The 102,993-nt window shown below is 55.1% G+C and carries 81 protein-coding genes, 1 tRNA gene and 1 riboswitch; of the genes, 29 read left to right on the forward strand and 53 right to left on the reverse strand.

The window, feature by feature from the left end; all coding sequences use genetic code 11:
• The 28 genes from CBW22_RS26020 to wbaP form a co-directional block, all read right to left on the reverse strand.
• A partial coding sequence (locus CBW22_RS26020) for a hypothetical protein (protein WP_141097308.1) occupies window positions 1–1,952 on the reverse strand: 1,952 nt, incomplete at its 3' end.
• A 1-nt stretch (window position 1,953) separates the two neighbouring features.
• Window positions 1,954–2,874, reverse strand: coding sequence for a hypothetical protein (locus tag CBW22_RS10220; protein WP_088516585.1), 921 nt, complete (start codon window positions 2,872–2,874; stop codon window positions 1,954–1,956).
• Between the two features lie 28 nt (window positions 2,875–2,902).
• A complete protein-coding gene (locus CBW22_RS10225; protein WP_088516586.1) occupies window positions 2,903–3,850 on the reverse strand; it encodes a glycosyltransferase family 2 protein in 948 nt (315 codons plus the stop codon).
• A gap of 86 nt (window positions 3,851–3,936) precedes the next feature.
• Window positions 3,937–5,346, reverse strand: coding sequence for an NADP-dependent phosphogluconate dehydrogenase (gene gndA, locus CBW22_RS10230; protein ID WP_088516587.1), 1,410 nt, complete (start codon window positions 5,344–5,346; stop codon window positions 3,937–3,939).
• 133 nt (window positions 5,347–5,479) lie between these two features.
• Window positions 5,480–6,595 carry a glycosyltransferase family 4 protein gene (locus CBW22_RS10235; protein ID WP_088516588.1) on the reverse strand — a complete coding sequence of 372 codons (1,116 nt, stop codon included), beginning with the start codon at window positions 6,593–6,595 and terminating at the stop codon, window positions 5,480–5,482.
• On the reverse strand, window positions 6,592–7,758 hold the full coding sequence (locus CBW22_RS10240) for a glycosyltransferase family 4 protein (protein ID WP_088516589.1): 1,167 nt from the start codon (window positions 7,756–7,758) through the stop codon (window positions 6,592–6,594). Before CBW22_RS10240 ends, CBW22_RS10235 begins: the two co-directional genes overlap by 4 nt.
• Window positions 7,734–8,636 (reverse strand): GDP-mannose 4,6-dehydratase, encoded by a 903-nt coding sequence (locus CBW22_RS10245; RefSeq protein ID WP_088516590.1) that lies wholly within the window; start codon window positions 8,634–8,636, stop codon window positions 7,734–7,736. The genes CBW22_RS10240 and CBW22_RS10245 overlap by 25 nt, the downstream gene beginning before the upstream one ends.
• A gap of 1 nt (window position 8,637) precedes the next feature.
• Window positions 8,638–9,678 (reverse strand): GDP-mannose 4,6-dehydratase, encoded by a 1,041-nt coding sequence (gene gmd / locus CBW22_RS10250; protein WP_058757304.1) that lies wholly within the window; start codon window positions 9,676–9,678, stop codon window positions 8,638–8,640.
• A 39-nt stretch (window positions 9,679–9,717) separates the two neighbouring features.
• The gene (locus CBW22_RS10255) at window positions 9,718–11,103 is read right to left on the reverse strand and encodes a glycosyltransferase family 4 protein (RefSeq protein WP_088516591.1); all 1,386 of its coding nucleotides are present in this window, start codon (window positions 11,101–11,103) and stop codon (window positions 9,718–9,720) included.
• Window positions 11,096–12,313: a glycosyltransferase gene (locus CBW22_RS10260; RefSeq protein ID WP_088516592.1), complete on the reverse strand. Its 1,218-nt coding sequence runs from the start codon at window positions 12,311–12,313 to the stop codon at window positions 11,096–11,098. Before CBW22_RS10260 ends, CBW22_RS10255 begins: the two co-directional genes overlap by 8 nt.
• A gap of 5 nt (window positions 12,314–12,318) precedes the next feature.
• The gene (locus CBW22_RS10265) at window positions 12,319–13,236 is read right to left on the reverse strand and encodes an FkbM family methyltransferase (RefSeq protein ID WP_088516593.1); all 918 of its coding nucleotides are present in this window, start codon (window positions 13,234–13,236) and stop codon (window positions 12,319–12,321) included.
• Window position 13,237: 1 nt separating this feature from the next.
• Window positions 13,238–14,455, reverse strand: a complete 1,218-nt coding sequence (locus tag CBW22_RS10270; protein WP_088516594.1) for an ABC transporter ATP-binding protein — start codon at window positions 14,453–14,455, stop codon at window positions 13,238–13,240.
• Window positions 14,455–15,252, reverse strand: a complete 798-nt coding sequence (locus CBW22_RS10275) for an ABC transporter permease (protein WP_058757300.1) — start codon at window positions 15,250–15,252, stop codon at window positions 14,455–14,457. The genes CBW22_RS10270 and CBW22_RS10275 overlap by 1 nt, the downstream gene beginning before the upstream one ends.
• Entirely contained in the window at window positions 15,249–16,628 is a 1,380-nt protein-coding gene (cpsG, locus tag CBW22_RS10280) for a phosphomannomutase CpsG (protein WP_088516595.1), read from the reverse strand. The genes CBW22_RS10275 and cpsG overlap by 4 nt, the downstream gene beginning before the upstream one ends.
• 14 nt (window positions 16,629–16,642) lie before the next feature.
• The gene (locus tag CBW22_RS10285; protein ID WP_058757298.1) at window positions 16,643–18,058 is read right to left on the reverse strand and encodes a mannose-1-phosphate guanylyltransferase/mannose-6-phosphate isomerase; all 1,416 of its coding nucleotides are present in this window, start codon (window positions 18,056–18,058) and stop codon (window positions 16,643–16,645) included.
• Between the two features lie 519 nt (window positions 18,059–18,577).
• Window positions 18,578–19,591: a UDP-glucose 4-epimerase GalE gene (gene galE / locus CBW22_RS10290; protein ID WP_058757297.1), complete on the reverse strand. Its 1,014-nt coding sequence runs from the start codon at window positions 19,589–19,591 to the stop codon at window positions 18,578–18,580.
• 45 nt (window positions 19,592–19,636) lie between these two features.
• On the reverse strand, window positions 19,637–20,533 hold the full coding sequence (galF, locus tag CBW22_RS10295) for a UTP--glucose-1-phosphate uridylyltransferase GalF (protein ID WP_021509335.1): 897 nt from the start codon (window positions 20,531–20,533) through the stop codon (window positions 19,637–19,639).
• Between the two features lie 525 nt (window positions 20,534–21,058).
• Window positions 21,059–22,399, reverse strand: a complete 1,341-nt coding sequence (locus CBW22_RS10300) for an MOP flippase family protein (protein WP_021509334.1) — start codon at window positions 22,397–22,399, stop codon at window positions 21,059–21,061.
• A complete protein-coding gene (locus CBW22_RS10305) occupies window positions 22,396–23,619 on the reverse strand; it encodes a glycosyltransferase (protein ID WP_058769967.1) in 1,224 nt (407 codons plus the stop codon). Before CBW22_RS10305 ends, CBW22_RS10300 begins: the two co-directional genes overlap by 4 nt.
• Before the next feature lie 3 nt (window positions 23,620–23,622).
• The gene (wcaK, locus tag CBW22_RS10310; protein WP_058757295.1) at window positions 23,623–24,885 is read right to left on the reverse strand and encodes a colanic acid biosynthesis pyruvyl transferase WcaK; all 1,263 of its coding nucleotides are present in this window, start codon (window positions 24,883–24,885) and stop codon (window positions 23,623–23,625) included.
• Between the two features lie 309 nt (window positions 24,886–25,194).
• Window positions 25,195–27,405 (reverse strand): phage tailspike protein, encoded by a 2,211-nt coding sequence (locus tag CBW22_RS10315; RefSeq protein ID WP_088516596.1) that lies wholly within the window; start codon window positions 27,403–27,405, stop codon window positions 25,195–25,197.
• A 69-nt stretch (window positions 27,406–27,474) separates the two neighbouring features.
• Entirely contained in the window at window positions 27,475–28,509 is a 1,035-nt protein-coding gene (locus tag CBW22_RS10320; RefSeq protein WP_058775761.1) for a glycosyltransferase, read from the reverse strand.
• Between the two features lie 155 nt (window positions 28,510–28,664).
• Complete coding sequence (locus CBW22_RS10325) at window positions 28,665–29,417, reverse strand: glycosyltransferase family 2 protein (RefSeq protein WP_058757293.1); 753 nt, start codon at window positions 29,415–29,417, stop codon at window positions 28,665–28,667.
• Window positions 29,418–29,487: 70 nt separating this feature from the next.
• Window positions 29,488–30,405, reverse strand: coding sequence for a glycosyltransferase family 2 protein (locus CBW22_RS10330; protein ID WP_058757292.1), 918 nt, complete (start codon window positions 30,403–30,405; stop codon window positions 29,488–29,490).
• A 397-nt stretch (window positions 30,406–30,802) separates the two neighbouring features.
• A complete protein-coding gene (wzc, locus tag CBW22_RS10335) occupies window positions 30,803–32,980 on the reverse strand; it encodes a tyrosine-protein kinase Wzc (RefSeq protein WP_021509327.1) in 2,178 nt (725 codons plus the stop codon).
• Window positions 32,981–32,992: 12 nt separating this feature from the next.
• Complete coding sequence (locus tag CBW22_RS10340; RefSeq protein WP_021509326.1) at window positions 32,993–33,427, reverse strand: arsenate reductase/protein-tyrosine-phosphatase family protein; 435 nt, start codon at window positions 33,425–33,427, stop codon at window positions 32,993–32,995.
• 9 nt (window positions 33,428–33,436) lie between these two features.
• Entirely contained in the window at window positions 33,437–34,567 is a 1,131-nt protein-coding gene (locus tag CBW22_RS10345; RefSeq protein ID WP_031280061.1) for a polysaccharide export protein, read from the reverse strand.
• A gap of 299 nt (window positions 34,568–34,866) precedes the next feature.
• Window positions 34,867–36,300, reverse strand: a complete 1,434-nt coding sequence (gene wbaP / locus CBW22_RS10350) for an undecaprenyl-phosphate galactose phosphotransferase WbaP (protein WP_058757291.1) — start codon at window positions 36,298–36,300, stop codon at window positions 34,867–34,869.
• A gap of 789 nt (window positions 36,301–37,089) precedes the next feature.
• On the opposite strand from wbaP, the gene CBW22_RS10355 reads away from it, so the two are divergent.
• Window positions 37,090–38,658, forward strand: a complete 1,569-nt coding sequence (locus CBW22_RS10355; protein ID WP_058769963.1) for a TerC family protein — start codon at window positions 37,090–37,092, stop codon at window positions 38,656–38,658.
• 199 nt (window positions 38,659–38,857) lie between these two features.
• Here the strand turns inward: CBW22_RS10355 and asmA are convergent, their stop codons facing one another.
• The 3 genes from asmA to udk all read right to left on the reverse strand — a co-directional run bounded on the left by asmA (window position 38,858) and on the right by udk (window position 42,057).
• Window positions 38,858–40,657 (reverse strand): outer membrane assembly protein AsmA, encoded by a 1,800-nt coding sequence (gene asmA, locus CBW22_RS10360; protein WP_088516597.1) that lies wholly within the window; start codon window positions 40,655–40,657, stop codon window positions 38,858–38,860.
• Window positions 40,658–40,716: 59 nt separating this feature from the next.
• Window positions 40,717–41,298 carry a dCTP deaminase gene (gene dcd, locus CBW22_RS10365; protein ID WP_021509321.1) on the reverse strand — a complete coding sequence of 194 codons (582 nt, stop codon included), beginning with the start codon at window positions 41,296–41,298 and terminating at the stop codon, window positions 40,717–40,719.
• Between the two features lie 120 nt (window positions 41,299–41,418).
• The gene (gene udk / locus CBW22_RS10370) at window positions 41,419–42,057 is read right to left on the reverse strand and encodes a uridine kinase (protein ID WP_010615887.1); all 639 of its coding nucleotides are present in this window, start codon (window positions 42,055–42,057) and stop codon (window positions 41,419–41,421) included.
• 229 nt (window positions 42,058–42,286) lie between these two features.
• Between udk and CBW22_RS10375 the strand changes: the two genes are divergently transcribed.
• From CBW22_RS10375 to yegD, 3 genes are all read left to right on the forward strand, one after another.
• On the forward strand, window positions 42,287–42,898 hold the full coding sequence (locus CBW22_RS10375) for a phosphatase PAP2 family protein (protein ID WP_021509320.1): 612 nt from the start codon (window positions 42,287–42,289) through the stop codon (window positions 42,896–42,898).
• Window positions 42,899–43,240: 342 nt separating this feature from the next.
• Window positions 43,241–45,805, forward strand: coding sequence for a diguanylate cyclase (locus CBW22_RS10380; RefSeq protein WP_088516598.1), 2,565 nt, complete (start codon window positions 43,241–43,243; stop codon window positions 45,803–45,805).
• Window positions 45,806–45,880: 75 nt separating this feature from the next.
• Entirely contained in the window at window positions 45,881–47,233 is a 1,353-nt protein-coding gene (yegD, locus tag CBW22_RS10385; RefSeq protein ID WP_088516599.1) for a molecular chaperone, read from the forward strand.
• 112 nt (window positions 47,234–47,345) lie between these two features.
• Here yegD and CBW22_RS10390 read toward each other — a convergent pair whose 3' ends face one another.
• Window positions 47,346–48,680, reverse strand: a complete 1,335-nt coding sequence (locus CBW22_RS10390; RefSeq protein ID WP_021509317.1) for a carbohydrate porin — start codon at window positions 48,678–48,680, stop codon at window positions 47,346–47,348.
• Between the two features lie 221 nt (window positions 48,681–48,901).
• Window positions 48,902–49,864: an aldo/keto reductase gene (locus CBW22_RS10395; RefSeq protein WP_021509316.1), complete on the reverse strand. Its 963-nt coding sequence runs from the start codon at window positions 49,862–49,864 to the stop codon at window positions 48,902–48,904.
• A gap of 240 nt (window positions 49,865–50,104) precedes the next feature.
• Here CBW22_RS10395 and CBW22_RS10400 point away from each other — a divergent pair, with 240 nt between their 5' ends.
• The 8 genes from CBW22_RS10400 (at window position 50,105) to yegS (ending at window position 63,769) form a co-directional block, all read left to right on the forward strand.
• Window positions 50,105–51,334, forward strand: coding sequence for an MdtA/MuxA family multidrug efflux RND transporter periplasmic adaptor subunit (locus CBW22_RS10400; RefSeq protein WP_088516600.1), 1,230 nt, complete (start codon window positions 50,105–50,107; stop codon window positions 51,332–51,334).
• Entirely contained in the window at window positions 51,334–54,456 is a 3,123-nt protein-coding gene (locus CBW22_RS10405; RefSeq protein WP_088516601.1) for an MdtB/MuxB family multidrug efflux RND transporter permease subunit, read from the forward strand. Before CBW22_RS10400 ends, CBW22_RS10405 begins: the two co-directional genes overlap by 1 nt.
• On the forward strand, window positions 54,453–57,527 hold the full coding sequence (gene mdtC, locus CBW22_RS10410; protein ID WP_021509313.1) for a multidrug efflux RND transporter permease subunit MdtC: 3,075 nt from the start codon (window positions 54,453–54,455) through the stop codon (window positions 57,525–57,527). Before CBW22_RS10405 ends, mdtC begins: the two co-directional genes overlap by 4 nt.
• Before the next feature lie 98 nt (window positions 57,528–57,625).
• The gene (mdtD, locus tag CBW22_RS10415; protein WP_088516602.1) at window positions 57,626–59,032 is read left to right on the forward strand and encodes a multidrug transporter subunit MdtD; all 1,407 of its coding nucleotides are present in this window, start codon (window positions 57,626–57,628) and stop codon (window positions 59,030–59,032) included.
• Window positions 59,029–60,414, forward strand: coding sequence for a two-component system sensor histidine kinase BaeS (gene baeS / locus CBW22_RS10420; RefSeq protein ID WP_088516603.1), 1,386 nt, complete (start codon window positions 59,029–59,031; stop codon window positions 60,412–60,414). The genes mdtD and baeS overlap by 4 nt, the downstream gene beginning before the upstream one ends.
• A 9-nt stretch (window positions 60,415–60,423) precedes the next feature.
• Complete coding sequence (gene baeR, locus CBW22_RS10425; RefSeq protein WP_031280058.1) at window positions 60,424–61,131, forward strand: two-component system response regulator BaeR; 708 nt, start codon at window positions 60,424–60,426, stop codon at window positions 61,129–61,131.
• Window positions 61,132–61,269: 138 nt separating this feature from the next.
• Window positions 61,270–62,640, forward strand: coding sequence for a prephenate-dependent tRNA uridine(34) hydroxylase TrhP (trhP, locus tag CBW22_RS10430; protein WP_088516604.1), 1,371 nt, complete (start codon window positions 61,270–61,272; stop codon window positions 62,638–62,640).
• A gap of 229 nt (window positions 62,641–62,869) precedes the next feature.
• Window positions 62,870–63,769 (forward strand): lipid kinase YegS, encoded by a 900-nt coding sequence (gene yegS / locus CBW22_RS10435; protein WP_088516605.1) that lies wholly within the window; start codon window positions 62,870–62,872, stop codon window positions 63,767–63,769.
• Window positions 63,770–63,901: 132 nt separating this feature from the next.
• Here yegS and CBW22_RS10440 read toward each other — a convergent pair whose 3' ends face one another.
• Window positions 63,902–65,023 carry a Gfo/Idh/MocA family protein gene (locus CBW22_RS10440; protein ID WP_058757279.1) on the reverse strand — a complete coding sequence of 374 codons (1,122 nt, stop codon included), beginning with the start codon at window positions 65,021–65,023 and terminating at the stop codon, window positions 63,902–63,904.
• A gap of 308 nt (window positions 65,024–65,331) precedes the next feature.
• Between CBW22_RS10440 and CBW22_RS10445 the strand changes: the two genes are divergently transcribed.
• Window positions 65,332–65,407: transfer RNA gene (locus CBW22_RS10445), tRNA-Asn, on the forward strand.
• Window positions 65,408–65,462: 55 nt separating this feature from the next.
• Here the strand turns inward: CBW22_RS10445 and CBW22_RS10450 are convergent.
• Genes CBW22_RS10450 through CBW22_RS10460 form a run of 3 tightly spaced genes read right to left on the reverse strand, consistent with a single transcriptional unit; the run spans window position 65,463 to window position 67,740 of the window.
• On the reverse strand, window positions 65,463–66,236 hold the full coding sequence (locus CBW22_RS10450; RefSeq protein WP_088516606.1) for a molybdopterin-binding protein: 774 nt from the start codon (window positions 66,234–66,236) through the stop codon (window positions 65,463–65,465).
• A complete protein-coding gene (locus CBW22_RS10455; RefSeq protein WP_058769953.1) occupies window positions 66,233–67,063 on the reverse strand; it encodes a cytochrome b/b6 domain-containing protein in 831 nt (276 codons plus the stop codon). Before CBW22_RS10455 ends, CBW22_RS10450 begins: the two co-directional genes overlap by 4 nt.
• A gap of 41 nt (window positions 67,064–67,104) precedes the next feature.
• Window positions 67,105–67,740: a hypothetical protein gene (locus tag CBW22_RS10460; protein WP_021509304.1), complete on the reverse strand. Its 636-nt coding sequence runs from the start codon at window positions 67,738–67,740 to the stop codon at window positions 67,105–67,107.
• Between the two features lie 229 nt (window positions 67,741–67,969).
• Between CBW22_RS10460 and CBW22_RS10465 the strand changes: the two genes are divergently transcribed.
• From CBW22_RS10465 to CBW22_RS10485, 5 genes are all read left to right on the forward strand, one after another.
• A complete protein-coding gene (locus CBW22_RS10465; protein ID WP_058769951.1) occupies window positions 67,970–68,515 on the forward strand; it encodes a chorismate mutase in 546 nt (181 codons plus the stop codon).
• A 297-nt stretch (window positions 68,516–68,812) separates the two neighbouring features.
• Window positions 68,813–69,823, forward strand: coding sequence for a Zn-dependent oxidoreductase (locus tag CBW22_RS10470; protein WP_088516607.1), 1,011 nt, complete (start codon window positions 68,813–68,815; stop codon window positions 69,821–69,823).
• Window positions 69,824–69,974: 151 nt separating this feature from the next.
• Window positions 69,975–71,258, forward strand: a complete 1,284-nt coding sequence (locus CBW22_RS10475; protein ID WP_088516616.1) for an MFS transporter — start codon at window positions 69,975–69,977, stop codon at window positions 71,256–71,258.
• A gap of 52 nt (window positions 71,259–71,310) precedes the next feature.
• Window positions 71,311–72,771 carry a mannitol dehydrogenase family protein gene (locus tag CBW22_RS10480; RefSeq protein ID WP_088516608.1) on the forward strand — a complete coding sequence of 487 codons (1,461 nt, stop codon included), beginning with the start codon at window positions 71,311–71,313 and terminating at the stop codon, window positions 72,769–72,771.
• A gap of 99 nt (window positions 72,772–72,870) precedes the next feature.
• Window positions 72,871–73,557 (forward strand): GntR family transcriptional regulator, encoded by a 687-nt coding sequence (locus CBW22_RS10485; RefSeq protein WP_088516609.1) that lies wholly within the window; start codon window positions 72,871–72,873, stop codon window positions 73,555–73,557.
• Between the two features lie 203 nt (window positions 73,558–73,760).
• On the opposite strand, the gene fbaB is transcribed toward CBW22_RS10485, so the two are convergent.
• The 3 genes from fbaB to thiM form a co-directional block, all read right to left on the reverse strand.
• Entirely contained in the window at window positions 73,761–74,813 is a 1,053-nt protein-coding gene (gene fbaB, locus CBW22_RS10490; RefSeq protein WP_058757271.1) for a class I fructose-bisphosphate aldolase, read from the reverse strand.
• Window positions 74,814–74,959: 146 nt separating this feature from the next.
• Window positions 74,960–75,760 carry a bifunctional hydroxymethylpyrimidine kinase/phosphomethylpyrimidine kinase gene (gene thiD, locus CBW22_RS10495; RefSeq protein ID WP_059012819.1) on the reverse strand — a complete coding sequence of 267 codons (801 nt, stop codon included), beginning with the start codon at window positions 75,758–75,760 and terminating at the stop codon, window positions 74,960–74,962.
• The gene (gene thiM, locus CBW22_RS10500) at window positions 75,757–76,542 is read right to left on the reverse strand and encodes a hydroxyethylthiazole kinase (protein ID WP_059012818.1); all 786 of its coding nucleotides are present in this window, start codon (window positions 76,540–76,542) and stop codon (window positions 75,757–75,759) included. Before thiM ends, thiD begins: the two co-directional genes overlap by 4 nt.
• A gap of 33 nt (window positions 76,543–76,575) precedes the next feature.
• A riboswitch (TPP riboswitch) is annotated at window positions 76,576–76,672 on the reverse strand.
• A gap of 345 nt (window positions 76,673–77,017) precedes the next feature.
• Here thiM and CBW22_RS10505 point away from each other — a divergent pair.
• Complete coding sequence (locus CBW22_RS10505; RefSeq protein ID WP_021509295.1) at window positions 77,018–77,215, forward strand: hypothetical protein; 198 nt, start codon at window positions 77,018–77,020, stop codon at window positions 77,213–77,215.
• 52 nt (window positions 77,216–77,267) lie between these two features.
• Here the strand turns inward: CBW22_RS10505 and ahpF are convergent, their stop codons facing one another.
• Both ahpF and ahpC read right to left on the reverse strand, forming a co-directional pair.
• On the reverse strand, window positions 77,268–78,836 hold the full coding sequence (ahpF, locus tag CBW22_RS10510; protein WP_058769944.1) for an alkyl hydroperoxide reductase subunit F: 1,569 nt from the start codon (window positions 78,834–78,836) through the stop codon (window positions 77,268–77,270).
• Between the two features lie 70 nt (window positions 78,837–78,906).
• Window positions 78,907–79,470 (reverse strand): alkyl hydroperoxide reductase subunit C, encoded by a 564-nt coding sequence (ahpC, locus tag CBW22_RS10515; protein WP_010617942.1) that lies wholly within the window; start codon window positions 79,468–79,470, stop codon window positions 78,907–78,909.
• Window positions 79,471–79,760: 290 nt separating this feature from the next.
• Here ahpC and CBW22_RS10520 point away from each other — a divergent pair, with 290 nt between their 5' ends.
• The gene (locus CBW22_RS10520) at window positions 79,761–80,204 is read left to right on the forward strand and encodes a GNAT family N-acetyltransferase (RefSeq protein ID WP_058757267.1); all 444 of its coding nucleotides are present in this window, start codon (window positions 79,761–79,763) and stop codon (window positions 80,202–80,204) included.
• Between the two features lie 3 nt (window positions 80,205–80,207).
• Here CBW22_RS10520 and apbC read toward each other — a convergent pair whose 3' ends face one another.
• Window positions 80,208–81,320, reverse strand: a complete 1,113-nt coding sequence (apbC, locus tag CBW22_RS10525) for an iron-sulfur cluster carrier protein ApbC (protein ID WP_058757266.1) — start codon at window positions 81,318–81,320, stop codon at window positions 80,208–80,210.
• 162 nt (window positions 81,321–81,482) lie between these two features.
• On the opposite strand from apbC, the gene metG reads away from it, so the two are divergent.
• Entirely contained in the window at window positions 81,483–83,516 is a 2,034-nt protein-coding gene (gene metG / locus CBW22_RS10530) for a methionine--tRNA ligase (protein ID WP_088516610.1), read from the forward strand.
• A 341-nt stretch (window positions 83,517–83,857) separates the two neighbouring features.
• On the opposite strand, the gene CBW22_RS10535 is transcribed toward metG, so the two are convergent.
• Window positions 83,858–84,205 (reverse strand): endonuclease domain-containing protein, encoded by a 348-nt coding sequence (locus CBW22_RS10535; RefSeq protein ID WP_088516611.1) that lies wholly within the window; start codon window positions 84,203–84,205, stop codon window positions 83,858–83,860.
• A gap of 151 nt (window positions 84,206–84,356) precedes the next feature.
• Between CBW22_RS10535 and CBW22_RS10540 the strand changes: the two genes are divergently transcribed.
• From CBW22_RS10540 to sanA, 5 genes are all read left to right on the forward strand, one after another.
• A complete protein-coding gene (locus CBW22_RS10540; protein WP_021509289.1) occupies window positions 84,357–84,740 on the forward strand; it encodes a CidA/LrgA family protein in 384 nt (127 codons plus the stop codon).
• A complete protein-coding gene (locus CBW22_RS10545; protein ID WP_021509288.1) occupies window positions 84,733–85,425 on the forward strand; it encodes a CidB/LrgB family autolysis modulator in 693 nt (230 codons plus the stop codon). Before CBW22_RS10540 ends, CBW22_RS10545 begins: the two co-directional genes overlap by 8 nt.
• 124 nt (window positions 85,426–85,549) lie before the next feature.
• On the forward strand, window positions 85,550–86,446 hold the full coding sequence (gene cdd, locus CBW22_RS10550) for a cytidine deaminase (protein ID WP_088516612.1): 897 nt from the start codon (window positions 85,550–85,552) through the stop codon (window positions 86,444–86,446).
• Window positions 86,447–86,604: 158 nt separating this feature from the next.
• Window positions 86,605–88,302, forward strand: coding sequence for an NAD-dependent malic enzyme (locus tag CBW22_RS10555; protein WP_021509286.1), 1,698 nt, complete (start codon window positions 86,605–86,607; stop codon window positions 88,300–88,302).
• Between the two features lie 139 nt (window positions 88,303–88,441).
• Window positions 88,442–89,161: an outer membrane permeability protein SanA gene (sanA, locus tag CBW22_RS10560; protein ID WP_031280053.1), complete on the forward strand. Its 720-nt coding sequence runs from the start codon at window positions 88,442–88,444 to the stop codon at window positions 89,159–89,161.
• Window positions 89,162–89,225: 64 nt separating this feature from the next.
• On the opposite strand, the gene mglC is transcribed toward sanA, so the two are convergent.
• The 7 genes from mglC to CBW22_RS10595 form a co-directional block, all read right to left on the reverse strand.
• Window positions 89,226–90,236: a galactose/methyl galactoside ABC transporter permease MglC gene (gene mglC / locus CBW22_RS10565; protein WP_021509284.1), complete on the reverse strand. Its 1,011-nt coding sequence runs from the start codon at window positions 90,234–90,236 to the stop codon at window positions 89,226–89,228.
• Window positions 90,237–90,254: 18 nt separating this feature from the next.
• Window positions 90,255–91,775, reverse strand: coding sequence for a galactose/methyl galactoside ABC transporter ATP-binding protein MglA (mglA, locus tag CBW22_RS10570; protein ID WP_088516613.1), 1,521 nt, complete (start codon window positions 91,773–91,775; stop codon window positions 90,255–90,257).
• Between the two features lie 71 nt (window positions 91,776–91,846).
• Entirely contained in the window at window positions 91,847–92,842 is a 996-nt protein-coding gene (gene mglB / locus CBW22_RS10575; RefSeq protein ID WP_059009180.1) for a galactose/glucose ABC transporter substrate-binding protein MglB, read from the reverse strand.
• Between the two features lie 307 nt (window positions 92,843–93,149).
• On the reverse strand, window positions 93,150–94,190 hold the full coding sequence (gene galS, locus CBW22_RS10580) for an HTH-type transcriptional regulator GalS (protein ID WP_021509281.1): 1,041 nt from the start codon (window positions 94,188–94,190) through the stop codon (window positions 93,150–93,152).
• 141 nt (window positions 94,191–94,331) lie between these two features.
• Window positions 94,332–95,492: a DUF418 domain-containing protein YeiB gene (gene yeiB / locus CBW22_RS10585; protein ID WP_058757260.1), complete on the reverse strand. Its 1,161-nt coding sequence runs from the start codon at window positions 95,490–95,492 to the stop codon at window positions 94,332–94,334.
• 54 nt (window positions 95,493–95,546) lie between these two features.
• On the reverse strand, window positions 95,547–96,212 hold the full coding sequence (gene folE, locus CBW22_RS10590) for a GTP cyclohydrolase I FolE (RefSeq protein WP_021509279.1): 666 nt from the start codon (window positions 96,210–96,212) through the stop codon (window positions 95,547–95,549).
• 124 nt (window positions 96,213–96,336) lie between these two features.
• On the reverse strand, window positions 96,337–97,467 hold the full coding sequence (locus CBW22_RS10595) for a YbfB/YjiJ family MFS transporter (protein WP_088516614.1): 1,131 nt from the start codon (window positions 97,465–97,467) through the stop codon (window positions 96,337–96,339).
• A 103-nt stretch (window positions 97,468–97,570) separates the two neighbouring features.
• On the opposite strand from CBW22_RS10595, the gene ptrR reads away from it, so the two are divergent.
• From ptrR to fghA, 3 genes are read left to right on the forward strand one after another with little or no spacing between them, the layout of a single operon-like run.
• Complete coding sequence (ptrR, locus tag CBW22_RS10600) at window positions 97,571–98,482, forward strand: putrescine utilization regulator PtrR (protein ID WP_058757258.1); 912 nt, start codon at window positions 97,571–97,573, stop codon at window positions 98,480–98,482.
• A 45-nt stretch (window positions 98,483–98,527) separates the two neighbouring features.
• The gene (locus tag CBW22_RS10605) at window positions 98,528–99,652 is read left to right on the forward strand and encodes an S-(hydroxymethyl)glutathione dehydrogenase/class III alcohol dehydrogenase (protein ID WP_021509276.1); all 1,125 of its coding nucleotides are present in this window, start codon (window positions 98,528–98,530) and stop codon (window positions 99,650–99,652) included.
• Window positions 99,653–99,664: 12 nt separating this feature from the next.
• Window positions 99,665–100,507 (forward strand): S-formylglutathione hydrolase, encoded by an 843-nt coding sequence (fghA, locus tag CBW22_RS10610; RefSeq protein WP_021509275.1) that lies wholly within the window; start codon window positions 99,665–99,667, stop codon window positions 100,505–100,507.
• 47 nt (window positions 100,508–100,554) lie between these two features.
• On the opposite strand, the gene CBW22_RS10615 is transcribed toward fghA, so the two are convergent.
• Both CBW22_RS10615 and CBW22_RS10620 read right to left on the reverse strand, forming a co-directional pair.
• Window positions 100,555–101,343: an ABC transporter ATP-binding protein gene (locus CBW22_RS10615; protein ID WP_021509274.1), complete on the reverse strand. Its 789-nt coding sequence runs from the start codon at window positions 101,341–101,343 to the stop codon at window positions 100,555–100,557.
• On the reverse strand, window positions 101,343–102,422 hold the full coding sequence (locus tag CBW22_RS10620) for a FecCD family ABC transporter permease (RefSeq protein ID WP_058757255.1): 1,080 nt from the start codon (window positions 102,420–102,422) through the stop codon (window positions 101,343–101,345). Before CBW22_RS10620 ends, CBW22_RS10615 begins: the two co-directional genes overlap by 1 nt.
• Between the last annotated feature and the right edge of the window lie 571 nt (window positions 102,423–102,993).

Here is a 102,993-nt window from a genome sequence, read left to right on the forward strand (position 1 = left end):
CTATAATACCATCCATCATCAAGTACAAAGTCAAGATTGAAATCTGTATCATTTATAACAAAAGGATAATGGATGTTTTCGGAGTTAAGATATTCGGTATATTTCTTTTCATCTAAACTAATAACAGCATAGTAATCTCTTTCTTTAACATTGAAGAATGGAATCTCATCTAATTTATAAATTAAAGACGAATAATTCTTTTTTATAACAGCGGGACACTTGAAATCCAGATCATTTTTAAGTGAAATCCGCTTTTCTGATGATAAAGGCAGTAGTGTATCCTCAGGGCATTCCCAATAATGGGCAGACCATAACATGTTAACAAAAGGAATTATGATATAATCAACGTCTTTATTTAATAACAACTGAGTTATATAAGGAATTTGAGCGTCAGAAACTGCTCCTTGTAGATTGAGCATAACCGGCGGCCAATGCAATTTAGCCACATCTAAATTCTTATCACCACCAATATTAAAGGTTTTGAAATTAGAATAAGGCGCTAAATAATTAGCAAAGAAATCATTATTCCATGGAATGAATGCCACTCGAGACGAACGATCGATATCAATTTTAAGATTGTCGACCATTTTCTTGTTAATATCCGCTACGGATAAAAAATTAGCTCTTCCATAGTTCCATGCCTTAGATAAATGAGGGAGAAATAGAGCGACCAGTAAAATTGAAAATATATATTGCCTCATTTTACTTACTCTTACCAACATACTTAAAGTTAGAACCCAAAAGCAAAAGGATGCCAAAGCGATCCACCTATATGAGGCGCGCATAACATTGAAGCCAGGAGGGTATTGCGATATAAAAGAATTACCAGTTGGAGCTAATGCATACTTCTCAGGCATTAGCATAGTATTAGCCATATCAGATGGCGCGATGTAATCATCAGGTTTAAATGAGAAAAGCTTTATCGATGGTCCTAGTGCCATATAAACAGAAAAAACACCCAAAATAAAAACACAATAAAACCAGATACTTTTTCTCTTGTTTTGATACCATCCAATTACACCTAACAATAAAAATGGCAAAATAAAGCTCGTATTCCATACTGAGGCATCACCAAAAAATTGTGATGCTGTTCGATGTTTCGACAAAGCTAATAGATCATAAAACCAAAACACACCTTGAGTAGGAATAAACAAAAAGCTTAAATCTAACCCCCAACCTCTAAAAAAATCTAAAGACTCTGGCTGATATGAACTTTTCCCTATGAAACAGGAATAAAGAAGGTAAGCACAGCAAAAAGCCACTAAATAGCCAATTAATTTCTTGAGAAAGAATGATTTTTTATTGGCTGATTGAAGGAATGAGAATAAAGCTATTGCAGATGCTGCTACCGCAAACATGATAAAAGTATAGCCATCCATAAAAACGGATATAATTACAGAACTTAGAAAGGCTAAAAACTTTAATGAAAGCTGTCTGAAATCATATTCAGATGCCTGAAAGAAAACATAGGTTATCCAACAATAAAATGGAATGAGAGCTATTCCAAGCATCAACATCGAATAGCCCGAGTGGCGTCCGATAACTGGTGTGATAAGCCAAAGCAATGAAAAAATAGATGCAATATTTTGGCTTGCATGAAATAACCTACTGATTTTATAGCATCCTAAGAATGCCAAGCCAATATATAAAGCAAAAACTAAGCTATAAGCAGCCTCGGGCAAAATGCCGAACTTAATTAACCAACTTAATGGTAAAACAGCGGATAATCCAAATGCGATAGCGGCAGGGTGTGGGAACCCTATATCATAAGCATATAAATTGAAAAAACCTTCGTTAGATAGAGATTTCGCATAACCCATAGCCCACAGTGCCTGTCCCATTGTAGGCAGTGATAAAAAAGGTATAACATTGTTGATTATTAATGCCAATAATAAGCATATGGCACAGAAAACAAAATTCCCAGAAGAGAATTTAACCTCACCAACCATCATCTTAGTTGATTCTCCGAATATAAAAAGAAATAGCATAAAAAAACACATCACCTAACACAGTGACTATCCTGGAGATCAATACTGTTAAAATTATAATATCCTTATCGTATAATCCGCCCAATAAGTAAATAAGCACAACCTCTCTAATCCCCATACCTGCCGGAGCTCCAGGGGTGACCAATCCTATTAACCAGGCTGTAACAAAGGCTGCAGGCACGAAAAAGAGGGAATGCATTTTACTAAAATCAAGAAAACCCTGTTCACTTACAATGCAAATAAGGAAATAAAAGATAAATCCTGACAAGGTTAGAAATATAACTTGTTGTATAAAAGCTTTACCTAACAACTCATTAAAAAAAACAGATAAAAAGTAATAGAAAACGACTGTTGTTACTAAAAAAACAGGTAAAGATAATACTGTCGCTATTTCAGGAAGATTAAAATAAGCGGGGGCTGCAATTATCAGAAAAACTGCTCCACTTATTGCTAACAAACCAAGCTCCCAAACAGTGGACTTAGCAAGGGCTACTCCTGATACGCCATCTTTCAAACCTAATGCCTGACGGCCTGCCAAATGAAATATATTGCCAGGTATATATTTTCCAATTTGGGCTAGACCATAAGTTGAAACTGCCCACTTAAGCTTTTTCTCAGAACCAGACATTGCCAAAATGTTTTTCCAGGCGCATCCTAACAATAGACTACCAAGTCCATAAAGAACAACCAGTATCAACACAATGAGAACATGCTTCAAATTAAAAAACGACAAGCTCTCACTTGTAAGATAGCTATTCAAACGCAATGCTACAAAGATAATGCTCAGTATTGCAATAAGGCCACCAATAAAATTCAACGCTTTTGCGTAATTTTTTTTATTAGCACTTACACTTGTGCTATTGTTTACAGGTATTTTACCGTTCATCTCATCCACACCCTAATACAATACCGAATCACTCTTTTTCATCATGTAATATCTTATTTGTCTTAACACGAATATCTTCTAATAATTTTCGGTTGGCGGATAACAAATCAGCCAAAAATGAGACTAATATCGTTTGGAATCCCATCATGATTAAAATGGCGGAAAGAATCAGCGACTGAATATGCCCTTCACCATCACGGAAAAAGTAAAAATATAAATATCTTATACTAATCAAAACCCCGACTGACATCAATAAAGAACCGATTGTTAAAAAGAATCTGAATGGTCTATAGATGACAAATATTCTTATAATAGTAAATATACTTCTTTGAATATATGAGGGAATACTTTTTACTAGCCTTGATGGGCGAAGGTCATCATTAACGTCAACAGGTACAGAGCAGATTGAAATATCTTTTTGTCCCGCCTGAATTATGGTTTCTAATGTGTAAGTATATTCGCTAAAAACGATCAATTTCTGTGCGGCGCTTCGGCTTATTGCTCGAAACCCACTAGGTGCGTCAGGAATATTTGTTTTACTTGCTCCCCTTACAACCCAACTACCCAATTTTTGCAGAAACTTTTTTGCAGGTGAAAAATGTTCAATGGTTGCTATTGGTCTGGCACCGATAACCATTTCAGCTTTTTTTTCAAGAATTGGAGTTACTAAATCAGGAATATTATCAGCATTGTATTGATTATCTGCATCAGTGTTAATTATTACATCAGCACCTAATTTTAGACAGTTATCTATACCCGTCATAAAAGCTACTGCTAATCCTTTATTACCCATATGTTGAACAATATGATCAACACCGCATTCCTTAGCGACTTCAACAGTATTGTCCGTACTGCCATCATCAATTATAAGCCATTCGACTTTATCAAACCCCTTGACATGACGGGGTAACGCTGCCAAAGCAATTGCTAAAGTTCCAGCCTCATTGAAACATGGCATTTGAATAATAAGTTTCACTTTTTAAATCCCGAGATAATTTAATTGAATAATAAAAGAAAACAAAAAATCCCAGCAAGCTGGGATTTTTTACTAAAGATAAATGATCAAACTAGCCATTCAGTATGGAACACACCGTCTTTATCAATACGCTTATAAGTGTGCGCACCAAAGTAGTCGCGCTGCGCCTGAATCAGGTTGGCAGGCAGCACTTCTGAGCGATAGCTATCGTAGTATGCAATTGCCGCTGAGAAGGTTGGCGTTGGAATACCGTTCTGGATGGCATAAGAGACAACATCACGCAGCGCCTGCTGATATTCATCTGCGATGTTTTTGAAGTAGGGATCCAGCAACAGGTTAGCGATGCTAGCATTGGTCGCATAAGCATCAGTAATTTTCTGCAGGAACTGTGCACGGATGATGCAACCAGCACGGAAGATCTTCGCGATTTCACCGTAATGCAGATCCCAGTTGTTCTCTTCTGAAGCCGCACGCAGCTGAGAGAAGCCCTGAGCATAAGAAACGATCTTACCCAGATACAGTGCACGGCGCACTTTCTCAATGAACTCAGCTTTGTCACCGGTGAAGGCTTGCGCCTGAGGGCCAGTCAGCACTTTAGAAGCTGCAACACGCTGTGACTTGAGTGAAGAGAGGTAACGAGCGAATACTGACTCAGTGATCAGAGAAAGTGGCTCGCCAAGGTCCAGGGAGCTCTGGCTGGTCCATTTACCGGTACCTTTGTTGGCTGCCTCATCCAGAATCACATCAACCAGGTATTTACCGTCTTCATCTTTCTTGGTGAAGATATCTTTGGTGATGTCGATCAGGTAGCTACTCAGCTCACCGTTGTTCCAGTCAGTGAAGGTTTTAGCCAGCTCTTCGTTGTTCAGACCGAGTGCGCCTTTCAGTAAAGCGTATGCTTCTGCAATCAGCTGCATATCGCCATACTCGATACCGTTGTGCACCATCTTCACATAGTGACCAGCACCGTCCGGACCGATGTAAGTAACGCAGGCTTCACCGTCTTCTGCACGCGCAGCAATTTTATCCAGAATTGGCGCTACCAGTTCATACGCTTCTTTCTGACCGCCAGGCATGATCGACGGGCCTTTCAGTGCGCCCTCTTCACCGCCGGAGACACCGGTGCCGATGAAGTTGAAGCCCTGATCAGACAGTTCTTTATTACGACGGATAGTGTCTTTATAGAAGGTGTTACCACCATCAATCAGGATGTCGCCCTTATCAAGGTGTGGCGTCAGTGAAGCGATGGTTTTGTCTGTCGCTTCACCTGCCTGTACCATCAGAAGGATGCGGCGGGGTTTTTCTAACGACTCGACAAACTCTTCCACGGAGTAATAAGGAGCAAGTTTTTTGCCCTGATTTTCAGCGATAACTTCATCAGTCTTTTCACGTGAACGGTTAAAGATTGAGACTGTGTAACCGCGGCTTTCGATGTTAAGAGCAAGGTTACGCCCCATCACTGCCATACCTACAACGCCGATCTGTTGCTTGGACATTACATACTCCTGTCTGTGGTCTCGCTAGGTGTTACCAGTAACACCATTCAGTAAGTGACCAATATGTTAACTCATGAGAGGTGATAAGAGGTAATTATTGATGCTTTTTAAGAAATGCAGCGAGTGATGAAATTTACTTATTTAACAGGGACATATACAAGCCTGCATAACTTTCAATCATCTTGTCCGCTGTAAAAAGTTTTTCGAATCGTTGTTGAGCAGCCTGGCCAAAGGTATGAGCCTTCTCTGGGTTGAACCAGATCTCATCCATAGCTTTGCGTAAAGCCCTGGGGTCTGAAGGCGGGACAACCAGACCGGTAAGACCGTCAATATTGATGAAAGTAGTACCGGTTCCAATTTCGCTTGAAATCAGTGGTTTTGAGTACAAAGCCCCTTCAAGCAAAGAAATACCAAAAGCTTCAGAACGAAGATGTGAAGGAAAAACTAAGCAAGTGCAAAGCTGTAATAACGCAGATTTATCGTCATCCTGTAATGCACCAAGGAAATGAATATTGTCGATACCCAACGACTGGGCTTGCGCTTTCAGTTCAGATTCGATGGGTCCCGCACCAACAATGACAACAGGATAATCACTACCAGCGACAGCATCGATGAGTATGTGAAGCCCTTTATAGTAACGAAAAGTCCCAATGAAAAGAAAAAAGCCGTTAGGGAATCGCTGGGACCACTTTTCTAATACCTGGGGATCATTGTTTTGATAAAAACTTTCATTCAGACCATAGGGAATGACCTTAACTTTATCTTTAAATTTTTGCAGAATCGGGCTACTTTCGACATAATTTGGTGATGCAGCAACAATGCAATCTACACTGGAAAGGAACCTATTCATCAATGGTGTATAAAGTTTTAGCAAAGCCTTTTGTTTAACAATATCGGAATGATAGCTTACGATCGATGGCTTTTTTGTAAAATTTGAGAAATGCAGGACATCCATAAACGGATAGGGAAAATGATAATGAATAATGTCTGCCTGTGTTGCTAGCTTTTTAAACTCAGCAATAGCAGTAAATGAAATTGGCGTAGAAGCATACTCAAATAATGTTTTAACACGATGAATAGTATGATGATCCAACATTGAAATAGCATCATCAAAATCAGGACTATGCGTAAAAACCGTTGATTGGATATTTTCTTTCACACCGCCTTCAGCGAGCTGATAAATAACTTGCTCAATCCCACCAAAAGTATCCGGGTAATATGTTTTATAGCAGTGAAGGACTTTTATCATATTAATTTAGAAACCTGATCATACGCTTCTATCGTTTTATCGGCACAGAATGACCACGAATAATTTTGGGCTTGACTAAGACCAACCTGGATCATTTTCTGTTTCAACTCCTCATCATTAATCATCATTTTCAGATAATGCGTGAGCAATTCTATGTCTTCCGGTTCATGCATTAGCGCGGCATCTCCAACAACTTCAGGTAATGACGTTGCATTTGAACAAATAACGGGAGTGCCAGATGACATAGCCTCCAAAACTGGTAATCCAAACCCTTCATAAATCGAAGGAAAGAGGAAACTGTTAGCAGCGCTAAAGAGCATGGGTAAATCGTTACCTGGCACAAAGCCTAAATATTTCAACCAGCCTTCCCGCTCGCCTTTATCAAAAAGACGAAAGAGCTCTTCATTTTCCCAGCCTTTATATCCGCTAATAACGAGCGGGAAATTGTTCTTCTCTTGTAATGACAAGCGATCATATGCACGTAGAAGCGTTAAAATATTTTTTCTGGGTTCGATTGTACCAGTATAAAGAAAGAAGCGACGCCATTTTAAATGATACTTATCCAATACTGCGTGAACATCCTCTTGAGTTCGCGAATGAAATTGGTGATTACACGCCAATGGTGCAACTGAAATTTTCTTCTCATCCAACGAAAAAAATTCCATCAACTCATTTTTTGTATAATACGAATCCGTTATCAATACCGAAGCACGCTTTACAGTGTTACGCAACTCTTTCTGCATGAGATGTACTCTCCCAGCAGGATGGAACTGTGGCCAATGAAATACTGACAGATCGTGAAAAGTCGCAACGCAATTTTTAACACGCGGAGGGAGATAATAATTAGGACTATGGTAAATGTATTCTTTGAATTTTTTAAGTGCCCGGGACTTTAAATGAGGAAAAACAAGGCGATAAACTTCACTAACTATTTTGCTTTTTTGTAACTCTCGCTTAAGCGACTGAACGGATTGCGAAGATTCACTCGCAACCGCCAATGAATCTCTTATTCTTGTTCCATGCAAAAAAGTAAGTGAAAGTTTATCTTCCCGTTGCTGAAGTTGTTTCGCCAGTTCAAAAGCATAACGCCCGATACCCGTTAAAGGGTATTTTATGCAATCCGTCGAGAAAACAACCTCTAGCTTTTTGTTTCCAGCATCCATTTCAGAGTTTCCCTAAGTGGTACTTTTTGCATTTCATGGCCAATCAGACTATTCAGCAACGAAATATCACCGCACAACTCTTTGATTTCATTTGGTCTAACAAAACCAGGATTTACCTCAATGGTTATGGAGTGACCGGTAATATCTTCACAAAGGCTAATAACATCTCTAAGTGAATGCATCTCTCCAGTAGCAACATTGACCACTTCCCCAAAAGCTTTACACTTTAGTAATTCAGCATAGCATTTAACTAAATATCGTACATCTGAGAAGTCACGCCATACATCTATATTACCAAGTTCAATAACGTCTTTACGTTCGCGGAAATGTTTGACAATTTTAGGAATTAAAAAATTCTCAGCTTGCCCTACTCCTGTATAGTTAAAAGGACGGGTAATAATTAGTGGCAACTTATCTTTAAACAGGTTAGCCATGTATTCCATAGCGAGTTTGCTAACGGCATAATCATTGGCAGGATTCGGAAGCGTTGATTCATTAAGCTTACCAGCAATATTATTTCCATAAACGTTTGCGCTACTTGCCACTAATACGGCTTCGGGCTTTTTCTTTGTTTCTGTTAACGCAGATAGCAAGTTGCGCGTGCCGGAAAGGTTGACATCATAGAATGCGTTCGGATTTGAGTGACCAACAAAAGCAATTGCTGCCAAATGAATGACCACATCGGGACTTATACAATCTACTGCGTTTTTAACTTGAATATTATCTGTGAGATCTACTTGAAAATAGTTATCGATATTATCCGAGGAAGCTGAACCCAGGCCATAAACATCATATCCAGCAGCGGAAAGTTCCGCTGCCATATAATGGCCGGTAAAGCCCTTGATCCCGGTGATCAATGCTTTTTTGCCATTAGTCATATTAGAAAGAGAATCCTTGTTCGTTACGGCGAAGGTCTTCTTTAACCATCATAGCACATAACTCTTCAAGAGTAGTTTTAGGTTCCCATCCAAGAATATCCTTAGCACGCTGGGGATTACCGATCAGTAATTCAACTTCGGCTGGACGGTAGAATTTTGGATTCACTTTTACAACAACTTTATTTGTTGCCACGTCAATTGCCACTTCCTGTTCGTCTTTACCTTCGAAACGTAATTCAATACCAGCAGCTTTAAATGCCATCGATACGAAGTCACGTACAGTTTCTGTTCGGTTGGTAGCAAGTACAAAGGTATCCGGTTCATCTGCCTGAAGCATCAACCACATTCCTTCTACATACTCTTTAGCAAAGCCCCAGTCGCGTTTCGCATCAAGGTTGCCCAGTTCAAGTACATCAAGCTTACCAAGTTTGATTTTTGCAACTGAATCAGTGATTTTGCGAGTAACAAATTCTTGACCACGCAGCGGGGATTCATGGTTAAACAAAATTCCGCTTGAAGCAAAAATGTTATAGCTTTCACGGTAGTTAATCGTCATCCAGTGCGCATACAACTTAGCCACGCCATATGGGCTTCTTGGATAGAATGGTGTGTCTTCTTTTTGAGGGATAGCCTGAACTTTCCCAAACATTTCGGACGTAGAAGCCTGATAGAACCGAATTGATGGATTAACGATTCGGATGGCTTCAAGCAAATTTACAGGGCCTACACCTGTTATTTCGGCAGTCGTCAATGGTTGTTCGAATGAGACACCAACAAAGCTCTGAGCAGCTAAGTTGTAAACTTCAGTTGCACCGCTAGTTTGAAGAAGGCGAATACTTGCTGATAGATCAGTCAAATCATATTCGATCAGATGCAAGCTTGGGTTGTTTTTAATTCCCAACTCTTCAATACGCCAGAAATTCACGGAGCTAGTACGACGATATGTGCCATAAACTGTATAATTTTTCTGTAAGAGAAGCTCTGCAAGATAAGCACCATCTTGTCCAGTGATACCAGTTACGATTGCAACCTTGTTACTCATAAGAAATTCCACTTTTTTTGGTTAAACATAAATACAGTTTTACTTTACTAATATAGATTCAGCAGTATCAGACCATTTGGTTGAACTATATTCCTTACTGATTCTTAACTCTTTCTGCCTTATAACATCCGGATTTTCAATAAGATACTTAATATTATTTGACCATGCAGGCACATCCCAGGGATCCACATAATCGAGCAAATCCCCAGCGATTTCTGGGATAGATGCTGCTGAAGAAGCCAGGCAGTATTTTCCAAACGCTAAACTCTCAGCAACAGGCAATCCCCAACCTTCATATAATGACGGATAAACTGTAAACCAACAATTTTTATAGAGCAGTGTTAATTCTGGATCGGAAACATTATTCAATTGAATAATATTACCTTTCACCCTTGGATCCAGATTCAAATCGGTAATAAAATCATTCATACCCCAACCAGGCATGCCAACAAATACAAGTAATGGCAGATCATGGACCTTGCTATCCACTAGTCTTGTATAGGCTTTGTATAATACCTCATGATTCTTTCTTCTTTCAATCGTCGAAACAAATAATAAATATTTCTTGCCCAATAAAAATTGTACTTCATTAGAGATTTCTGGTTGCGTATCAACTTCACTAATTTCACAACCTAACTTAACGATAGTTAACCTTGGAATAGGCGTTCCAAGTTGCTCTAACAATTCTTTCAAATCATCCCTGGAGCATTTAGAAATACAAAATATTTCATCGGCACACCAGGCAACATCGGAAAAATAATGTGAAAATTTTCCAGCAACGTCCCCCACACAAAGATGAGGTAATTTTACAGGAATCACATCGTAACAGAAAAGCTTAACTTTAAGATTGAGCTCTTTTTTTAATCTATATAAATACTGAAAATCTTTTTGATCCCAATCCAGTCCCATTGATATGTATTCATCACCCTGGCTAAAAGGTGAATTCACATTATCAGAAGCCCTATGTCCTAGCTGCTGGACGTTTACGGGAGTTGCATTAGGTTTTAACAACTGCTGCAAAGCTAACTTTGCATATCTTAAAGAAGCTAACAAACTACTAGCCGCAATACGCCGTGGCAGAAGGTAGTTTAAAACTCTTCTCTGTAAGCTCGTTGGTAACTTACGAATTAAATTAAGAATGAAACTTTTGAATTTTGCTTTATAATTAATTGTTGACGGTCCGGGCTGAGCAATTAAAGTTTCTTTCTTTTTAATATGTCCATTTATCCGCTTGATTGTTTCTTCGACAACTCCTTTCTCTACCTCATAATAACCTTTTGATGGATTATATGCGCAGAATTTAATAGAGGCTGATGAATTCATCTTTAGGGCATACGTGGCGCATTCAACTTCTGTTCTGACAATACCAACAGCAGATCTATGCCATCCTAAAATTGTTGTGACATCAATCCAAGTATTATGCATTTAGACTAGCCTCATATTCTTTTTCCACCTCGAGAATCAAACTATCCAATGTTTTGTCCCATGTTAACTTTTCTAAGCTGGAAAGCTCTTTGGAATCTAAAATTGGTGAACTTCTCGTCAAAATTTGCCTGGTTCCTGAAAAGAATTCTTCAGGATTATTAATAATATTGATACGAGAGCTATCACAAAATTCTTCGAAACCTCTAAAAGCTGATAGAGTGCCTATTACTGGCTTGCCTGAGTAAAGAGCTTCAGCGGTTTTGAGATTTGAACCACCACCATGTTCAATAGGTAAAAAATATGCATGTGCTCTATTCTTAACTTCCGCTAAGTCATCATCATCTAACACATACAAAAACTCAAGACGGCTGATATTAATGCTAGCCCATTTCGATTTTAAAACTTCTTTATAAATATGTTCACAAACACTACCAGCAATAACAAGCTTACTATCTGGCGGAATACAAGCTAAACTATCCCCAATAATTTTATTAAAACTGGTAAAGTTAGGTGGATGAGCACTGGCAACATAGAGCATCCATGGGGATTTAGGTAATTTACTTTCCCATTTACTGGTCAAGGTATCCGTTTTCCATGGTTCAATACCATTTGCTGCTAACGTAATGGATTCCCGGCCCCAACCTTGCATAGACTTAACATCATTTTTTGTCACCGCAGCTACTACATCTGCTTCATGTACGGCTCTCATTTCCAGATGCTTGATGTCTTCGATTACATCGTCTCGGTCTGCAATATTATATTGTTCTAATATATCATTCTTTAATAAAAACTCTATGTTTTGAGAACCAAAAACCACGATCGCTTTTTTATATTTTGGAATGCTCTTTATTTTTTCGACCAGATTCCAGAGCCAACATTGTTCAACGTGAATTACGTCAATTTCTGTCGGGAGGTTAGCTAAAATTTTACTGAACCCTCCTTCATCTGAAGTAGCATATGCGCCAGTTAAAAGATCATTAATTAGTGGGACGTGTCTTCCCTTGTAAGATCTAAATAAGGAATCAACAGGAAACGGGATATCATAGGGACCAAGCTCGTCACCCAAAAAACTTTCTTCCTCATATACTGCGATGGACCTGGTCTTCCAACCATTTCGCTCGAACTTCTTGACTAACTGGCTAAGTCTGATCTGACCGCCATGTCTTGGTTTGGCAAATGGATAAGTGCTCAAAAAAAGGATGTTTTTCATTATATTTATTTCCTTCTTAAAAATGCTGAAACACGTCTAAAAGGAGATGTTAGCTTCCATGAGTGACTGCTGTAAACTTCACTCAATTTATTTTTCAAGATCATATTTTCATCCAAAAAAATACGTAACTCTTCATTCTTGTCTACTAAAAGCTCATTTAGAGAGCTAACCTCGTCATTCATTACTTGAAGATTATCTTGAAGCTCCGCGATAACTTCTTTATTCAAATGTTCAGCATAAGTAATAAATTCGTCAAAAACATTAGGTGGGTTTTTAAAATTAGGAAGTAATTCCTCATGCTCTTTGCTAATATAAAATCTATTCAAACCATCAAAGTATGAAAATATATAATCGTTAGCAAGCAATATCTCTTCCCAACTAGTATGACTTTCATTTTGTGAGTTTGGTGCTGTCGATTCAATAACAAGAATCCAGGGTCGATACTTTGACCAATCGTTACTCATTACGACTTGCTCTTCAACTCCTTCAACATCAATTTTTAGAAAATGTATATCAGTAATATTAGCTGGCAACGATTCTTCGATTGTTTGTTTAAGAGTTTTTACTGGCGTTTTTCTCCAAACGCCCTTAAATCCATTTAACTCATGTTGCTCGACAACACTTTTATCCAGTGTCGCCCACCCTCTAATATCAGATTCCCAAATATCTAATTCGCTTGTGCAATTTGATATAGCACAGTTCAGATTTATATCTCGTTCTCTATTTTCAACTAATGCATCGTAATGTTTTTTGAGTGGTTCTATATTTATCCCACTCCATCCATTTAGGTAAAAAAGATTGGTAACAGAATCGATTAGCGGGTCATTAGCACCAATATCAATATAGAATCCATTAGTTATATCTTTTAAAGAACGCCACAACATCACGTCTTCAAAGTTTTGAGCGAAACTTACTATCGGCATTTCAATTTATCTCTATATCTGGATCAATCCATGCGCATCCGGCAAAGTGTGGTTTATTAATGTTAATGATGTTAAAAACCATCGCCAAGTCTCGCCACTCGTAATTGTTAACTAAGTGAGTATCCGTACTGACTAATGCTGTTTGAATTGAGTAGCTACCAGGACCTAAGTTAGCGTTAAATCTAATGTTAAACACATACTCTGACCCTTTTTTGGCCTCAATTATGGCTTGTTTTTTTAAGTCAGTATTGGTTCCGTATATTACTTGTCCCAGTCTGTCTTTAATACCGTAACCCAACACAAGTCTCGGCAGATTTTCATTAACAACCACTGTTATTTTGAGTGTAACAGCTTCACCTACATCGATAAATTCAATGCTGTCTCCTTTCTGATTTAATATCCGAATATCTTTGACAGTTGCTTCTCCACTGCCCGATACAGTTTGGATACTACCATTAGCAAGCTCAACTTGTTCTATTTTCTGATTCTGTTTATCAGCCAGCAGAGCATTATAGTAATCCATTACAGACTCAGGATCTCCTTCCATCTCCAGCTTGCCCCTGTTTAATAAGATGGCTTTATCACAAATACTCTGGATGGATTGTTTATCATGCGAAACTATAAGGAGAGTCGTGCCTGCACGACTGAATTCTCTGATTCTATTGAAGCTTTTATGCTGAAAATAAGCATCACCAACAGAGAGTGCTTCATCAACAATAAGAATATCTGGTCTAACAGCTGTAGCGACTGAAAAAGCTAGTCTCATTTGCATCCCGCTCGAATACACTCGAACAGGCTGATCTATATATGCTCCGATCTCTGCAAACTCCTCTATCCCCGGCATCAGCTGATAAATTTCTTCAAGACTAAATCCTAAAAGCTGTCCAGACATAATTACATTTTGTCTACCTGTAAAATCTGGATGGAATCCCATCCCTAATTCCAGCATAGCTGCAACCCTACCTTCTAAACTAATTTTTCCAGTAGTTGGTTGCGTGGTACCAGTAATCATTTTTAGAAGTGTGCTTTTACCTGCGCCGTTAATCCCTATAATACCCAGCGCTTCTCCAGGATGGACCTCGAAGGAAATATTTTCTAATACCCATTTTAGCTTATGGCGTTTTCTTTTACCTGGTAGAAACCATTCCGCTAAACGACTCCACCTTGTAGGATACTGCTTATATGCTTTTCCAACATTATTAACTGTTATCTTACCCATTACAATTCATCCACCATTTCACCGGAATGCTTGCGAAACAACTTCAAGCCAATAACGCATAGAATAATCCCGATAAATAACGTAGGTATTAACTGGTGCAGTTGAGGCGATTCGCTTTTGACCAGAATATTCTGCGCTGCAGTAATTACTCCATACATGGGATTGTATGATAGGTATTGCTGAGCCTTAGCAGGCAATATGTCTGCAGGATATATGATCGGAGTTAGCCAGAACCAAAACTGGAGAGCTATTCCGAAAAATTGCCCAACATCTCGAAAAAAAACATTCAATACACCTAATGTGATACCCAAGCCAATTGCAAAGACCATTAATACTAAAAGCACTGGAATTAAGTAAAAATAACTCAACCCCGGAAAGTTGCCAGAAACCAACAAAAATAGTGTAAATAAGCTAAAAACTATTGAGAAGTTTAATAAAGCATTACATATAATTGTCACTGGCAAACATAAGCGCGGAAAGCTAATTTTTTTAAGTAGATTAGCATATTCAAGGAATACATTCTGGCCTCTACCGACGACTTCAGCGAAAAGTCCCCAAGTCAAAATACCGGAGCAAAGGTAAATGCTATAGCCAAAGCTATTAGTAACTCCAGGCATCCTCGAATGCATCACTTGAGAAAATATAACTGTGTAAACCACTATCATGGATAGTGGGTTAAGTATATTCCACAGCGCACCTAATAGTGAGTTTTGATATTTCGCTTGAAATTCTCGCTTAACATTACCTAAAACGAACCCACGATAACCCCATAAGGATTTAAAAAGAGATAGATTCATTCCTGCGCCTTAATTAAATAAGAGATAGCCTCAAGCTTTTCTTTCACTAAACCATCATTTGATCTTGATTCAACGTTCAATCTTAGTAATGGCTCAGTATTTGATGTTCTAACATTGAATCTCCAATCAGTAAATTCAAAGCTCAAGCCATCAATAGTATCTGATTTAAAAGCATCCAGTCCAAATTCACTTTTTAAATTTTCAAGAATTTTTTTTGCATCATTAACTTTATAGTTAATCTCGCCACTGCACGGAAACGCTTTCATACGTTCCGAAACCAGTTCAGACAGCGTCATTCCTTTCACCGCTAGCAACTCTGCTACCAGCAGCCACGGAATCATTCCGCTATCGCAATAGGCAAAATCACGGAAGTAATGGTGTGCGCTCATTTCGCCGCCGTACACCGCATCTTCTTCACGCATGCGCTCTTTAATAAACGCATGACCTGTTTTAGACATAACAGGTATGCCACCTGCTTTGGTGACGACGTCGATGGTGTTCCAGGTCAAACGGGGATCGTGAATGATCTTCGCGCCAGGCTCTTTTTTGAGGAAGGCTTCGGCCAGCAGGCCAACAATGTAATACCCTTCGATGAACTCTGCGTTCTCGTCAAACAGGAAGCAGCGATCAAAGTCGCCATCAAATGCGATGCCCATGTCGGCTTTGTTCGCGTTCACCGCGTCGGAGGTATCTTTCCGGCACTCTGGCAGTAAGGGATTAGGAATACCGTTCGGGAAATGACCATTCGCTTCATGGTGAACTTTAACGAAGGTGACCGGTGCATTCGCCAGCTGGAAGCGCTTTTCGATCTCATCGATAACGTGGCCGGCAGCGCCATTACCCGAGTTGATGACCAGCGTCATGGGTTTGGTGAAATTTGACAGATCAATGTAGCCCATCAGGTGATCGACATAGGCATCCAATACCGAGATCTGTTTATAGCTGCCACGCTTAGCTGCATCGACCGGCGCAAAATCGTTAGCTTCAGCCAGACGCTGAACATCACGTAAGCCTGTATCGCCACTGATCGGACGGGAACCTTCACGCACCAGCTTCATGCCGTTATAGTTCATCGGATTATGGCTTGCCGTCACTTCGATGCCACCATCAATGCCTAAATGGAAGGTGGCGAAATAAATCTCTTCCGTGCCGCTTAAGCCGATATCAAGTACATTGGTACCCGCATCCATTAAACCATTGGCCAGGGCCATTTTCAGGCTTTCGCTGGTCAGCCGAACATCGCCGCCCACAACAATCGTTTCCGGCTTTAAAAATTCGCCATAAGCGCGACCAATACGATATGCAATTTCTTCATTTAATTCCGCGCCAAGCTCACCGCGAATGTCATAAGCTTTAAAACAGGTCAATGCTGCCATGATCTCGTCTGTCCTTACTTACTTGCAAATTGTTCTTTAATCAGAATTAAATCGTCATCGCCCAGATAGGAGCCTGACTGAATTTCCAGCAGCTCTAACGGAATCTTGCCTGGATTTTCTAACGTGTGCTGATGGCCAATCGGAATAAAGGTCGATTGGTTTTCCGTCAGCAATAAGGTTTTATCCTGAATAGTCACTTTGGCAGTGCCGGATAAGATCACCCAGTGTTCAGTTCGGTGATAATGCATCTGTAATTCGAAACGTTCACCCGGTTTAACGGTGATACGATTTACATTAAAACGGCCGGTATTTACCACCAGATCGCAGCGTCCCCATGGCCAGTAAGTTTCACGGTGACGACGATATTCCGTACGGCATTCGCTCTTCAGGAACTCCACCACGCGTTTCACGTCCTGAACCTGATCTTTGCGCGCCACCAGCACGGCATCTTTGGTGTTAACAATCACCAGATTTTCCACGCCGATAGCTGCCACCAACTGATCTTCACTGTTGATGTAGCAATTTTTAGTGTTGTGCAGGAAGGTATCGCCCTTAAGCGAGTTACCGGCTGCATCTTTTTCATTCACTTCCCACAGCGCGGACCAGGATCCGACATCGCTCCAGCCCGCATCCAGCGGCACCACAACGGCTGCGTCCGTTTGCTCCATCACGGCATAATCAACTGACTCATCCGGGCAGGCAATGAAATCGTCTTTATCAATGCTAATGAAGTCGTTACCTTCTGCCACATTCGCCATGGCACGGCGGCAGGCATCCAGAATATCAGGACGGAATTTTTCCAGTTCCTGCAGATAACGTTTAGCGCGGAACATAAACATCCCGCTGTTCCAGTAATATTCACCGGAAGCCAGATAATCCTGAGCCGTTTTCAGATTCGGCTTTTCAACAAAACGCTGCACGCTAAACGGCGCATGTTCATCACCCGCCAGCTGCTCACCGCGATGAATATAGCCGTAACCGGTTTCAGGTCCGGTGGGCACGATGCCGAAGGTGACCAGATGTCCCTGCTTGGCATATTTCGTTGCGGTGGTGATGGCCTGGTGGAATGCCGCGCGGTTCTCAATGACATGGTCGGCGGCTAACACTAACAGCACCGGATCATCACCTTGCTCAATCGCGTTAATCGCTGCCAGAGCAATCGCCGGCGCCGTGTTGCGACCAACCGGCTCAAGGATGATGTTATGGGAAAGTTTGTTGATTTGACGAAGCTGTTCAGCGACGAGGAAACGGTGCTCTTCGTTGCAGATGACCAGCGGAGCTCGCGCTTCAACACCGGTCAGGCGGTTGACAGTCTCCTGCAGCATCGAGTGCTGTCCGTGCAAGCTGATGAACTGTTTTGGATACAATTCACGTGAAAGGGGCCACAAACGACTGCCGGTTCCTCCGGCCATGATTACGGGAAGTAACATTCCACAACCTCAAATGTGTCTTTTAGACTGCTCTATCATTTCCAGCGGGACAATTTTTCAGCAAAACAAAAAATAGCCACGCTACCGCCCTTGGCTTGCAGCAACCAATATGCTGTGTAACAAGTCAATCCTGTGCTTTCCGTCTCGGCTAATTATGGTCAATATTGCAGCATCAACCGCCTTGTCTGAGACCATCGCAAATAATACATTTTGTGCTGCCGAATTAACATGGTTATTGTCTGATGCCGACGCGGCGAATCTTAATTTCTTTTCATCGTTGCGGTTAACTGCAAGCTACTGAGTCGGAAAGAATATAGCTGGCCATTCGCAGAATGAAGGGCTGCAGCGGGGCTTCACTAAATCAATATGATGAGTTGTGAAGTTGATGCATTGGTCTGGCGCTGATTAGGATTTTTCTGCATCCCGCAAATGAATGCCTGAACAAAAAAACACCAAAGTAAATTATTTGCCCATAAAAAAACCCGGCATATGCCGGGTTTTTACTCATTACCTGCTTAATCACTTAAACCCATTCGGGTTCTTCGACTGCCAGTTCCAGGTATCACGCATCATCGCATCGATACCGCGCGTGACGCGCCAGTCGAGCTCTTTGTTCGCCAGGCTGGCATCCGCCCAGAACGCTGGCAGATCGCCGTCGCGGCGCGGTTTGAACTCGAATGGAATCTGTTTACCGGATGCCTGCTCAAACGCCTTGATCATCTCCAGCACTGAGAAGCCTTTGCCGCCGCCGAGGTTGTAAGCTTTGTAACCTTCAACTTTTGGCAGGTGATCCAGCGCTTTCAGGTGCCCTTCCGCCAGGTCGACGACATGAATGTAGTCGCGCTGGCAGGTACCATCTGGCGTCGCGTAGTCATCGCCAAACACGCCCAGCTTGTCGAGACGCCCAATCGCCACCTGCGCAATGTACGGCAGCAGGTTGTTCGGAATACCGGTTGGGTCTTCGCCAATCTCTCCAGATTCGTGCGCGCCGACCGGGTTGAAGTAGCGCAGCGCGATGGCTTTGAAGTTCGGCTCGGCTTTGGCGAAGTCGCGCATCACGAACTCAATCATCAGCTTGGAGGTGCCGTACGGACTGGTGGTGCCACCAATCGGCGTCGTTTCGACGTACGGAACCGGTGCGTCAGCGCCATACACGGTGGCGGATGAGCTGAAGATAAAGTTCCACACGCCGGCGGCGCGCATCTCTTCCAGCAGCACCACGGTCCCGGCGACATTGTTCTCGTAATATTCCAGCGGCATGCGCGTGGATTCGCCTACCGCTTTCAGCGCGGCGAAGTGGATGACGGCTGAGATGTCATTGCTGGCAAACAGATCGCGCAGGCAGGCGCGATCGCGGATGTCGCCTTCAACGAAGACCGCTTTCTTACCGGCCAGCTTCTCAACGCGATTGATTGCTTCGCGCGAGGCATTGCAAAGGTTATCCAGGACTACAACGTCGTCGCCGCGCTCTAACAGCGCCAGCACCGTATGGGAGCCGATGTACCCTGCTCCGCCCGTTACCAAAATAGCCATGTGTACTCCTTTAAAACCGCGCAACCTGCGCGGCGGGGAAAGAGATTATTTTGCCAGAATTTTTTGGATTGCTTCGCGGAAATCGCGGCCCTGGGTGTTGTTGCGCAGACCGTAAGAGACGAAGGCCTGCATGTAGCCGAGTTTACGACCGCAGTCGAAGCTGGTGCCGGTCAGCAGCTGAGCATCAACCGGTTTTTTCTGGCTCAGAGAGGCGATGGCATCCGTCAGCTGGATACGGCCCCAGGCGCCGGGCTCTGTGCGCTCCAGTTCACCCCAGATATCCGCAGAAAGCACGTAACGGCCCACGGCGGTCAGGTCTGAGTTCAGCTCGGACGGATGCTCAGGTTTTTCCACGAAGTTGGTGATGGTGCTGATATCGCCCGGGTTATCCAGCGGCTGCTCGGTGGTCAGCACGCCATATTCGGACAGGTCTTCGCCCGGCATGTGTTTCGCCAGAACCTGGCTGCGGCCGGTCTCTTCGAAGCGTGCCACCATCGCGGCAAGGTTGTAACGCAGGTGGTCAGCGGTAGAGTCATCCAGCAGCACGTCTGGCAGGACCACCACAAATGGGTTGTCGCCAATCATCGGACGGGCACACAGTACTGAGTGGCCAAGACCCAGCGGGTTCGCCTGACGCACGTTCATGATAGTCACGCCCGGCGGGCAGATTGACTGCACTTCGCTCAGCAATTGGCGTTTCACGCGCGCTTCAAGCAGCGCTTCCAGCTCGTAGGTGGTATCGAAGTGGTTTTCCACTGCATTTTTGGAAGCATGGGTGACCAGCACAATCTCCTTGATGCCCGCCGCCACGCACTCGTCGACAATGTACTGAATCATTGGTTTATCGACGATAGGCAGCATCTCTTTCGGAATGGCTTTAGTCGCAGGGAGCATATGCATACCGAGACCCGCAACCGGGATTACTGCTTTAAGCTTGGTCATATTTATTCCATTTCATGAAGTGAATACGTGGGGTCGATTATGCAGGATCGGCCGGTTGAGCAAGTATAATCTTTATCTGAAAAACCGGCACTAACTCTCTGTCAACACATAAAAAATCGTCAAAAAGTCCATCTGCCAGTCAGCGATGAGGCGGAAAAAAAAAGCGGCTAAATGGCTGAAAAACAGTGGAAGGCAGAGTGCTGAGCAATGACCGGTGAGGCCAGTGATTGCTGAGCGTTCAGACCGGCGTTGCGGAAACATCATTGGGGCGAAGGTGTGGTGTCGCAGCGGAAAAGGCTGGCGGCGATTAAGGATGTTGTTTTGACCGGTGGCGTCAGGGTTTGGTCGCAAAATGGCGTAATGCCGTTCAGTAACAGCAAATACAAATCGCATAAAATTCGTAGCGGCGCGATTTATCGCGCAATAAATTGCGCCGCTACCAAAAGTGCAACGGTTGCTGAACGGTTTCAGAGCTTAACTGACAAACATGTTGTCATTGCTAACGACCGCCCCCGTCATCACCGCTTACAGCCAGCCCTCAAACCACTCGGGCATCACGAACAGGTTGAAATGATTCACCAGCAGCATCAGGCCGACAAACACCACCGACACCGACACCCACTGGCGCGCATAGGGCATAAAGCGGATGCCAATCACCGGTTTGATGAAGAACGGATGCGCGAAGGCGGAGATCAGCACCTGGGAAATCGACAGCGTCAGCGCCACGTAAATCACGTTCGGCCAGATCCACGTAGTGGCCAGCACCACCACCACCACCAGGCTGGCGACGATATTCCAGTAGAACTCGACGTTGGTGCGTCCGTTCGCCTGGGAGATCGCGCCGGTCAGGCCGCCCATCGGGCGCAGCATACCGAACAGCAGCATCAGCGGGATCAGGTGATACACCTGCTCATGCGAAGCGCCATACAGCACACGCACAATCACCGGAGAGAGAATACCAATCGCCAGGTACATCGCACTGCTGAACAGCATGATGACGAAGGTGCCCTTGAGGAACAGTTTTTTCAGCTGCTCGGGATCGTGCTGCTTCTCAGCGAAGCGCGGCAGCGCCAGGCGGTTAATCACCGGCGACACCAGCTTCAGCGGCTGCAGAATCAGCTCTTTCGCCAGTGAGTAAATCCCCAGCATCTCGGCACCCATCACTTTACCGACGATCAGCGCATCGGCCTGAGTACGCAGCTGGTTAATGGTCTGCGAACCCAGCTGATAGATACCGTAACGCACCGCGCTGACAAAGGTTTTGCCGTCGAACTCCCAGGTTGGCCGCCACGACTTCTCGCCAAAGTAGATCATGCAGAGAATGCGCGTGAAAGCGTTAATGAACAGTCCGAGAATCGCCGCCGCCACCGTCAGCGAGGTGAAATAGAGCATCGCCACCGTACACAGGAAGGCAAACAGCTTGGTGCCCATTTCAATCTTCGCCAGCGTCACCATGCGTTTGGTTTTCACATAGTGTGCCTGATACTGCGACAGGTGGCCGAGCACGAGGAAGTTGAGGCTGGTGAGCATAATCAGCGCCGTCAGCTCCGGCAGATGGTAGAACCACGCCACCGGCCAGGCGATGGCCAGCATGATCAGACCGGTACAGAAGCTCAGCGAGACGTTAACCCAGTAAATGGTGCTCTGCTCACGACGTGTAATCTCCTGACGATGCACGATGTAGCTGCTCATGCCCATGTCCTGCAGCACGGTAGCCACCGCCAGAATGGCGTTGATGATCGCCAGCAAACCCAGCTCGTGCGCTTCCAGCTTACGCGCCAGCACCGCCAGCTGCAGCACCTGCAGCAGCGCGGCAAAGCAGGTGCTGCCAAACAGCCACACCGCCTGTTTTTTTAATCCACTCACACCATGCGCTCCAGAATTTTCGCCAGCTCACCGTAAGCGATGTGCTGATTGAACTCGGTTTCCACTTTATGGCGCGCTGCGGCCACCACCGGTGCAACGTCAACATCGCCGCGCGACAGGCGCAGCAGCGTGTCCGCCAGCTCGTCGGCATCATTTTCCGATACCAGCCAGCCGCTGACGTTATTCTGAATCAGCTCCGGGATGCCGCTGTGGTAGGTGGACACCACCGGCAGGCCGACCGCCATCGCTTCCATTAGCGCCACCGGAATGCCTTCCATATCGCCATCGGCGGCGGTTTTCGACGGCAACAGGAAGATATCGGCCTCGCTCAGCGCCTGACGAATCTCCTCCTGCGGCTTGAAGCCCGGCATGGTCACCATGTCTTCCAGGCCGGCACGCGCGATGTGCTCGCGCATCATGCCGTCCTGCTCGCCGTTACCAATGATGGTGAACTGGAACTGACCGCCGTTATCGCGCAGGATTTCACTGGCTTTGACCGCCACGTCCAGCCCTTTTTTCTCGGTCAGGCGCGCCACCGAAACAATGCGCAGCGGTTTGTGGAACGCGTCGCGCGGCTGGAAGTTAAACTTCTCCGGCTCGATACCCATACGCGTGACGTGCACTTTCTCGCGCGGACAGCCCATCTCAATCAGCTTGTTCTCCCACAGATGGCTGATCGGCAGCATCAGTTCGCTCTGTCTGAACAGGTTGATGTAATCCAGTTTGTGCTCTTCAAGAATGTGGCGACGCGAGATATCAGCACCGTGGAACACCGTCGCCTGCTTGCCCTTCAGCACCCCCAACTCGCGCAGTTTATTCGCCAGCGCACCGGCATAGCCGAAGTGCACCAGGAACACATCGGCGGTAAAGGTCTGCCGGGCATTGGCGACAATGGCTGGCAGCAGCAGCTTTTTCGCCTGCGCACCGTAGCGGCCAACGTTAAGCGACTTCAGCAGCGCCGGTTTGGCGATTTTCGGCAGCATCAGCCCGATGCGCTGGGTCAGTTTGTCGAGGTTTGATACCTTCTCTTCCGGCAGCAGATAGTGGGTTTTCGCCGCCAGATTGTACTCATCGAACGCGGCATGACGGTTGATCATGTCGCCCGGAAACACCGAGATGATCTCGACGTCATAGCCGGCATCGATGAAATGCGTCACCTGATTGAGGACAAACGTCTCAGAGGCAACCGGAAAACGCATGGTGAAAAAGGTTAGCTTCATCACTTACCCCAGGACGTTGAGAATTTCTTCGGTGATGCGGTTGCCGATTTCACGCTCCTGCGCCACCGCGGTGTTCACTTTTTGCTTCACGTTGTCGTAGTCCGCCAGCACCGTCTGCACTTTGTCGATCAGCGAGCCATCCATCAGGCTCTGTACGTCGGTGGCCATCTGCGGCAGACCCAGCTGGTTCATCACGCCGAGCGATTTGTGCTCGTAGTTGATGGCCACGGCTGGCGTGCCGAAGTTCATGGAGATGATTGCCGAGTGCAGGCGCGTGCCGATGGTGAGATGGCAGTGGCTGAGCAGGATGCCGAGTTCCAGGTCGTTGAACTCGTCCATGATCACATGGTAGTGCTCCGGCTGCTCAACGTGGTCGCGCAGCGTCAGCGCCACCATACGGTCATCTTTGGCATAGCTGTCGATGCCGGTACAGGTGGAGAACGCCACCACCTGATAACCTTCGGCGATCATGGCGTTGATCACCCGGCCAAACGCGGCTTCGTACTCTTTCTGCGTGACGCCAAGACGTTTGTCGAACGGTGCCAGCTCACGCACGGTGATAGCGATGGTTTTGCGCGACTGAATGATGTTCTGCCAGTGCAGCAGGTTGTGGCTCGGATTTTCCACCTCACGCGCCTGCACCAGGAACGCGGTGTCCACGCCCTTCTTCACCCGACTGGTGGTCACGCCATCCTGCTTCAGGCGATCGAGGCTGACCTCTTCGCGCAGCACCAGGCTGTCGACGCGATCAAAAACAAAGTTTGCCAGCGCATTGACGCGCGGGTTTTCGAACGGGCCCACCGAGTGACCGATCATGTGCAGCGGCTTCTTCGCCATCAGCGCGCACAGCGCGTGATCGAACTGGGTGACGCCGTACAGATCGACGAAGAACGAGCCACCGACCTGAATGATGGCGTCATATTTCGCCAGGCTGCGGGTGAATTCCGCCAGATGCGGCGGCACCGAGAAGGATTTATACACGCCACCTTTGCCGAGGTGCGCCATCATGATGTCCGGCATCAGACGGTTGGCGACTTTGCGCTTCAGGCTGCTGACCAGCCCTTTTGGCGCCTTACTGTTGTGCAGAAACAGCGAATCCTGCTGGATGTGCTGCTGCAGTAAATATCCGGAGCTGGTTGGATAGCGGCTGATGACATCGATATCCAGATCCCCACGCGCGGCCTGCAATGAATCAATCAGTCCACGTAAAATCGCGCCATCCCCACGATTTCCACAGGTATGGTTACCCACCAATAAAATCTTCATAAAAACTCCAGATAAATTTTTGTAATTTTTTACAAGCCGCCAGTTCCATACTGGCTAAGTGAACTCTGTAAGAAAAAACTGCTAATGGGCCAGCGGCCCGAAATTAACGACTGCCTGTTGTGACGTAATTGATACCTGCGACAGGTGTTACATGCGCGATAAATCGCGCCGCTACAGACTGTGCAAAGGGTCAGTGCAGAAATCTCCTCTGCACAAACCGTAGCGGCGCAATTTATTGCGCTTTTCCCGTCCTCGCTCGGTGCCGTTGTTGCCTCCGCGATAAATTGCACCGTTACCTGCGTTAAATCCTCACGACTTCAGCGCAAAATACGGCAGCGCCACCTGCTCGCCGTTGATCACCACTGAAACAAACCCCTTCGGCTGGCGCGTATCCACTTCTTCGGGCTTCAGCGCGCGCGACGCCAGCAGCAAATCGCCCTGCTCGTTGCCGCCGATGCCGGCTTTACCGTTGTGCAGGCTAAACCGCTGCGGGGCCGGTTGGCTGTCGCTGGTCGGACTGCCCTGCGCCATGGTGGCGTCAACGCGCGCACAGCGGCCGGTGAGGAACCGATCTTTGGCAGTGCTCTTAATCAGCACCACCGCCGTCGGCGTCCAGCCCGCCAGTTTGACGAACACTTTGCTATCGGTATCGCTGCGCGCATCGACGCGCACCTCCAGAACCGGCGAACTGCCTTCCGCGGACCAGCTGGCTTCCGCCTTGCTGGTTTTGCGCTGCAAATGAATCACCGCGCGACCGCCGGTCTGTTTACCGCCCATCACGTCGAGCAGCGGCTGTTTGTCGCTGCCGTTGCTGAACTGCGACTGACCAAACAACTCGATCTCCCAGCTGTCACCCACGGTGGGCGAGTAAAAATTCCCCAGCTCGAACCAGGTGGCCTGATTGGTGTTGTTGGTCAGACGGAAACGCGACGTGATGTAGTTGTATTTCAGGCTGCCGTCGATGGCCACGCCGTAAGACTCCACCCGCGTTGAGCCCATCTCCCAGATATTCAGCCAGCGCTCACCTTCCAGCGAGTTATCGATCCAGCTGCCAGACTGCAGATTGGTCTGGCGCATGTTGAGACGGGAATTGCGCGCGTTCAGCGGGTTTTTGCAATCTTCCAGGCTCAGCGCATCAATAATCCACTGGCCGTTCGAGATGTCGCCGGGGTGCTCACTGTGCTCAATCCAGCCATTATGAATGATCGACTGGCTGCAGCGCGGCAGGTTAAGTACCATGCCGCCGGTACAGCGCTGGGCGTTGAAGTTCGACAGCTCAATCGCCGTACTGTGGTCCCACGCACCCTGCTTCTGTCCGGACCAGCTGGCTTTGATCACGTCACCGGTACAGGTGTCGGCGTACCACTGGTCGATTTTGCAGTCCAGCGTATCCAGCAGGCTGATCGAGGTGCCGCCGACGCGGTTGAAGCGCAGGCAGGCACCGCGGAAGAACTGGCCGCCCGGACAGGTGTTGCGGAACAGCCCCTGTTTGTTTGGCCGCTTGTCGTTCTGACCGTTGAAGATCAGGTTGGAGATTTCGGTCCAGCGCGCATTTACCTGGAACAGGAATTCGGAACGACCGTCAGATACCAGCGTGGTCGCCGGGAAATAGCCGAAGTTAACCATCGCGCCGGAAATGCGGAAGAAGCGCTGTTGCTGATCGCCAAAGTCACAGCCGGTCACGAAGAAGGTGCCTGCCGGAAACTGCACGCAGATCTGCTGGTTAGCCTTGAGCGACCACTGATACATGGCTTTGATCGCCGGTGCCGTATCGGTTTTGCCATCGGCGATGGCGCCGAAGTCAAACAGCGTCAGACGGTTGAAATCTTCCACCACGCGGCGCCAGTAGAATCCGTTGCCGCTGAAAATCACGCCGCCATCATCTTCGCCTTCGCCATACACGCCGACGAACTCGCCGCCGCCCACTTCCAGCCCTTCGTGCCAGCTTTTCAGCTTGATTTTCGCCCCGGCAAACAGCGGTCGGGTTTTACGCAGCTCTTCCACCGACGGTATTTCGCCGATCAGCTGATAGCCGTTCGGCTGCGCCAGGCGCTGGCTGAAGTTGCTGGCGTTCGGGCGCGACACGTCGCTGATGGAAAACAGCGTATTACCCTGGTTATCTTCCACCACCATCGAGTGCGCGGGATTGGCGATTAACGCGGCATTATCGTGAATAAACTGGGCAAAGTTGCCTTTATTGAGCGCAATGGGCTGGCTCACCTGGGAAACCTTACCGCTGGCGTCGCGCAGATACACCGGAATCTGGTTGCCGGCCTGGCTGGCATCTTTGCCTGCTGCGCCAATCCACAGTTTGCCCTCAAAGTTCTGCCAGAACTGCGGTGGCATGGTATAGACGTTTTCCGGCGTCAGAATCGGCACATCGCCCGGCGGGACGCTGGAGGCATCAACCGCTTTCAGCGCCGGCTGACCACTTTTGGCGGCGTAACTGGAAAACGCGCTCACCGACAGCGCGGCAACAATGGAGGAGGCTGCAGTTTGCAAGACTTCTCTTCTTTTCATGCTAACAATCCCGTGGTCATGGGGCCGCATGGCGGCCGAAAAGGTATCCCCGAGGCACGATAAAAGTGGTTACACCAGCGCCAGCCAGCTCTGTTTGATCTGATTACCGTCAAACTTCAGCGCCGTCTCTTTGGTCTTTTCGCTCATGGCAAAGAACAGGCGATCGTCGCTGGCCAGCTGCTCCATGCGCGCCAGGAAAGTGGCTTTGTCGTTCATTGGCACCAGGAAGCCATCTTCGCCGTGATTGATGATCTCCTGCGGTCCGGTCGGACAGTCATAGGCCACCACCGGCAGCGACCAGGATTTGGCTTCCAGCAGCACCAGCGGCAGTCCTTCATAACGTGAGGTCATCAGCGCCATGTCGCTATCGCGGTAGTAATCATTGATATTGCTGACTTTGCCGACAAAGTTAACGCTGTCGGTGATGCCCAGCGCCGCGGCCTGATCGTGCAGCTGCTGGCGCAGTTCGCCGTCACCGGCGATCACCAGCTTCCACTCCGGGTGTTTTTTGCTGAAGTCGGCCCAGATATCCAGCAGCAGGTCAAAGCCCTTCTGGTTATCGAGGCGGCCTACCGCCAGCGCCTGACGGCTGCGCGTCTCGCGCTGCCAGGATTTGTACACTACCGGATTAGGAATTTGCTGGCTGGGGATATGCCAGCGGGTGAAGACCTGATGGTCTTTGTCAGTCAGCACGATCACCTGATCGTAGTAGCGCAGCAGCAGCCACTTCAGCAGTTTGATCGGCTTGCTGAACGAGTTAATAGCGATGTGCTCGCAGGCGTAGGCTTTGAAGGTTTTTTTCTTCATTGCCATCAGGTTCCAGAAGGCAAACATCACGCTCAGGCGCCCCATACTGATCAGGAATACGCTGTCGAAGCCCTCCTGATGGATGCGCGCCACGGCACTTTTGATCGGGTTGCTGTGGCCTTCGAAGCTGACAATCTCTTTCACCCGCTCAAACGGGTAAAAGGTTTTGCCGTGCCCTTCCAGCGAGTAAATGGTGACGGCATGCTCTTCACCGAGGCACTCCGACATGAAGTTGCAGATGTTCTCCGTGCCTGCGTAGGAGTAGGCATCCTTAATAACCAAAACAATCTTTTTCATCTGATACTTTTCACCTCAAATTGCTCAAATCCAGACCCAAGTCATTTGTGTTGCCGCAAGGCGGCAAGTGCGTTCATTCCCGGGAGCTTACTCAAGTAAGTGACCGGGATGGACGTGCGCAGCCAACGTAGCGGCAGCGCGAAGGACACAGGGTCTTAGCGATGTTTAAGGGTGAAAAGAACCCCATTCACCATATACCAGCCGTAATAGTAATAGATTTTTAAAGGATTGTTTTTATAGATAATTCTTAATAATTCGAGGTGCCATTTCGCCGCTTTATTTTTGTTACGCGACAGCGAATCGCCCAGCTCGTAGTAGTTGACCAGCGTCTTCTGGATCACCCGGGCTTGTTTGTAGCGGAGGAACAGCTCATAGAGGAACAGGAAGTCTTCATGGCCTTTACGCTGGAAGAAGATGCCCTGTGGCGGACGACGGAAACACACCGAGGAGAAGCAGACGCGATACTGCTTCTTCACGAAGTTTTCCTGCTGCAGATAAGGTTTGTGGTAGTTGATGTCGTGATCGGCGGTTTTGGTTTTGTAGTGATAATGGGTGATGACGAAGTCGTCACCGGCGGCCAGCGCCGCGGCCTGCTCGGCCAGTTTCTCCGCGTGCCATTCGTCATCGCTGTCGAGAAACGCAATGATCTCCTCTTTGGCCGCGCGCAGGCCCACGTTGCGCGTTTCCGCCGCGCCGAGGTTGACCTCGTTGCTGAGGATAGTGATGCGCGCATCCTGGCAATGCTCGCGCACAAAAGCGAGTGAATCATCGGTGGATTTATCATTGACCAGGTAGAGATGCCAGTCGCTGTAGGTCTGATTCACGATCGACTCAACCGCACGCAGCACGGTGTTGCGCGCGTTGTACATCGGCATCACGATACCGATGGTGCCAACATGATTTGTCATTTGTATACCCGGAGTGTCAGGAACCGAAAAAATGCTCCCGCTGCGGGAGCAAGTGAAAGTCATAAATCGATCAGGAAACCGCTCTTCGCCCCGTGAAGCGCGACTTCAGCTTATCGACCAGGCGATTGATGAAGTAGGCGCGGTTATCACGGTTGGTGAGGAAGAAGTAGCGCGCAAAACTGACGCTGGCCAGCAGCGAATTGCCATCCATTTTGTAGCGCAGCGGCAGCTTGAACGCTTTGTAGGTATGGATATCGCGCGCCGTCAGGTGCGGCTTCATGGTGTCGAGCCAGAAGAAGGAGTACTTCACCGACTCGCCTTTGTGTTTGGAACCAAATTTGGTCACCAGATGGTAGGTCGCCAGCGGTTTGGCGATCATCACAAATTCATAGCCCATGCGGTCGGCGCGGATGCAGAAGTCATAATCCTGATGGCGAATATAGCGCGCATCAAACTGGATTCTGGCGGCATCTTCGCGTTTCAGCACGATGGTACTGGTCTGGATAAAGCCGTAACAGCCAAACAGGTACTCCGCCACGGTCTCGTTTTTACCCGGCGGCTGCATCGGCATCACTTTGAGGAAGCTGCCGTCCTGATGAATATTGACCTGGCTGAAGATGACATAGCGCGATTTACCCTGCGCTTCCAGCTTGCGGATGGTATCGCACACTTCCAGCAGCTTGTCCGCGTGCCACTCGTCGTCGGCGTCGAGGAAGCTAATGAAGTCGCCCTGCGCCAGTTCAATACCTTTGTTGCGCGCGCCGGCACCGTTGAGTTTGACCTCAGACAGCTCCAGTTTGATGTCCAGATCCTGATAGCGCTCGCCGCGCACCACCTGCGCCAGTTCCGCAGCATCAGCGGATTTGTCATCCACGATGATGACTTCAAAGTTGCGATAGGTTTGCGCTTTGACGCAATCCAGCGTCGTGACAATCGATTTCGACGCGTTATAAGCGGGAATTACAATTGAGAAGCGGATGTCCTGCATTGCCAGCACCTCTTAAACAGCTGTTCCAGATTCAACGGTAACGCGAGCGGCCTGTAGAAAGGAATCGGCTTTGTTCTGAAAAATCATGCCGTTAGTATTCTTTTTCAATAAGACTTTTCGTACCGTCACGGAAATACCTAAGATTGTGCTGTGTGTATGTTGGGTGGTGCAAAACGCACCGAAAATAAATAGTTATTATGTTCGCGGTATAAATTTCACCGCCGCAGTTGTCTGCTGTTAATCACCGCACGTTCCGTAGCGGCGCAATTTATTGCGCGATAAATCGCGCCGCTACAATACTCTGCGGTGTATCCGCATGTTTTGCAGAGGCACAAGGCATGGCGCTTAGCCAGAGACGCGCCATAAAAAGGGGCGGAAAATCCGCCCCCGATAGTGCTTAGCTTTTGCTCTCTTTGCCGTATTCGTAGTTGTAATAGTCGTAGCCATAGCCATAGGCATTGGACGCTTTACGGACCACGGCGTTGAGGATGACGCCTTTAATCTCGATACCGTTCTGGGCGAAGCGCTTGTAGCTGACATCCAGCTCTTTGGTGGTGTTGGTTTCGAAACGCGCCACCATCAGTGAGGTACCGGCCAGCTTACCGATGATGGAAGCGTCGGTCACAGCCAGAATCGGCGGCGTATCGATCAGCACCAGGTCATAGTTCTTGCTTGCCCAGTCCAGCAGCTCCTGCATGCGACGATGCATCAGCAGCTCAGACGGGTTCGGTGGCACCTGACCGCGCGGCAGGAAGTCAAAACCGTACACGCCCTTCTGAATCATCGCCGGCGAGAACTCGCTCTTGCCTGACAGCACGTTAGACAGGCCGGTCTTGTTATCCGCACCCAGCAGCTCGTGGGTATAGCCGCGACGCATATCACCATCGATGAACAGCACGCGCTGACCTGCTTTGGATACCAGCGTCGCCAGGTTGGCACAGATAAAGGTTTTACCAATACCCGGGCTGGCACCGGTGATCATCAGGATGTTGTTTTTCGCTTCCATCATGGCGAAGTGCAGGCTGGTGCGCAGGCTACGAATCGCTTCGATGGAGAGGTCAGTCGGGTTACCCAGCGCCAGCAGCGTGTTGTGCGGATCCGACTTCTCTTTGCTGCCGCGTCGCGCCAGTGCTTCGGTATCTTTCTTACGCTGCCATTCGGAGAGCGGTACGCTGGCGTAGACGTTCATGCCCAGCTCTTCCAGCTGCTCCGGGTTGTCGATACCGTGGTGGAACAGCGCTTTCAGCAGCACCAGACCAACCGACAGCATCAGACCAACAATCAGACCCGCGACAATAATCAGCAGCTTCTTCGGTGCCACCGGGCTGGTGCTGGTTTCGGCACGGTCGATGATGCGCACATCACCCACAGTGCTGGCCTTGCTGATGCCCAGTTCCTGCTGACGGTTCAGCAGCTGCATGTAGATTTCCTGACCGGCCTGCACATCACGCGTCAGACGCAGAATCTCCTGCTGGGTCTGCGGCATGGCCGAGATTTTCTTGTTCAGCTGCGCCTGTTCCGCTTCCAGCGTTTTGCGTTTTTCCAGCAGCGCGCGGTAAGTCGGGTGGTCTTTGGTGAACAGCTGGGAAACTTCGGCTTCACGGAAGGTCAGCTCGTTCAGCTGGCTCTGGACGCTAACGGAAGAGTCGAGCGCCGATTTGGCTTCCAGCGACATGTCCACCGACTCGTTCTGACGACGGAAGGTGTTCAGCTTGTCTTCCGCATCGTCCAGCTTGGCACGCACGTTAGGCAGCTGAGTGCGCAGGAATTCGAGGCTCTTCTCCGCCTGCTCAGACTTACGCTCAACGTTCTGCAGCAGATAGTTGTTGACGATCTGGTTCAGCACGCGGCTCGCCTGCTCCTGATCTTCATCCTGGAACTCCAGGCCCAGCACGCCGGTGGTTTTGCCTTTATCGGCGACGGTCAGCGCGCCCAGTACGGTTTTAATCGCCTGCAGGTCGCTCAGCTTGGTGACGCTGAAGCTGGTGCCTTCGTCAGCCTGAATGCCGCTAACCAGCATGGTGACGTCGCCGTGCTGCTCCAGCTGACCCACGCGGCCTTTGAACAGCTCGTCGCCGTCTTTGCTCACGGTATAGGTCTGCGGACCGGTGACTTCCAGCTCAACGGTGCGTTTGTCGATGCTGCGCGGAATTTCCAGGCGTGAAATGGCAATCTGCGCCGGCTTGTTGCCCATCAGGCGCGACAGACCTTTACCGATTACCGGGAAGTAGTTTTGCTGAATGACCGTGTCCAGACCAAGGTCGTTAACGGTTTTACCAATCACCATGCGGGATTCGATAATCTGAATCTCGGTGTCTGATGCTGGCGTGGTCGGAATCACATCCTGTAATTCGTTCAGCACCGAGGCGGTGTTTTTCTGCTCCACCTGCACCATAGCGTCCGCGCTATAGATTGGCGTAGCAAACAGTGTGTAGAGCGTTGCCATCAGCATAAAGAAAGCGGTGACCGCCACGATGATCCAGCGATGATCGATCAGCTGTCCCACAAGATGCGCCAGATCCCATCCATTCGAATCTTCTTTTGGCGCAGTCATAACCTTGTTTTTGATATTCATGGATATTCCCAACTATCGGCTTAGTACGTTAACCCATTTCTGGGTAGCGTTTTCCAGTAACCCGTAAACCTCTTCAAAGGCCTCACGGCTTTTTTTGTACGGATCCGCAATTTCCTGTTGGTTAAGCCAGTGGCCCAGCAGCATGGTCTTCCCCCGCGCGGCCGGATCGATGCGATTCACCTGCTCAACGTGGCGCTTCTCCATTACCAGAATCAGGTCAAAGTCACGGCACATGCTGGCCGTTAACTGCTGAGCCTCATGACCGTCCAGCGAGACGCCATGTTCAGCGGCGACGGCGCTGGCCGTCTTATCCGCCGGATGGCCCTTCAGGGCACCAAGACCGGCAGAAGCGATACGGGTATGCGGAAGTGCGCGTTTAAACAGACGCTCCCCGGTGGGGGAGCGGCAAATGTTGCCGACGCAGACGACTAACACTGACTTAATCATGGTAAAACCTTAGTCCGACCAGTTGCGGAAACGCAGCGCTGCGGAGCTTGCATCGTCGATACCCACGATGGTCGGCAGCAGTCCGGAAATCACGCGGTTCCAGCGGGTGATTGGTGTTGCGGTGACGTAGACAATGTCGTACGGCTCCAGTTGGAATTCGGTGCCCATCACCATCGACGCCGCATCTTTGGTGTTCAGCTGATAGATGTTGGCGATCTTGGTGCGGTTAGCACCGCGAATCGGACGAATGACGAATACGCCGGTGGCGTCAGAGGTGGTTTGATCCATGCCCTGTGCGTTACCCAGCGCTTCAGCCAGCGTCATGCCGCTGCGGTCCATCTTCAGCGTGGTCTGCTGTTTCACTTCGCCCATCACGAAGATCTTCAGATCGTCGTTACGCGGTACGTAAAGGATATCGCCCGGATAGAGCAGATGGTTCTGGCTCAGGTCGCCGTTTTGCATCAGCGCCTGCAGCGAAATGCGCTGCTCGCGGCCGTTGTGCGTCAGCACCACGTTGCGCCAGTCGGCGTCAGCGGCAAGGCCACCCGCGGCGTTCACCGCATCCAGCACGGTCAGCGGCACGTTGGTGATCGGCTGCTGGCCGGAGGTGGTGACCGAACCGGTCACGTAGGCTTTCTGCGAACGGAACGCGGCCACATTGACATCCACCTGCGGACTTTCAATGAACTGCGCCAGACGACGCGCGATTTCACTGCGGATTTCCGTCACGGTGCGGCCTGCAACGCGCACTTTACCGATGTACGGATAGAAGATGGTACCGTCTGCCTGCACCCAGTTACCGGTGTCGCTGGCGCTACGGTACTGACCGGCCGGCGTAGTCAGCTCAGGGTGATCCCATACGGTGACGTTCAGTACGTCGCCGATGCCAACGCGGTATTGATAGCTCTGAATCTCGTTCTGCAGCAGCGGGTTAGCCTGAGCAACCAGCGGCTTCGGACGCATCTGTTCAACCAGACGCGGCGTCAGAGGGAAGACGTTAACGTATTTGTCGATGTCAAAATTGCTATCCTGTTGCTCAATGACATCTTTTCCGCTAGTGGAAAGGTGCGAACCTGGTTCGATGGTGCACCCGGAGAGGAAAGTCGCGGATACCAGTAACGGTATCAATTTAGTTTTCATTATCATCTGGTTCTTCGCTATCAGTTAATGATTGATAGAGGCGAAAACGCCGCTGTGTAAGCGTCTAACAAAAATAAAGGCAAGGAATTAAACACTGAAACTGAGGTTCATTATCATTAGCTCCCTGGTTTATGTTGTCATCCTGGTTGCAGACGACTTCAATTAAAGTGGGTTATCGTTAAGCGGCTTAATAACCCGCTCTGTTCGGGCTCGATAATGGCAGTTATCAGTTACAGACACTCCCAGCACCGGCAGTTATCAGGCGGGAACGTTATTTCGTCCCCTGCCCTTGCTGTCTATCAATAAGCGCCGTCGCGTTTGAGTACCACGCCGACCGTCTTAAACAGAATCGCGATGTCATTCCACAGCGACCAGTTTTTGACATACCACGAATCGAAATAGACGCGCGTCTCATAGTCAACGTCGTTACGACCGCTGACCTGCCACAATCCCGTCATGCCTGGCTTTGCCATCAGGTAATAATCAACATCACCGGCATAACGGCAGAGTTCATCTTCAATCACCGGGCGCGGGCCAACGAGGCTCATGTCACCGCGCACGACGTTCCACAGCTGCGGCAGCTCATCCAGGCTGGTTTTACGGATGAAATGACCGACTTTGGTAATACGTGGATCGTTTTTCAGTTTGAAATCTTTGTCCCACTCGGCGCGGGCTACCGGGTCGGTGCGCAGCACCTCTTCCAGTACCTCTTTCGAGTTAATCACCATTGAGCGGAACTTCAGGCACTTGAACTTGCGGCCATTGAGACCCACACGTTCGTGACCGTAAATCGGTGGTCCGCCATCACGGCCAACCATGAAGCCGAGTACCAGCAGCGCAGGCGACAGCGCGATGATGATGCTGAGCGCGCCGACGATATCGAATGCCCGCTTCAGGACACGCGAGGTGCGTTTCGCCAGGTTGTTATTCACACGCAGAATCATCACTTCATGGCTGAAGATGTAAGCCATATCGGTGCCGTACAGCGGTACGCCGCGCAACGTCGGGATAACCGAGACCGAGCGACAGTTATGCATCGCCAGCATTTTCAGCCAGCGGTCGCGGTGCTGACTCTGCTCAAACTCAACCGCGACGATAAACTGGGTTTCGCTGTTGGTCAGCTGCCACAGCTCCTGCTCGTTATGCAGCACCGGTACACCGGAGATGCTGGCCTGCGGGCAACTGCCATCGACGTCGAAGAAGGCGATCACATCAAAGCCCATCACCTCTTCGCTCTGCAGCGCCTGCCACGCTTCCTGCGCGTTACGGTTGCTGCCAATAATAATGGTTTGCTTTTTCCACATACCGAAATGATTCAGTACGCGTTTGGAAATAGCGCGCGCCAGCGGAATCAGCACCAGCGCTAAAATCCACGTTAATACCCAGACAAAACGGGACATCTGCCATTGTGATAATGCTGAAATTGACAAATCGATGACAGAGAAAATGAGAATGGTACGAAAGATCTCTTTCAGCTCAAACCAGAAGGGTTTGCGATAGGTATAATGACGCAGGCGAACCCAGAACCAGCCTGTACAAATTAAGGACAGGCAGACATGGGTGGCGATTTTTAAGTTGAGGTCTTTTTCAGAAATATCTGCCAGTGGAGAATCGGCGAACGAATTAATCAGCGCGAGTGCAATAAACAATGCCGCGTTGAAACAAATTAAATCCGAGCACGCCAGTAAAATTTTTGTCAGAAGACTTTTATATGTAAATTCATTATCGCGCATATTTGACTCTTTTATTTTATTTCCCTTAATCCCTAACGCCTAAGCCTGAGTAATTAATGAGCGATGCACTAACTAAACCAGCGAGACAAACTGCGGCGAACTCCCCGGCATTTAGGCCAATTCTCTTTCCAGTTAAGCAAGAAAATTGTGATAAATACCAACAGATTAGTCTGACTTCCTTTTGCCGCAAGGCCAGACAATTCTTAACCTGTGAAAACCACGTCAGGCACGCTACCGCCCTTGGCTGTCGCTGCCAATACCGCTTACAACACCCTATTTTTTGTCCGCGCTTTGTCGCCACGCCGGGAAATACCCGCCTTAACCCGTGCACGATCACAATTCACAACATTAAGAAGCTAAACAGCGCGCTATTAACAACATTGGCGCAGACATTTACTAACACGTTGCTATACTAGTTATTACTGGCTTGTTTACAAGTAGGCCCCGTCTTCCCTGCACTATTTTAGGAAAAAGACTACCAGCCATAAGTATTGATGCCAGCCCCGCCAGGCAATTTCACGCCAAATTTCAGAATAATTCGATACCCGTCTTCAGATTAGTCGCATTAAAAATGTACGCTTTTGCCGCTGGATAAGAATAAATAGTGGTCTTCATCCACACAGGATGTTTATCCATACTTTTCACTTATCGCCCGGCTGAACAAGGTAAGATTAATCCTAATAAGCCGCCAGCCCGCGACATCCGCGCGGCCGGGGCGTATTTGTACCCTGTCTGACGATTAACTATCATCAGACTAAGCTCATTTTTAGACATTATGGTGATGAAAGTATGTGGGAGTGGATCATCGATCCGTCGCTCTGGGCAGGATTAGTCACGCTAATCGTTCTTGAGCTGGTGCTGGGTATTGATAACCTGGTTTTCATCGCCATCCTGGTGGAGAAGCTGCCGCCAACGCTGCGCGACCGCGCGCGGGTGTTCGGCCTGCTGCTGGCGCTGATATCACGGCTGGTGCTGCTGGCGTCGCTGTCGTGGCTGGTTACGCTGACCCAACCGCTGTTCACCCTCTTCCAGCACAGCTTCAGCGCCCGCGACCTGCTGCTGCTGGGCGGCGGTATCTTCCTGTTGTTTAAAGCCACCACCGAACTGAACGCCCGGCTGGAGGGCAGCGACGAGGAATCGGGTCAAAATAACAGCGGTGCTAAATTCTGGCCGGTGGTGGCGCAAATCGTGGTGCTGGACGCCATCTTTTCACTTGATGCCGTCATTACCGCCGTCGGTATGGTCAACGACCTGCCGGTGATGATGATCGCCGTGACCATCGCCATCCTGTTAATGCTGCTGGCCAGCAAGCCGCTGACGCGCTTCGTTAACGGCCATCCTACCATTGTGATTCTCTGCCTGAGCTTCCTGCTGATGATCGGCTTTAGTCTGGTGGCAGAGGGTTTCGGCTTCGTCATCCCCAAAGGCTATCTGTACGCGGCCATTGGCTTTTCGATTGTGATTGAGATCTTTAACCAGCTGGCGCTGTTTAATCGCCGCCGTTTTCTTACCGCCGGACGGCCGCTGCGCCAGCGTACTGCCGAAGCCGTGCTGCGCATTTTGCGCGGTGAAGCGCAGCGCGCCGATCTGGATGCCGACACGGCATCGCTGCTGAGCGATAACCAGGGCGCAGCGCTGTTTAACCGTCAGGAGCGGCGCATGATCATGCGCGTGCTGGGCCTGGGTCAGCGCCAGATCAACAGCATCATGACGTCACGCCATGACGTCGAGCATATTGATCTGAGTGAAGACCCGCAGTCGATCATGGATAAACTCGACCGCAACCAGCATACGCGCCTGCTGATCACCGAACAGGGGCGCGAGCCGCTGGGCGTGGTGCATGTGATCGATCTGCTGCATCAGTCGCTGCACAGTAAATCGCTGGATTTGCGTGCGCTGATTCGCCAGCCACTGGTGTTTCCCGAGCGCGTCACCTTGCTGCAGGCGCTGGAGCAGTTTCGCCATGCGCGCACCCATTTTGCCTTTGTGGTGGATGAGTTTGGTTCGGTGGAAGGCGTGGTAACGCTGAGCGACGTGATGGAGACCATCGCCGGCAACCTGCCCAATGAAGGGGAAGAGATTGATGCCCGTTACGATATTCAGCCCGCAGAGCATGGCGGCTGGATCGCCAACGGCCATATGCCGCTGGAAGATTTAGCGCTATACGTGGCGCTGCCGCTCGACGAGAGGCGCAATTACCATACGCTGGCGGGATTGCTGATGGATAGCCTGCAGCACGTGCCGGCCGAAGGTGAGGAGTTGCGCGTCGGGGATTATCTGCTGCGCACCCTGCAGGTGGAGAACCATCGGGTGCAAAAAGTCGAGATTGTGCCGGTCGCGCCCGCACCGTTTATTTAACCCGGTGCCGGGGCGTGATTTATTATGCGTGTCCGGCCACCAGTGTTGCGATTTGTAGCGGCGCGATTTATCGCGCATGCCTGACATCCGCACCGTTGTACATTGCGCAATAAATTGCGCCGCTACCCGTCAGTGCAACGCGGGGTCGCGGCGCGAATCATCGCGCGATGAACAATCCGATAACGTCGCCCTGGCCCTTTTATTGCCGCGGTGCAGACTTCTGGCTATCCAGCCACTGATTAAGGCGCGTTTTGGCTTCGCCCTGCAACTGCTGGCGCACCACGTCATCTACCGGCAGCGAATACTGCAGATTGCCCCAGCTGCCGTACATGCGCAGCGGAATCGGCTGGCCGTTGAGTACTTTCGCCAGCCGGTCGTCGCCCTGCCAGCCGCGCAGAATCATATTAATGGTGACATCCAGCTGCTGCTTGACTACATCCACGTTGCCGTGGGTTTGCAGCGCCAGCCGGCTGCTGCCGCCCTGCAGATCCGGCAGCGTGACGTTGCCCTGCTTCAGGCTGATGCGCCCGCTTAACTGTTCAATTCCCTGATCATCCGGCTGATCGTTACTGACGCGATTGCTGACGCGCGCCACGGCGCGGCGCACCATCTGCTGTAAATTCAGCTGCGCCAGTTGCAGATTAGTGGCTTCCAGTTCTGCATTGCCCTGCCAGTTCTGTTTCGCCTCCGCCACGCTCAGCCCGGCACCGCTGATGTCGCCCTTGAGCGAGACCGTGCCCTGCAGCGAAGCCGGCAGTTCCAGCGCTTTAAGCAGCGGCGCGATGGCAATGCTGCTCAGCTCCGGCTGAAACGCCACCTGCGTGACCGGCTGACGGATATCCACCGAGCCGGGAATGGAAAAGTGGCCGTCACCAAATTTGCCCTGCAGCTTGTTGAGCGTCAGCAGCCCGCGCTGATTGCGGGCGTCAATTTGCAGATTGCTGAGCGTCAGACCGCGCCACACGCTGCTGTCAGCGTCGAGCGTCAGCTGCAAATCCATGCTATTGAGCGGCGAGTCGGCGTTATTGTGTGCGTGCGGCTCAGCGATCACCGGCGTGCGCATCACGTTAGCCTGCTGCGTGGTGCTGTTATCGCTGGCGGGCGCGCTGGCCATCAGGTTATCCAGATTGAGCGAGGTCGCATGCAGCGCGAGGTTGAGCTGCTGCGGCAGGGCCAGCCGGCCCTCAGCGCTGCCGTCGAGGGCGCTGTCGTTCGCGGTTAACTGCAGCTTGTTCAGCGCAAACTGCTGCTGGTCGCCATCCCACTGCGCCTGCCCGCTCAGCGTCCCTTTAATGCCCTGCGGCGGCAGGTTCGCGCCGTCCAGCGTATAATCCAGCTCATCCAGCTGGCCGCTGATACGGTGCGGATAATGCGCCACGTCCATCTGCCCTTTCAGGTTCAGGCTGAGGTTACGCTGATTGCGCGACACGCGGGTCGCCAGCTCAACGCTGGCCTGCCGGTTATCGTCCTGATTCAGATTGAGGTTGAGATCGCGGAAGTTATACTCGTCACCGCCCGGCTGCTGCCAGATGAGCAGGCTATCGGCGATGCGCAGTTTACTGATGTTAAAGGTCCAGCCATTGCTGGCGGCGATGGTCGGTTCACTGTCGCCCGGCTCAATCGGCGCGCCCTGCGGTTTCTGCACCGCGCTGTCCGGCGTGGCGCGAATAATCGCGTTTTTCAGCATCACCTGACTGACGCTCAGCTGATGCGACAGCAGCGGCCACAGATTGACGTCCAGACGCATATTATCGGCGGTCACCATCGGCTGGCTGGCGCCGGGCGCGGTCAGGCTCATGCGGCCCGCCAGAATGCTGAGCTGCGGCCAGACGTGCCAGCGCAGGTCGCCGCTCACTTCAAGCTGATAACCACTGCGCTGTTTTACCTGCTGTACCATATAGGTACGAAAGTCGTTGGGATTGACCAGCAACACCAGTGCCGTCATGCCCGCTACGACCACCACTAACAGGATGGCCAGCGTGGTTATCAGTCTTCTCATTGCATCCTCATCACCGTCAGATTTCAGGCCGCTGGCGCGAAATCACTCCAGGAGAAACGTTAGTCTTTATCAATACGGCTGGCGTCAGCGCCCTGCTGCCCGCGATATTTGGCGTCTTCGCGGCGATTGTAAGGACGCGCCGCCGGCCCGGACAGCGGTTCAAAGCTCAGTGCGCCAATCAGCATGCCGGGACGCAGCGCCAGCGGCAGCTTACCGGAGTTGTAAAACTCCAGCACGATACGGCCCTGCCAGCCCGGATCGATGCGGTGCGCGGTAACGTGCACCATCAGCCCGAGGCGCGCCAGTGACGAACGGCCATCCAGCCAGCCCACCAGATCGTCGGGGATGGTGACGGATTCCAGCGTCACCGCCAGCGCCAGTTCACCCGGATGCAGAAAGAACGCTTCCCCTTCCGGCAGCACAATCTCATCGCTCATCACGCGATCCAGCGCCGCGCTCACTTCATGCTTTGGACCACTTAAATCTATAAACGGTGCGGTGTGGCCGCTAAAGGTACGGAACTGGTTACCGAGGCGCACATCCACGGTGGCACCGTTGATGCGCTCAACCGGCGGACGGGGATCGATGGCCAGCTTGCCGCTGTCCAGCCAGCTTTCAATATCGCGATCGCATAATCTCATCGCAGAAACTCCATGATTTAAGTGTAGCGAAAGGTGGTCAGGTTGTGACAAACCGTTCGCGTCACGTCCATCCGGACGCACGGTGTCCCGTTCCGGTCCCGCTGAACCGGACGGGCGTCGTCAAAGATACTGGTTAATTTTGGCCTTGAGGATATCAATGGCGATGCGGTTTTTACCACCGCGCGGCACAATGATGTCGGCATACTGCTTGGAAGGCTCAATAAACTGCAGGAACATCGGGCGCACGGTCTTTTGGTACTGGCTCATCACCGAGTCCATCGAGCGCCCGCGCTCGTTGACGTCGCGCTTCATACGGCGCATCAGGCAGATATCCAGCGGGGTATCAACGAAGATCGAGAAGTTAAGCTCCTGGCGCAGCCGTGCATCGGTCAGCAGCAGAATCCCTTCCAGAATAATCACTTTCTTCGGCTTCAGATGAATACACTCATCGGTACGGGTGTGCTCAACGTAGCTGTAAACCGGCAGGTCGATATCTTCGCCGGCCTTAAGCGCGCGCAGATGCTGCAGCAGCAAATCGTGGTCCATCGCGCTCGGATGGTCGTAGTTGGTTTTCACCCTCTCTTCCATGGTGAGGTGGCTTTGATCTTTATAGTAGGCATCTTCGGGGATCACACCGATATGCTCGTCACCGACCTGGTCACGGATTTCACGATAGAGCGTGCTGGCAATAAGACTTTTTCCGGATGCGGATGCACCTGCAATGCCAACGATCACGCACTGATGAGACTTGTCAGTCATACTTTTTTAAGACCTGATAACTGGAGCCGGTTTCTGTCTGCACAAAAACAGGCCGATTGAGAGGGTTAGTTGGCGGCAATTATAGGGATTTCACCGGGTTGATGCCAGTGAAAACCGGCGCGCCGCCTTTTCAGACTATCCCGTTTTGCAGCCAGCGGCTTAATCGATACACTGTTTCTCTGCCCGCCGTGTGACTGGCGGGAGCCCGATAGTCGTTGCAAGGAAAAGTATGAGCTGGAGAACCCTGACCTATTTCGGCGACAGTATGTTGCTGATCCCCACTGCGGTGATCATCGCACTGGTGCTGCCGTGGAAAAGCGACAACCGTCGCACCGTCTGGTACTGGCTGCTGGCGTTTGGCCTGGCGGGCCTGCTGGTCAGCATCTCGAAAATTATGTTTCTCGGCTTCGGCATTGGCAGCGCGCGTTATAACTTTACCGGTTTCAGCGGCCATAGCGCGATGTCAGCGACGCTGTGGCCGGTGATGATGTGGCTGATTTCCGGCCGCTGGCCCACGTTCTGGCGCGCCCTGACCATCGGTATCGGCTATCTGATTCCGCTGATGGTGGGATTATCGCGCCTGGTGATCCATGCGCACTCGGTGAGTGAAGTGCTGGCCGGACTGATGCTGGGCTTTACCCTGAGCAGCGCGTTCCTGCTGAGCCAGCGCCGCACCGCGCTGAAGGGGTTTAGCGTGGTGCAGGTGGCGGTGGCATTTCTGATTCCGCTGTTGCTGATGGGCCACGGCCGCGTCGCCACCACCCAGCAGTTCCTCGAGCGTTTTTCCGCTGACCTCGCCGGGCTGGAAAAGCCCTTCACCCGCGCCGATTTGTTTCGCTGAGTGCGTTGCGCGGTAAAGGGTGTAAGGTCTGTCCATTACGTTTTGAACACGTTCCACAAATGATTGCACATACGGTAGCGGCGCAATTTATTGCGCGATAAATCGCGCCGCTACAAATCGTGCAATTTGTCGTGTCCTTACCTGAATCGCTGCAGATCCAGCAGGCGCGATACTGCCAGCAGATTTCACCGGTTTTGTCGGGTGCGCATTCATGCGCACCTGGATGCAGGCCGCAAAAAAACATTTCCGCACAAAGATATCTGACAGATGTGCTAGCATGGATTAAGAGATTGACTGGCGCATTTTTCTTCGAGTAATCAATGCGCGCTGCTGGATTCGTGCATGACTCTTGAGATAGTAACCTCGCAGGATAATCCGCAAAAAAAGTGGCTCAGCGCCCTGCTGCTTTGCGCGCTGGCATTTTTACTGACGCTGTTCTGTCTGGAACTGATTGTTGTCAGCGGCCGCATTTCCCCGCTCTGGTACTCCACCGCGTTAATGACCGTCGTGGTGTTCCGCGCCCCCTCGCGACAGGTACCGCTGCTGCTGGCCAGCTGCGTGCTCGGCACGGCGCTGGCCAATCTGCTGGTGATCGGCCCGGCCCTGAGCAATGTCAAATTCGCCATCCTTAATATGGTGCAGGCCATCCTCGGCGGGCTGATGCTGCGCGCGCTGCTCGACCGCAAAGCCCCGCTCAACTCACTGGCCGACTGGATACGCTTTGCGCTGGCTGCGGGCCTGATCGCGCCGCTGCTGGGCGGCGTCGTGGCGCTGTGGATGCTGCACGTTGACGGCCACGCCTCGTTGCCGTTTTTCTCCACATGGGTGATCTCCGAAGTGATTGGCGTGCTGGCCTTCGGTCCGGTGCTGCTGCTGTGGCCTGATAAACCGCTGCGCCAGCTGATCACGCCGGAACGTCAGCTGGAAACGCTGCTCACGCTGATTGTCACGCTGCTGGCCAGCTATCTGGCGCTGCGCTTCCTGCCGTGGCCGTTTACCTTTATCGTGGTGATTCTGTTCTGGTGCGCGGTGCGCCTGCCCAAATTCGAAGCCTTTCTGCTGTTTTTCCTCAACGCCAGCTTTATCTCGCTGCTGCTGGCGCTCGACTGGGTCAACCTGGCGCGCAACGATCTGCTGCTCGGCCAGGTCAGCACCTGGCTGCCGTTTCTGCTGGTGCTGCTGCCGAGCCACGTGATGTCGCTGGTGATGGATGCTTTCCAGCGTGAAAAGCACCACATCAGCGAAAGCGAAACCCGCTTCCGCAACGCCATGGAGTATTCCGCCATCGGCATGGCGCTGGTATCGCCGGAAGGCGGCTGGCAGCAGGTCAACCAGTCGCTGTGCCGCACGCTGGGCTTCGCGGCGGAAGAGCTGAAAAAACTCACCTTTCAGCAGATCACCCATCCGGACGATCTCAACAGCGACCTGCAGCAGCTGGAGCGGCTGATCGCCGGTGAGATCCTGACCTATACCCTGGAGAAGCGCTATTTCCGCAAAGATGGCGAGATCGTCTGGGCGCGCCTCACAGTCTCGATGGTGCGTGATGCGCAGTTGCACCCGCTCTACTTTATCGCGCAGATTGTGGATATCTCCGAGCTGAAGCAGAGCGAGCAGGTCAACCAGCGGTTGATGGAGCGCATCACGCTGGCCAACGAAGCGGGCGGCATCGGCGTGTGGGAGTGGAACCTGCTAAACGGCGAGATGTTATGGGACAAGCGCATGTACGAGTTATTTGCGCTGGAGCCGCACCGGGTGCCGAGCTACGATCTGTGGCTGCATCTGGTCGATGTTCAGGAACGCGAAGCGGCCGCGCTCACCATTCAGCAGGCGATTGAACGCCGCAGCGCCTTCCAGCTGGAGTACCGCATCAATCTGCCGCAGGGCGTGCGCTACGTGCGCTCCGAGGCCAATAGCATCATCAGCAAGGATGGGCAGATCGAACGCATGCTGGGCATTTGTCAGGACATCACCTCGCTGCGCACGCTGAATGAAGCGCTGTTCCAGGAGAAGGAACGTATGGCCATCACCCTCGACTCGATCGGTGAAGCGGTGATTTGTACTGACGATGAGATGCGGGTGACCTTCATGAATCCGGTGGCCGAGACGCTGAGCGGCTGGCCGCAGGCGAAAGCGGCTGGCGTGGCGCTGAGCGAACTGCTGACGATTACGCGTGGCGCGCAGGGGCCGCGCGTGGAGAATCTGTTGCTGTGCAGCCTGCCCGCCAGCAAAACCACACCGGACCTGGAAGAGGAGCTGGTGTTGCATACCCCGGATGGTGCCCAGGTCGAGATTCACTACAGCATCACGCCGCTGAAAACCCTGACCGGCAGCGACATCGGTGCCGTAATGGTCATTCATGACGTCAGCGAGTCGCGCCGCATGATGAAACGCCTGAGCTACAGCGCCTCCCACGATATGCTGACGCGCCTGCCGAACCGTCACAGCTTTGAACAGCAGCTGAAGCGACTGGTGAATGACGCCGCCGCGCATCACAGTGAGCACGTGCTGGTGTTTATCGATCTGGATAAGTTTAAAGCGGTCAACGATACCGCCGGCCATGCCGCTGGCGATGCGCTGCTGCGCGCACTGGCCGATCTCATGCAACAGCACCTGCGCAATAGCGATGTGCTGGCGCGCCTCGGCGGTGACGAATTTGGCCTGCTGCTGCCCTACAGCAATGTTGACCAGGTGCGCGAGGTGGTGCAGGGCATCGTCAGCGCGGTGCATGACTTTACTTTTATCTGGCAGGACCGGCCGTATCACGTCGGTGCCAGCGCCGGTATCACGCAAATCGATCAGCATAACTGCATCAGCAATGTGGTGATGTCGCAGGCCGATGTCGCCTGTTATAGCGCCAAACACGCCGGGCGCGGCCAGTATCAGGTTTACCAGGAAGTTCAGGGATAAACTGCGGCGCTGCCCATTGCCAGGCCGCGTTGGCTGCGCTAAAGTCGCCCCCTTTTTTCTGGCATGGGGGATACAATGTTTATCGGATTCGACTACGGCACGGCTAACTGTTCCATCGCGGTAACGGATAGCGGCACACCGCGGTTACTGACACTGGAAAACGGTCAGCGCCTGCTTCCCTCCATGATTTGCGCGCCCACGCGCGAAGCCATCAGTGAATGGCTGCACCGCCATCATCAGGTCCCCACGCCAGACAGCGAAAGCACCGCGCTACTGCAGCGCGCGTTGCGTTATAACCGCGAAGAGGATATCGAGGTAACGCCCGCCAGCGTGCAGTTTGGTCTGACCGCGCTGCAGCATTATATGGTCGATCCGGAAGAGGTGTGGTTCGTCAAATCGCCGAAGTCGTTCCTCGGCGCCAGCGGCCTGAAACCCCAGCAGATCGCCTTCTTTGAAGATCTGGTGTGCGCCATGATGCTGCACATTCGCCAGCAGGGTGAAACCCAGCTCGATCAACCGATTGATCAGGCCGTGATTGGCCGGCCAATCAACTTCCAGGGGCTGGGCGGTGAAGACGCCAACCAGCAGGCGCAGAGCATTCTGCTGCGTGCCGCACAGCGTGCCGGGTTCCGCGACGTCGAGTTTCAGTTCGAGCCGGTTGCCGCCGGTCTGGAGTTTGAAGCCACGCTGCAGCAGGAGACTCGCGTGCTGGTGGTGGATATCGGCGGCGGAACCACCGACTGCTCCATGCTGCTGATGGGGCCGCAGTGGCGTAATCAGTCCGATCGCCGTGCCAGCCTGCTTGGCCACAGCGGCTGCCGCGTCGGCGGTAACGACCTCGATATCATGCTGGCGTTCAAAACGCTGATGCCGCTGCTGGGTCTGGGCGGTAACACGCTGAAGGGCACTGCCCTGCCCGCGCTGCCGTGGTGGAACGCGGTGGCGATTAACGATGTGCCGGCACAAAGCGACTTCTACTCGGCTGCCAGCGGTAAGCTGCTGCGCGATCTGGTGCGTGATGCCGAACAGGGCGATAAAGTCGCACATCTGCTGAAAGTTTGGCAACAGAAGCTGAGCTACCGGCTGGTGCGCGCGGCGGAAGAGAGCAAGATTGCGCTCTCCGATCAGCGCGAGACCGCGGCCTCGCTGGCGTTTATTGCGCAAACGCTACAGGCGGAGATCAGCGCCGCGCAGCTGGAAGAGGCGATCAACCAGCCGCTGGCGCGCATTCTTGAGCAGGTGCAGCTGGCGCTGGCCAGTTGTGACACCCGTCCGGAGGTGATTTACCTTACCGGCGGCAGCGCCCGTTCGCCGATCCTGCGCGCCGCGCTGCAGCAGGCGCTGCCCGACACGCCCATCACCAGCGGCGATGATTTCGGCTCGGTCACCGCCGGCCTGGCGCGCTGGGCCGAAGTGATGTTCAGATAATTCCCTCTCCCGCTTGCGGGAGAGGGTTAAGGTGAGGGCCAGACAGCTCCGTGCGATTTTCCCCTCACCCTGCCCTCTCCCAAAGGGAGAGGGAAAAGTCACTTCTGCCAGATTAGAAATTCACGTTCGCACTGATCCCACCCACAAACGCATCTTTCACTTCGCTCACCGCACCCGGTGCCACCACGTATTGCAGGTTTGGACGCAGCTGCAGCCATTTGGTCAGCTGCGCATTGTAATAAACCTCGTAGTTGTACTCGGAACCATCCTGAATCGGCAGATAGGTTGGGCTGTCGAAATCAGTTTCGCCGTTGGCATCATTCTGCTGACGCAGCGAACGGGTATACGCGCTGTTGACGTGAATACGCGCCGCGCCGACGCCAATCTCATCCTGCGGACGCGCATCAAACGGCCCTTTCCAGGTAAAGCTGATCGACTGATAGTTGTCGGTTTTTGAGGTTTTGTGATCGTTCATCACCGCCTGCACCGTCACGCCGAGGCCACGGCTGGCATCGCCGCCCTGTGCGGTCAGCTGCTGCTGTAACAGCACGTAGCCGCCGTAGGCGTGGTCCTTGCTCTGATAAGCGCCATCGCGCCAGCTGCCGTAGTTATCGCCGTTGGCCGAAGAGTAGTAATAACCAATGCGGTAGTTACCCGGCAGGTTAGCCGGCCCGAAGGTCGGTTTCCAGCCCAGTTCCACCGGCACCAGGTTGCCTTCGGAGTTGCTGGTATCCAGACGGAAACCGTCACCGCGATCGTAGTTGGCACTGTTCTGGTTGTAGAAGCCCACCTGGAAGAACACTTCCGGCGTGAAGTTAACCTTCACGCGGCCGCCCCACTGGGAAACCGGCCAGTTAAACCAGCGGTCGCCGCGCCAGTTACCCGCCTGGCCGCTGCCGAATGCGAGGTTCTGGAACTTGCTGTCGAAGTTGTCGAAATCTTCCCCGACGGTAACGCGACCGGCTTTCAGGTTGACGGTGTTATCAAACAGCCCTTTGCTGAGCCAGAACTGCGTCAGACGCCAGGTCTGGCCACGTCCGTACACTTCCTGCACCGATGACAGCATGCCGGTACGGCGGTCTGCCACCTGATCGGAGATATTGCGACCGTTACGGTCGGTAATGGTCATCTGGAACTGCGCATCCTGCCAGTCGAGCAGTTTTTGCAGGTCAAGATTCAGGCCAAACGCCCACTGATCGCTGTAGCGCATCGAGGTGTTGGTATCGGCACCGCCGCCCAGGTTCGAAGCACTCTCCATGGTGTAGTTAACGTCGAATTTCACGCCGTCGTTTTCCAGCTGTGTTCGGTTACCGCCCCAGTCGCCAAACATATAGGGAGAATCGTAGCTGAACGCATCGGCTGCCACCGCCGACGCACTCAACATAGCAAACATCAGGGTGCCCGCTGCCAGGCGAGGCATATGCTGCACTGCTTTTTTTCTGTTCATGATGATTATTCTTCTGTGAATTTCCGGAGAGGAACGGGCAGAGAATAATGCTGAGGTTATGTCAGTTTTTGCAAATCTGTGCGCAGTGAGTGCAAAGGTGACAGTGACTTAACGCAATTGTGACAGCGATCGATGAATGGATATGTTCTGGAGGAAAAAGGCATTTTTTGCGTGGCGAAAAAATTATTACGTGACGGGACGCCGCAGCGTCCCGCTTCGCGTTACGGCTTGCTGGCGCTGGCCAGCTCTTCAATCTCCTGCTTGCTGAGCTCCAGCTCAGTGGCTTTCACCAGCTCATCCAGCTGCTGCAGCGAGGTGGCACTGACAATCGGTGCCGTGATGCTCGGTCGCGCAATCTGCCACGCCAGCGCCACCTGGGTAGCAGAGGCGTCGTGCGAGGCCGCGACATCTTCCAGCGCTTCAATGATGCGCTTACCGCGATCGTTGAGGTATTTTTCTACAATGCCCTGGCCGCGCGCGCTTTTACTGGCGTCTTCCGGCTTCTTGTACTTCCCGCTCAGGAAACCGCTGGCCAGCGAGTAGTAGTTAATCACGCCGAGACCGTTTTTCACCGCCACCTGCTCCAGTCCGCTTTCATACTCCTGACGATCGTACAGGTTGTACTCCGGCTGCAGGGTTTCATAGCGCGCCAGTCCCTCCTGCTTGCTGATGTCGAGCGCTTCCTGCAGGCGCTGCGCGCTGTAGTTGGACGCACCAATAGCCCGCACTTTGCCCTCTTTGATCAGCGAGTCGAAGGCTTTCAGCGTTTCCACCAGCGGCGTGCTGTCGTCATCACGGTGCGCCTGATAGAGATCGATGACATCCGTCTGCAGGCGGCGCAGCGAATCTTCCACGGCCTGGCGGATATAGGCCGGTTTCAGCCCGGTTTTCTCCGGCGTCAGCTCCATACCTACCTTGGTGGCGAGCACGATACTGTCGCGCTTACCGCTTTTTTTCAGCCACTTACCGATGATGGTTTCCGATTCACCGCCGGCGTTGCCCGGCGCCCAGCGTGAGTAAACGTCTGCGGTATCAATGAAGAACAGCCCCTTTTCCACCAGCGCGTCGAGCAGTGAAAACGAGGTTTTTTCATCGACCGTCCAGCCAAAAACGTTGCCGCCAAACGTCAGCAGCGGCACGCTGATACCGCTGTCGCCCAGCTGACGGGTTTTGTGTTGACGCATGTGATCCTCCTTAGTGAAACGAGACTGGTCTGTCATTCAGCTTAGCAAAGGAAAAAGTCACGCTTATGCGTATTGCTGCCAAAATATTTACTGAATATGAATACTTAGCGTGCCCGGGGCGATATTCTTAATTCCTTCAATTTTTGCCCGACCCGGGCGACTACAATCATTTCGTTTGCGCCGCGGTTCGTTTGCGCGCGCATGTGGGGAAAACGAAACCGCCGGAGAGCACACAGAGCAATGAATAAACGATTAAAAACGGGCCTGATTAGCGTGGTGGTACTGGCTGCGCTGGCGGGCGCTTACTACTGGTGGCAGCATCCGGCCGAGCCTGCGCAGGCTACCCAGGCTGATGGCCAGCCGCATCACGGACGCGGTGGCAACAACGGCGGCGGACGCCGTCCGCTGGCACCGGTGCAGGCCGCAACCGCGACCACCGAAAGCGTGCCCTATTACCTCAGCGGACTCGGCACCGTCACCGCGGCCAACACCGTTACGGTGCGCAGCCGGGTCGACGGCCAGCTCATGGCGCTGCACTTCACGGAAGGTCAGCAGGTGGAGGCCGGCGCGCTGCTGGCAGAAATCGATCCCCGCCCATGGCAGGTAGCGCTCACCCAGGCGCAGGGCCAGCTGGCCAAAGATCAGGCGACGCTGGCTAATGCGCGCCGCGACCTCAGCCGTTATGAAAAACTGGCGAAAACCTCGCTGGTGTCGCAGCAGGAACTGGATACCCAGCGCTCGCTGGTCAGTGAAACCCTCGGCACCATCAAAGCCGACGAAGGTAATGTGGCCAGCGCGCAGCTCAATCTGACCTACAGCCGCATCACCGCGCCGATTGCCGGACGCGTCGGGCTGAAGCAGGTGGATGTCGGCAACTACATTACCGCCGGCGATACCAATGGTCTGGTGGTGATCACCCAGACGCACCCGATTGACGTGGTGTTCAGCGTTGCCGAGAACAACATTAGCCAGATCCTGAAAGCCCAGAAAAGCGGTCAGCCGCTGCCGGTTGAAGCCTGGGATCGCAGCAATAAAACCCTGCTGACCACGGGTGCGCTGCTGAGCATTGATAACCAGATCGATGTCACCACCGGCACCATTAAACTCAAGGCGCGCTTCAGCAATCAGGACGACGCCCTGTTTCCCAATCAGTTTGTTAATGCCCGGCTGAAGGTGGATACGCTGCAAAACGCAGTGGTGATCCCGACCGCCGCGCTGCAGATGAGCAACGACGGCCACTTTGTCTGGGTGGTGAACAGCGATAACAAAGTGAGTAAGAAACGCGTCACCGCCGGGCTGCAGGATAGCCAGAAAGTGGTGATTGATGCCGGGCTGCAGGCCGGTCAGCGCGTGGTCACTGACGGTCTCGACCGCCTGACCGAAGGCGCCACGGTGGAAATTGTCGCCGCACAGAGTACCGCCACGCACAGCACGCGCGCGGCGCAACCGGCTCGCGGAGAACGTCAATAATGCAGGTGATGCCTCCCGACGCCAGCGGCGGCCCGTCACGCCAGTTTATTCTGCGCCCGGTGGCCACCACGCTGCTGATGATCGCAATTTTGCTGGCCGGCGTGCTGGGCTATCGCTTCCTGCCGGTTTCCGCGCTGCCGGAAGTCGATTACCCGACCATTCAGGTCGTCACGCTCTATCCCGGCGCCAGCCCGGATGTGGTGACCTCGTCGATTACCGCGCCGCTTGAGCGCCAGTTCGGGCAGATGTCCGGCCTGAAGCAAATGGCGTCGCAAAGCTCCGGCGGTGCCTCGGTGATTACGCTGCAGTTCCAGCTGACGCTGGCGCTCGATGTTGCCGAACAGGAAGTGCAGGCGGCGATCAACTCTGCCACTAACCTGCTGCCTGGCGATCTGCCGAATCCGCCGGTGTACAGCAAAGTCAATCCGGCCGATCCGCCAATCATGACGCTGGCCGTTACCACCACCAGTATGCCGCTGACGCAGGTGCAGGATATGGTGGAGACGCGGGTGGCGCAGAAGATTTCCCAGGTCTCCGGCGTCGGTCTGGTCACGCTCTCCGGCGGCCAGCGTCCGGCGGTGCGGGTGAAGATGAACGCACAGGCGCTGGCGGCCCTCGGCCTCACCAGCGAGACGGTGCGCACCGCCATCAGCAACGCCAACGTCAATTCGGCGAAAGGCAGCCTTGATGGTCCAACGCGCTCCATCACGCTGTCGGCCAATGACCAGATGACCTCCGCGGAGGATTACCGCAAGCTGATCGTCAGCTACAGCAACGGCGCGCCGGTGCGGCTGGGCGACGTCGCCACGGTTGAACAGGGCGCAGAAAACAGCTGGCTGGGCGCCTGGGCCAACCGTCAGCCGGCGATTGTGCTGAACGTGCAGCGCCAGCCGGGCGCCAATATTATCGCTACCGCTGACAGCATCCGCGCGCTGCTGCCGTCGCTGACCGCCACGCTGCCGAAGTCGGTTGACGTCAAACTGCTCACCGATCGCACCACCAACATTCGCGCCTCGGTAGCGGATACCCAGCATGAGCTGATGCTGGCCATCGGGCTGGTGGTGATGATCATCTATCTGTTTCTGCGCAATGTCCCGGCCACCATTATTCCGGCAGTCGCGGTACCGCTGTCGCTGGTCGGCACCTTTGCCGCCATGTATTTCCTTGGCTTTTCGATCAATAACCTGACGCTGATGGCGCTGACCATCGCCACCGGCTTTGTGGTCGATGACGCCATCGTGGTAATCGAGAACATCTCGCGCTACATCGAAAAAGGCGAAAAGCCGATGACCGCCGCGCTGAAAGGTGCCGGTGAGATTGGCTTCACCATCATCTCCCTCACCTTCTCGCTGATCGCGGTGCTGATTCCGCTGCTGTTCATGGGCGACGTGATTGGCCGTTTGTTCCGCGAGTTCGCCGTGACGCTGGCGGTGGCGATTCTGATCTCGGCGGTGGTCTCGCTGACGCTGACGCCGATGATGTGCGCGCGCATGCTAAGCGCCGAATCGCTGCGCAGGCAGAACCGCTTCTCCCGCGCCAGCGAGGCGATGTTCGATAAGGTGATTGCCGGCTATGGCCGCTGGCTGACGCGCGTGCTGCGCCACCCGTGGCTGACGCTGTCGGTGGCGCTCGGCACACTGCTGCTGACGGTGCTGCTGTGGGTGGTGATTCCGAAGGGCTTCTTCCCGCAGCAGGACAACGGCATCATTCAGGGCACGCTGCAGGCGCCGCAGTCGGTCTCTTACGCCAGTATGGCGCAGCGCACCCGCGACGTGGCATCGATCATTATGAAAGATCCGGCGGTGCAGAGCCTGACCTCGTTCGTCGGCGTGGATGGCACCAACGCGGCGCTTAACAGCGCGCGGCTGCAAATTAACCTGAAACCGCTGGACCAGCGTGACGATCGTATTCCGGCAGTGCAGCAGCGGCTGCAGCAGGCGATCGATCGCCTGCCCGGCGTGTCGCTGTGGCTGCAGCCGGTACAGGATCTGACCATTGATACCCAGGCGAGCCGCACGCCATACCAGTTTACCCTGCAGTCGGGTTCGCTGGAGTCGCTGGGCAGCTGGGTGCCGAAACTGCTGGCACAGCTCAATACGCTGCCGCAGCTGCGCAACGTCAGCAGCGACTGGCAGGATCAGGGGCTGGAAGCCTTTGTGCGCGTCGATCGCGACAGCGCCAGCCGGCTCGGCATCAGCATGGCCGACATTGATAACGCGCTGTACAACGCCTTTGGCCAGCGCCTGATCTCAACGATTTACACCCAGGCCAATCAGTATCGCGTGGTGCTGGAGCAGGACAACACGCAAACCCCCGGTCTCGCCAGCCTCGACGCGATTCGCCTGAACAGCAGCGACGGCGGCAGCGTGCCGCTCAGCGCCATCGCGCAAGTCGAAGAGCGCCACGCTGCGCTGAGCATTAATCATCTCGACCAGTTCCCGTCGGCCACCTTCTCGTTTGACGTGGCGCACGGCTACTCGCTCGGCGATGCGCTGCAGGCAATCACCACGGCGGAAGATCAGGTCGGCATGCCGGCAGAGATGATGACGCAGTTCCAGGGCAGCACGCTGGCGTTTGAAGCGGCGCTGACCAGCACCATCTGGCTGATCGTCGCGGCGGTAGTGGCGATGTATATCGTGCTCGGCGTGCTGTATGAGAGCTTCATCCACCCGATTACTATTCTATCGACGCTGCCCACCGCCGGCGTTGGCGCGCTGCTGGCGCTGATGCTGAGCGGCAACGAGCTGGATATCATCGCCATCATCGGCATCATTTTGCTGATCGGTATCGTGAAGAAGAACGCCATCATGATGATCGACTTCGCGCTGGCCGCCGAGCGTGAACAGGGCATGGCGCCGCGTGAGGCGATCTATCAGGCCTGTCTGCTGCGCTTCCGGCCGATTCTGATGACCACGCTGGCGGCGCTGCTTGGCGCGCTGCCGCTGATGCTCAGCACCGGCGTCGGCGCGGAGCTGCGTCGTCCGCTCGGCATCGCCATGGTCGGTGGCCTGGTGCTGAGCCAGGTGCTGACACTGTTTACCACTCCGGTGATCTATCTGCTGTTTGATCGACTTGCCCACGCCACGCGCCGGCGTCTGAAAGGCACGGAGGCGCAGTCGTGAAGTTTTTCGCCCTGTTTATCCATCGGCCGGTTGCCACCACGCTGCTGACACTGGCGATTGCGCTGGCGGGCATTCTCGGCTTCCGTCTGCTGCCGGTGGCGCCGCTGCCGCAGCTGGATTTCCCGGTGATCCTCATCTCGGCCTCGCTGCCCGGCGCGTCGCCGGAAACCATGGCGGCCTCGGTCGCCACGCCGCTGGAGCGCTCGCTGGGGCGCATTGCCGGCGTCAGTGAAATGACTTCCACCAGCTCGCTGGGCAGCACGCGCATCATCCTGGTGTTTGATTTCGACCGCGACATCAACGGCGCGGCGCGCGACGTGCAGGCGGCGATCAACGCCGCCCAGAGCCTGCTGCCGACCGGCATGCCCAATCGCCCAACCTACCGCAAAGCCAACCCGTCCGATGCGCCGATCATGATCCTCACCATGACGTCGGATATTTATAATCCCGGTCAGCTGTATGATTACGCGTCGACGCAACTGGCACAGAAGCTGTCGCAGATTGATGGCGTCGGTGATGTCACGGTAGGCGGCAGTTCGCTGCCGGCGGTGCGCGTCGACCTCAATCCGCAGGCGCTGTTTAATCAGGGCGTGTCGCTGGATGCGGTGCGCACCGCCATCAGCAACGCCAACCAGCGCCGTCCGCAGGGTGCCATCGACGATACCCAGCAGCGCTGGCAGGTACGGACCAACGATGAGCTGCAAACCGCCAGCGTCTACCAGCCGCTGGTGGTGCATTACAACAACGGCGCGGCGGTACGGCTGAGCGATGTGGCGAACGTGCAGGATTCGGTGCAGGACGTGCGCAACGCCGGGATGACCAACGGTAAACCAGCGGTGCTGCTGGTGGTGCGCAAGTCGCCGGACGCCAACATTATTGATACCGTCGACCGCATCCGGGCGGAAATGCCGGAGCTGCATGAGGTGATCCCGGCGGCTATCGACCTGCAAATCGCCCAGGACCGTTCGCCCACTATCCGCGCCTCGCTGCATGAAGTGGAGCAGTCGCTGGTGATCGCCGTGGCGCTGGTGATTCTGGTGGTGTTTTTCTTCCTGCGCGACGGCCGCGCCACGCTGATTCCGGCGGCGGCGGTACCGGTGTCGCTGATTGGTACCTTCGCCGCCATGTACCTGTGCGGCTTCAGCCTGAATAACCTGTCGCTGATGGCGCTGACCATCGCCACCGGCTTTGTAGTGGATGACGCCATCGTGGTGCTGGAGAACATCGCGCGTCACGTCGAAGCCGGCATGAAGCCGCTGCAGGCGGCACTCACCGGGGTGCGCGAGGTGGGCTTTACCGTGCTGTCGATGAGCCTGTCGCTGATTGCGGTGTTCCTGCCGCTGCTGATGATTGGCGGCATTATTGGTCGCTTCTTCTCGGAGTTTGCCATCACGCTGTCGGTGGCGATTCTCATCTCGCTGTTTATCTCCATTACCCTGACGCCGATGATGTGTGCGTATCTGCTGAAACCGCAGGCGAAGCGCAGCCAGCCGCGCACGCGCGGATTTGGCCGCGTGCTGCTGGCGGTGCAGCAGGGCTATGCGCGCTCGCTGGGCTGGGTGCTGAACCACGCAATCTGGGTACTGTTGCTGCTGCTCGGCACCGTCGGGCTGACCATCTGGCTGTTTATCGCCATCCCGAAAACCTTTATGCCCGAGCAGGACACCGGCCGTCTCAACGGCTTTATCTCCGCCGATCAAAGCATTTCGTTTCAGGCGATGCGCGGCAAGCTGCAGGATTTCATGAACATCATCAAGGCTGACCCGGCGGTCGATAACGTCACCGGCTTCACCGGCGGCTCGCGCACCAACAGCGGCTCGATGTTTGTGTCACTCAAGCCGCTGTCAGAACGCAGCGAAAGCGCGCAGGAAGTGATCGCTCGCCTGCGCGTGAAGCTGGCGAAAGAACCGGGTGCCAACCTGTACCTCAATGCGGTGCAGGATATTCGCGTCGGCGGACGCGAATCGAACGCCAGTTATCAGTACAGCCTGCTTTCGGATAACCTCGCCGATTTACGTGAGTGGGAGCCGAAAATCCGCCAGGCGTTTGCCGCGCTGCCAGAGCTGGCCGATGTGAACTCGGATCAGCAGGACAACGGCAGCGAAATGGCGCTGACTTACGATCGCGAAAGCATGGCGCGCCTCGGCATCGACGTGTCGGCGGCCAATGCGCTGCTGAATAACGCCTTCGGCCAGCGGCAAATCTCCACCATCTACCAGCCGCTGAATCAGTACAAAGTGGTGATGGAGGTGGATCCGCGCTATACCCAGGATGTCAGCGCGCTGGATCAGATGTTCGTGATCAACAGCGACGGCAAAGCGATTCCGCTCAGCTGGTTTGCTAAATGGCAGCCGGCCAACGCGCCGCTGTCGGTCAACCATCAGGGGCTGTCGGCGGCCTCGACCATCTCGTTTAACCTGCCGGAAGGGGTCTCGCTGTCGCAGGCGTCAGAGGCCATTGACCGCACCATCACGGCGATTGGCGTGCCGTCCAGCGTGCGCGGCAGCTTCGCCGGCACCGCGCAGGTATTTCAGGATTCGCAGTCGAACCAGCTGTGGCTGATGCTGGCGGCGATTGCCGCGGTGTATATCGTGCTCGGCATTCTGTATGAGAGCTACGTGCATCCCCTGACGATTCTCTCTACCCTGCCCTCGGCGGGCGTCGGCGCGCTGCTGGCGCTGCAGCTGTTTAATACGCCGTTCAGCCTGATTGCGCTGATCGGCATCCTGCTGCTGATCGGTATCGTGAAAAAGAACGCCATCATGATGGTGGATTTCGCGCTGGAGGCGGAGCGCAACGGCAATCTGTCGGCGCGCGACGCCATTTTCCAGGCGTGCCAGCTGCGTTTCCGCCCGATTCTGATGACCACGCTGGCGGCGCTGTTTGGTGCGCTGCCGCTGGTGCTGACCAGCGGGGACGGCGCGGAGCTGCGCCAGCCGCTGGGCATCACCATTGCCGGTGGGCTGGTGATGAGCCAGCTGCTGACGCTGTACACCACACCGGTGGTGTACCTGATGATGGATAAACTGCGCCGTCGGAAAAAGCAGCCGCGGTTGATAACGGAGCCATAACGTCATACCTGCACTAACCGTAGCGGTGCAATTCAACGCGCGATAAATCGCGCCGCTACGCGACCTGCGGCTGATGAAACTGTTAACACGGGATGACCATGAACGCACAAACCGCCACCGTCCGCTGGCAACTGTGGATTGTGGCCTTCGGCTTTTTTATGCAGACGCTGGATACCACCATTGTGAACACCGCGATTCCGGCGATGGCCCACGATCTCAACGTCAGCCCGCTGCATATGCACTCGGTGATTGTCTCCTACGTGCTTACCGTGGCGGTCACGCTGCCGCTCAGCGGCTGGCTGGCAGACCGCTTTGGCGTGCGCAACATCTTCTTCTGCGCCATCGTGCTGTTTAGCCTCGGTTCGCTGCTGTGTGCCTTCGCCACGTCACTTGACCAGCTGGTGATGGCGCGCGTGGTTCAGGGCATCGGCGGTGCGATGATGGTGCCGGTAGGCCGGCTGACGGTGATGAAGATCGTGCCGCGTGAGCAGTACATGTCGGCCATGACCTTTGTCACCCTGCCCGGCCAGATTGGCCCGCTGCTCGGCCCGGCGCTGGGCGGCATTCTGGTGGAGTATGCCAGCTGGCACTGGATCTTCCTGATTAACATTCCGGTTGGCATCATCGGTGCCATTGCCACGCTGCTGCTGATGCCGAACTACACCATGCAGACGCGACGCTTTGACTTCCTCGGTTTTATGCTGCTGGCGGTCGGCATGGCTACGCTGACGCTGGCGCTCGACGGCCAGCGCAGCGCCGGCGGCTCGCCGCTGCTGCTGTGCCTGCTGATTCTGCTGGGGGTATTTTCCCTGCTGTTCTACCTGATGCACGGCCGCAACAACGATAACGCGCTGTTTAGCCTGAAGCTGTTTGATAACCGCATTTACGCCATCGGCCTGCTCGGCAGCTTCACCGGCCGCATCGGCAGCGGCATGCTGCCGTTTATGACGCCGATTTTTCTGCAGGTGGGCCTCGGCTTTAGCCCGTTCCACGCCGGGCTGATGATGATCCCGATGGTGCTGGGCAACATGGGCATCAAACGTGTGGTGGTGCGCATCGTGAACCTGTTTGGCTATCGTAACGCGCTGGTGGGCGGCACCCTGGCGCTGGCACTGGTGGTGGTGCTGTTTCCCGTGGTGGCGCTGCTCGGCTGGATCTGGCTGCTGCCCGTGGTGCTGCTGTTGCAGGGCATGGTCAATGCCATCCGCTTTTCGTCCATGAATACCCTGACGCTGAAAGAGCTGCCGGACGAGCTGGCCTCGAGCGGCAACAGCCTGCTGTCGATGATCATGCAGCTGTCGATGAGTATCGGCGTCACCGTGGCTGGTCTGCTGCTCGGCGCTTTCGGCCATGGCGCGGTGAGCGACAGCGCCGCGACCCATCAAACCTTTATGTACACCTATTTGTGCATGGCGCTGGTGATTGCGCTGCCGGCGCTGGTGTTCTGGCGCGTACCCGCCGATGTGAGTAAAAACGTGGACCTGAGAGGCAGGAGAAAAGGATGAAGCAGCCGGTAAAACTCGGCATCAGCGCCAAACTGTTTATGGCGATTTTTTCCACCTGCATGCTGGTGATCATCACCATGCACTGGGGCGTGCGCCTCAGCTTTGAGCATGGCTTTGTCGATTACATCAAAAAGGGCAATGAGCAGCGCCTGACGCTGCTGAGCGATGCGCTGGCCGATCAATACGAACAGCACGGTAGCTGGGATTTTTTGCGTAACAACGACCGGCTGATTTTCACCATTCTGCGCTCGCTGGAACAGAATCCCGGCAGCGGCACTCAGCTGCCGCCGCACGGCTGGCGCACCCAGTTTTGGATTATCGATCAGCAGTACAAAATATTGTCCGGCCCGCGCTCGCCGGTGCCGCCGGAAGGCTCGCGCCGCAATATCACCACCAGCAACGGCAAGATTGTTGGCTGGGTGATTGCCTCGCCCGCCGAGCGACTGACGCGCAGCACCGATATCAACTTTGACCATCAGCAGCGCCAGACCAGCTGGCTGATTGTCGGCCTCACCACGCTGCTGGCCGCACTGGTCACCTGGCTGCTGGCGCGCGGCCTGCTGGCACCGGTGAAACGGCTGGTGGACGGCACCCATCAGTTGGCGGCGGGCAAATTTACCACCCGGGTGGAGGTCGGCAGCAGCGACGAAATTGGTCAGCTGGCGCGCGACTTCAACCAGCTGGCGCGCTCGCTGGAGAAAAATGAGAGCAACCGGCGCGCCTTTATGGCCGATATTTCCCACGAGCTGCGTACGCCGCTGGCGATTTTGCGCGGTGAGCTGGAGGCGATGCAGGATGGCGTGCGCAAACTGACCCCCGACGCCATCAGTTCGCTGCAGAGTGAAGTCGCGCTGCTGACCCAGCTGGTGGAAGACCTGCACCAGCTGTCGCTCTCCGACGCGGGCGCCCTCGCCTACCGCAAACAGCCAGTGGATCTGGTTAGTCTGCTGGAGGTGGTGGCGGGCAGTTTTGGCGAACGCTATCGCAGCCGGGGGTTGACGCTCAGCCTGATGCTGCCGGCGCAGGCCAGCAGCTTTGGCGATCCGGACCGGCTGATGCAGCTGTTTACTAACCTGCTGGAAAACAGCCTGCGCTACACCGATACCGGCGGCACGGTGCAGCTCAGTATGCAGCTCAGCGGCGAGCAGTGGCAGCTACAGTTTGCCGACAGCGCACCGGGCGTCGAGCGTCAGCAGCAGGCGCAGCTGTTTGAGCGCTTCTTCCGCGCCGAAAGCTCGCGCAATCGCGCCAGCGGCGGCTCAGGGCTCGGTCTGGCGCTCTGCAAGAATATTGTTGAGGCGCATGACGGCAGCATTAATGCGGCCGACTCTGATTTAGGTGGGCTGAAAATCACGCTAAACTTGCCGTATGTTCCTCACTAGACACCCTTTATGAGCACGGAAAATAGCGATCCCCTGATTCTTGTTGTGGAAGACGAACCCAAACTGGCGCAGCTGATGATTGATTATCTGCAGGCGTCAAACTACCGCACGCACCATCTCGCCGATGGCAACGCGGTACTGAGTTACGTGCAGCAAACCCCGCCGGACCTGATGCTGCTGGATTTGATGCTGCCGGGCCGTGACGGCCTGACGCTGTGCCGGGAAATCCGCCGCTTCTCCGAGCTGCCGATTATCATGGTGACCGCACGCACGGAAGAGATCGATCGCCTGCTCGGGCTGGAGATTGGCGCTGACGACTATATCTGCAAACCTTTCAGCCCGCGTGAAGTGGTGGCGCGGGTGAAAACCATTCTGCGCCGGGTGAAACGTTCGCCAGAAGAGGCGCAGCTGGCCTCGCATCTGCTGATCGATGAAGGACGTTTCCAGGCCAGCTGGCGCGAACAGCCGCTGGAGCTGACGCCCGCCGAGTTCCGCCTGCTGAAAACCCTGGCGCTGGAGCCGGGCAAAGTGTTTTCGCGCGAGCAACTGCTGAACCATCTGTATGACGACTATCGCGTGGTCACCGATCGCACCATTGACAGCCACATCAAGAACCTGCGGCGCAAGCTGGAGAACCTTGATGCCGAACAGCCGTTTATTCGCGCCGTGTACGGCATGGGATATCGCTGGGAAGCGGATGTGGGCCGCCTGCTGTAACCGCTTAGATTGATCCAGGTCAATTTACATCGGGAGTCGCCCTGCCTACAATTCCCCACCTTTTGCAGGGCCGCCTGACGCGGCCGCTGCACGTGCCATCCGTGATGGCAGCTGACCTGACATCAGTGAGAACTCCCCATGCTTAAACCCGAACTGCTTTCGCCGGCAGGCACGCTGAAAAATATGCGTTACGCCTTTGCCTACGGCGCCGACGCGGTGTATGCCGGCCAGCCGCGCTACAGCCTGCGCGTGCGCAACAACGAATTCACCCATGAAAACCTCGCTAAAGGCATCAGCGAGGCGCACGCGCTCGGCAAGAAGTTTTACGTGGTGGTAAACATTGCCCCGCACAACGCCAAGCTGAAAACCTTTATCCGCGATCTGACGCCGGTCATCGAAATGCAGCCGGATGCGCTGATCATGTCCGATCCCGGCCTGATCATGCTGGTGCGTGAAGCCTTCCCGCAGATGCCGATTCACCTGTCGGTGCAGGCTAACGCGGTGAACTGGGCCACGGTGAAGTTCTGGCAGCAGATGGGGCTGACGCGCGTGATTCTGTCGCGCGAGCTGTCGCTGGAGGAGATCGCCGAAATTCGCCAGCAGGTGCCGGAGATGGAGATTGAAATCTTTGTTCACGGCGCGCTGTGCATGGCCTACTCCGGCCGCTGCCTGCTCTCTGGCTATCTGAATAAGCGCGATCCCAATCAGGGCACCTGTACCAACGCCTGCCGCTGGGAATATAACGTGGCCGAAGGCCAGCAGGATGAAGTCGGCAACATTGTTGGCTTTCATCAGCCGGTTGCGGTGCAGCCCGCGACGCTCGGCGTCGGTCAGCCTACCGACCGGGTATTCCTGCTGGAAGAGAAGATGAAGCCAGGCGAGGTGATGAGCGCGTTCGAAGATGAGCACGGCACCTACATCATGAACTCGAAAGATCTGCGCGCGGTGGCGCACGTCGAACGCCTGAGCCAGATGGGCGTGCATTCGCTGAAAATTGAGGGCCGCACCAAATCGTTCTACTACTGCGCGCGCACCGCGCAGGTGTACCGCCGCGCAATCGACGATGCGGCCGCCGGCAAACCTTTCGATCCGGCACTGCTGGAGACGCTGGAAGGGCTGGCGCACCGCGGCTATACCGAAGGTTTTTTGCGTCGCCACACCCATGACAGCTATCAAAACTACGAGCAGGGTTTTTCCATTTCGGAGCGTCAGCAGTTTGTTGGTGAATTTACCGGTGAGCGGCGCGGTACATGGGCGCAGGTGGCGGTGAAGAACAAGTTCATGCTGGGCGATAGCGTGGAGATCATGACGCCGGACGGCAATCTCAACTGCACGCTGCAGGCGATGCAGAATGACAAGGGTGCCGCGGTTGAGGTGGCTCCGGGAGATGGTCATCGCGTCTGGATCAGCGTGCCGGAGGGGGTAGAACTGGCCTATGCGCTGCTGCTGCGCAATTTTACCGACGGTAACAGCACTTACGATCCGCACGGTAAAAATCGCACTAAATGAAAAGAAAACGGCGAAGTTAGAACAGGATCACAGACCGCCGCTTCGCCGCGCTTTAGAATCGCGCCTGCTGCTAACGAGTAACAACAAACAGCAGGTAGTACCAGGAACCACCTCATTCACCCGCCCGGCTCCCCCGTGCGGGTTTTCTTTTTTTCATCGTTCGCCGATAAAGTTCCCGCCGCAGCTATGCTATAACCACAGCTCTGTCTTACTCATCAGGGAAGCGATAATGCAAAATAAACCCCTCACTTTGCTGATTCTGAATGGAAAAGGCGCAGGCAATGAAGAGTTGCGTGCCGCCGTGAATACCCTGCGCGACGAAGGCTTTAACCTGGCGGTGCGCGTGACCTGGGAAAAAGGCGACGGTGACCGCTACGTGCAGGAAGCGCTGCAGCTGCAGGCGGAAACCGTGGTGGCTGGCGGCGGCGATGGCACCATCAATGAGATTGCCACCGCGCTGGCCGCCCTGCTGCCAGCGCAGCGGCCGGTGCTGGGGATTTTACCGCTTGGCACTGCCAACGATTTTGCTACCAGCGCCGGTATCCCGGCAGAAATGGAAGCGGCACTGCGGCTGGCGGTACTGGGCAAAGCCACGGCCATCGATCTGGCGCGGGTGAACGGCGACCGTTACTTCATCAACATGGCGACCGGCGGTTTTGGTACGCGCATCACGACGGAAACGCCGGAGAAACTGAAATCGGCGCTGGGCGGCGTCTCCTATTTTATTCATGGCCTGATGCGCGTTGATGCGCTGAAGCCGGACAGCTGCGAAATCAGCGGACCGGGCTTTCACTGGCAGGGTGACGCGCTGGTGATTGGCATTGGCAATGGCCGCCAGGCCGGTGGCGGACAGCGGTTATGTCCGGAAGCGCTGATCAACGACGGACAGCTCAATCTCAGCATCGTAACCGCCCAGGAGCTGCTGCCAACGCTGCTGCACTCGCTGACGCGCGACGACGAAAACCCGAACATTGTTGCGGCACAGCTGACGTCACTGACCATCCGTTCACCGCATGAGATGACCTTTAACCTCGACGGCGAGCCGCTGTCCGGCAGCGAGTTTGTGATTGAGGTGCAGCCCGGCGCGTTGAGCTGCCGCCTGCCGCCGCAGTGTGCGTTGCTGGCGTAATCTTTGGAAAATTGCTGCATTATCCCGGTGCGCATAAATGCGCACCCTGTGAGGCTCGCCATCCCTGCACGCACCGTGTAGGGTCGCCATTCATGGCGAGCGGTTACGTGCGTCTGCGGCTGACGCTCTGCATCACACCTTCATCCAGCGGCGCTCCACGGCGGAAATCGCCACCGCTTCCAGCACCTTCTGCACCTGCAGCCCTTCGGCAAAATCCGGCCACATGCGATCGCCGGCGGCGATGCCGTTGATCAGATCGCGAATCTCGACCGTTTTCTGATCGTTAAAACCGATGCCGTGGCCGGCCGAGACGCAGAAGCTGGCGTAATCCGGGTGCGCCGGACCGGTGAGAATGGTTTTAAAGCCCTGGCGGCCGGCCGGATCGTCGTGCAGATACAGTTCCAGCTCAGCCATGCGCTCCTGCGTGTAGCGCAGCGTGCCTTTGGTGCCGGTCACCACATAAGTCAGCCCCATCTTGCTGCCGCAGGCGATACGCGAGGTTTCAATCACGCCGTGCGCGCCATTTTTAAAGCGCAGCAGCGCGCTGGCCTGATCTTCATTTTCCACCGGCAGCAGACGTGACGGCGCCTTCGGATCTGGTCGCTGTTTGATCACCGTCATCATGTCACCGCTCACCTCATCAATATCACCGACCAGATAGTGCGCCATGTTGACGATATGCGCCGCCAGATCGCCAAGCGCGCCGAGACCGGCCAGCGCTTTCTGGCAGTGCCAGTCGAGCGGCGTCTCCGCGCGCGCCAGATAATCTTCGTTATGGGTGCCGTAAAAGTGCACCACCTCGCCGATCTCACCGCGCGCGATAATCTCCCGCGCCAGCTGGCTGGTGGGGTTTTTCATGTAGTTGAAGCCCACCAGGGTTTTCACCCCCGCCTGCTCTGCCGCCTGCACCATCTCTTCGGCATCGGCCACCGAGAGCGACAGTGGCTTTTCGGAGTAGACGTGCTTGCCGTGGCGAATCGCCTCCAGCGCCATCTCTTTGTGCAGGAAATTGGGCGCGCAGATATCGACGACGTCGATGTGCGGATCGCGCACCAGCTCGCGCCAGTCGCCCGTCGAACGGGCAAAGCCAAACGTCGCCGCCTGCTGCGCCGCCAGCGCCGGATTCACCTCTGCCAGCATCTCGCGCACAATCTCACCCTTCAGGGCGAACACCGTGGGTGCCTGCGCGTAGGCAATCGCGTGACAACGCCCAATATATCCACTGCCAATCATACCGATTCTGACTTTGTTCATGCTGCACCTGCGGTTCACGGGGATGAGTTTCCCGGAATATATGTTTCGTTTTGGGTGGCGACAACGGCGAAATGAAATATCTGTGATCATACATGCGAGGTATCTGACAGAAGCGACAAATCAGAATGTAATTTTGCATAGCATTGGTGACATCTCTCACAATCAGGCGCAGTGCTGGCGCTAATTCGCGCCATCGCGCGGGCCCGCGTCGGGCAATTGACGCTTTATTCAGCAGTCAGAAAAAATTGTGAAAAAGAGCTTTGACAAGCCACAGCCTGCCCGATAATATGCGCCCCGTTCCAAACGATTCCTCTGTAGTTCAGTCGGTAGAACGGCGGACTGTTAATCCGTATGTCACTGGTTCGAGTCCAGTCAGAGGAGCCAAATTTAGAAAAGCCTGCTTTTAGAGCAGGCTTTTTGCTTTTCTGCGTTCTGCCGGTTAGATACCGCCATACCACTCATAGCCGCGATCTTCCCAGTAGCCGCCGCGTCCGCCCCACAGCTGGGCAAACGAATCCACCACTTTAATTTCCATCAGATACTTGGCGTGCTTGTAACCGAGCTGGCGCTCGACCCTGAGACGCAGCGGCGCACCGTGCGCGACCTGCAGCGGCTGATCGTTCATACGGTAGGCCAGCAGCGTTTGCGGATGCCACGCATCCTGCAGATCGATACTTTCGTAGTAGCGCCCGCTGCCGTCCAGCGTCTGCTCCAGCTCGTCGGCACACAGGAACACTACGTAGCGGGCACCTGGCCGCAGGCGCGCCGCATCCAGCACCAGTCCGAGCGGTACGCCCTGCCATTTGCCAATCGCGCTCCAGCCCTCCACGCAGTCGTGACGGGTGATTTGCGTGCGGCTGGGAAACCGCTGCAGATCGCTGAGCGATAAACTCAGCGGCTGTTGCACCAGCCCGGTGACGCGCAGCCGCCAGTCGGCAAACCCGTTCGCCAGCAAACGCGCATATTCGTCGGAGTCAGGCATTTGCGTGCCGTTGGCGCGGAACAGCGGCGAAATATCGGCCTCGCTGAACTCCGGTGCCAGCCGCTGGCCGCCCAGCAGGCGCTGGCTGGCACGCGTCAGCCGCTCGGTCTGATTGAGCCAGCCGCTGACCGTGTCGTTTTGCGTCAGTTGATCGCAACCGCTCAGCAGCGCCGCGCCGGCGCCGGACAGCGCGCCTAGCAACAGGCGGCGACGCGACAGCTCGATTTTCATGATGGGGTATCCTCTTTGTCGATTGCGTAACGGCCGGTGATCATCGAACGCAGGTTATTGAACACGCCTGACACCAGCACCATCACTACATGCACCAGCACAAACAGCACCAGCAGCGTGGCGGTGACAAAGTGCACCGTGCGCGCCGTCGGACGGCCGCCAAACAGATCGGGTAAAAACGGCAGTGCCGCATCCAGCGCTGGCGACAGGGTTAATCCACTGAGCAGCATCAGCGGCAGCAGTATGAAGATCACCAGCAGATAGCTGAGTTTCTGCAGCGCGTTATAGCGCCGCGCCGCTTCACCGCGGGCGAAGCGCAGCCGGGCGTGGTCGCAAATCTCCTGCCACAAATGACGGGCGCCCAACTGCTGACGGTCGGGCAGCAGATCGCGGCGAAAGTGCCGGTGCCAGAAACCGTGCAGCAGATAAATCACGCCGTTGAACAGCAGCAGCCAGGCAAAAAAGAAGTGCCAGTGGCGACCGGCTCCCAAATCCTGCCACGACGGCAGCGTCAGCCAGCCGGGGAACGCGCGCGCCGTCAGCGTGCCCTCCAGCTTCGAGACACCGAGCACGCCGGTGGTATTCAGTTGCAGCGAGCCGAGCCGGACAAATCCCTGCTGCTGACGATTGCCGATTTCAAACACCGGCTGCTCATGGTCCGCACCATACAGGCCGACATACAGACGTGGATGCGCATTAAAGATTTGCAGTCCGCTCATCAGCAGTACGGCAAAACACAGGGCGTTGACCCAGTGCGTCACGCGCACCAGCAGCGAGTGACGACGGATTAGCGTTTTACTGCGGGAAGGTGAAGGCTGTTGCATCATCAAGCCCCTTACCAGCCAGGCGAGGCCTGGCTGGAGCCGGATTACATCGGCGGCACTACGCCGTTTTTGCCGACAATGATATTGCCTGCGGTGAGCTTACCGTCGGCGCCCTTCTCGGCAGGAACAAACACCGTGGTGCCGGGTTTCAGGTCATCCGGGGTGGCCGCCGCCAGCGTCACCACCGGCGTACCAGCCGGAATGGCAATTTTTTTCTGATGGCCGTGATAGCTCACCGTCACTTCGCTGTTGTCCACCGAGGTGACGCTATTGGCGACTGTGGCGTTGGTCATTGAGCTGCCCGGCTTCAGATCCCAGCTGAAGTTGCCCTCGCCTGCGCCTTTCAGCTGCGCCGGGAAAATCAGCACTTCGAGCGCGCCATCTCCGCCGCCCGCTTTCGGCAGCGAGGCTATGCCCACGTAATCGCCCTTTTTAATGTCGCTGATGCTGGCCTTCGCCACCGCAGACACCATCGCGCCTGGCTTCATGGCCACGCTGACCTCCGATCCTTCGCGTGACTTGATAGTGAGCTGCTGCCCGTTTACCGATTCAACAACGCCACGTACCTGCACTTTTTGCCCTGCCATCTCTGCCGCCATCGCTGGCGACAGCGTGGCGCCGGCCAGCAGTGAACCGGCAATCAGCAGTGAAAGGCGTTTGTGATGTGATAAGACCGTCATGGTGTGTTCCTTTTGATGATAAGCGCTGCTCAGCGGCAGCCCTGTGCCAGAAATCATTCAACCCAAAGCGCAATAACATTGCGGCAAAAGGCGCTGGAAAACAAACCTACTAGTTGGTAGATTAAAAAACAAGATAATTTTTCACCCTGTACTTTGTCATGTCATTATTTTGTCTTAGCCTGAGCCTCGCGCAGATCCAGCGCCTGGGTTGAACATTGGGAGCATCAGTATGGAAATGCAGTTACGATCGGCCACGTTAGCGCTGCTGATTTGCAGCTGTTCCGCCGCCGCGGCAGAACTCAGCAGTCCTTCGCCGGGCCAGCTTATTAACACGCGTTTGTCTTACATGAAGGATGTGGCGGGTTATAAAGCGCAGCATCATCAGCCGATTGAAGATTTGGGTCAGGAGCGCAAGGTGCTGGACAAAGCCCTGGCGGAAGCGCGTCAGCTGGGTCTCGACGATGCCACGGTGCAGCCGTTTATTCAGGCACAGATGGATGTGGCAAAAGCGGTGCAGTATCGCTATCGCGCCGACTGGCTGGCAACGCCGGAGCCGCACTGGCAGCCGCGTCCGCTGGATGAGGTGCGCAAAAGCATTGGTCATTACAGCGACGCGATTCTGACGCAGCTTGCCGCGCAGTTGAAACAGGGCGCGACGCTGCAGGCACCACAGAAGGCCGAATTTATGCGCGACATTCAGCAGCGTAATGTGTCACCGCAGGATAAAGAGTTATTGTGGCGCACGCTCAGCGCGGTGACGCTACGGCAGCCGTGATGTTACGCGGCGAGCGTGCCGTCGATCGCAGCAGGCCTGTCATTTTGCTGCGTTTCTCCCGGTTGCCATAAATGGCGAGCCTGCAAACTGGCTAATGACCTTACAGGGTGCGCAGTGATGCGAACCGCAACGCCATTCTGAAACTTCTCTTTGCAACTACTCCATCCGCTCTGTGATTGCGTTCACAACTCTGCAACAGCAACTTGTATGGTAGTATTATTGCGCGTATTTTTTCGTCATTACTGTCGCGTTATTACTGGTGTGTCGCGCCTTCAGGCCACCAGCCAGGAGTGAATGATGAAAAGTGTGGTGATTGAACAACCGGGCAAACTGCTGCTGGCCGAGCGCGCGCTGCCGCAGCCCGCCGCTGATGAAGTACGGGTAAAAGTGAAATTTGCCAGCATCTGTGGCTCTGATGTGCACATCTGGCACGGTCACAATCCATTTGCCCGCTATCCGCGCGTGATCGGCCATGAGTTCTTTGGCGTGATTGACGCGGTCGGACAGGACGTTGATGCCCGCCGGCTGGGCGAGCGCGTGGCGGTCGATCCGGTGGTGAGCTGCGGCCACTGCTATCCCTGCTCCGTTGGCCGTCCTAATGTCTGTCAGTCACTGCAGGTGATTGGCGTCCACCGCGACGGCGGCTTCAGCGAGTATGCGGTGGCACCCGCCAAAAATGCCCATCGCCTGCCGGCGAGCATTCCCGACCAACTCGCCAGCCTGGTTGAGCCCTTCACCATTGCCGCGAATATCACGGCGTTCCTCAAACCGCAGCCACAGGATGTGGCGCTGATTTACGGTGCCGGTCCGATGGGGCTGACCGCCATTCAGGTGCTGAAAGGCGTGTACGGCGTACAGCAGGTGCTGGTGGTCGACCGCCTGCCGGAGCGGCTGGCGCTGGCGCAGCAAAACGGTGCCGATCGCCTGTATAACAACAGCGAGATCCCGCTGGCGGCGCAGCTGGAAGGCATTCAGCCGACGCTGATTATCGACGCCGCCTGCCATCCGGCGATCCTCGCCGAAGCGGCTGCGCTGGCCTCGCCGGCGGCGCGCATTGGCCTGCTCGGGTTTTCTGCTGAACCGTGCAGCCTGACGCAGCAGGCGTTGACCAGCAAAGAGCTGTCGCTGTTTACCTCGCGCCTGAACAGCAACCGCTTCCCGCAGGTGATTGCGTGGCTGGAACAGGGACTGATCCAGCCAGAGAAACTGGTTACCCACTATTTCCCGCTGGCGCAGATCGAGCGCGCCATGACGCTGTTTGAACAAGACCCGCGCACCTGCTGCAAAGTGATCCTGCAAATGGATTGAATGATGCGCCACACCAGATGTCCCTGATGCCGGTGCGTACCCGCCGGCCACAACAATAATCCCCTGCATAAATCAGGCGCAGCGCCGCGGTCATCAAGGTCATCTCCCCGTGATGCTGCAGCCTGAAGAAGAACAGGGAAACGGAGTTTCTATGCTGAAGAATCTACGCTGGACCCTCGTACTGCTGCTGTTCCTGGTGTATATGATCAACTACCTCGATCGTATTGCCCTGTCGCTCACCGTGCCGCTGGTGGAAAAAGATCTGATGATCAATGCCGAGCAGTTCGGCCTGATCTTCGGCAGCTTCTTCTTCGGCTACGCGCTGTTCAACTTTATTGGCGGTTTAGCCACCGATAAATTCGGCCCGACGATTGTGCTCGGCACCGCCGTCGGCATGTGGTCGCTGTTCTGCGGCATGACCGCGCTGGCGACCGGTTTCTGGTCGATGATGATTCTGCGCGTGCTGTTCGGCATGGCGGAAGGTCCGATTTGCGCCTCGGCCAACAAAGCCATCAACGGCTGGTTCCCGAAAAAGCAGGCTGCCACCGCCATGGGCCTGCTGAGCGCCGGCTCTCCGCTCGGCGGCGCGGTCGCCGGGCCGATTGTCGGCTACCTGGCGCTCTCCTTCGGCTGGCGTCCGGCGTTTGTGGTGATCTGCCTGATTGGTCTGGTGTGGATGGGGCTGTGGTTCTTCTTCGCCGCCGATAATCCGGCGCGCAGTAAGCGCGTCTCGGCGCAGGAGCGCGCGCTGGTAGAGAAACTGAAAGCGGAAGAGCCGGCAGATATCATCGACGCGGACGGCAAAGCGCACGGCATGGGCTACTATCTGCGTCAGCCGATTATCCTCGTTACCGCGTTCGCCTTCTTCTGCTACAACTACATTCTGTTCTTCTTCCTGAGCTGGTTCCCGGCCTATCTGGTGCAGGCGCACGGGCTGGATATCAAGGCCATGAGCATCACTACCATGATCCCGTGGATTGTCGGCTTCGTTGGCCTGGCGCTGGGCGGCTGGATTTCCGATAAAATCTTTAATATCACCGGTAAGCTGCTGCTATCGCGCAAGATTGTGTTAGTAGTGTCGCTGCTGGCGGCAGCGATATGTGTGGCGCTGGCGGGCACCATCAAAGAGGTGAATTCGGCGGTGATCATGATGTCGGTCTCCATCTTCTTCCTCTACATCACCGGTGCCATTTACTGGGCGATTATTCAGGATGTGGTGCACAAGAGCCGCGTCGGCAGCATCAGCGGCTTTATCCACCTGATTGGCAGCCTGTCCGGCATTATCGGCCCGATCGTTACCGGCTTCATCGTGCAGCACACCGGCAAATTTGACAGCGCCTTTGTGCTGGCGGGTGTGGTGGCGGCCCTTGGCGCGCTGCTGGTGCTGTTTGTAATTCGCAGCCCGAAAGCCAGCGACAAACCGGTTTCCGTTTAATCGAATGACTCTGCCGGGGCGCCGCGCGCCCCGTTTGCCACAAGGATTATGCATGTTACAACCCGATCGCCTTCCCGCTGACGTACAGCGCCCCCGTTACGACCGCAGCCAGCTGAAAACCCGCATGGTGCATATCGGTTTTGGTGCCTTTCACCGCGCGCATCAGGCGCTGGCCACTGACCAACTGGCGCAGCACGGCAGCGACTGGGGCTACTGCGAAGTGAATCTCAACAGTGGCGCGCTGATCGCCGCTCTGCGCCAGCAGGATTTGCTGTACAGCGTGACCGAAATGGCCGACGACAGCCTGCACACGCGCATTGTTGGCGTAATTACCCAGGCGCTGCACGCGAAAAGTGACGGTATTGAGGCGGTGATTGAAGCGATGAGCCAGCCGGAAATCGCCATCGTGTCGATGACGGTCACGGAAAAAGGCTACTGTTCGCTGCCGTCGAGCGGCCAGCTCGACCTGACGCATCCGGACATCATGCACGATGTGGCGAATCCTAACGCGCCGCGCTCGCTGCCCGGCGTGATCCTGGCGGCGATTGAACGCCGTCGCCAGCGCGATCTGCCGCCGTTCAGCGTGATGTCGTGTGACAACATGCCGGAGAACGGCCACGTTACGCGCAATGTGATAATCCAGCTGGCGCAGCGTCGCAGCCCGGCGCTGGCGGATTACATTCAGACCCACCTCACCTTTCCCTCAACCATGGTGGATCGCATCGTACCGGCGATGACCGATGAGGCTTTCGCGACGCTGGAAGCGCGGCTGGGCAGTCGCGATCCGGTGGCGGTGGAGGCCGAAACTTTTTTCCAGTGGGTAATTGAAGATAACTTCGTCAGCGGCCGCCCGGCGTGGGAACAGGCCGGTGCGGAGCTGGTGCGTGATGTGCTGCCGTACGAAGAGATGAAGCTGCGCATGCTCAACGGCAGCCACTCGTTCCTGGCTTATCTCGGCTATCTGGCCGGGTATCAGCACATCAGCGATTGCATGGCCGATGCCAATTTTCGTCAGGCTGCGCGCGCGCTGATGCTGCAGGATCAGGCACCCACGCTGCGCACGCAGGATGTCGATTTGGTCGCCTATGCCGACTCGCTGATCGCCCGTTACGAAAACCGGGCGATTAAACATCGCACTTATCAAATCGCCACCGACGGCACGCAGAAGCTGCCACAGCGCCTGCTGGATAGCGTGCGCTGGCATCTGCGTAACGGGACGGCCTGTGATTATCTGCTGCTGGGCGTAGCAAGCTGGATGCGCTATATCAGCGGCGTCGATGAGCAGGGCGCGGCGATTGAGGTTCGCGATCCGCTCAGCGCGCAGCTGGCCAGCATTGTTGCCAATAGCGAGGATGGCCCGCAGCGCGTTGAAGCCTTACTGCGCCTGCAGGCGGTGTTCGGCGACGACTTACGTTATCACACGGTGTTTGTTACGCGGCTTACTGAGCTGTATCAGCAGCTGCGGCTTACCGGTGCACGCGCCACAGTGCAGGCGCTGGTCACAGAAGGCTAAGCCGCCTGCACAAATGTGTAGCGCAGACGCAGCGTGCTGATTAGACTGACGCTTTCTCATCGGGCTGGCGGCGGCCAGCCGTAATACGGATATTGCTGCATGTCGATTGCCTATACCATAACCACCAGCGAACCGGTAAATCAGCAGATTTATCGCTATCTGCGGAAGGATATCGTGACCTGCGTGATCCATCCGGGCTCGTTGCTGTCGGAGAAAGAAGTGTCGGCGCGCTTCAACGTGTCGCGGCAACCGGTGCGGGAAGCCTTTATCAAACTGGCGGAAGCCGGCCTGGTGCAGGTCCTGCCGCAGCGCGGCACCTTCGTGCGCAAAATCTCCGCCCAGCGCGTGGCCGATGGCCGTTTCATCCGTGAAGCGGTGGAGATCGCCGTGGTTCGCCGCGCCGCGCTGGAGATCGCTGCCACCGGACTGATGGCGCTGGAACACAATCTGCAGCTGCAGCGACTGGCAGCGGAACGCCACGACAGCCAGGCGTTTCTGGCGCTCGATGATGAGTTTCACCGGTTGATTGCCGAAGGCATTGACTGCCTGCTGGCGTGGGAGACGGTGGAGAACATTAAAGCGACGATGGACCGCGTGCGCTTTCTGACGCTGAGCGAAGTGTCACCGCCGGAGAGCCTGATTCAGCAGCACGAAGAGATTTTTGCCGCGCTGAAAGCGAAGGATGCCGATGCGGCGGAGAAGGCGATGCGGCGACACCTGCAGGAGATGATTCTGACCATCACGCCGATTGCCGAGCGCAACAGCGAATGGTTTGAAGGGCCGTAGTGCTGTGGGGTGAGCTTGCGGTGGGGTGTGATGCGGTGCGGTTTGATGCCCTCACCCCGGCCCTCTCCCACCGGGAGAGGGAGCTGTTCCAGCTAGTCTTCAATAATTAACTCTGAAAAACCGCACATTTCTGTCCCCTCTCCCGCCTGCGGGAGAGGGTTAGGGTGAGGGTAAGGGTGAGGGGAAAAACGCACCTCACACCATCAGGCAATCGTCACATCCTTCGCCAGATACACATCCTGCACTGCATTAATCAGCGCCACGCCCTCTTTCAGCGACTTCTTAAACGCCTTGCGCCCGAGAATCAGCCCCATGCCGCCGGCGCGTTTATTGATTACCGCCGTACGCACCGACTCCGCCACATCGGTCGCACCGGCTGAAGCACCGCCGGAGTTAATCAGCCCGGCGCGGCCCATATAGCAGTTGGCCAGCTGGTAGCGCACCAGATCGATCGGATTCTCACTGGTCAGCTTGCTGTACACGCGCTCATCGGTGTGGCCAAACTTCACCGCGTTATAACCGCCGTTATTCTCCGCCATTTTCTGCTTCACAATGTCGGCACCAATGGTGGCCGCCAGATGGTTAGCCTGACCGGTTAAATCGGCGCTGGCGTGATAATCCACCCCATCCTTCTTGAAATCGTTGTTGCGCAGATAGGCCCACAGCACCGTCACCATGCCCAGCTCGTGCGCGCGCTCGAAGGCCGCTGCAATTTCCTCGATCTGCCGGCGCGACTGCTCAGAACCAAAATAAATGGTGGCGCCGACCGCAACCGCGCCCATGTTGAATGCCTGCTCGACGCTGGCGTACAGCGTCTGGTCATACTGCGTGGGATAGCTCAGGGTTTCGTTATGGTTCAGCTTGACCATAAACGGAATGCGGTGCGCGTAGCGACGTGACACGGAGGCCAGCACGCCATAGGTCGACGCCACACAGTTACAGCCGGCTTCAATCGCCAGCTCGACGATATTCTTCGGGTCGAAATAGGCCGGATTGGCGGCGAACGAGGCGCCAGCAGAGTGTTCCACGCCCTGATCCACCGGCAGAATCGACAGATAGCCGGTACCCGCCAGACGGCCGGTGTTGTAGAGCGTCTGCATATTGCGCAGTACCGCAGGAGAACGATTGTTATCAATCATCACGCGATCGACATAATCCGCGCCCGGCAAATAAAGGCTGTCCGCTGGAATGGTCATGCAGCGATGTTGAAGAAGCGTATCCGCCTCTTTACCCAATAACTGTACGATGTCCGTCATGTTCGCTCCTGATAAATGGCTGGAAAAGAACCGGCACCTGCCGATTCGCCCCCACAGCCTGGACCGAAACGCACCAGGCTGGCAAATTGCTGACTCCATTTTTCAGACGGATACGCAGTGAAAAAACGGCAATCTGGCGTTACGCCCTACCACCACTGATGAAAATGATGCACCGGCCCAATGCCGTGGCCGACCTCCAGCGAATCGGCGTGCAGTAGCGCCTGCTGCAGCCAGGCCTTGGCCTCCGCTACGGTGCCCGCCCAGTCCGCATGGCGCGGTCGCAATGCCGCCAGCGCCGCCGACAGCGTACAGCCAGTGCCGTGCGTATGACGGGTGTTAACCCGCGGCGCGGTAAAGCGCTGGCGGCCGGCACGGGTGATCAGCCAGTCCGGGCTTTCCGCATCGCTGAGATGACCGCCCTTCATCAGCACCGCTTCGCAGCCCAGTTCCAGCAGCGCATCGCCCTGCTGCAGCATACTCGCCTCGTCCTGCGCCATGCGGCAACCCAGCAGCGCCGCGGCTTCCGGCAGGTTGGGTGTGATCAGCGATACCTGCGGCAGCAGCCGTTCACGAATGCTGGCTACCGCATCGGGCGACAGCAGCGCATCGCCGCTTTTGGCAATCATCACCGTATCCAGCACCACAAACGGCAGGCTGGCGCGTTTCAGCTTCTCTGCCACCACCTCAACAATCGCCGTCTCCGCCAGCATACCGATTTTCGCAGCGTCAATGCGCACGTCGTCCAGCACCGAGTCGAGTTGCGCCGCGACAAATGCCGGTTCGATGCGATACACCGACTGCACGCCGCGGGTGTTCTGTGCCACCAGCGCGGTAATCACGCTGGTGCCGTACGCGCCGAGCGCGGAAAAGGCTTTCAGATCGGCCTGGATACCTGCGCCGCCGCTGGGATCGGTGCCGGCAATAGTCAGGGCATTAATGCGTTTCATGCCGCCACCTCCAGCGTCCAGAGCGCATCGAGAAAAGCGGCGACGAAGCTGCCGGGCCCTGCCACGCTGCGCGCGGCCTGCTCTCCCGCCAGTGACATTACGCGGCAGGCCGCTGCCACGTGCTGGATGCGCTCGCCCGGCAGGCTGCTGCACGCCGCGACGACGGCGGATAGCGCACAACCGGTGCCGACCACGCGCGTCATCAGCGGGCTGCCGCCGGGAATTGCCAGCGTCTGGCGGCCATCGGTGACGTAATCGACTTCGCCGGTTACCGCAACGATAGTCGTGCAGCGTTGCGCCAGCTGCTGCGCGGCGTTCAGTGCAGCATCGGCCTGATGCACGCTATCCACACCGCGTCCGCCCGTGGCCTGGTGGGCTAAGGCGAGAATCTCTGAAGCGTTACCGCGAATGGCCGCCGGTCGCAGGCTCAGCAGCTGCTGACAGAATTCCGTACGCAGGGTTAGCGCGCCTACCGCCACCGGATCGAGTGTCCACGGCGTACCGGCCTGGTTAGCGGCCTGTACCGCCGCCAGCATCGCATCACGACGCTCGCGGGTTAAGGTACCGACGTTGATCAGCAGCGCATCGGCGAAACCGGCAAACTGCGCCGCTTCATCGCCATCAATCACCATCGCGGGCGAAGCCTGCAGTGCCAGCAGCACGTTGGCGGTAAAAGTTTGCACCACGTCGTTGGTCATACAGTGCACCAGCGGTGCCTGCTGCCGCAGCAGTTGCAGAGAGTGCGCGAGTTGCGCCGGGGAAAGAGGGTCAGGCTGTGTCATAAGGCTCCCAACCGGCAATCAGGAAGGCGAATGCGGTCAGGCATCTGACTTCCCTACGCTGGCATTATCCAGATCAGGTATTACGGGTATTTCTCAGCCTTCACAAAGAAGGGCACCCCGAGTCATGCATGTCCGTGTCAGACGTGCCTTCACAGCATAAAGGGTCAGCTTAAAGTTGTAAATCCTGCGGCGGGTGCGCTTTTTTTGCCGGACAACGATGAGCAAAAATACGTGCGCCATCAATTTTCATGATTTTTTGATCATCAGGAAAATATAAACAAATCGACGGAGATCAATTTTCCCAAAAGCCCTAAAATTCATCAGGATAGTTAATTTAATCTGCCGGGGCAGTAGGCGGGAAATAAACAGAAGAAAGCGCGCAACTTGATTAATATCAAACCGGCCGGCGGCATAACGCGGCCTAATTCCCTTCCGGATTTGAAGACCGCTGTTTCACCTTCACCCGGAATCGCTAATGACTTTATTCAGTTTTCTTCCGCACGCGCATCACTGGCACAATATCACCATTTCCCGTCAAGGCGCCGTTGCCCCCGGCGGCCGTTACCGGTACTCCACGTACCTCGAAGCCGAATGCAAACGCTGCGGCGAGCGCATCCATAAAATTTATTATCGCGATATCAGCGATGAACAGGCACGTCGCTGGCTGGGATAAAAAAAAGCCCCGCAACATAGGTTGCAGGGCGCTTGCGTGGCTATCGCAAAACTTATTCAGCCGGTTTGGTGCGGATCAGGTAATCAAACGCGCTCAGTGACGCTTTGGCCCCTTCCCCGCTGGCAATGATGATCTGCTTGTACGGCACCGTGGTGCAGTCGCCGGCGGCAAATACGCCTTTCAGGCTGGTTTCGCCTTTGGCGTCGATCAGGATCTCGCCCATGCGGTTGCGCTCTACCGCGCCTTCCAGCCAGTTGGTGTTAGGCAGCAGACCAATCTGGACGAAGATACCGCTCAGCGCCAGTTCGTGGCTGGTCTGGTTATTGCGGTCGATGTAGGTCAGACCGGTAACTTTACTGCCGTCGCCTTTTACTTCGGTGGTCTGCGCGTTGAGGATCACATCGACATTTTTCAGGCTGCGCAGTTTATCCTGCAGCACTTTATCGGCGCGCATTTCGCTGGCGAACTCCAGCAGCGTAACGTGCTCGACAATACCGGCCAGGTCGATGGCCGCTTCAACGCCGGAGTTACCGCCGCCGATCACCGCCGTGCGTTTGCCTTTAAACAGCGGGCCGTCACAGTGCGGGCAGTAGGTTACACCTTTGGTGCGATACTGCTCTTCGCCCGGAACGCCCATGTTGCGCCAGCGTGCGCCGGTAGCAATGATGATGCTGCGTGATTTCAGCACTGCGCCGGAAGCGGTTTCGATGGCGTGCAGGCCGCCCTCTTTCGCTGCCGGAATCAGCTTGATGGCGCTCTGGGTATCAATCACGTCAACGTCATAGTCATCAACGTGCGCACGCAGAGAACCGGCGAGCTTGGCCCCTTCGGTTTTCGGCACGGAGATGTAGTTTTCAATGTCAACGGTATCCAGCACCTGGCCGCCAAAGCGCTCGCCCATCAGGCCGGTACGGATGCCTTTACGCGCCGAGTAGATGGCCGCCGCAGCGCCCGCTGGGCCGCTGCCGACGATCAGCACTTCATAGGCGTCACGCTTGTTCAGCTCTTCAGCCGCACGCTTATCCGCGTTGGTGTCTACCTTACCGACGATTTCTGCCAGGCTCATGCGACCCTGACCGAACTCTTTACCGTTGAGGTAAACCGCCGGCACGCCCATGACGTTGCGTTCGGTGATCTCGTTCTGGAACATGCCACCGTCGATGGCGGTATGACGGATGCGCGGGTTGAGCACCGCCATCAGGTTCAGCGCCTGTACCACGTCAGGACAGTTGTGGCATGACAGAGAGTAATAGGTTTCGAAATGCAGGTCGCTGTCCAGCGCAACAACCTGATCCAGCAGGCTTTGTGCCTCTTTCGACGGATGTCCACCGGTCTGCAGCAGAGCCAGCACCAGTGAAGTAAATTCGTGGCCCATTGGCGAACCGGCAAAGCGCGGACCGCTGTGGCTGCCTGGGTTAGTAATCAGGAATGATGGCTTACGTACCGGTTGATCGTTCTCTTCACGGAAGCTGACTTTATCAGACAGACTCGCGATATCGGTCAGCAGAGTACGGATCTCTGCGGATTTTGCGCCATCGTCCAGTGTGGCAATCAACTCAACCGGTTTCGTTAGTTTCTCAAGGTAGGCCTTGAGCTGGGTTTTTAAATTGGTGTCGAGCATAGTGAGTTCCTGTGAAGAAAATCGGGTGCCGCAGCACCCGATGGAAGAAAGATCAAAGGGCTTAGGTGACTTAGATTTTGCCAACCAGGTCCAGTGATGGAGCCAGCGTTGCGTCGCCTTCTTTCCATTTAGCCGGGCAAACTTCACCTGGGTGAGAAGCCACATACTGAGCCGCTTTTACTTTACGCAGCAGGTCAGACGCGTCACGGCCGATGCCTTCTGCAGTGATTTCGATGGCCTGGATGATGCCTTCCGGGTCAACGATGAAGGTACCGCGGTCAGCCAGACCTTCTGCTTCACGCATGATTTCGAAGTTACGGGTCAGAGCACCGGTCGGGTCGCCGATCATCGCGTACTGGATTTTCGCGATGGTGTCTGAAGAACCGTGCCAGGCTTTGTGGGTAAAGTGCGTGTCAGTTGAAACGGAGTAGATGTCTACGCCCAGTTTCTGGAACTCTTCGTAGTGGTCTGCCACGTCACCCAGTTCAGTCGGGCATACAAAGGTGAAGTCAGCCGGGTAGAAGAAGAAAACACTCCATTTACCTTCAACGTCTTTCTCGGTTACGTCGATGAATTCGCCGTTTTTGAATGCAGCGTTTTTGAACGGTTTGATTTTGGTATTGATGATAGACATGGGTGACCTCCGTTAAAAAGATGTGATGCAGGCTACATAATTTTCGGGCCAACTTCTAATATGCAGACGTTATCAATCAGATAATCAAAAGCTATCAAAGTGCCGACGCCAGATTTGATGCGGCTTGCCGCGGCATTCTACACAGAAAAGCCGCAGAGTTAACAGACTTCATCTTTGCGCGCGGCAACTGCTATTTTTTTATAAACATTCAATCATCTTTGCTGCACGATTCAACTGCGTGCGCAACGCCGCTAAAAAACGTGCCCGCTTACTCGTCATGGAGTCTGGAAGTGAAAATTCGTCTTTTTGAAGAAGCCGACCGCCCTTTTCTACGCACGCTGTATCTCGCGGCGCGCCGTCATAACTGGACATGGCTGGCCGGCGACGACTGGCAGCTGGAAGATTTCGACGCGATTATCCCCGGTGAAACGGTACTGGTAGCGGAGATCGACGGCCACCGTGCAGGCTTTGCCGGCGTGATGGATAACGATAATTTTTTGCACAGTTTGTATGTCGATCCGGCCTTTCAGGGCCAGGGCGTCGGCAGTGCGCTACTGAACGCGGTGCAGCAGCGTTTTACCTCCACCGGCGCGCTGAAATGTCTGCTACAGAACGAAGCGGCGCTGCAGTTTTATCAGCAGCACGGCTGGCAGCGCGAAGCGCTGGGAGAGAGCGAACAGGGCCAGTACGTGTTGATGCACCTGCCGCTGGCGTCGCGCACCAGCGGCAGCTAAGACTTAAACCGCGCGGAAGGCGATGTCGCCCGGAATCACTTCACCCTGCCAGTAAAGCTGGGCGGCAACCCGGCCCGCAAGTTCACGATACAGCGCGGTGAATTCACTCTCCGGACGGCGAATCACGGTCGGTTCACCGTCGTCGAGATCTTCGCGCAGATTAATGTGCAGCGGTAGCTGAGCCAGCAGGCGGGTGTGATAATCCTCAGCCAGCTTCTGCGCACCGCCGGTACCAAAGATTGGCTCGTGATGGCCGCATTCGCTGCAGATGTGCATACTCATATTTTCCACCACGCCCAGCACCGGCACGCTGACTTTTTCGAACATCACCATGCCCTTGCGTGCATCAATCAGCGCAATGTCCTGCGGCGTGGTCACCACCAGCGCGCCGGTAACCGGCACGTTCTGCGCCAGCGTCAGCTGAATGTCACCGGTGCCCGGCGGCATATCCAGAATCAGGTAATCGAGATCCGGCCACAGCGTTTCGTTCAGCAGCTGCATCAGCGCCTTGCTGGCCATCGGTCCGCGCCACACCATGGCGTTATCGTCGGTGACCAGATAGCCGATAGAGTTAGTTGCCAGACCGTGCGCCATGATCGGTGCCATGTGCGTGCCATCCGGCGAGGTGGGACGCTGCTTTTCGGTGCCGAGCATGTCCGGGATCGACGGACCGTAAATATCCGCATCAAGAATACCGACGCGCGCGCCTTCGGCCGCCAGCGCCAGCGCCATATTCACGGCGGTGCTGGATTTGCCCACGCCACCTTTACCGGAGCTAACGGCGACGATGTTTTTCACGCCGTTGACGCCCGGCTGATTTTTCACGCGTTTCAGGGTGGCAATGTCATGACGCAGCCGCCAGTCGATGGCGCGCGTGTTGGTCAGGCGCAGCAGTTCTGCACTGGTCTGGGCTTTCAGCGCTTCAAATGCGCTGGCCCAGGCAAATGGCATCACCAGTTCAATGTGCAGCTTGTCGTCGAGCAGCGCCACGTGACGCAGCGCTTTGAGGGTAGTCAGATTGTGTTGCAGCGTCGGATGCTCAAACTCGCTCAGCACGCCGATAACCACGGCGCGCAACGCTTCAGGTGAATGATGGTCCCGGGATTGTGCGGTCATCCCAACTCCTTATTTAGTCATGACGCCAGACGATGGCGGTGTGCCATCAATCATATCAGATAGGCGCTAAAAGTGACGTGGCCGAGCTGCTGTGTTTACGCCAGAGGGTGCTTCGGTTAACATCTAAGCCCGATTTTTTATTCACGGAATGCTACGCAAATTATGACTCAAGTCGCTAAAAAACTACTGGTAACGTGCGCCCTGCCGTACGCAAACGGCTCTATCCACTTAGGTCACATGCTTGAACACATTCAGGCTGACGTGTGGGTCCGTTACCAGCGAATGCGTGGCAATCAGGTGTTCTTCATCTGTGCGGACGACGCCCACGGCACGCCGATCATGCTGAAAGCCCAGCAGCTGGGTATCGCGCCGGAGCAGATGATTGCGGAAATGAAGCAGGAGCATGAGACCGATTTCGCAGGTTTCAACATCAGCTATGACAATTATCACTCCACGCACGGCGACGAAAACCGCCAGCTGTCTGAGCTGATTTACACGCGCCTGAAAGAGAACGGTTTCATTAAAAACCGCACCATTTCGCAGCTGTACGATCCGGAAAAAGGCATGTTCCTGCCTGACCGCTTCGTCAAAGGCACCTGTCCGAAATGTAAATCGCCCGATCAGTACGGCGATAACTGCGAAGTGTGCGGCGCGACCTACAGCCCGACCGAGCTGATTGAGCCGAAATCGGTGGTGTCAGGTGCGACGCCGGTGATGCGCGATTCTGAACACTTCTTCTTCGATCTGCCGTCCTTCAGCGCGATGCTGCAGGCGTGGACGCGCTCCGGCGCGCTGCAGGAGCAGGTGGCAAACAAGATGCAGGAGTGGTTTGAAGCCGGTCTGCAACAGTGGGATATCTCCCGCGATGCGCCGTACTTCGGCTTCGAAATCCCTGGTGCTCCGGGCAAATACTTCTACGTCTGGCTGGATGCGCCCATCGGCTACATTGGGTCGTTCAAGAACCTGTGCGACAAACGCGGCGACATCGATTTCGACGAGTTCTGGAAGAAAGATTCCAGCACCGAGCTGTATCACTTCATCGGCAAAGACATCGTCTATTTCCATAGCCTGTTCTGGCCAGCGATGCTGGAAGGCAGCAATTTCCGCAAGCCGACCAACCTGTTTGTGCATGGTTATGTCACGGTGAACGGCGCGAAGATGTCGAAATCGCGCGGCACCTTCATCAAAGCCAGCACCTGGCTGCAGCACCTCGATGCCGACAGCCTGCGCTACTATTACGCGGCCAAGCTCTCTTCGCGCATCGACGATATTGACCTTAATCTGGAAGATTTCGTTCAGCGCGTGAACGCTGACATCGTTAATAAAGTGGTGAACCTCGCTTCGCGCAACGCCGGCTTTATCACCAAACGCTTTAACGGCCAGCTGGCAAGCGAACTGGCGGATCCGGCGCTGTATCAGACCTTTGTTGATGCGTCAGAGAAGATTGGTGAAGCCTGGGACAGCCGCGAGTACAACCGTGCGATCCGCGAGATCATGGCGCTGGCCGACCTGGCCAACCGCTACGTTGACGAGCAGGCACCGTGGGTGGTGGCGAAACAGGAAGGCCGCGATGCCGACCTGCAGGCGATTTGCTCCATGGGCATCAACCTGTTCCGCGTGCTGATGACCTGGCTGAAGCCGGTGCTGCCGTCGCTGAGCGAGCGCACAGAAGCCTTCCTGCAAAGCGAACTGAGCTGGGATGGCATTGCGCAGCCGCTGCTCAACCACAGCGTAGCGCCGTTTAAAGCGCTGTATGGTCGTATTGAGATGGCAAAAGTGGAGGCGCTGATTGCGGCTTCGAAAGAGGACGCAGCGGCGGCGAACCAGCCGGCGGCAAGCGGTCCGCTGGCCGATGCACCGATTGGCGAGACCATCACCATTGATGACTTCGCCAAAGTCGACATGCGCGTAGCGCTGATCGAGCAGGCTGAGCTGGTAGAAGGTTCCGATAAGCTACTGCGTCTGCAGCTGGATCTGGGTGGCGAGAAGCGCCAGATTTTCTCTGGCATTCGCGCCGCTTATCCGGATCCGTCGGTGCTGGTGGGCAAGATGACCATCATCGTCGCTAACCTGGCGCCGCGCAAAATGCGTTTCGGCGTGTCCGAAGGCATGGTGCTGTCTGCCGGCCCTGGCGGCAAAGATCTGTTTGTGCTGTCAGTGGATAGCGGTGCCCAGCCGGGTATGCCGGTGAAGTAAGGGGTGGTGCGCGCTGGCCCTCACCCTAACCCTCTCCCGCTTACGGGAGAGGGAACTGCTGAGTGCGGGGTTTGGGTTCAGAGCCATGCCTGCACATAGCAAAACCCCGCACAAGACTACCTCCTCTCCCGCCTGCGGGAGAGGGAACCGCTGAGTGCGGGGTTTGGGTATAGAGCCAGGCCTGCACCTCGTTCGCTTGTCTCATTCTCCCGCATTGAAAGGGCCGAACAGCGCACGTTGTTACCCATGTATCAAACCTGCACATAGCAAAACACCGCATAAGACTACCCCCTCTCCCGCCTGCGGGAGAGGGCTGGGGTGAGGGGAAAACCGCACCGCGCTCATCGCGCCAGCATCAGACAGCGATAAATCTCCGCCATCACCGCCTCAAACTCATTAAACACCTGATGATTCCAGAAGCGAATTACGCGCCAGCCGCAGCGCTGTAAATACGCCGTGCGCCGGGCATCGTAAGCCTGATCTTCAGGCGCATTGTGCTGTCCACCATCCAGTTCCACGATCAGCGATCGCTCAACGCAGGCAAAATCAACGATATACCCTCCAACAGGATGCTGGCGGCGAAACTTCGCGCCACACACATTTCTGTTGCGTAAATAGCGCCATAGTTTTTGCTCCGCTTGCGGCATCGCCTTTCGCAGCGCGCGCTGCGGTTGCACGGTGTGGTTCATCGCTGCTCCTTCGCTCTGGCCACCAGCTTACGCCGCTTTGCTCAGCTTCAAAGCAAAGGTGTTGAAATCCTGAATCTGCATTCCAGTGTGATCGCTAGCACGCTAAGCGCTTAATGCGTATGATGAAGCGCCACGAAAACAGGAGCCTGACATGCCCACCGTGCTATCTGCCTGCTGGCGCTATCTGCGCGCCTTTGCCATCGTTTATGCCGCGCTGTATGCCGGCAACGGCCTTGCCGCCCTGCTGCCATTTACCATTCCCGGCAGCATCCTTGGCATGCTGTTGCTGTTTGCCCTGCTGGCGCTGCAGATTATCCCGGTAACGTGGGTAAAACCCGGCTGTCAGCTGTTGATCCGCTACATGGCGCTGCTGTTTGTGCCGATCAGCGTTGGCGTGATGGGCTACACCGATATCCTCAGCGCACAGTTTGGCCCGATTGTCGTCTCCTGCATGGTCAGCACCCTGCTGGTGTTGCTGATTGTCGGCCTGAGCGCCGAGCGCCTGCAGCGTCCGAAGGAGTCTGGCCATGAGTGACGCCTGGTGGTCACTGCCGCTTACCGTGGTGGCGTATCTGCTGGCACGCCGTCTGGCAGCCAGAATCAACCTCTCCATCGTCAACCCGCTGCTGGTAGCCATGGCGATCATTATTCCACTGCTGCTGCTGACGCACCTGCCCTACGCGCGCTATTTCGCCGGCAGCGCGCTGCTTAATCAGCTGCTGCAGCCCGCCGTGGTGGCGCTGGCGCTGCCGCTGTATGAGCAGATGCACCAGATTCGCGCGCGCTGGAAAACCATCATCAGCGTCTGTTTTATCGGCAGCATTACCGCCATGGTGTCCGGCACGGCGATCGCGCTGTGGATGGGGGCGACGCCGGAAATCGCAGCCACCATCCTGCCGAAGTCAGTGACCACGCCCATCGCCATGGCAGTATCGGGCTCGCTACACGGTATTCCGGCCATCAGCGCCATTTGCGTGTTGATTGCTGGCGTGTTGGGCGCGGTGTTTGGTCACATGCTGCTGAATCTGTTTAAAGTGCGCAGCAAGTCATCACGCGGGCTGGCGATTGGCAACGCGTCACACGCGCTCGGCACCGCACGCGCCGCAGAGATTGACTATCAGGAAGGCGCCTTCAGCTCACTGGCGCTGGTAATCTGCGGCATCATTACCTCGTTACTGGCGCCCTTCATTTTTCCTTTGCTGATGCGCTTGCTGGGGTAAAACTTGCGAGAGATCTCGCAAAGTTGAAACAAGCCAATCAGCTTGCATTGTCATAGCGACATGGATCACATATAAACCTTGAGGCGGCGCTTCGCCGCTGACGAGTTAATGAGGCCATAACATCATGCATGCACGATTCACTTCCGCTTTCTCTGCCCTGCCCGCTGCGCTGCAGAGCGCGCTTCAGCCGCTGCTGGACGCCGCTGATTTTCACGGCGTGCTGCGACCGCAGGAGGTGACTCAGCTGCAACAGGCAACCGGTCTGGATGATGATGCGCTGGCACTCGCACTGCTGCCGATTGCCGCCTGTTGTGCCGTGGCACCGGTTTCGCACTTTAACGTGGGCGCTATTGCGCGCGGCATCAGTGGCCACTGGTACTTCGGTGCCAACATGGAGTTTTTACATGCGCCGCTGCAGCAAACGGTCCACGCCGAGCAGAGCGCAGTCACGCATGCCTGGCTGCGGGGCGAAGCGCAGCTGGCGACCATTACCGTCAACTACACGCCGTGCGGGCACTGCCGCCAGTTTATGAATGAACTCAATAGCGGTACGGCGATTCGCATCAGCCTGCCGGGCCGCGCGGTCAGCACGCTGGCCGACTATTTACCGGACGCCTTTGGCCCGGCCGATCTCAATATCAGCGAACGGCTGCTGACCCCCGTCGACCACGGTTTCCTGCCGCAGGGCGATGCGCTGCAGCAGGCCGCGATTGATGCCGCCAGCCACAGCCATGCACCCTACAGCCAGAGTTATAGCGGCGTGGCGTTGCAGAGCCGCAGCGGCCAGATTTACCCCGGGCGCTATGCCGAAAATGCCGCTTTCAACCCGAGCCTGCCGCCATTACAGGCCGCGCTGATTCTGATGAATATGCACAACGAAGCGCTGGAGGAGATTCAGCAGGCGGTGCTGGCAGAAAGCGCCGACGCCACGCTGAGCCAGTTTGATGCCACGCGCACCACCCTCGCCGCGCTCGGCTGCAGCAATTTCTCAGTTACTTTAGTTTCGAAACCAACAGTTTAGTGATCCTTTTACCGCTTTTGTGACCTTCTATTAACAAAAGCTGTACATCTGCAGGAATTTTCATAGGATCGGGCGCCAGAACTTCACAATAAACGGGTCTGGCGTTACCTTCTTGCTGGCGACACGTCAGAAAACACTGCAACCGGAGCAAACACTGCATGGAACTCGAGTACGAAAGTAAACGTCCGCTGTATATTCCTTACGCGGGTCCGATCCTGCTGGAATTTCCGCTGTTGAACAAAGGCAGCGCCTTCTCGCTGGAAGAACGTAACGAATTTAACCTCAATGGCCTGCTGCCAGACGCCGTAGAAACCATCGAAGAGCAGGCCGAGCGCGCCTGGCGTCAGTTCCTGGACTTCAAAAACAATAACGACAAGCACGTCTACCTGCGCAACATCCAGGACACCAACGAAACGCTATTCTATCGCCTGCTGGACAACCACCTGGAAGAGATGATGCCGATCATCTACACCCCAACGGTTGGCGCGGCCTGCGAGCACTTTTCAGAAATTTATCGTCGCGCGCGCGGGGTGTTTATCTCCTACAACAACCGCGACCGCATTGAAGACATGCTGCAAAACGCCACCAAGCAGAATGTCAAAGTCATCGTGGTCACCGACGGCGAGCGTATTCTCGGCCTCGGCGACCTGGGCATTGGCGGCATGGGCATTCCTATCGGTAAGCTGTCGCTGTACACCGCGTGTGGTGGCATCAGCCCGGCCTACACCCTGCCGGTGGTGCTGGATGTCGGCACCAATAATCAGCAACTGCTGAACGATCCGCTCTACATGGGCTGGCGCCATCCGCGCATCACCGGCGAAGAGTATGAAGCCTTCGTTGATGAATTCATTCAGGCGGTGAAGCGCCGCTGGCCAAACGTGCTACTGCAGTTTGAAGATTTCGCGCAGAAAAACGCCATGCCGCTGCTGGAGCGTTACCGCGATGAGATCTGCTGCTTCAATGACGATATTCAGGGCACGGCCGCTGTCACGGTGGGCACGCTGATCGCCGCCAGCCGCGCTGCAGGCAGCCGTCTGTGCGAGCAGAAAGTGGTGTTCCTCGGTGCCGGTTCCGCCGGCTGCGGTATTGCCGAGCAGATCGTCGCACAGATGAAATCCGAAGGCCTGAGCGATGATGAAGCGCGCGCGCGCGTGATGATGGTAGACCGTTTCGGCCTGCTCACTGACAAATTGCCTAACCTGCTCGATTTCCAGAGCAAGCTGGTGCAGAAGAGCGACAATCTGAAAGACTGGGACGTGACCAGCGATTCGATTTCACTGCTCGACGTGGTGCGCAATGCCCGGCCGGATATCCTGATCGGCGTTTCCGGCCAGCCGGGACTGTTCACCGAAGAGATCATTCGCGAGATGCACAAGCACTGCAAACGCCCGATCGTGATGCCGCTCTCGAACCCGACCTCACGCGTGGAAGCGACCCCGGCAGATATCATCGCCTGGACCGACGGTGACGCGCTGGTCGCCACCGGCAGCCCGTTTGCACCGGTCACCTGGAAAGGCAAAACCTACCCGATTGCCCAGTGCAACAACTCCTATATCTTCCCGGGTATCGGTCTCGGCGTGATCGCTGCCGGTGCCACCCGCGTAACGGATTCGATGCTGATGACCGCCAGCCGCGCGCTGGCTGACTGCTCACCGCTGGTTAACGACGGTGAAGGTCCGGTGCTGCCAGAGATTAAGGACATCCAGGGCGTCTCCAAAGTGATCGCCATGGAAGTGGGCAAAGCGGCGCAGCTGGCGGGCGTGGCGGTGGTCACCTCCGAGGACGTGCTGTCGAAAGCCATCAACAACAACTTCTGGCTGCCGCAGTATCGTCACTATCGCCGTACCTCGATTTAATTGCAGACCGACGCTGCCGCACGCTTCAGGTGCGGCAGCGCTTAAAAAAACGCCAGCCGACCGGCACAAACTTGCTTAGCCGTGCCGCCTCAAGTAGCCTTGACCCATCTGAATTTTCGTCAACCGAGTGCCCGTGCGCATACTTAAACGCGTTTTCTTTGCTCTGTTTATCATCATCTTACTGGTGATGGCGACCGCGCTCGGCCTCGATCGCTGGATTAGCTGGCGAACCGCGCCGTTTATTTATGAAGATGTCGCTTCGCTGCCGCATCGTCAGGTCGGCGTGGTGCTGGGCACCGCCAAGTATTACCGCACCGGCGTCATCAATCAGTATTACCTGTATCGCATTCAGGGCGCGCTCAACGCTTACAACAGCGGCAAGGTGAATTATCTGCTGCTGAGCGGCGATAATGCGCTGCAGAGCTACAACGAGCCGATGACCATGCGACGCGATTTAATCAAAGCCGGCGTCGATCCCTCAGACATCGTGCTGGATTATGCCGGTTTCCGTACGCTGGATTCGATTGTGCGCACGCGCAAAGTCTTCGACACCAACGACTTCATCATCATTACCCAGCGCTTCCATTGCGAACGCGCACTGTATATCGCCCAGCACCTTGGCATTCAGGCGCAGTGCTACGCCGTGCCGTCGCCCAAGAATATGCTGTCGGTGCGGTTCCGCGAGGTAGGTGCGCGCCTCGGTGCGCTGGCGGATCTCTATCTGATGAAGCGCGAGCCGCGTTTCCTTGGCCCGCTGGTGCCGATTCCGGCGGTGCATGAAGTGCCGGAAGATGCGCAGAGCTACCCGGCGGTCACACCGGAACAGTTGCTCGAGCTGGAAGAGAAGCTGCGGAAGTAGCAGAAGCGAAACAAATAAAAAAGGGCCGCGTTGCCGCAGCCCTGATGGTTGACCTTGTTCTCTGCTATTTTTTGCGTGCGTATTTCAGTGAATCAAGCGCCACGGCGAAGATGATGATGCCGCCCTTGATGATGTACTGCCAGTACGGGTTCACGCCGATGTAGGTCAGACCGTAGTTGATGACGGTGAAGATGATCACACCGGTCACCACACCCGCGACGGTACCTACCCCGCCAGCGAACGACACGCCGCCCACCACGCAGGCCGCAATCGCATCCAGCTCATACATAAAGCCGAGGTTGTTAGTGGCGCTGCCGATACGGCCCGCTTCCAGCATCCCGCCGAAGGCATAGAACACGCCGGACAGCGCATACACCAGGATCAGGTTAAGCGGAACGTTAACGCCAGAGACTTTCGCCGCTTCCGGGTTACCGCCGATAGCAAAGATGTTTTTGCCGAAGCGGGTTTTATTCCACAGGATCCAGACGAACACGATGGCAATAATCGCGTAGAAGGTGATGAACGACAGCTTGAAGTCGCCGAAGCGCAGGAAGCCCTGGGCAAACTTCGAGAAGCCAGCGTCAAAACCGGCAATCGGTGAAGCGCCCACAAAGTCGTAGTACAGCGAGTTGATGCCGTAAACGATGATCATGGTGCCCAGCGTGGTGATAAACGGCGTCACCTTCAGGTAAGCGATGATCACGCCGTTAACCAGACCAATCACGCCACCGATGATGCACACGGTCAGAATTACCAGCGGAATTGGCACGGTTTCCAGATGCGGGAACACCTTGTTGGCGTTATCCATCGACTGCAGCAGCGTTGCCGCTACCACCGCCGCCAGACCCACCTGGCGACCCGCCGACAGGTCAGTGCCCTGGGTCACGATCAGACCGGCTACGCCGAGGGCGATAATAATACGGACCGATGACTGAGTCAGAATGTTACTCAGGTTCATCAGGCTTAAAAAGGTCGGATCCTGGAAAATAATAATCGCCAGCAGTACCAACAGGACAACATAAATGCCGCCCTCTTTTAACCAGGTTAGCGCATTCTTTTTAGTAGTCGCTTTCATGTTAAAGCCCTTGCTTCATTAAAGGTGTAATGACGCTAAACGCAGGATTTCATTCTGCGAGGTCGTTTTAGTATCGACAATGCCCGCTACCTGACCATTACTCATTACCAAAATACGGTCGGTAATGCCCAGCAGCTCTGGCATTTCAGAAGAGATAATAATGATGCCCTTTTCTTTTTTCGCCAGCTCCGAGATCAGCTGATAAATCTCGAATTTAGCGCCGACGTCAATACCGCGCGTCGGTTCATCAAGCATCAGTATTTCCGGCTGCGTCAATAACCAGCGACCAATAATGACTTTTTGCTGATTACCGCCGGAGAGCGATCCAATTTGGGTATGATGGCCGGGCGTTTTCACCCGCATGGCATCAATGACCCACTGGGTATCGCTTTTCATGCGTTTATTATCCAGCAGACCCATACTGGATTTATATTTCTTGATATTAGAAATGAGCGAGTTAAAACCAATATCCAGGTAGGCATAAATCCCGGTGGAACGCCGCTCTTCCGTCACCAGCGCAAAACCATGGTTGATGGCTTCGTTGGCGCTGTGGTTATTAATCGCTTTACCGTGCAATTTAATGGTGCCGCCCGACTTCTCACGGATACCAAATAAGGTTTCCACAATGTCAGTACGCTTGGCGCCCACCAGGCCGGCAATCCCGAGAATCTCGCCTTTGTGCAGATCAAACGAGATATCACGGATCGATGGCTGGCGCAGCGAGGTCAGATTGCGCACCTCCAGAATCACTTCACCCGGCACGTTAGTTTTGTCCGGGAAGCGCTGGTTGAGCGAACGGCCGACCATCATGGCGATGATCTTGTCCATGTTCAGCCCTTCCAGCGGCTGAGTGGCAATCCACTGGCCGTCACGCAGAATGGTGATCTCATCGCACAGCTGGAAAATCTCTTCCATTTTATGCGAAATATAAACAATACCGCAGCCGCGATCTTTCAGCTTACGGATAATGGTGAACAGGTGGTTAACTTCTTTTTCGGTCAGCGATGACGTGGGCTCATCCATAATGACGATTTTCGCGTCATAGGAAAACGCCTTGGCGATTTCAATCATCTGCATTTGTGATACCGAAAGCGTCGCGACTTTATCGCGCGGATCGATATCAATATCTAATTCATCAAAGATCGCTTTGGTATCACGATACATTTTATCCTGATCGACAAACGGACCTTTGCGCGGATAGCGCCCCAGCCACATGTTGTCCATCACGTTGCGCTGCAGCACCAGGTTTAATTCCTGATGCACCATTGAAACGCCATTTTCCAGCGCCTCTTTGGAGGATTTGTAATCTATTTCCTCACCCTGAAACAGGATGCTCCCCGTATCCTTTTTATAAATCCCAAACAGGCATTTTAATAAAGTGGATTTACCGGCGCCGTTTTCACCCATTAAGGCATGGACGGAGTGCGGCCGCACTTTTAAATTCACATTATCTAAGGCTTTCACCCCTGGAAATGATTTCGAGACATTCGTCATCTCCAGCAGATATTCTCGCTGTGTGGTCGGATTCTCACTGGCCATAATTTACCTGGCTAAAAAAAGCGTTGGTCAGATGCAATAAGGCGCGGCAGAAAAGCCGCGCCCGGGACGAATTACTTCACAAACTGCGACAGGTTTTCTTTATCAACCGGTACGTACGGTACGCGTACTACTTTGCCATCCATCTTGAAGTTGGTACCTGCGGTTGGCTCTTTGCCATTGGCCAGGTTGTTAGCAATGTCCAGCGTAGCTTTCGCCTGGTTTTCCGCATCGTTCAGCACGGTACCGGCCATCGCACCGGATTTCACCAGCGCCAGCGCTTCTGGCAGGGCGTCTACACCAAATACCGGAATGCTGGTTTTGTTGTGCGCCTTCAGCGCTTCAACCGCACCCATCGCCATCGCATCGTTGTTCGCGATGATCACTTCAATTTTGTTGGCGTTCGGGCCAGACAGCCAGGCGTCCACTTTGTCTTTCGCCTGCGCGGTATCCCACATCGCAGTATCCATCGCCAGCTGCTGGGTTTTGATGCCGTCTTTGTTCAGGGTTTCGATGACGTATTTGGTACGCGCTTCAGCGTCCGGATGGCCCGGTTCACCTTTCAGCAGCACAAACTGAATCTGACCGTCTTTGTTCAGATCCCAGGCTGGCGTGGCTTTCCAGTGTTTCTCGATCAGCTCACCCTGCTTGATGCCGGACTCTTTGGAGTCGGTACCGACATAGTAAGCTTTGTCGTAGCTGGCCAGCACTTTCGCGTTAGGCTCTTTGTTGAAGAACACCACCGGCACGTCGTTCGCGCGCGCTTTGTCGATCACCACTGCCGCAGCAGCCGGATCCACCAGGTTGATGGCCAGCGCTTTCACGCCTTTCGCCATCAGCACGTCAATCTGGTCGTTCTGTTTGGATTGGTCGTTCTGTGAGTCGTTCATCAGTAGCTGAATGCCGCCCACGGCTTTCGCCTCTTTTTCGATGTCCTTGCGCACCATCGACATGAAGTTGTCGTCATATTTATAAATTGTCACGCCAATGCGGGTATCGGCGGCGTGCGCAGTTGCACCAAACATCATGCTGGCAACCAGTGCTGTGAGCGTGAAAACCTTCTTATTCATGGTATCTCCGGTTTTTTTATGCAGGGTATTTCATCGCGCCGTATTGCCTGCGGGCAGACAGCGCAGTCGGTTGAAACGCTATTTTTATGGGGCAGGCGCTGCTACCAAGCCGGACCACCATCGCTATCCTGACTTCCCTGTAGGTAAACGCTTCCTGAAGTGTGTTGTGAACCATTTCAATCGGCTACTGAAACCAGACCGGGGAAGGAAAGCCCGGCGTTACATAATGTTTCAGTCCGGTAAGACGCTGCCATCATAGTGAGCGCCATGTTAATTAACTGTGAATACAATCACAGATTGGAAACGGTTACACGGCGCTATCGCCTGAATTAGTGACCGACTCCACAATTTGCCGCTGCGCCACCGAATGGCGCCGCACCAGCGTAGGCATGAAGCAGTGCGCGGCGTGCGGATCGAGCGTGCCTGCTGCGCCCTGCAGGGCCAGCTCAGTCGCCAGTTTCGCCATAGAAACAATGGGATAGCGCACCGTGGTTAGTTGCGGGTCGGTGTAACGGGAAATGGGGATGTCATCGAAGCCGATGACAGAGAAATGCTGCGGCACCTGAATACCGTTATCTTTCAGCGCAGTGAGCGCACCGGCCGCCATGCCATCGTTATAGGAGAACACCGCAGTGAGGTGCAGATTGCGCCCCAGCAGCTCCACCATCGCGGCTTCACCGCCCTGCATGTCCGGTTCGGCATGCGCAATCCAGCCCTCCGGCGGGCGGATGCCCTGCTCCGCCAGTGCCTGCAGCCAGCCATCGCGGCGCTGCGCCACGTCCTCAATCGGATGGCTGGAGCTGAGGTAACCAATGCGCTGATGGCCCTGCTGTAACAGCATACGCGTCGCTACCTGCGCCCCGGTAACATTGTCGAGGCAGACGCAGCGGTGCTCATATCCCGGAATAGTACGATTAATCAGTACCATACCGGGAACCTGGTCCATAAACCGGGCCAGCTCCGCGTCTGTAAGCGTTTTCGCGTGCACCACCAGCGCGTTGCAGCGCTGGCGGATCAGCACTTCAATGGCATGGCGTTCTTTCTCTTCCTGATGCCACGAATTGCTGATGAGCACATGCTTGTGCATGCGCTGCGCCACGGTATCCACCGCTTTAACCAGCGCACCAAAGAAGGGATCGGAAACGTCCATGACTACCACGCCGATGGTATCGCTCACCTGGGTAGCCAGCGCCTGCGCGTTGGCATTCGGCCGGTAGCCGAGCGATTCAACCGCCTGCAGCACGGCTTCGCGGGTATCAGAGGTGACTGCACTGCTGTTATTGAGCACCCGCGACACGGTGGCAACGGAAACCCCGGCCTGACGGGCGACATCACGAATCGTTATCATGCAGTTGTTCCACAGAGGAGAAAATGCGCGACTGGCGCGTAACGGCGCTATTCTGTCAGGGCATCGGAAACAGCTGCGTGAATTACGTCACACGGATGAAAACGGTTACATACAATTATGCAACCTTTGTGATGAACATCATTATCTGCCGGCGGACGCGTTATCCGCTTTTCCGGCGGCGAGCTGCGTCAGCCGGCGCCAGAGCCACTCCATCGGTCCCTGCGGGAAGACGCGCAGCCACAGCACGGAGAACAGAATATTGACCAGCCAGATGGCCGGTACAAAAGCCAGTAGTTGCAGGCGGTCAAATTTGAGGAACAGATCGAAGCGGTAGAACAGCGTGGTGCAGATCAGCGTCTGCAGCAGATAATTGCTCAGCGCCATGCGGCCGACACACTGAATGGCGTAACTGAACCGCGTGGCGGCGATGGCCGGCCAGTAACCAAGACAGAGCGCAGCGTAGCCAAGGCTGATAAACGGACTGGCGAGATCGCGTGGCACCTGCAGGAAAAAGCCGCTCCAGCGAAACTCCCACTGTAGCAGCCACTGCGCCAGCACGCCGGGTATGGCAATCAGCCAGCCGATGGTCAGTAACAGCGCCGCCGCGCGTCGGTAGTGTTGCAGACTAAACTGGCCGCTCAGCCAGCCGCTGCGCATCAGCGCGGCACCGATCAGCATCAGCCCGGCCAGTTGCCAGCCATACTGCGAAGCCAGCGCCATCAGGCCGGATGACAGGTGTTCGAGGCGATTCTGCACCGCTTCCCAGCCGCCGACCAGTTTCCAGTAGCTCTCATACTCCAGATCTGCCGCGCCCGGCAGCCACGAACGCGTCGGCTGCGGACTGGAGATGACGCCAAACACCAGCAGCACGGCACAGCCCACCAGATAGAGCAGCACGCCGGTATGTAATAGCGCCCGCTCCGACGGCACGTCACGCAGCATGCGCCAGACAATCAACCCAATCAGGCCATAATCCAGCAGGATGTCGCCTTCCCACAGGAACACCGCGTGGATGAACCCGATGAAGACCAGCAGCGTTAAGCGCGAGGAGATCCAGCGGCTGCCGCGCGGCACCTGCAGTGCCAGTCCGGCACCAAAAAGCAGCGCAAACAGCGTCAGGAATTTTAGCTGCGCCAGGCCATCCATGATTGCCCAGGTCCAGGCATCAGAAACGGAGGCTTCACCCTGCCAGGCCGGATTGAGATAGGCCGCCGAGGGCAGACCAAAGCCGACGATATTCAGCAGCAATATGCCGAGAATGGCGCAACCACGAATGAAATCCAGCGCGAGATAGCGTTGCATCGAGTGCCCTGACGGTGAGAGGAACACGGGCGACAACGACGCCGCCCGCGCTGCTTAGCTGTGGCGTACCGCGCGCAGGAACTCCTGACGCGTGTTCTGGCTCGATTTGAACAATCCGCCGAGTGAAGTGGTGGTGGTCGCGCTGGTCGCATCTTTGACGCCGCGCGCTTTCACGCAGTAGTGCACCGCATCGATCGACACCGCCACGTTATTGGTGCCCAGCAGGGTTTGCAGCGCCACCAGCACCTGCTGGGTTAAACGCTCCTGCACCTGCGGACGCTGGGCGAAGAACTGTACGATACGGTTGATCTTCGACAGGCCAATCACCTTGTCTTTAGGAATATAGGCCACGGTGGCTTTGCCGTCGATGATCACGAAGTGGTGTTCACAGGTGCTGGTCAGGGTGATATCACGCACGGTGACCATTTCATCCACCTTCATCTTGTTTTCGATGACGGTGATTTTCGGGAAGTTGGCGTAATCCAGACCTGAAAAGATTTCGTCAACGTACATCTTGGCGATGCGGTGCGGCGTCTCCATCAGGCTGTCGTCTTCCAGGTCCAGATTCAGCAGCTGCATAATCTGGGTCATGTGGCCGGCGATCTCGCGCTTGCGTGACGCGTCGTCCATATCGCGCACCGGGGCGCGTAATGGCGTTTCCAGGCCACGCGCCAGCAGTGCTTCGTGAACCAGGGCGGCTTCCTGACTTAAGGTGCTCATCGTACTCTTCTCCGGCAGGTGATGCGCCCGCAGGTCTGCGCCTGCGGGGGAAATTCTGAGCGCGTATTGTGAAACACAACGCGCGCTTAATCCAGCAATCAATCCGATTGGAAGTGAAAGCGTTTCAGGTGGACGATCGCCGCATCACCAGCGCCCCCGCCAGCAGCAAACCACCGCCGGCCACCCACAGCGCCGGATCGAGCCGGTGCCACAGCAGGCTGGAAATCCAGGACAGCAGCGGCCCACCGAGCTGTCCGATGGCATAACCGGTCGTGAGCAGGCCGGCGAGATAGCGCGCGTGGTGCGGCGCCAGCTCCCGGCTGTACTGCAGCGACAGCTGCACCACGCAGAGAAAGCCGCCGCCAATCAGCAGCGCCGCCAGCAGCAGACCGTTGATGCCCGGCAGTACGATGGCCGCGATCACGCCCAGCGCCTGCGCCCACAGCACCAGCGCCAGCCGCCGGTGGCTGCTGCCCCAGTGGCGCGTCACGATTCCCAGCACGATGCCGATCACCGCCGCCCCGCCAAACACTGGCCAGACAAACTGCGCAAAAGCGCTATCAGGGAAGCGCGCCGCCGCCATTTGCGACAGGAAGGTGGCGGGCAGAATATAGCCAAAGCCGGCAAGGCTGTAGCTGAGGATCAGACGCTTCAGGTCACGCGTCAGCAGCAGCGGCTCGGCGGCCTGTTGCGGGCGATGCAGCTGTCCGCTGCGCGGCAGGAAACGCGCAATCGCGGCAATCAGCAGCAGCGCCAGCACACCGTACGCCGCCCAGGCAAACGCCGCGCTCACGCCGCTGGCGTGCAGCAGTACCGCCAGCATGCCGCTGATGAAGATGCCGGTGCCGGGACCGGCAAACACCGCTGCCGACAGGCCCGGCCGGCCGTGATGCAGCAGTTGCTCATTGCTCCATGCTGCCACCAGCACCATTGCCCAGCCGCTGGCGACGCCGATCAGGAAACGCACCACCGCATGCAGCCACGGCCCGCTGATACAGGCGGACAGCAACGTCAGCGCGACGGCACCCCAGACGCCCAGCTGCAGCCGCCACTCCACGCGCCGCTGCGCGCGCATCGCGTCAAACGATCCGGCCAGATAACCGAGATAGTTCAGCGCCGCGACCAGGCTGGCGCTGGCGAGCGTGAGCTGACCGTCGTGAATCATCAATGGCACCTGCGGGGTAAACGCAAATCGCCCAATCCCCATTGCAACCACTAAACTTAAAAACGCGCTAAGCGCGACTCGCCACGCCATTCTGACTCCGGATCGATTGGATTATCACTTGTCAGCAGCATGCATGACGTTTAGACTCACGAAAAGTGAATAATATTAACCAAGTTGTTTACGAGAAGAGAATATGGATTTAGTACAGCTCCGCATGTTCTGTTCCGTGGCCGAAACCGGCTCACTGGCGCGCGCCGCCGAAATGCTGCATCGCGTGCCGTCTAATCTCACCACGCGACTGCGACAGCTGGAAGAAGAAATCGGCGTCGATCTGTTTATTCGTGAGAAGCAGCGCATTCGTTTGTCGCCGATGGGCCACAATTTCCTCAATTATGCGCAGCGTATTCTGGCGTTGAGCGACGAGGCGCTGAACATGGCGCGCGCCGGTGAACCCGGTGGTAACTTTGCCTTCGGTTCGATGGAGAGCACCGCCGCCACCCGCCTGCCGGGATTGCTGGCCGCCTATCATCAGCGCTTCCCCAACGTCGCGCTGTCGCTGGTGACCGGCACCTCAGGCGATATCATCGATAAAGTGCGCGCCGGCACGCTGGCGGCCGCGCTGGTGGACGGTCCGGCCAGTCATGACGATCTGAATGGCTGCATCGCCTTTCGTGAAGAGATGGTGCTGATCACCAGCCTCGAACACGCGCCGATTCACAGCGCCCGCGATACGCAGGGCGATACGCTGTTTGCCTTTGGCAACAGCTGCTCGTACCGCACCCGGCTGGAGTCCTGGTATCGCGACAGCCAGAGCGCACCGCACAGCGTTATGGAGATTCAGTCTTATCACGCCATGGTCGCCTGCGTAGCCGGCGGCGGCGGCGTGGCGATGATTCCGGCCTCGGTGCTGGCGCAGATGCCGGCCCGCGCGCGCGTGCAGCAGCACAGCCTGCCGCCGACCTGGCGCGACACGGCCACCTGGCTGATGTGGCGCCGCGACGCCTTTACGCCCAACGTTGAGGCGCTGAAGTATCTGATTATTGAAATGTTTGATGACCGCCCGCTCAACGATGAACTGCTGCATCCGCTGCAGGCCGCTGAGTAAGCGTTATTTTTTATCCAATCACGACATCACAGGAAGAGGGATTGCATGAACATGATTAAAACCCGCGCGGCCGTGGCCTGGGCTGCTGGCGAACCGCTGAAGATTGAAGAAGTGGATCTGATGCCGCCACAGAAAGGGGAAGTGCTGGTGCGCATCGTTGCCACCGGCGTGTGCCATACCGATGCTTACACCTTGTCAGGTAAAGATCCGGAAGGCGTATTCCCGGCGATCCTCGGTCACGAAGGTGGCGGCGTGGTTGAAGCGGTGGGCGAAGGCGTTACCAGCGTGGCGGTCGGCGATCACGTGATCCCGCTGTACACGCCAGAGTGTGGCAAGTGTAAATTCTGTCTCTCCGGCAAAACCAACCTGTGTCAGGCAATCCGCACCACGCAGGGCAAAGGGCTGATGCCCGACGGCACCACCCGCTTCTTCAAAGACGGCAAGCCAATCTTCCATTACATGGGCACCTCGACCTTCTCTGAGTACACCGTCGTACCGGAAATCTCCCTGGCGAAAATCAGCAAAGAAGCGCCGCTGGAAGAAGTGTGCCTGCTCGGCTGTGGCGTGACCACCGGCATGGGCGCGGTGATGAATACCGCCAAAGTGAAAGAAGGCGACACCGTGGCGATTTTCGGCCTCGGCGGTATTGGCCTGTCGGCGATCATTGGGGCGAAAATGGCGAAGGCCGGTCGCATCATCGGTATTGATATCAACACCAGCAAGTTTGACCTGGCGCGCAAACTGGGCGCGACCGACCTGGTTAATCCGAAAGATTTTGCTAAGCCAATTCAGGAAGTTATCGTCGAGATGACCGACGGCGGCGTGGACTTCTCGTTTGAGTGTATCGGTAACGTCAACGTGATGCGTTCCGCGCTGGAGTGCTGCCATAAAGGCTGGGGCGAATCAGTGATTATCGGCGTTGCCGGTGCCGGCGAAGAGATTTCTACCCGGCCGTTCCAGCTGGTTACCGGCCGCGTATGGCGCGGGTCGGCGTTTGGCGGCGTGAAAGGACGTACTCAGCTGCCGGGCATCGTGCAGGATTACCTCGACGGTAAGTTTGCGCTGAATGATTTCATCACCCACACCATGCCGCTGGAAGAGATCAACGAGGCATTTGAGCTGATGCATGAAGGCAAATCGATCCGTTCCGTGGTGCATTTTAATAAATAAGCAGGAGGCGACATGGCATCCACTCTGGAGCTGCTGGAAGAACACCGTATTTTTGGCGGCTGGCAGCAGCGCTGGCGTCATCAGTCCGCCGTGCTCAACTGCCCGATGACGTTCAGCATTTTTCTGCCGCCGCCGCGCGACGACGCGCCACCGCCGGTGGTGTGGTTTCTCGCCGGGCTGACCTGCAACGATGAGAACTTCACCACCAAAGCCGGTGCGCAGCGCGTGGCGGCCGAACTCGGTCTGGTGCTGATTATGCCGGACACCAGCCCGCGCGGCGATGCAGTGGCCAATGACAGCGGGTACGATCTGGGCCAGGGTGCCGGGTTTTATCTCAACGCCACGCAGCAACCGTGGGCGGCACATTATCGCATGTTCGATTATCTCAGCGAGGAGCTGCCGGCACTGGTAGCGGATAACTTCAAGCTGAGCGATCGCCAGTCGGTAATGGGGCATTCGATGGGCGGCCACGGCGCGCTGGTGCTGGCGCTGCGCCTCGGCGGGCGCTTTGCGTCGGCGTCCGCGTTTGCGCCAATCGTCAACCCGACCGAAGTGCCGTGGGGACAGAAAGCCTTTGCCGCCTATCTGGGCGACGATCGCCAGACGTGGCGCGAGTGGGATAGCTGCCTGCTGATGCAGAACGCTGAACATCGCCTGCCGGTGCTGATCGATCAGGGCGATAGCGATCAGTTCCTCGCCGATCAGCTGCGCCCGGAGCGGCTGGAAGCAGTGGCGCGCGAGCAGAACTTCCCGCTGGAGCTGCGTATCCAGCCGGGGTATGACCACAGCTACTTCTTTATCGCCAGCTTCGTGGAGGACCATCTGCGGTTCCACGCGCAGCATTTACTGGCGTAGTGCGCTTCTCTGCCCCTCTGATGCTGAGGGGCAGAACGTGTCTGGCGTCAGGCCAGCGATTCCGCTACCAGCCCATCAATCATTACCTGCGGCATGCCCTGTGAGCAGTGCTCAATGCGGCCGCGCACGCCATACACCTGCGCCAGCGTCTCCGGCGTAATCACCTGCGACGGCACACCGTCGGCCAGCAGTTGCCCCTGCTTCAGCATCAGCGCGTGATCGGCATGACGCAGCGCGATGTTGATGTCATGCACCACCACCACCGTCACCATGTTGCGCAGCCGGGTTTCGCGCCGCACCAAATCCATCACGTGGAACTGATAATTCAAATCCAGCGCGCTGAGCGGTTCATCCAGCAGCAGCAGTTCCGGACGGCGAATCAGCGACTGCGCCAGCCCGACCAGCTGCTTCTGGCCACCGGACAGCTGATCGAGATAACGCATCGCCAGATGGGCAATGCCCAGCTGCTCCAGCAGGTGCATGATCTCCGCTTCACTGGCGGCGCTGTGTAATCCACCGGAGGCACGCTGAGCCACGATGATCGACTCCAGCACGTGCAGATGCACGCCGGCTGGCAGCGTCTGCGGCAGATAGACCACGCGCTGCGCGCGCCGGGCAAACGGCTGGCTCATCAGCTCTTCACCGTTGAGCCACAGCTCGCCCTGCCCTTTGCTCAGACCGGCCAGCGCGCGCAGCAGCGTCGATTTGCCGCAGCCGTTGGGGCCCAGCAGCACGGTGATTTTGCCGCGTGGCAGCTGCGTGACATTGAGATCGTCGATGACGTTCCGCTTCGGGTAACCGGCGTAAAAGTGGCTGACGCGTAAGCCCTGCTCCATCACACTGTCCCCCGATGCCGCAGAATAATGCTGAGAAAGAACGGCACGCCCACCAGCGAGGTGACGATGCCGACCGGAATGATGACGCCGGGAATGAGGTTTTTTGAGGCCACCGACGCCAGTGACAGCACCAGCGCGCCGGTCAGCGCACTGGCCGGCAGATAGTAGCGGTGATCTTCACCAAACATCATGCGCGCAATGTGCGGCGCGACCAGGCCGATAAAGCCGATCGGGCCGACGAATGCCACCGCCAGCGCCGAGAGAATGCTGATGCGCAACAGCGTCGCCAGCCGCAGACGCCGCACATCAATGCCGAAGCTCACCGCGCGATCTTCACCAAGGCGCAGCGCCGTGAGTTTCCAGCTGCTGAGCATCGAGAACGGCAGCAGGATGGCAAAGGCGGCGCTCAGCACACCCAGTTTTTCCCATGAAGCACGCGCCAGACTGCCCATGGTCCAGAACACCAGGCCCTGCAGCGTATCTTCGCTGGCGATGAACTGCATCATCGAAACCAGGGCGTTAAAGGTGAACACCAGCGCGATGCCAAACAGCACCACGCCGGAAGTTGAGACTTTGGTCCAGCGCGTGATGCCATCCAGCATCAGCGCGGCAAACAAGGCGAAGACAAAGGCATTGGCGGAGATCAGCCACTGGTCCGGCACGCCGGGAATACCGATGCCGAGAATGATTGCCAGCGCGGCACCAAACGCCGCTGCCGACGAGACGCCGAGCGTAAACGGGCTGGCCAGCGGGTTATTGAGGATGGTCTGCATTTCAGCACCGGCGAGGCCGAGTGAGAAGCCGACCACCACCGCCATTAGCGCATACGGCAGACGGATGTCCCAGACGATCACGCGCGTGCCGGCGTCCACCGCTGCGGGATGGAGCAGCGTTTGCCACAGCGTGTCGAGCGTCAGGCCGGCCGGGCCAAGGGTGAAATCGAGGATAACTGAAGCGAGGATCGCCAGCACCAGCACACCAATCAGCAGCAGTCGCTGACGCAGAACCTGACGATAACGGGTCAGGGTATCGGCTTCGGTGCCATGTTCCGCCACCAGCGCGGAGTCCGTACTACGCATTGTTCTACCTGTTTCCTGTCGCCTTATAACGGCTGCCACAATAGAGCAGGTGATAATAATTATCAATGCTGTCTCTGTAACAAAGCCCGAATGGTTTGCGCCAGGTTTGCATAGCGTAATAGATCGCAAAAAAACGCGGCCGGGGCCGCGTTGTCAGGTATTACTGCCTGTTTGCCAGCGCAATAAATTGCGCCGCTACAGAGGGTTGCACCGATTTGTAGCGGCGCGATTCATCGCGCAAAAACGCCTCCAGGCCGCGTTGTCAGGCATTACTGCCTGTTTGCCAGCGCAATAAATTGCGCCGCTACAGAGGGTTGCACCGGTTTGTAGCGGCGCGATGCATCGCGCAAAAACGCCTCCAGGCCGCGTTGTCAGGCATTACTGCCTGTTTGCCAGCGCAATAAATTGCGCCGCTACAGAAGGTTACACCGATTTATAGCGGCGCGATTCATCGCGCAAAAACGCGGCCAGGGCCGCGTTGTCAGGCATTACTGCCTGTTTGCCAGCGCAATAAATTGCGCCGCTACAGAAGGTTACACCGATTTGTAGCGGCGCGATTCATCGCGCAAAA

The organism is Pantoea sp. VS1, from assembly GCF_002207995.1.
Taxonomy (GTDB): Bacteria; Pseudomonadota; Gammaproteobacteria; order Enterobacterales; family Enterobacteriaceae; genus Pantoea; species Pantoea dispersa.

Coding starts and splice junctions, on each gene's coding strand:
- ahpF (WP_058769944.1), bottom strand. CDS start 78,836: ATGCTCGACACCAATTTAAAAACCCAGCTCAAGGCCTACCTTGAGAAA.
- CBW22_RS10255 (WP_088516591.1), bottom strand. CDS start 11,103: ATGCATAATACTTGGATTGATGTCACAACAATTTTAGGATGGCATAGA.
- CBW22_RS10270 (WP_088516594.1), bottom strand. CDS start 14,455: ATGGGTAAGATAACAGTTAATAATGTTGGAAAAGCATATAAGCAGTAT.
- baeS (WP_088516603.1), top strand. CDS start 59,029: ATGAAGCAGCCGGTAAAACTCGGCATCAGCGCCAAACTGTTTATGGCG.
- asmA (WP_088516597.1), bottom strand. CDS start 40,657: ATGAGAAGACTGATAACCACGCTGGCCATCCTGTTAGTGGTGGTCGTA.
- ahpC (WP_010617942.1), bottom strand. CDS start 79,470: ATGTCTATCATCAATACCAAAATCAAACCGTTCAAAAACGCTGCATTC.
- CBW22_RS10390 (WP_021509317.1), bottom strand. CDS start 48,680: ATGAACAGAAAAAAAGCAGTGCAGCATATGCCTCGCCTGGCAGCGGGC.
- CBW22_RS10355 (WP_058769963.1), top strand. CDS start 37,090: ATGTGGGAGTGGATCATCGATCCGTCGCTCTGGGCAGGATTAGTCACG.
- ptrR (WP_058757258.1), top strand. CDS start 97,571: ATGGATTTAGTACAGCTCCGCATGTTCTGTTCCGTGGCCGAAACCGGC.
- mglA (WP_088516613.1), bottom strand. CDS start 91,775: ATGGCCAGTGAGAATCCGACCACACAGCGAGAATATCTGCTGGAGATG.
- wcaK (WP_058757295.1), bottom strand. CDS start 24,885: ATGAAGATTTTATTGGTGGGTAACCATACCTGTGGAAATCGTGGGGAT.
- CBW22_RS10345 (WP_031280061.1), bottom strand. CDS start 34,567: ATGAAAACTAAATTGATACCGTTACTGGTATCCGCGACTTTCCTCTCC.
- CBW22_RS10480 (WP_088516608.1), top strand. CDS start 71,311: ATGTTACAACCCGATCGCCTTCCCGCTGACGTACAGCGCCCCCGTTAC.
- dcd (WP_021509321.1), bottom strand. CDS start 41,298: ATGAGATTATGCGATCGCGATATTGAAAGCTGGCTGGACAGCGGCAAG.
- gmd (WP_058757304.1), bottom strand. CDS start 9,678: ATGAGTAACAAGGTTGCAATCGTAACTGGTATCACTGGACAAGATGGT.
- CBW22_RS10465 (WP_058769951.1), top strand. CDS start 67,970: ATGGAAATGCAGTTACGATCGGCCACGTTAGCGCTGCTGATTTGCAGC.
- CBW22_RS10260 (WP_088516592.1), bottom strand. CDS start 12,313: ATGAAAAACATCCTTTTTTTGAGCACTTATCCATTTGCCAAACCAAGA.
- CBW22_RS10505 (WP_021509295.1), top strand. CDS start 77,018: ATGACTTTATTCAGTTTTCTTCCGCACGCGCATCACTGGCACAATATC.
- gndA (WP_088516587.1), bottom strand. CDS start 5,346: ATGTCCAAGCAACAGATCGGCGTTGTAGGTATGGCAGTGATGGGGCGT.
- CBW22_RS10340 (WP_021509326.1), bottom strand. CDS start 33,427: ATGATTAAGTCAGTGTTAGTCGTCTGCGTCGGCAACATTTGCCGCTCC.
- CBW22_RS10540 (WP_021509289.1), top strand. CDS start 84,357: ATGCCCACCGTGCTATCTGCCTGCTGGCGCTATCTGCGCGCCTTTGCC.
- mglB (WP_059009180.1), bottom strand. CDS start 92,842: ATGAATAAGAAGGTTTTCACGCTCACAGCACTGGTTGCCAGCATGATG.
- galS (WP_021509281.1), bottom strand. CDS start 94,190: ATGATAACGATTCGTGATGTCGCCCGTCAGGCCGGGGTTTCCGTTGCC.
- CBW22_RS10460 (WP_021509304.1), bottom strand. CDS start 67,740: ATGACGGTCTTATCACATCACAAACGCCTTTCACTGCTGATTGCCGGT.
- CBW22_RS10305 (WP_058769967.1), bottom strand. CDS start 23,619: ATGAAGCTAACCTTTTTCACCATGCGTTTTCCGGTTGCCTCTGAGACG.
- metG (WP_088516610.1), top strand. CDS start 81,483: ATGACTCAAGTCGCTAAAAAACTACTGGTAACGTGCGCCCTGCCGTAC.
- fghA (WP_021509275.1), top strand. CDS start 99,665: ATGGCATCCACTCTGGAGCTGCTGGAAGAACACCGTATTTTTGGCGGC.
- CBW22_RS10405 (WP_088516601.1), top strand. CDS start 51,334: ATGCAGGTGATGCCTCCCGACGCCAGCGGCGGCCCGTCACGCCAGTTT.
- CBW22_RS10605 (WP_021509276.1), top strand. CDS start 98,528: ATGAACATGATTAAAACCCGCGCGGCCGTGGCCTGGGCTGCTGGCGAA.
- CBW22_RS10325 (WP_058757293.1), bottom strand. CDS start 29,417: ATGACAAATCATGTTGGCACCATCGGTATCGTGATGCCGATGTACAAC.
- CBW22_RS10620 (WP_058757255.1), bottom strand. CDS start 102,422: ATGCGTAGTACGGACTCCGCGCTGGTGGCGGAACATGGCACCGAAGCC.
- apbC (WP_058757266.1), bottom strand. CDS start 81,320: ATGACCGCACAATCCCGGGACCATCATTCACCTGAAGCGTTGCGCGCC.
- galF (WP_021509335.1), bottom strand. CDS start 20,533: ATGACCAAGCTTAAAGCAGTAATCCCGGTTGCGGGTCTCGGTATGCAT.
- CBW22_RS10395 (WP_021509316.1), bottom strand. CDS start 49,864: ATGCGTCAACACAAAACCCGTCAGCTGGGCGACAGCGGTATCAGCGTG.
- cpsG (WP_088516595.1), bottom strand. CDS start 16,628: ATGGCAGCATTGACCTGTTTTAAAGCTTATGACATTCGCGGTGAGCTT.
- CBW22_RS10235 (WP_088516588.1), bottom strand. CDS start 6,595: ATGATAAAAGTCCTTCACTGCTATAAAACATATTACCCGGATACTTTT.
- thiM (WP_059012818.1), bottom strand. CDS start 76,542: ATGACACAGCCTGACCCTCTTTCCCCGGCGCAACTCGCGCACTCTCTG.
- CBW22_RS10615 (WP_021509274.1), bottom strand. CDS start 101,343: ATGGAGCAGGGCTTACGCGTCAGCCACTTTTACGCCGGTTACCCGAAG.
- CBW22_RS10315 (WP_088516596.1), bottom strand. CDS start 27,405: ATGAAAAGAAGAGAAGTCTTGCAAACTGCAGCCTCCTCCATTGTTGCC.
- baeR (WP_031280058.1), top strand. CDS start 60,424: ATGAGCACGGAAAATAGCGATCCCCTGATTCTTGTTGTGGAAGACGAA.
- wzc (WP_021509327.1), bottom strand. CDS start 32,980: ATGAATATCAAAAACAAGGTTATGACTGCGCCAAAAGAAGATTCGAAT.
- CBW22_RS10450 (WP_088516606.1), bottom strand. CDS start 66,236: ATGAAAATCGAGCTGTCGCGTCGCCGCCTGTTGCTAGGCGCGCTGTCC.
- CBW22_RS10400 (WP_088516600.1), top strand. CDS start 50,105: ATGAATAAACGATTAAAAACGGGCCTGATTAGCGTGGTGGTACTGGCT.
- mdtD (WP_088516602.1), top strand. CDS start 57,626: ATGAACGCACAAACCGCCACCGTCCGCTGGCAACTGTGGATTGTGGCC.
- CBW22_RS10545 (WP_021509288.1), top strand. CDS start 84,733: ATGAGTGACGCCTGGTGGTCACTGCCGCTTACCGTGGTGGCGTATCTG.
- CBW22_RS10375 (WP_021509320.1), top strand. CDS start 42,287: ATGAGCTGGAGAACCCTGACCTATTTCGGCGACAGTATGTTGCTGATC.
- CBW22_RS10265 (WP_088516593.1), bottom strand. CDS start 13,236: ATGCCGATAGTAAGTTTCGCTCAAAACTTTGAAGACGTGATGTTGTGG.
- CBW22_RS10535 (WP_088516611.1), bottom strand. CDS start 84,205: ATGAACCACACCGTGCAACCGCAGCGCGCGCTGCGAAAGGCGATGCCG.
- fbaB (WP_058757271.1), bottom strand. CDS start 74,813: ATGACGGACATCGTACAGTTATTGGGTAAAGAGGCGGATACGCTTCTT.
- trhP (WP_088516604.1), top strand. CDS start 61,270: ATGCTTAAACCCGAACTGCTTTCGCCGGCAGGCACGCTGAAAAATATG.
- CBW22_RS10485 (WP_088516609.1), top strand. CDS start 72,871: ATGTCGATTGCCTATACCATAACCACCAGCGAACCGGTAAATCAGCAG.
- CBW22_RS10330 (WP_058757292.1), bottom strand. CDS start 30,405: ATGCAGGACATCCGCTTCTCAATTGTAATTCCCGCTTATAACGCGTCG.
- CBW22_RS10285 (WP_058757298.1), bottom strand. CDS start 18,058: ATGTTACTTCCCGTAATCATGGCCGGAGGAACCGGCAGTCGTTTGTGG.
- yeiB (WP_058757260.1), bottom strand. CDS start 95,492: ATGCAACGCTATCTCGCGCTGGATTTCATTCGTGGTTGCGCCATTCTC.
- CBW22_RS10555 (WP_021509286.1), top strand. CDS start 86,605: ATGGAACTCGAGTACGAAAGTAAACGTCCGCTGTATATTCCTTACGCG.
- CBW22_RS10595 (WP_088516614.1), bottom strand. CDS start 97,467: ATGGCGTGGCGAGTCGCGCTTAGCGCGTTTTTAAGTTTAGTGGTTGCA.
- CBW22_RS10475 (WP_088516616.1), top strand. CDS start 69,975: ATGCTGAAGAATCTACGCTGGACCCTCGTACTGCTGCTGTTCCTGGTG.
- CBW22_RS10220 (WP_088516585.1), bottom strand. CDS start 2,874: ATGAACGGTAAAATACCTGTAAACAATAGCACAAGTGTAAGTGCTAAT.
- CBW22_RS10320 (WP_058775761.1), bottom strand. CDS start 28,509: ATGAAAAAGATTGTTTTGGTTATTAAGGATGCCTACTCCTACGCAGGC.
- CBW22_RS10380 (WP_088516598.1), top strand. CDS start 43,241: ATGACTCTTGAGATAGTAACCTCGCAGGATAATCCGCAAAAAAAGTGG.
- folE (WP_021509279.1), bottom strand. CDS start 96,212: ATGAGCACCTTAAGTCAGGAAGCCGCCCTGGTTCACGAAGCACTGCTG.
- galE (WP_058757297.1), bottom strand. CDS start 19,591: ATGGCTATTTTGGTAACGGGCGGAGCAGGGTACATCGGCTCCCATACG.
- CBW22_RS10470 (WP_088516607.1), top strand. CDS start 68,813: ATGAAAAGTGTGGTGATTGAACAACCGGGCAAACTGCTGCTGGCCGAG.
- wbaP (WP_058757291.1), bottom strand. CDS start 36,300: ATGCGCGATAATGAATTTACATATAAAAGTCTTCTGACAAAAATTTTA.
- mglC (WP_021509284.1), bottom strand. CDS start 90,236: ATGAAAGCGACTACTAAAAAGAATGCGCTAACCTGGTTAAAAGAGGGC.
- CBW22_RS10455 (WP_058769953.1), bottom strand. CDS start 67,063: ATGATGCAACAGCCTTCACCTTCCCGCAGTAAAACGCTAATCCGTCGT.
- yegD (WP_088516599.1), top strand. CDS start 45,881: ATGTTTATCGGATTCGACTACGGCACGGCTAACTGTTCCATCGCGGTA.
- CBW22_RS10245 (WP_088516590.1), bottom strand. CDS start 8,636: ATGACTAATGGCAAAAAAGCATTGATCACCGGGATCAAGGGCTTTACC.
- cdd (WP_088516612.1), top strand. CDS start 85,550: ATGCATGCACGATTCACTTCCGCTTTCTCTGCCCTGCCCGCTGCGCTG.
- thiD (WP_059012819.1), bottom strand. CDS start 75,760: ATGAAACGCATTAATGCCCTGACTATTGCCGGCACCGATCCCAGCGGC.
- CBW22_RS10275 (WP_058757300.1), bottom strand. CDS start 15,252: ATGAATCTATCTCTTTTTAAATCCTTATGGGGTTATCGTGGGTTCGTT.
- CBW22_RS10440 (WP_058757279.1), bottom strand. CDS start 65,023: ATGAACAAAGTCAGAATCGGTATGATTGGCAGTGGATATATTGGGCGT.
- udk (WP_010615887.1), bottom strand. CDS start 42,057: ATGACTGACAAGTCTCATCAGTGCGTGATCGTTGGCATTGCAGGTGCA.
- yegS (WP_088516605.1), top strand. CDS start 62,870: ATGCAAAATAAACCCCTCACTTTGCTGATTCTGAATGGAAAAGGCGCA.
- CBW22_RS10240 (WP_088516589.1), bottom strand. CDS start 7,758: ATGGATGCTGGAAACAAAAAGCTAGAGGTTGTTTTCTCGACGGATTGC.